Raw genomic sequence first — 112,187 nt, 5'->3', positions numbered from 1 at the left:
CGCCCCTCGGCGTGGAGCCGGAAGGGGACGCTGAGCGCTCGGGCGACGACCGCTCCCTCGGCGTCGGTGGCGACGAGGACGTACTCCGGCAGTTCGGCGACGATCCGGCCGTAGTGGGACCAGCCCACCGGGTCGTTGACCGTGAACTCCGGCCAGAGGTCCTTCATCGCCCACATCGGGCCTTCGAGTTCGGGGCGCTCGGCGAGGGTCGTGATCTTGAGGTCCATGCGGCGGAGGCTAACGACCGCCGGCAGGGACGGAGAAACGATTTACGGCAGCTTCTGTTCAGGACAGCGGCCGAGGACCGTCTTCATCGCGTCCCGCTCGCCCTGGGTGACCCAGACCCCGTACTTCTTCTTCACCGCGACCTGCGCCGCCACGTACGTGCAGCGGTACGCCTTGTTCGGCGGCAGCCAGGTCGCCGCGTCGCCGTCGGACTTGCGGCGGTTGGCGGACGAGTCGACGGCGAGCAGGTTGAGCGGGTCGTTGGCGAACCGGCGCCGCTTCTCCGCGTCCCACTTCTGCGCGCCCTTCTGCCAGGCGTCGGAGAGCGCGACGACATGGTCGACGTCCACCTTGCTGCGGCCGCGGACGAAGTCGATACGGCCCCCGGTGTACGGGTCGTGGGCGAGGACCCCGGAGACGACCTTGCAGCGGCCGTCCTTGAAGCGGACGTCCGCGAGGTCGCGCTTGAGGATGTCGTCGCGGGTCCCGCAGCCGTTGCCGTCGACGTCGGCCCAGGCGCGGCCGAACTCCTCCCGCTCGTAGCCGGTCTTGGGCGCCCGGCCCTTCACCGTGAGCGCGTCCACGGCGACGAGCGCGGAGCCGCGCGCGCCGGGCGCACCGGGGGCGTCCTCGGCCGACGAGCCACCGGAGGAACCGCCGGAGGCGCCGCCAGGGGTCTCCGTACAGCCGGAGGTTATGAGGACGGTGGCCGCGAGGGCGGCGGCGAGGGCGGGGATCCCGCGGTAGCTGGGCACGCGGGGATCCTAGCCAGAGCCCTGCGTGGTCCAGACCATTGAGCCGCTCGACGCGCGGAACCGGAAGGGGGCGCGTAGCGTCGAATGAGCCGTTCGTCCCCTTACGAAGGAGTTGCACCCATGGGGATCATGGACAAGCTCAAAGGCATGATGGGCCAGCACCCGGACAAGGCCCAGCAGGGCGTCGAACGCGCCGGAGACGCGATCGACCAGAAGACCGGCGGCAAGCACGCCGACAAGGTCGACCAGGCCCAGCTCAAGGCGCAGGAGTACATCGACAGGCAGCGCGGGCAGGACCAGCCTCCGACCTGACGGCTCCGCCCCAACACTTCCGGCCGCGAGGTACGCGTGCGACGCGCACCTCGCGGCCGCGGTGCGCCCGGGGCCGGTGACCAAGCCTTGACGCCGGGGCCAGGGCCGGGGCCGCGGCCGGGGCCAGGATCGGGATCGGGATCGGGATCGGGATCGGGATCGGGATCGGGATCGGGATCGGGGGAATATCCGGAGTTCGACTCCGATTGATCACGAGCATGACGATGATCACGACCGAAGCCGCCACCACGCCCAAGGGCACCCGCTTCTCAACATCCGTACGCCGCACCGCCGTTGCCGCCATGACCGCGGCCACCCTGGCAGCCCTCCCCCTCGCCGGTACCGCCGTCGCGTCCGAGCACCGCCACGACGGAGGCCAGTGGCGCGGCGCATGGGCCACCTCGCCGCAGCACCCGACCGCGCCCTTCGCCCCCAACTGGTCCCAGCAGGGCTTCTCGAACCACACCGTCCGCCAGGTCGTCCGCGTCACCACCGGCGGCACCAACGCCCGGATAGAGCTGTCCAACCGCTACGGCACCACCCCGCTGCGGATCACCGGCGCGACCGTCGCCCGCACGGACAAGGGCGCCTCGGTGAAGGCCGGTTCGGTCCGGCAGCTGTCCTTCGGCAAGGGCCGCTCCGTGACGATCCCGGCCGGCGGAACGGCGTACAGCGACGGCGTGCCGTTCACCGTGAAGGCGCTGGAGTCGGTGACCGTCACCCTCTACCTGGCCGCGCCCACCGGCCCCGCCACCTTCCACCACGTCGCCGGCGCCACCAGCTACCGCGCGGACGGCGACCACCGCTCCGACCGGGACGCGGGCGCCTTCAAGGAGACCAGCACCTCCTGGTACTACCTCTCCGGCGTCGAGGTGACCGGCGGGAAGGCCCCGCGCCGGGACGGCATCGTGACCTTCGGCGACTCGATCACCGACGGCGTCGGCTCGGGCCTCGACGCGCACAACCGCTACCCCGACGAGCTGGCCGAGCGCTTCGCCGCCGCAGGCGAGCCGCGCTCCGTCCTCAACCACGGCATCGCGGGCAACCAGGTCACCAACGACACGGTCTGGGCGGGCGAGAAGGGCATCGAGCGCTTCAAGAAGGACGTCCTGACCGAACGGGACGTCCGCACGGTCGTCCTCCTCGAAGGCATCAACGACTTCGGCGGCAGCCTCCCGAACGACATCGCCGCCCCGACCCCCGAGGTCTCCGTCGAGCGGCTCGTCGCGGGGCACCGTGAGCTGATCCGGCAGGCCCACGCCAAGGGCATCCGGGTGATCGGCACGACCCTGACCCCGATCAAGGGCTCCTTCTACGACACCCCCGCCGTCGAGGCCAAGCGGGACGCCTTCAACGACTGGGTCCGCACCTCGGGCGCGTACGACGCCGTGGTCGACTTCGACCGCGCCGTCGCCGACCCGGCCGACCCGGACCGCATGCTCCCCGCGTACGACTCGGGCGACCACCTCCACCCGGGCGACGCCGGGTACCGGGCGATGGCGCAGGCCCTCGACCTCGACGCGTTCTGACCCGGCTCCGCCCCCTGGTACCACGGGCCGACGCCTGAACCACCCTCTGGATCGCGAGGTTCACCGTCCCTGACGCGGCGTCGAAGCTGGTCGCACGGATCACGACGCACCGCCCGGGCGGTAGACGGCCGGTGCCCGACACAACAGGGAGCAATGCCATGCGAGTCCAGCACACCCTCGGCAAGCGGCTGGTCCAGAGCGCTGTCGCCGTAGGCGTCGGCGCGGCTCTGGTCGCCGTCGCCAACGGCCCGGCCTCGGCCGCCACCATCGCCGCGTCCTGGGACCGCGGCGACCTCGCGGGGGTCTACGCCTGGGGCACGACGAACGCGGACTGCGACATCACCTTCAACGTCAAGGACACCAGGGCCGACGGCAACGGCGCCGGCCTGGAGATCTGGGTCAACGACGGCAGTGACAGGCGCTACCGGGTGACCAACCACGGCGGCAGCGGCTCGACGATCTCCGGCAGCCGCAACTACGCGAACGACGCGGCCGTCAGCGTCCGCACGTTCCGCACCGACGGCGGTGTGCCCGTCGCGTGGGGCGGCTGGCGCACCCTCTGCTGACACCCCCGGCCCCGGCCCGGAACGACGGTGCCCCCTCCCGCACGGACGCGGGAGGGGGCACCGTCACAGGACGAACCGACTACGAACCCAGGATCGTCGTCAGGAACTCGCCCGTCCACGCGAGCAGTTCGCGCCCCACCACCGGCTTCCCGCCGATCTTCCCGCTCGTCGGGCGCGGTACGAGAATCTGGTGGACGGCCGGCTTGATGACCGTACGCGGGTAGAGGCGCTTCAGCCGCAGCTCCTGCGACTCCCGCAACTCCACCGGCGCGAAGCGGATGTTCGGGCCCTGGAGGACGATCTCGCCGACCCCGCAGGCGCGGGAGAGCATCCGCAGACCGGCGACCAGGAGCAGGTTCTCGACCGGCTCGGGCAGCTTGCCGTAGCGGTCGGTGAGCTCCTCCCGTACCGCCTTGACGTCCTCCTCCGTGTTGGCGGAGGCGATCGCGCGGTACGCCTGGAGGCGCAGCCGCTCGCCCGGCGCGTAGTCGTGCGGGACGTGTGCGTCGACCGGCAGCTCGATCTTGACCTCGAGCGGCGGCTCCTCCTCGACCCCGCCCTCCAGGGAGGCGCGGTAGTCGGCGACCGCCTCGCCCACCATCCGTACGTACAGGTCGAAGCCGACGCCCGCGATGTGACCTGACTGCTCGCCGCCGAGCAGATTGCCCGCGCCGCGGATCTCCAGGTCCTTCATCGCCACGTACATGCCCGCGCCCATCTCGGTGTGCTGCGCGATCGTCGCGAGCCGCTCGTGCGCGGTCTCCGTCAGCGGCTTCTCCGGCGGGTACAGGAAGTACGCGTAGCCGCGCTCCCGCCCACGGCCCACCCGGCCGCGCAGCTGGTGCAGCTGCGACAGACCGAAGTTGTCGCCGCGCTCCACGATCAGGGTGTTGGCGTTGGAGATGTCGATACCGGACTCGACGATCGTCGTGGAGACCAGCACGTCGAACTTCTTCTCCCAGAAGTCCACCACGACCTGCTCGAGGGCGCTCTCGCTCATCTGCCCGTGCGCCGTCGCGATCCGCGCCTCCGGGACGATGTCCCGCAGCCGCGCCGCCGCCCGGTCGATGGACTCGACGCGGTTGTGGATGTAGAAGACCTGGCCCTCGCGCAGCAGTTCACGGCGGATGGCCGCGCCGATCTGCTTCTCCTCGTACGGTCCGACGAAGGTGAGGACCGGGTGCCGCTCCTCCGGCGGGGTGGTGATCGTCGACATCTCACGGATGCCGGTCACGGCCATTTCGAGCGTACGGGGAATGGGGGTCGCGGACATCGTCAGGACGTCGACGTTGGCGCGGAGCTTCTTCAGCTGCTCCTTGTGCTCGACGCCGAAGCGCTGCTCCTCGTCGACGACGACCAGACCCAGGTCCTTGAACTTGGTCTCGGAGGAGAAGAGGCGGTGGGTGCCGATGACGATGTCGACGGAGCCGTCCCGCAGCCCCTCCAGGGTCGCCTTCGACTCGGTCTCCGTCTGGAAGCGGGAGAGCGCGCGGGTGACGACGGGGAACTGCGAGTACCGCTCCGAGAACGTGCCGAAGTGCTGCTGCACGAGCAGCGTGGTCGGTACGAGCACGGCGACCTGCTTGCCGTCCTGGACCGCCTTGAAGGCGGCGCGGACCGCGATCTCCGTCTTGCCGTAGCCGACGTCGCCGCAGATGAGGCGGTCCATCGGGACCGTCTTCTCCATGTCCTCCTTCACCTCGGCGATGGTGGACAGCTGGTCGGGCGTCTCCGCGTACGGGAAGGCGTCCTCCAGCTCGCGCTGCCAGGGGGTGTCGGGGCCGAAGGCGTGGCCGGGGGCCGCCATCCGCGCCGAGTACAGCTTGATCAGGTCGGCGGCGATCTCCTTGACGGCCTTCTTCGCGCGTGCCTTGGTCTTCGTCCAGTCCGCGCCGCCGAGCCGGTGCAGGGTCGGCGCCTCGCCGCCGACGTACTTGGTGACCTGCTCCAGCTGGTCGGTGGGGATGTAGAGCCGGTCGCCGGGCTGGCCGCGCTTGGCGGGGGCGTACTCGACGAGGAGGTACTCGCGGGTGGCGCCCTGGACGGTCCGCTGGACCATCTCGACGTACCGGCCGACACCGTGCTGCTCGTGCACGATGTAGTCGCCGACCTCCAGGGTCAGCGGGTCGATCGTCTTGCGGCGCTTGGCCGGCATCCGCTGGCCGTCCTTGCCGGCCGCCTTCTGGCCGGACAGGTCGGTCTCGGTGAGGACGGCGAGCTTGAGCGCCGGGTCGACGAAGCCGAAGTCGATGGAGCCGGTGGCCACGTGCACGACGGACGGGGAGATCTCGGCGAGGTCGCTGTCGAGCCGGGCGGCGATGCCCTCGCCGCCGAGGACCTCGACGGTGCGGGTCGCCGGGCCGTGCGCCTCGGTGACATAGACCGTGCGCCAGCCGTCTGCCAGCCAGCCCTTGGTGTCGGCGAGCGCGCGGGCGGTGTCGCCGCGGTACGACTCCGGGGCGTGCATGCCGAGCTTGACGGTGGCATCGTCGGAGTCCTCGGTCGCCGCGTCGGCGGCGAACGGGGAGACCGACCACCACATCATGTCGAGCTCGCGGGCCCGGTCCCGTACGTCCGCGATCCCCCGGAGGGAGGCCGCGCCGACGTCGATGGGGGCCTCGCCGCCGCCCGCGGTCGCCGCCCAGGAGGCCTGCAGGAACTCCTGGCTGGTGGCGACGAGGTCGGCGGCCCTGGTGCGGACCCGCTCGGGGTCGCAGACCACGGCCATGGAGCCCTTGGGCAGCACGTCGAGCAGCAGCTCCATGTCGTCGACGAGGACGGGCGCGAGGGACTCCATGCCCTCGACGGCGATCCCCTCGGCGATCTTGCCCAGCAGCTCGCCCAGCTCCGGGTGCTGCTCGGCGAGGGCCGCGGCCCGCTGCCGTACGTCGTCGGTGAGGAGCAGCTCGCGGCAGGGCGGCGCCCACAGGCCGTGCTCGGCGACCTCGAGGGAGCGCTGGTCGGCGACCTTGAAGTAACGGATCTCCTCGACGTCGTCGCCCCAGAACTCGATCCGGAGCGGGTGCTCCTCGGTCGGCGGGAAGACGTCCAGGATGCCGCCGCGCACGGCGAACTCGCCGCGCTTCTCGACCAGCTCGACCCGGGAGTACGCGGCGGCCGCGAGACCCTCCACGATCTCGTTCAGATCGGCGCTCTGCCCGCTGCGCAGGGCCACCGGCTCCAGGTCGCCGAGGCCCTTGACCTGCGGCTGGAGCACGGAGCGTACGGGGGCGACGACGACGGAGACGGGGCCGGAGGCCGGGTCTCCGTCGGGGGTCGGGTGGGCGAGGCGGCGCAGCACGGCGAGGCGGCGGCCGACGGTGTCGGAGCGGGGCGAGAGCCGCTCGTGCGGGAGCGTCTCCCAGGAGGGGTAGTCGACGACCGTGTCGGGGTCGAGGAGGCTGCGGAGCGCGGCGGCCAGGTCCTCGGCCTCCCGGCCGGTGGCGGTGACGGCGAGCACGGGCCGCCCGGAGTCCCGTGCGAGCGCGGCGACGGCGAAGGGCCGGGCGGCGGGCGGCCCGACCAGGTCCACGTGCATGCGGTTGCCGTCGGACGCGGCCCTGACCGCTTCGGCGAGGGCGCCGTCCTTGACGACGACATCGAGCAGACCGTGCAGGCTCATGGAGCTTTCCATCCCGGTGGGTAACGGCAGCGGGCAACGCGAACAGCCCGACACGTCGCACGGGCCGGGTCGTCCCGGCGCGAGATCGGCCGGGGGCTCCCCCAGCGTACGACGTGGGCGGCTCGCGGGCGCGAGGGAACGTGTTCACCCGGCGGGGTGAAAAGCACCCGGGACACGTACATCCCCCTCTACGTCCCCGTACCGGCCGTCCGAGGACGCGCGAGCTCGGGCCGGGCGGCGGCGACAACGACGACGGCGGCGACGACGACAACGACAACGACAACGACGACAGGCTTACGGCCCCGGTGGGCATCCCACCGGGGCCGTCCGTACCCCCGTACCGCCGCCCGCTCGCGGACCGCCGCTACTCCGTGGCGATCGCGTTCAGGACGTTCATCCGGCCCGCGCGGAACGCCGGGACCAGGGCCGCGAAGAGGCCCACGAAGGCCGAGGCGACGAAGACCGTCAGGATCGTCGGCCAGGGGATCTCCAGGACCCCCAGGCCCTCCAGGGCCAGGAGCTGCTGGGCCGCCGTGCCCCAGCCCATGCCGAGGCCCAGGCCGAGCAGGGCGCCGAAGAGGGCGATGACCACCGACTCCAGGCGGATCATGCGGCGCAGCTGGCGGCGCGAGAGGCCGATCGCCCGCATCAGGCCGATCTCCCTCGTCCGCTCGACCACCGACAGCGCGAGCGTGTTCACCACACCGAGCACGGCGACGATGATCGCCAGCGCGAGCAGCCCGTACACGATGTTCAGAAGCTGGCCGATCTGGTCCTTCAGGTCCTGCTTGTAGTCGGCCTGGTTCTGCACCGTGTACTGCGGGTAGGCGGCCAGCGAGTCCTTCAGCGCCGCGTACGCCTCGGTCTCCTTGCCCTCCTGCGCCGTCGCGAACATGATCATGCTCTGGGGCATCTTCTCGGCCGGCAGGAACCGCGCCGCCGTCGTGATGTTGGTGTACATCACGCCCTTGTCGACGTTGTTCTCGTCCGACGTGATCGCCGCGACCTTCAGCTTCGCGCGCTCGCCGCCCTTGAAGGCGACGGTCAGCTCGTCACCGACCTTCACACCGTGCTCGTCGGCGTAGTGGCTGCCCACCGACATCGCGTTCGCACCGTACGCGGCGGCCAGCTCACCGGCCGTCGTGTCGCGCCGCAGGTCCTTCGCGTACGACGGCTCGGCGGCGACGAGACCCTTCTCCACCGCCTTGCCCGCCGGGTCGGTGATCGTCGCCTCGACCCACTTGTACTCCGTCACGTGGTCCAGACCCGGCGTCTTCTCCAGGGCCGCCTGGGCCTGCGGCACGATCGGCTGCCCGTTGGCGGACTGCACGATGAAGTCCGCGCCCACCGAACGGTCCAGCTCCTCCGTCGCCGAGGCGACCATCGACGACCCGACCACCGACAGGCAGGCCACCAGCGCGAGCCCGATCATCAGCGCGGCGCCGGTCGCTCCCGTACGGCGCGGGTTGCGCAGCGCGTTCCGCTCGGCCATCCGCCCCACCGGGCCGAAGACCCGCAGGACGACGGCGCCCAGGACCCGCACGACACCACCCGCGAGCAGCGGGCCGACGACGATGAAGCCGACGAGGGTCAGGACGACACCGAGGCCCAGCCAGAGCGAACCGGGGCCGGCCTCCGCCGCCCGGGTCGACGCCCACAGCGAGGCCACGCCGACCAGCGTGAGCACCAGGCCGAGCGCGCCCCGCACCCGGCCGGCCTTGGCGTCGGCCGGCATACCGGCGTCGCGCAGGGCGGCCATCGGGGAGACCTTGCCCGCCCGACGGGCCGGGATGTACGCGGCGAGGACGGTGACGACGATGCCGAGGACGAGGCCGACCGCGGGGGTCGTCCACTTCACCGTCAGGTCCCCGGTCGACAGCTCCATGCCCATCGCGGACATCAGCTCCATCAGACCGACGGCGACCCCGACACCCGCCGCGACACCCGTGATCGAGCCGACGACGCCCAGGAGCACCGCCTCGACGAGGACGGAACGATTCACCTGCCGGCGGCTCGAACCGATCGCCCGCAGGAGACCGATCTCGCGGGTGCGCTGGGCGACCAGCATCGAGAAGGTGTTGACGATGAGGAAGATGCCCACCAGAAGGGCGATCCCGGCGAAGCCGAGCATCGCGTACTTCATCGGGGTGAGGAACCCCTCGACGTCCTTGCGCCCCTCGTCGGCGGACTCGGCCTGGGTCAGCAGCTTGTACTCGCCGCCCACCGCGGCGGAGATGTTCCGCTTCACCTGCTCATGGCTGAACCCGGGCGCGGCCGTCACCTCGACGTTCGTGAACACCCCTTCCTTACCCAGGAGTTGACGCTGGGCCGTGGCGGTGTCGAAGTACACGACGGTGGCGCCGGGGTTGGTGACCTTGAAGTCGGCGATGCCGGAGATACGGGTGGTGAAGTCACCGGTCACGGCGATCGTGCGCAGCTCGTCGCCGATCTTCAGCTTGTGCTTCTCCGCCGTACCGGCGTCCAGGAGCGCCTCGGTGGGGCCGCGCGGGGCGTGCCCGGAGGTGATCTCCATGGAACGCAGTTCCCTGGGGCTCCAGTTGACGGCGATGGTCGGGGCGCCGCCGGACGAACCGAGGTTGTTGTTGTGCGCGTCGGCGACGGTCACGCTCAGCGAGATGACCTTGCCCTCGGCGGACTTGACGCCCTCGGCCCCCGCGACCCGCTCCACGGCCGAGGCCGGCAGGGTCTCGGGGCGGCCGGTCTGCGGAAGCTCGTCGTCGGTCGCCGCACCCTTCGGGCTGACGGTGACATCGGCCGCCGTCGCCGAGAAGAGCTTGTCGAACGTGGTGTTCATGGTGTCCGTGAAGACGAGCGTGCCGCTCACGAACGCCACGGAGAGCAGGACGGCGACGGCGGAGAGCGCCATGCGGCCCTTGTGCGCGAGGAAGTTGCGCAGAGAGGTCTTGAGGACGGTCATGACGTACGCCCCCGGGCGTCGAAGTCCTTCATCCGGTCCAGGACGGCGTCGGCGGTCGGCCGGTACATCTCGTCCACGATCCGGCCGTCCGCGAGGTAGAGGACGCGGTCCGCGTACGAGGCGGCGACGGGGTCGTGGGTGACCATCACGATCGTCTGGCCGAGCTCGTCCACCGACTGCCGCAGGAAGCCGAGGACTTCGGCCCCCGCACGGGAGTCGAGGTTGCCGGTCGGCTCGTCACCGAAGATGATCTCGGGGCGGGCGGCGAGGGCGCGCGCCACGGCGACGCGCTGCTGCTGACCGCCGGAGAGCTGCGTGGGCCGGTGCCGCAGCCGGTCCGCGAGACCGACCGTGGTCACGACCCGGTCGAGCCACTCCCGATCGGGCTTGCGGCCGGCGATGTCCATCGGCAGCGTGATGTTCTCGAGCGCGTCGAGCGTCGGCAGCAGGTTGAACGCCTGGAAGATGAAGCCGATCCGGTCGCGGCGCAGCTGGGTGAGCCGCTTGTCCTTCAGGCCGGTGATCTCCGTCTCGTCCAGGAAGATCTGGCCGCTGGTGACGGTGTCGAGCCCGGCGAGGCAGTGCATCAGGGTCGACTTGCCGGAGCCCGACGGCCCCATGATCGCGGTGAACTGCCCACGCGCGATGTCCACGTCCACCTGGTCGAGCGCGACGACCCGCGTCTCACCGGCACCGTACGCCTTGACGACCTGCCGCGCCCGCGCGACGACGGCCGTACGCCCTCCGGTGTCCCCGTGCTGGGGGATGGTCACAGCCGAAGTCACGGTATGTCTCCTATGTCTGGTAAGGATCCGACTCGTGTCCGAGTCTGTGTGAAGGGGGGCGAGGGATCACTGGTGCTGAGCGCACTCTCGACCGGGGGTTTTCCGTAAGTCCAAGGTAAAGACGGACGGCGCCCGTCTCCTCCTCCGCCGGGACGAACGACCCCTGCCCTCCAAGGGGGAGAGTCCCCTAGGGGTTCTCCACCCGAGGATCGAGTGGGAGGCTGAGGCCGACGCACATAGATGTACGACCCACACGATCCATGCGATCGATCCGATCCATGCGATCCGTCAGACGGAGGGCACCGGGTGTCACGGACGACCACGCGGCAGACCGCAGCACCGACGACGACCCCGCGCGGGCGCGGACCGGTCGTCGCGGCACTGATGCTGGGGATGGCCCTCGCCGCACTCGACGGCACGGTCGTCTCGACCGCCGTCCCGCAGATCGTCGGCGACCTCGGCGGCCTGTCGATCTTCTCCTGGCTCTTCTCCGGCTACCTGCTCGCCGTCACCGTCACCCTCCCGGTGTACGGAAAGCTCTGCGACACCTTCGGCCGCAAGCCCGTCCTGATCGCCGGAACGATCCTCTTCCTCATCGGCTCCCTGCTGTGCGCGGCAGCCTGGAACATGGGCTCACTCATCGCCTTCCGGGTCGTCCAGGGCCTCGGCGGCGGCGCGCTCCAAGGCACCATCCAGACGATCGCGGCGGACCTGTACCCGCTGAAGGAGCGCCCGAAGATCCAGGCGAAGCTCTCCTCGGTCTGGGCGACGGCCTCGGTGGCGGGCCCGGCGGCGGGCGGCCTCCTCGCCGGGTACGCGGACTGGCGCTGGATCTTCCTGATCAACCTGCCGGTCGGCCTGCTCGCCCTCTGGCTGATCGCCCGGTACCTGGTGGAACCGGAGGGGCGGAGGCAGGCGGCGGGAACAGGGGCGCCGCAGGGGAAGGACGGCGAGGGCCGGACGGGACGGAAGGGGCAGGAAGGCCGGTCGGAGGGGAACGGGCAGGAAGGCCGGTCGGGACGGAAGGGGCGGGGAGGCCGGTCGGAGCGGAAGCTGACGGTCGACTGGGCGGGCGCGGTCGCCATCTTCGCGACCGGGACGCTCCTGCTCACCGCGCTCGTCCAAGGCGGCGTCGCCTGGCCCTGGCTCTCCGCGCCCTCCCTCGGCCTCTTCGCGGGCGCGCTCGCCCTCGCCGGAGTGACCGTCCTCGTGGAGCGCCGGGCAGCGGAGCCGATCATCCCCGGCTGGATCTGGCGCCGCCGCACGATCTCCGCCGTCAACCTGGCCCTCGGCGCGCTCGGCCTCCTGATGGTCGCCCCGACCGTCTTCCTGCCCACCTACGCCCAGGCCGTCCTCGGCCTCGGCCCGATAGCCGCCGGCTTCGTCCTCTCCGCCATGACCCTCAGCTGGCCCATCTCGGCGGCCTTCTCCAACCGGGTCTACAACCGCATCGGCTTCCGCCTCACCGCCGTCATCGGCATCACCCTCGCCCTGCTCGTCCTGCTCGCCTTTCCCTTCCTGCCCTTCCCCGGGGAACCCTGGCAACCGGCCCTGCTGATGTTCCTGCTCGGCGGCGCGCTCGGCCTCTTCCAACTCCCGCTGATCGTCGGGGTCCAGTCGACCGTCCCGTACGAGGAGCGCGGCACGACGACCGCGTCCGTCCTCTTCTGCCGCCAGGTCGGCCAGAGCGTCGGCGCCGCCCTCTTCGGCGCGATCGCCAACGGCGTCCTCGCCTCCCGCCTGGGCGCCGACACCGACCTGGACAGCCTCGCCCACGCCCTGGACCACGCCGACGACACCCTCCGCCGCGCGGTCGACGCGGCCGTCGACTACGTCTACCTGGGCGCGGCGGGCGCCGCGGCCCTCGCCCTCCTGGTCCTTCTGACGTTGGCACCACGCCGCTTCCCGGTCCTGAAGGAACACAAGGAACAGCAGGAACAGCAGCAGGACGGGAGTCCGTCGGTCTGACGCCTACGGCTCCGGATCGGCGTCCGGGGCGTCCGGGGCCTCCCGCGTCTCCGCAGGGCCGGGGCCGCGGCCCGTCAGGGTGGCCAGGGAGGCGCGGATGTGTTCCATGTGGGCGTGGATCTCCTCCCGGGCCTCCTCGTGCTCCCGCAGCACGCGCTCCGTCGCCCGCTCGGCGCGCTCCCGCCGCGTCCGCGCCTCGGAGAGGAGCCCCGCCGCCCGGGCCTCCGCGTCCTCCTGGTCGTGGCGGGCGCGTTCCCGAGTCCTCGCGAGGGCGCGTTCGGCCTCCGCGAGGCGGGCCTGCGCGGCGGCGACGAGTTCCTCGTGGTGGGCGTCCAGTTCGGCCGCCCGGGACGACTCCGTGTGCTCGGCCTCCTCCCGTACGACCGCCTGCTCCGCGCGCTGGGCCTCAAGCAGCGCCGACGCTCTGCGGACCGTGCCCTCGTACGCCGCCCGCGCCTCGGCCCGGTGCTCCCCCGCCTCCTCGCGGGCCGCCGCGCGCAACGCCTCCGACTCCGCGCCGGCCGCTTCGAGGGTGGCGCCCGCGGTGTCCTCCGCCTCCGCCCGTACCGCCTCCGCGTACGCCCTCGCCGCCTCCGTCGCCGAGCGCGCCGCCTCCTCCGCCGCCTCCGCGAGGGACTGCGCCTCGGCCTCCGCGGCCCGTACGAGACGCTCGTCCTCCGCCTCGGCGAGCGCCAGAATCTTCCGCGCCCCCTCGCTCAACGACTCGTACCGCTGCGGCGCCAGCGACTCGACCTCCGCCCGCAGCCGGGCCGCCTCCGCCCCCATCTCCTCGGCGAGCACCGTCAGCTCGGCCGCCCGCTCCCACGCCGCGTCACGTTCCCCGGAGAGCGCGGCGAGGTGCCGGTCGACCTGCTCGGGGCGGTAACCCCGCCCCCGTCCGACGGCGAAACCCATCCCTGACGCCCCTTCCGCATCGGCTGTGCCGTTATGGCCGTACTGCCCTCAAATGCCAAGGATGCGTCATCAGGCACGACGAAGGGCGCCCGACGTGTCGTGCACGTCGGGCGCCCTTCGTCACATACGACCTACAGCAGGCCGTCCCACATCTGCTCCAGGAGCACCGACCACCAGTTCTCCGGCGACGCGAGCGCCGCCGGGTCCAGCATCGCCAACTGCGCCTGGAAATCGACCGTCCAGCGGCCCGCCTGCTCCGGGTTGAGCCCGAACCGCAGCCGCCACATCCGCCCGAGGAGCGCCATGGACCGGGCGAACTCCGGCAGCCCGCTGTTCACGAACTGCGGCGGCACCGGCCCACCCCCCGGACCGGCCTCGACCGGTACGGCGACGATGTGCGCGGTCCCGTACTGGACGCAGATCGCCCGCCCGAAGTCCGAACCGATCACGAGGTACGAGCCCGCGTCCGACGCCGGCTGGATCTGCCGCTGCGCCGCCAGCTCCGCGAGCGTCGGCACCACCGGCTGGGCCGGCTGGGCCCAGAAGAACGGACCGAAGTCCGCCGGAAGCCCCGCCCATACGAGCGTCAGCGCGACGACCTCCGGCACGCCCTGACGGGACACCGCCCGCTGGTCGAACCGGCAGATGCCGGGCCCGAAGGCACCCGCCATCTCCTGCGCGATCCCCTCCGGCGGGATCGGCGGGGTCGGCTGCACCTGCGGCAGCGGAGCCCGCACCGGCGCCGGCCGGGCAGGACCGTCCGCGACCTGATGCAACTCACCCTGATGGGTCAGGAGTTGCCGCATACCCTGCTGACGGGCCGCGTGATCCCTGCCGTACGGCGCGATGTTGGTGATCCGCGCCTGCGGCCAGGTCTCCCGGATCATCCGGGCGCAGTAACCGCCCGGCAGCTCACAGGACTCCAACTCCGTGTGCAGCTCCAGGACTTGCTGCGGCGGCACGTTCATGGCGCGCAGCTCGTGCAGGATCTGCCACTCGGGGTGCGGGGTACCGGGAGCGGACCGCCGGATGATCTGCGCCTCGGAACCGTCGGGCGCGCGGTAGCGCAGCACGGCCTGGTAGCCGGGGCCGACGGTCGGCAGACCGGACGGCTGCTGCGGATACCCGTACGCGGGCGGCGCGGGCGGCGCACCCTGCACGGACGGCGGCGGCCCCGGCGGAGCCGGCGGCCCACCCGGGCCCGGCTGCGCCAGCATCGTCGCCGCGTGGTGCACACCACCGGGCGGAGTCCCTGGGGCACCAGGCGCACCGGGCGCACCAGGCGCGCCAGGGGCGCCGGGGGCGCCGGGAGGTCCGGGCGGGGCGATTCCGCCGGGACCCGGGTGCGCGAGCATCGTCGCCGCGTACGCGACCCCACCACCGGCACCGTCGGACCCACCGGGCACGCCAGGAGCACCGGGCGCGCCGGGCATGCCCGGCGGCGCGGGCGGAGGCGGCGGATTACCGGGCCCACCCTGACTCGGGTGCGCGAGCATGGTCGCGGCCTGGTGCACGGGCTGCGGAGGCGTGGGCGCACCGGGAGGCCCGGGCGGCGTCGGCGTACCGGGAGGCGTGGGCGGTCCCGGAGGCGTGGGCGCACCTGGAGGCCCGGGCGGCTGGGGCCCGTCGGGCCCGATCTGCGACACCAACTGCGTCCGTACGTAACCCCCCGCGGGCGCACCGGGAACCCCCGGCGCCTGCGGCGGCGGAGGAGGATTCCCTCCACTTCCGCGCGCCCCGCGCGGCAGCTCCGCCTTGCTGGTGGCGGCATCCGCGATGTCCCCGGCACCCGGCACCCCGGGCGCGGGCGGCGGCGTGGGCGCCGAGGAGACGGGCGCGGCGGGCGGAACGGAGACGCCGGATCCGAGCGACGCACCCGGAGCCCCGGGCGCAGCCGGAGCACTCGGCGCTCCCGACACTCCCGGCACTCCTGACCGGAACGGCGCCTCGGCGCCCTCCGGCGGCGGGGCGTTCGGGTCGAGCGCCTGGGCGATCGCCGTCGGCGGCAGCGCACTGCCGCCCGCCATCAGGGCCGTCGGGGCGTCCGCGCCCACGATCGGCAGCGGCGTGTCGTCGTCGTCCGCGCCCGAGAGCGGCGGCGCGAACACCGTCGCCGGCAGCGGTACGGAACCGTCCGCACCACCCGAACTCGCGTTGGCGTCCGCCCACGGGCTGCCCGAAGAAGCCTGGCCCGGAGCCTGGGCAGCCGGAGCCTGAGCGACCGGAGCCTGGGCAGCCGGAGCCTGGGCAGCCGGTGCCTCGCTCGGCGTCTCGGCCGGCACCCCGTCGGAAGACGTCGGCTCGTAGTCGACCGACCGACCCTCCGAAGCATCCGACGCATCCGCGTCGGACGAGACGGCCTCCGACTCCGGCGTCGACGAACTCCCGCCCGCCTGCGAGGCGTTCGGACCCTTCGGCGGCAGCCCCAACTTGTCCGCCGCGTCCTGCAACCACTCCGGCGGGGTCAGCAGGAACGACGTCGCGTTCAGATCGACCCGCTCGGGCGGCGCCGCCGGCGCACCCGCGCCCGCACCGTCCTCGACCGCGCCGTACTCCTCCTCGTACCGCCGGATCACCTCACCCACCGGCAGCCCCGGCCACAACGTCGCCTCGCCACTGTCCCGGGCGATGACCAGCCGCTGACGGCCGCCGTCCGAGATCGGACCGCCCTCGCGGTCCTCCGCCCAGACCACGAAACCGAGCCCGAACTCCCGTACCCGCACCTCCCGGTGCTGGTACGCCGGCACATCACCGTTGATCCATTCCTCGGCGCGCTCCTGCGCCTGCGCGAACGTCACCACAGCCAGTTCACTCCCCCACCGGGACCACGGGCACAGCGCGCGCGAAGCCGCCGTCCACCATCAGGTTCGCCACCGTCTCCAGCTCCGGCGGATTGCCCGCAAGACGCTGCAGGAACGCGTCGAAGTCCTCGCCGCACGGCAGCAGCAGGCGCTCCACACGCTCAGCCACGCTCCACGCGGCCGCGGCCTCGCCGCCGTCCCTGGCGTCGTCGTACGCGCAGTACCAGACCGTCCCGACCCGGTCGCCCTTCACCTTCACCACCAGGATCCCGCCCTGGACGAACCCGACGCCCAGATAGTCCTTGGTCAGATGGTCGCGCAGACACTTGTTGACGTAGACGAGGTCATTGACCCCCGCCTCCTCGCGCACCGTGAAGAACGGCTGGTCCACCAGCAGACCCAGCTCCGCGTCCAGCGCCGCACCCACCGGGGCGCACCCGCCCGCCGCCTTCAGGAACGAGCGGTACGCACCCGGCAGGCGGTACCCCAAGTCCTCCTCCACGCCGAGCAGTTGCTGCTCCGACACCGACACCAGACCCTTCGGAAGCCCGACATGGGCCGGCCGGGTCTCCTGCAACGGGCGCGTCCCGCGCTTGTCGTGGTCGACAGCGGCCGTCGCCACCCCGCCGTGGTGGCGCAGCAGCGCCTTCACCTCGACCGGGACCAGCTCCATCCGCCGACTGCCCGCCACGTGGTGCCACGTCCAGCCGTGCGGAGTCGCCACCGGCGGAATCGTGTCCCACAGCTCGTGACCGGTCGCGGCGAGCGCCGCGTTCGCCGACACGTAGTCCGTCAGCCGCAACTCGTCGACGCCGAAGCCCTCGGGCGGATCGGCGATCTCCGCCGCCGCCCGGGCATACGGCGAGAAGTCCGGATAACCGTGTTCGTCCACCCGCACCCCTCTAGGATGCCGGGAGGCGCGGACCGGGTCCGGGAAGTGCACGACCTGCCCGGCGTAAGCCGCGTTCGGTGGCGCGGCGTGATGCCCGAGCCGACCTGTCGTCATGGCGGTTGCCCCCTGCGCTGGCTGCTGGCTGATTCCGCACAGCCTATGCGCTGCCACAAGCCCACGACCCGGCCCGATCCCCCCGCCCACCCCACGACCACAGCCCGTGACCAACTGTCACGACGGGATGACGTCCCGGCGATAGTTACGACACACCGACGGTCCGTTTGAGTACCCCGCTTCCACATGAGGCGTCCCATTTGGCACTCTGTTCCAGCAACTCGGGGGATTGCAGGAGGGGAAGAAACGCACCATGTACGCAACACCGACGCCCACGCAGGGTGACCCACGCCTCAACTGGAGCAGCACCGAATCCACCCGCGCCCCGTTACTGCGCTTCCGACGCGACGGCATCCTCCCCACCGTCGGCGCCGCACTCTCCGTACGGGGCGAGACCCTCACCTGCACCGCCGGCCGAGGCGACCAGCCACCCGCCCTGCACCCGCTCGTCCAGGACTTCCTTGACACCCTGACCAGCGGACAGCGCGAACGCTTCACCGGACGCTGCCCCGAAGCCATCCTGCTCTCCCGCCACCTGACCGCGACGGAGACCGGCCGCTCCAAGCGCGCCCAGCGCAAGGCCCTCACCCACAGCGAGGCGCGCCGCTCGCTCAAACAGGCCAAACTCACCGCCCGCCGCATCCGCGAGGACGGCGACCCCCTGCACGGCAGCTACGCCGCCCCCTGCCGCTCCTGTACGGCGATGCTCGCGCACTTCGGTGTACGCACCGTCGACCCCACCTCGACTGTCGAGAACGGCTGACCGCACCTTCATGCCCGACCACCTGAGCACCACCCGCTTCCCGGTCAACGTCGACGCCGCCCTCCGCGAGGCGGGGTGGCAACCCGGCCGCTGGGACATCAAGCTCGCCGAACAATGGGCCGACGCCCTGCGCGCCCACGTCTCACCGGCCGGCCACCGGCACAGCGTCTTCCCCGCGGCCGTCGAGGCGTGGGCGGAGTTCGGCGGCCTGCACGTCACGGCCACCGGCGCGGGCCGCCAGATCGCCCCCGGCACCCTCCGCTTCGACCCGCTGGCGGGCCTGCACCTGGCCCGCACCCTGGCGGACCTCGGACGGGCACTCGACACGGAGATCTCCCCCCTGGGCGAGGAGGGCGAACACCAGGCGGTCCTCGCGATCGACCAGGAAGGCCGGGTGTACAGCCTGGACCACACAGGCGACTGGTTCCTGGGCCGGGACATCGACGCGGCCCTTTCGACACTGGTCACGGGGACCCAGCCGACGCGCCTGGTGACGGGCCAGGGCTAGCGCGGGAGGATTGGATCCAAAACATCGGATCCAATATCCGATATCCAATATCGGATCCGGCATGGGATGTCGGACATTGGATACCGGGGATGGGACATGGGACATCGGGGGCCTACGCCGCCCGCTCCCCCACCGGCAACACCGCCGACACCCGGAACCCGCCCCCGTCCGTCGGCCCCGACACGAACACACCACCCAGCCGCGTCACACGCTCCCGCATACCGACCAGACCGTTGCCCCCACTCGGCAGCAGAGCGTCGGCGGCCTCCGCGTCCGAAGGACCGTTCTCGACCTGCATCGCGACCTCCGCCTCACGATGCGCGAGCCGAACCACGACCTTGGCGCCCGCCGCGTGCTTGTGCACATTGGTCAGCGCCTCCTGCACCACCCGGTACGCCGTCCGCTCGACCTCCGCCGCGTACGCCCGCACCTCACCGAGCACCGTCAGCTCCACGACCGCACCCGCCTGCCGCGACTGCTCGACCAACTCCTCCAGCGCGTCCAGACACGGCCCGTCCTCCGACGCCGCCTCCGCCGCAGCGGCAGCCGCACGACCGACCGCGGCCAACGGAACAGCCGAAACAGGAGAGCCCGCCGACGGCACCGCCGCGACCGCACCCTCCCGAAGCACCCCCAACATCTCGCGCAACTCCGTCAACGCCTGCCGCCCCATGTCACCGACCAGCGCCGCGTTCTTCACCGCCTTCTGCGGATCCTTCAACGCCACCGCCTGCAACGCCGCCGCGTGCACCACCATCAACGACACCCGATGCGCGACCACGTCATGCATCTCCCGCGCGATCCGCGTCCGCTCCTCCTGCCGCGCCCACTGCGCCCGCTGCTCCGCCCGGTCCGCGAGCAACGACAACTCCTGCTCCAGACTGTCCGCCCGCTCCCGCAGACTCTCCATGAGCCGGCGCCGCGCCCCTATGTACAGGCCGAACAGGACCGGAGGCGCGTTGAGCCCCAGGGTCAGAAAGACCGCCATGACCGGGACGTACCAGCCGCTCGGATCGAAATCCGGCTGCCCGGCATCGGCCTGCGCGACGTCCTGACGCACCCGCACCACCGTCACGACGAAGACGGCGACCGTCGACATACCGGCGAGCGCGGCCGTGATCCGGCGGGGCACCTCGGAAGCGGCGAGCGTGTACAGCCCGACGATCCCCATCAGGAAGCCCATCTCGGCGGGCGTGACCGCGATCGAGACCAGCACGACGGCCATCGGCCACCGGCGCCGCACGAGCAGCACGGCCCCGACGACCAGCCCGAACAGCACCCCCACGGGCACCGGCAGCCCCGCCTGATCGGCGAAGGCGACCCCTTCCATCCCGCACTCCAGCGACGACACGGCCGCCAGGCCGATGTCGAGCACCGCACTGCGTCTTCTCCCCCACCACCACCGGCCGCTGGGCGTCATGCCCGTCGCGTCCTGGTGTGCCCCCGTTGCGGTCATGCCCTCCAGCGTACGGGCGGGGGCCAGTCATTTTCCGGCGACTGCGGGACGGGAGAGCGCCGCACGTCAACACCGTGCACACACCAGTCCCTCGAACTACTGAATCGCCCAGGCATTCGACCCGGACGTCCGCATTCCGGACGATGGTGTTCGTATGACATCCACCACGAGCAAGTACGCGGACTTCGAGAACCTGCGCGAACAGGCGATCGCGTTACGCCGCGAGGGCCTCAGCCTGCGCCAGATCCGGGACCGCCTCGCCATCCACAACAACGACATCCTCAACTGCCTCGTGAAGGGCGAGCCGCCCCCGGAGTGGACGAAGCGCCCCCGCGCGAAGGACGACCTTCGGGAGCGGGCGCGGGAGCTGCGCGCGGGGGGCATGACGTACGACCAGATCCAGGTCGAGCTGGGCTGCTCGAAGAGCTCGATCTCGCTCTGGGTCCGCGACCTCCCGAAGCCGGAGCGGCAGCGTACGCGCGAGGAGGCGTCGGCGATCGCCCGCAAGGGGTGGGAGGCGACCCTTCGGGTTCGCGAGGAAGAACGGACCCGGACCAAACAGGCGGCCGCCGCCGAGGTCGGCATCCTGTCCGACCGCGAACTGTTCCTGATGGGCGTGGGCCTCTATTGGGCCGAAGGAACCAAGGACAAGCCACACGCCCGCCGCGAGAGGGTGGCCTTCGTCAACAGCGACCCGGGCATGATCAAGGTCTTCCTCGCCTGGCTCGACCTGCTGGGCGTCGGCCGGGAGCGGCACACCTACCACGTCATGATCCACGAGACGGCCGACGTCACGGCGGCGGAGAGGTACTGGGCCGACTTCGTCGGCGCCGACGTCGCCCGGTTCGGCAAGACGACACTCAAGCGCCACAACCCCCGGACCGTCCGAAACAACGTGGGGGACGACTACCGCGGCTGCCTTGTGATCCACGTCCAGAAAAGCGCCGATCTGTACCGTCGCATCGAAGGCTGGTGGTCCGGGATCCATGCCGCGTGCGGCCAGTCCTCCGGTAAGGTCTGAGGCACGTTCCGCCGTAGTGTAATTGGCAGCACGGCACCCTTTGGAGGTGTTCGGTCTAGGTTCGAGTCCTAGCGGCGGAGCTGCTTCGCGGGTCCCGACCTCTCCGGTCGGGACCCGCACCCATGTCCGCCCCAAAACCCCCCGGTATCCTGCGGGTGTCCACCACCCGAAGCCGAAGGGCATTCCCGTGAGCGCCAACCGCCCGGCCGCCGTCGTCGTCCTCGCAGCGGGTGAGGGCACCCGCATGAAGTCGAAGACCCCCAAGGTCCTGCACGAAATCGCCGGACGTTCCCTTGTCGGGCACGTCGTGTCCGCCGCGCGTGAGCTGGAGCCCGAGCACCTCGTCGTGGTCGTCGGGCACGCGCGGGAGCAGGTCACCGCGCATCTCGACGCGCACTACGCCGGTACCCGCACCGCCGTCCAGTACGAGCAGAACGGCACCGGTCACGCCGTTCGCATGGGGCTCGAGGAGCTGGGTCAGGCTCCCGACGGGACCGTCGTCGTGGTGTGCGGTGACACGCCGCTGCTCTCCGGGGAGACGCTGCGGGCACTCGCCGGCACGCACGCCGCCGACGGCAACGCGGTCACCGTGCTGACCGCCGAGGTGCCGGACTCCACGGGGTACGGGCGCATCGTCCGCGACGCCTCGGGTGCGGTGACGGCGATCGTGGAGCACAAGGACGCCTCGGACGAGCAGCGCGCCATCATGGAGATCAACTCCGGGGTGTTCGCGTTCGACGGGCGGCTGCTGGCGGACGCGCTGGGCAAGGTGCGGACGGACAACAGCCAGGGTGAGGAGTACCTCACCGACGTGCTGTCGATCCTCCGTGAGGCCGGTCACCGGGTGGGGGCGTCGGTCGCGGGGGACCACCGGGAGATCCTGGGGATCAACAACCGGGTGCAGCTCGCCGAGGCCCGTGCGCTGCTCAACCACCGTCTCCTTGAGCGTGCGATGACCGCCGGTGTGACCGTGGTCGACCCGTCTTCGGTGTTCGTCGACGTCACGGTGACGTTCGAGCGGGATGCGGTCATTCACCCGGGTACGCAGCTGCTGGGTGCGACGCACATCGGTGAGGACGCCGAGGTGGGTCCGAACACGCGGCTGAAGGACACGACGGTCGGCAAGGGTGCGCGGGTGGACAACACCGTGGCCGATTCCGCGGTGATCGGTGAGAGCGCGTCGGTGGGTCCGTTCGCGTATCTGCGTCCGGGTACGAATCTCGGCCTGAAGGCGAAGGCGGGTACGTATGTGGAGATGAAGAACGCGACGATCGGTGAGGGGACGAAGGTTCCGCATCTTTCGTATGTGGGTGACGCGACGATCGGTGAGTACACGAACATCGGCGCCGCGAGTGTTTTCGTGAACTACGACGGTGAGGCGAAGCACCACACCACGGTGGGTTCGCATTGCAAGACGGGCTCGGACAACATGTTTGTGGCGCCTGTCACGATCGGGGACGGTGCGTACACCGCTGCCGGTTCTGTGATCACCAAGGACGTGCCGGCGGGTGCTCTGGCTGTCGCCCGTGGCCAGCAACGGAATATCGAGGGTTGGGTTGCCCGGAAGCGGCCCGGCAGCGCTGCCGCGCAGGCCGCCCAGGTGGCCACCGAGGAGCCCGCCGGCGAAAGCTGACCGGAAACAGGTGCGTCGAACTCGGCGTACCGTGATACGTGCACACAAATTCGGCTGGCTCGCACACGCGCACGGGAGCGCGGGATTCGCGGCCAGGGAACACGTCTGAGGAGACAGTGCTGTGACCGGGATCAAGACGACCGGCGAGAAGAAGCTGATGCTCTTCTCCGGCCGCGCCCACCCCGAGCTGGCCGAGGAGGTCGCGCACCAGTTGGGTGTCGGCCTCGTGCCGACCAAGGCTTTCGACTTCGCGAACGGTGAGATCTACGTCCGTTTCCAGGAGTCGGCTCGTGGCGCGGACTGCTTCCTGATCCAGAGCCACACGGCTCCGATCAATAAGTGGATCATGGAGCAGTTGATCATGATCGATGCTCTGAAGCGGGCTTCCGCGCGGAGCATCACCGTGATCATCCCCTCTTACGGCTACGCCCGTCAGGACAAGAAGCACCGCGGCCGTGAGCCGATCTCGGCCCGTCTGGTCGCCGATCTGCTGAAGACCGCGGGTGCGCACCGGATCCTCACGGTCGACCTGCACACGGACCAGATCCAGGGCTTCTTCGACGGTCCGGTGGACCACCTGTCGGCGCTGCCGGTGCTCGCGGACTACGTGGGCAGCAAGGTGGACCGTTCGAAGCTGACGATCGTCTCTCCGGACGCGGGTCGTGTGCGGGTGGCGGACCGTTGGTGCGACCGTCTGGACGCGCCGCTGGCGATCGTGCACAAGCGTCGTGACAAGGACGTCGCCAACCAGGTGACGGTCCACGAGGTCGTCGGTGACGTCCGTGGCCGTGTCTGTGTCCTGGTGGACGACATGGTGGACACGGGTGGCACGATCTGCGCCGCCGCGGACGCGCTGTTCGCGCACGGTGCGGAGGACGTCATCGTGACGGCGACGCACGGCATCCTGTCGGGGCCGGCCGCGGACCGTCTGAAGAACTCGAAGGTGAGCGAGTTCGTGTTCACGGACACGCTGCCGGTGCCGAGCTCGCTGGAGCTCGACAAGATCACGGTGCTTTCGATCGCGCCGACGATCGCGCGTGCGGTGCGTGAGGTGTTCGAGGACGGTTCGGTGACGAGCCTCTTCGAGGAGCACTGACAGGTTTACCGACCCAGGATTTCGACGAAGGGCCCGCTTCCTGCATCAGGAAGCGGGCCCTTCTCATGCGCCCCCGTGCGCTCCCGGTGATCCAATTGGGTGGCTCGGCCGTGGCCGAGTAGACTGCCGTAGTTGCTCGGCGAGGGAGGCCGTACCCGGTGTGGTACGGCGGTCCGTTATCGACGCGCTCTTCGTAGCAGGCCACCGCCAGTCGTGGCCGGGTGACAGCCACGTTCGTCACCATCTACGAGGAGTGCACATGTCCGAGATCAAGCTCGCCACCGAGACCCGCACCGACTTCGGCAAGGGCGCCGCCCGCCGCGTCCGTCGCGAGAACAAGGTTCCCGGCGTTCTCTACGGTCACGGCACCGAGCCGGTCCACGTCACCCTGCCGGGCCACGAGCTGCTGCTCGCCCTGCGCACCCCGAACGTCCTGCTCTCCCTGGACATCGAGGGCAAGAACGAGCTGGCGATCCCGAAGGCCGTCCAGCGTGACGCGATCAAGGGTTCCCTGGTCCACGTCGACCTGATCCTCGTCAAGCGCGGCGAGAAGGTCACCGTCGAGGTCGTCATCGAGACCGAGGGTGAGCTGGCCCCGGGTACCTTCCTCGTCGAGAACGTGCTGAACACGCTCTCCGTCGAGACCGAGGCCACCCACATCCCCGAGTCCGTCACGGTCTCCATCGAGGGCCTGGAGGCCGGTGCCTCCATCCTCGCCAAGGACATCGCGCTGCCGAAGGGCACCACCCTGGTGACCGACGCCGACGCCGTCGCCATCCAGATCCTGGCCGCGCAGGCCGAGGAGCCGGCCGCCGAGTCCGCCGAGGGCGAGGCCGCCGAGGGCGCCGAGGCCTGAGCCGTAGGCTCTGCTTGACGCGACGGGGTGACGGGCCGTTCGGGCCCGTCACCCCGTTTCTTCTGTTCCCATGCCGGTACGCACACGAGGAGACGAGACCCCCATGACGGACGACGCGAACGCCCCCTGGCTGATCGTCGGCCTCGGCAACCCGGGGCCGGAGTACGCGGCCAACCGCCACAACGTGGGCTTCATGGTGGTGGATCTGCTCGCGGACCGCATCGGCGGGAAGTTCAAGCGGGCGGGGAAGGCGCAGGCGCAGGTCGTGGAGGGCCGGATGGGTCCTCCTGGGCCGGCGAACCGTCGGGTGATCCTGGCGAAGCCGATGTCGTACATGAATCTCTCGGGCGGTCCTGTGACGGCGCTGCGCGATTTCTACAAGGTGCCGACGGCGCGTGTCGTGGCGGTCCATGACGAGCTGGACATCGACTACGGCATGCTGCGGCTGAAGCTCGGTGGTGGCGACAACGGGCACAACGGTCTGAAGTCGATGACGAAGGCCATGGGCGCGGAGTACCACCGGGTGCGGTTCGGTATCGGGCGTCCGCCGGGGCGGATGCAGGTCGCGGACTTCGTTCTGAAGGATTTCTCGTCGACGGAGCGCAAGGAGCTCGACTACTTCGTGGACCGGGCGGCGGACTCCGTGGAGTGCCTGGTGGCGGAGGGTCTGGAGCGCGCGCAGTCGGCGTACAACTCCTGACGGTCCGGCCGTCACGGTACGACTGTACGATCGCGGGTCATGACGCACGCCCGTAACGCCGCCATGGCCCTGGTCGCCCTGCTGCTCCTCGTCGCGGGAGCCTGGTCCTCGTGGGGATCGGCGCAGCATGTCCTGCTCTCCAAGGGTCGTGAGCACGGCACGTTGACGGTGACCGGTTGCAACGAGGAGACGTGCAGCGGCCGTTATGTCCCGTCCGGTCCGCAGTCGCCGCATTCGGCGTTGACCATCGATCATTCGGTGGCGGCGGCGAAGGGGCAGACGCTGCCGGTGGTCGTGAAGCCGGGGACGAGCGAGGCGGTGCGCACGGGGTGGGGCGGTGGTCTGCACGCCTGGCTGCCGCTGGGCGGGGCGTTGTTGCTCGCGGCGCCGCTGATCGGTGGGGGGCTCCGGCTGACGCGGACGGCGTGGTCGATGGCGGGTGTGGGTGCGCTGTTGTTGGTCGGGACGTTCTTCGCGCTCTGATTGTTATGGCCTGTTGGGTACTGGATGGCTGAAAAGTGCCGCTAGGCTGCGGCTCGGCCGCCCCCCACGGCATCCCTCATCCCAGATGGACGACTGCACATGCGACGATCCCTCATACCCGCCGGCGCGCTCATCGCGGCCGTGGCGGGCTCCCTCGTGCTGGCTCCGGCGGCTTCCGCCACGGGCGACCACGGCGACAACGGCACCGTGAAGATCCACGACTCGAAGACCGGTGAGGAGCTCCGTAAGAACGAGCCCAAGGTCTGCACCTTCTACGTCGACGCCTTCGGCTTCGACGCCGGCCAGAAGGTCTCCTGGCACATCGAGGCCTGGGCGAACAACGACCAGGAGAAGGGCACCACGGTCAAGTCCGGCCTCATCACGCTGGACGCCGACGGCCACGAGCGCACCGAGGACATGACCCTCCCGAACGGCCAGTACAAGCTGTTCTGGAACTGGGAGGGCGAGAACGGCCGCGCGAAGCACAAGGTCTTCAAGACCGACTGCCCGCCGGCCGAGACCCCGGGCACGGAGTCCCCCGGCACGGAGTCTCCGGGCACCGCGAGCCCCGGCACCGAGTCCCCCGGTACTCCGGGCACCTCCGAGACGCCCGGGGCCACGCCGTCCGCCACGGACTCCGCGCCGGCGGGTGCGACCCCGTCCGCCTCCACGGGCACCGGTACGGGTGACCTCGCGGAGACCGGCTCCAGCGCTCCGACGGGCCTCATCGCCGCCGCGGCGCTCGCGCTCGCGGGTGCCGGTTCGGTGCTGGTGCTGCGTCGCCGCAAGGGCCAGCAGCACTGACCCCGTAGGGACATGACGGTGCCCCCGTCGGAATCCGTGGATTCCGACGGGGGCACCGTCATGTCCCGTCGCGTACCGGTCGCGTACCCGTCGCGGACGGGGCAGGCGTCAGCCGGTGTTGCGCAGGCCCGCCGCGACGCCGTTGACCGTGAGCAGCAGGGCTCGGGCGAGGAGCGGGTCGGCGTCCTCGCCGCGCTCGGCGGCTGCGCGCTGGCGGGCGAGGAGGGCGACCTGGAGGTAGGAGATCGGGTCCAGGTAGGCGTCGCGGATGGCGAAGGTCTGCTGGAGCACCGGGTTGGAGTCCAGGAGCGTCCGGCCGCCGGTGATCTTGAGGACCTCGGCGACGGTGAGGGCGTGCTCCTCCTCGATGGTGGCGAAGACGTGCTTGAGCTCGTCCGGCACGAGGGTGTCGACGTAGTGGCGGGCGATCCGCAGGTCCGTCTTGGCCAGTGTCATCTCGACGTTGGAGAGGAAGTTGCGGAAGAAGTGCCAGCGCTCGTGCATCTCGCCGAGGACCGCTTCGAGGCCGGCCTCGCGGAGGGCCTTGAGGCCCGAGCCGACGCCGAACCAGCCGGGGACGATCTGGCGGGACTGGGTCCAGCCGAACACCCACGGGATGGCGCGGAGTCCGTCGAGGGAGACGCCGGAGCCGGGGCGGCGAGAGGGCCGTGAGCCCAGGTGCAGGTCGGCGAGCTGGTCGACGGGGGTGGAGGCGAGGAAGTACGCCGGCAGGCCGGGGTCCTCGACGAGCTTGCGGTACGCGGTGTGGGCGGCCTCCGAGACGGTGTCCATGGCGGCGTCCCAGCGGGCCAGGGCCTCGTCGGACTGGCGCGGCGCGGTGTGCAGGGCGGAGGCCTGCAGCGTGGCGGCGACGGTCAGTTCGAGGTTCTCCCGGGCCAGGGACGGGATGAGGTACTTGTCGGAGATGACCTCGCCCTGCTCGGTCACCTTGATCTCGCCCTCCAGGGTGCCCCAGGGCTGGGCGAGGATCGCGTCGTGCGAGGGGCCGCCGCCGCGGCCGACGGTGCCGCCGCGGCCGTGGAAGAGGCGGAGGCGTACGCCGTAGCGGTGGGCGACGTCGCGCAGGCGGCGCTGGGCGCGGTGGATCTCCCACTGGGAGGTGGTGATGCCGCCGAACTTGGAGGAGTCGGAGTAGCCGAGCATGACCTCCTGGACGTCGCCGCGGAGCGAGACGAGGCGGCGGTAGGAGGGGTCGGCCAGCATGTCGTTGAGGATGACGTCGGCGGCCTTGAGCTCGTCGGTGGTCTCCAGGAGCGGCACGATGCCGATCTTGGCCCAGCCGGCGTGCAGGTCGAGGAGTCCGGCCTCGCGGGCGAGAACGGTGGCGGCGAAGACGTCGTCGGCGCCCTGGCACATCGAGATGATGTACGACTCGATGACCTCGGGGCCGAAGCGCTCGAAGGCCTCCTTGACGGTGCCGAACACGCCGAGGGTCTTCTGTCCCGCGGCGTCCAGCGGGGCGGGCGTGGGGCCGAGGGGGCGGCGGGAGCGGAGCTCCTTGGCGAGCAGCTTCTGCCGGTAGTCGCGGGGCATGTCCGCGTACCGCCAGGACTCCTCGCCGAGCCGGTCGAAGAGCTGGCCGAGGGCGTGGTGGTGGGCGTCGGCGTGTTCGCGGACGTCCATGGTGGCGAGCTGGAGGCCGAACGCGGTCAGGGTGCGGATGGTGCGGTCCATCCGGCCGTCGGCGAACAGGGCGCCGCGGTGCTCGCGCAGCGAGGTCTGGATGAGGGCGAGGTCCTGGACCAGTTCGGAGGTGCCGAGGTAGTCGCGGCCGTCCTGGTGCGGGGTGCCCTTGGCGAGGCGCTCACGGGTGTTGACGAGCTTCTGGCGGATGCAGGTGGCCTTGAGCCGGTAGGGCTCCTCGGCGTTGAGCCGCTTGTAGCGGGGGCTGATCTCCGGCAGGCCCTCCAGGTCGCGCTGGAGGGAGGTGAGGAGTTCCTCGGTGGCTCCGGCGTAGCGGATGGAGTTGGAGAGGAAGCCGCGCAGCTCGTCGATGAGTTCGAGGGCGTCGGTGATGCCGTGCTCGTGCTGGAGGATCAGCACGTCCCAGGTGACCTGGGGGGTGACGTTGGGGTTGCCGTCGCGGTCGCCGCCGATCCAGGTGCCGAAGGTCAGCGGGCGGGTGCCGGCGGGCAGCTCGATGCCGACGCGCTCGAGTTCGGCGGCGAGGTCCTCCAGGACGTCGCCGACGGCGCCGGCGTGCAGCTCGTCGAGGTAGTAGATGGCGTTGCGGGCCTCGTCGGCGGGCTCGGGGCGGACGACCCGGAGCTCGTCGGTCTGCCAGATGAGGTCGATGTTCTCGGCGAGCCGCAGGTCGTGGCGGCGACGGTCGGCCTCGATGACCGGGGTCTCCAGGAGGGCGGCGATCCGGCGGAGCTTGTTGAGGACCGAGCGGCGGGCGGCCTCGGTGGGGTGCGCGGTGAAGACGGGCCGTACGTTGAGGTTCCGTACCGTCTCGCGGACGTGCTCCGGGTCGCCGTCCTTGAGCATGTCGGCGGTGCGGGCGAGCAGGCCGCCCTCGGCGGCGCGCTTCTCGCGCATCTCGCGGCCGCGGTGCACCTGCTCGGTGACGTTGGCCAGGTGGAAGTAGGTGGAGAAGGCGCGCACCAGCTTGGTGGCGGTCTCCAGATCGGTCTCGCCCAGCAGCGCGGCTGCGGCCTCGCCGTCCTCGCGGGTGAGTCGGCGGACCTTCTCGACGAGGTCGAGGAGCTCGTGGCCCTCCTGGCGGACGAGCGTCTCGCCGAGCAGATCGCCCAGTCGGCGGATGTCGGAACGCAGCTCGGCGCTGGCGGTGGGGGTCTGGTCGGCACTGCTCACAGGTGCGGCTCCTTGCAGTGTTCGGGCACATCTGGAGGGGTACTGGAGGCTTGCGGACCGCGCTGTCCGACGCACACAGGATAGGTGTCCATCCCTTGGACACCATCTAGCCCCTCGTGTGCCCTCTTGCCGCGCGCCCAAGCGCTGCCATACTTACGTCGCCGTAGGTTACGGTCCCGTAGGCGCGGCTCCTTCACCCTCACCCTCACCCCCCAGGGGACACCCATGACCTCAAGTCCCGAGGTGCTCGAACCCACCGGCCAGGACCTCTCCGAACTGCCCTCCGCCACGCTCGGCGGCGACAGCAAGCGATCGATCGAGCAGATCGCGCTGCTGCTGTTCATCACGGTGCCCTTCGTGGCAATCCTCGCGGCGGTGCCGCTGGCGTGGGGCTGGGGCGTGAGCTGGCTCGACCTGGGCCTGCTGGTGGCGATGTACTACATCGGCTGCCACGGCATCACGATCGGTTTCCACCGGTACTTCACGCACGGTTCCTTCAAGGCGAAGCGGCCGCTGCGGATCGCGCTGGCGATCATGGGGTCGCTCGCGGTGGAGGGGCCGCTGGTGCGGTGGGTGGCGGACCACCGCAAGCACCACAAGTTCTCCGACGCGGAGGGCGACCCGCACTCGCCGTGGCGGTTCGGCGAGACGGTGCCGGCGCTGATGAAGGGCCTGTGGTGGGCGCACATCGGCTGGATGTTCGACGAGGAGCGCACGCCGCAGGCCAAGTACGCGCCGGATCTGATCAAGGACCCGGCGATCCGCCGGATCTCCCGCGACTTCATCTACTGGACGATGCTGTCCCTCGCGATCCCGCCGCTGGTGGGCGGTCTCGTGACGATGTCCTGGTGGGGCGCGTTCACGGCGTTCTTCTGGGGCTCGCTGGTGCGGGTCGCGCTGCTGCACCACGTGACGTGGTCGATCAACTCGATCTGTCACGCGGTCGGCAAGCGGCCCTTCAAGTCCCGTGACCGTTCGGGCAACGTGTGGTGGCTGGCCGTGCTGTCCTGCGGCGAGTCCTGGCACAACCTGCACCACGCGGACCCGACGTCGGCGCGGCACGGGGTGCTGCGCGGCCAGGTCGACTCCAGCGCGCGGCTGATCCGCTGGTTCGAGCAGCTGGGCTGGGCGTCCGACGTGCGCTGGCCGAACGCCTCCCGGATCGAAGCCCGGCGCCGGGGCGAGCCCGTCGACGCGGCATGATGGAGAACGTGGCGATCGACGGCAGTACCAGCGGTACCGGCAACAGCGAGAACAAGCCCCGGCGTGGCCGTCGGGTGCGGATGACGGGCGCGGAGCGCCGTGAGCAGCTGCTGGACATCGGTCGGACGCTCTTCGCCGAGAAGGGGTTCGAGGGCACGTCGGTGGAGGAGATCGCGGCGAAGGCCGGGGTGTCCAAGCCGGTGGTGTACGAGCACTTCGGCGGCAAGGAGGGCCTGTACGCGGTCGTCGTCGACCGCGAGATGCGGCAGCTGCTCGACATGGTGACGGGGGCGCTGACGGCGGGCCATCCGCGTGAGCTCCTGGAGCAGGCGGCGTTCGCGCTGCTCGACTACATCGAGCGGTACACGGACGGATTCCGGATCCTGGTCCGCGACTCGCCGGTGGCGCAGTCGACGGGCACGTTCGCGTCGCTGATCAGTGACATCGCGACGCAGGTGGAGGACATCCTGGGCCTGGAGTTCAAGGCCCGGGGCTTCGACCCGAAGCTGGCGCCGTTGTACGCGCAGGCGCTGGTGGGGAGCGTGGCGCTGACGGGCCAGTGGTGGCTGGACGTCCGCAAGCCGAAGAAGGCGGAGGTCGCGGCGCACCTGGTGAACCTGGCGTGGCACGGCCTGGACGGCCTGGAGCAGAAGCCGCGGTTGATAGGGCACCGGAAGAACTGACGGGGCGGGCGGGGTCGGCTGGTCCGGGCCGGGCGATGGTCTCCCGTACCGCCGCCGTCCCGGCAGGTCCGGGGTGTGCCGGTGGGGTGTGGGGGGCTGCGCCCAGCAGGTATGGGGGCTGCGCCCAGCAGGTATGGGGGCCTCGCCCAGCAGGTATGGGGGCCTCGCCCAGCAGGTATGGGGGCCTCGCCCGGCGGCCTGGGGGCCTGCCTCGGCGACATGAATCCCCGTTGAGTTCGTGTCATCGATCAGAGGTATGCTCCCGAGCACACCCGGGGGGGTGTTCGCCCTGCGTACGCGCTGTCGCCGTACGGAGGCGTCGCGGACCCCCGTTCCCGGTCCGTCGATTTTTCTAGATCCCTGGGGGGGATCTCTTGCGTACCGCTTTCTCCAAGCGCGCGCGTCGCGTCGCGACGTGCACCGCGCTTGCCCTCTCCGCCGGCATGCTGCTGGCGACTCCCGCTTCCGCGGACGAGGGCCCCGGCCCCGCCGTGAAGCAGCCCCGCCCCACCTTCACCCAGCCGGCCAAGCCCGACCTGTCGAAGCTCGGCGCCGGGGCGAACCGCGCCGGCCGCACGGCGACCACGGCGGGCGTCTCGCCGGTCCGCTTCGACGTGGACGGCGACGGCAAGAACGACCTGATCTACCGCGCCTGGGACGGCACCAACCACACGACGCCGTCCTCGGCGGAGTCCGGCGAGTTCTTCGGTGACAACGGCGACGCCTCGCCCGCGATCGACTTCGTCCCGATCGGCGACCAGGACGGCAACGGCAAGCCCGAGGTCCTCGTCCTGTCTCCGCACGGCACGCTGCGCCTGTACGCGGACGCCACCCCGACCTGGGGCACGTACCGCTGGCAGGGCGGTGGCTGGACCATCTACAACAAGGTCTTCTCGCCCGGTGACGTGAACGGCGACGGGCGCGCGGACGTGATCGGCCGCCAGCACAACGGCGAGCTGTACCTCTACCTCGCCACCGGCAACCCGTCCGCGCCGTTCGGCGGGCGGTCGAAGGTCGGCAGCGGCTGGAACATCTACGACCAGGTCGTGGGCGTCGGCGACAACGACGGTGACGGCAAGGGCGACGTCCTCGGCCGCTCCTACGACGGCAGGGTCTGGTTCTACGGCTCCTCCGGCTCCACGACCGCGCCCTTCAAGGGCCGGATCGAGGTCGGTCAGGGCTGGAACATCTACAACCAGCTGATCGCGATGGACGACCTGAACGGCGACGGCGCGGCCGAGCTGTTCGCCCGTGACCAGGCCGGCGCGCTGTGGGCGTACTCCGGCCTCGGCAACGGCCGCATGGGCGCCCGTGTGCTGATCGCCGACAAGGGCGCGTTCCTGAGCGTCGACCAGTTCGGCGGCTCCGGCACGATCCCGGCCTTCGGCAAGAGGGCCGTCCTCGGCCGGGACAAGGTGGGCTCGCTCTACTGGTACAGCGCGCAGAACAACGGCCTCCTGGGCCCGCGCGAGCAGGTCGGCGACACCGGTGGCTGGGGCGGCGTGAGCCTCACCTACGCCTCCTCCCTCAACGACTCCGGCTTCGCCACGCTCCTCGAGCTGTCGAACAACCACCTGTACAACAACTTCAGCGGCCACGACTTCGGTTCCGGCTGGGGCGTGTACAACCTGCTCGTCGGCCCCGGCGACCTGACCGGTGACGGCAAGAGCGACCTGCTGGCCCGTGACAAGTCCGGCAACCTGTTCCTGTACCGGGGAACCGGCGCCGACCACCCGCTGGGCACCAAGACCAAGATCGGTGCGGGCTGGGGCGCGTTCAACCAGATCGTGGGCGCGGGTGACTACTCGGGCGACGGCCGGGCGGACATCGTGACCCGTGACAGCGCCGGCGGCCTGTTCCTCTACCGGGGTACCGGCTCCGCCACGACGCCGTTCATGGCGAAGCTGAAGATCGGCTCCGGCTGGAACACGTACACCAAGCTGGTGGCCCCCGGTGACCTCACCGGCGACGGCAAGGCCGAGCTGCTGGGCGTGACCGCGGGGGGCGACCTGTACCGCTACTCGCCGATCAGCGCCACCGCCTTCGGCCCCCGGGTCAAGATCGGCAGCGGCTGGCAGATCTACAACGGCGTGTACTAAACGGCGTGTACTAAACGGTCTGTACTCCAAGGTCGTGCAAGCGAAGACGCCCCGCACCGGTCCTCCGGTGCGGGGCGTCTTCGTGTCTGTAACGCTCCCGCCGTCACGCCGGCTTCGTCGCCAGCGCGAAGATGCGCCGGAAGGGGAAGACCGTGCCGCGCGGCCCCGGCGGGTAGGCCGCGCGCAGGAGGTCGCGGTACTGGGTGAGGAAGGCGTCCGTCGCCTCCTTGTCGCCCTCCAAGGCGGTCAGGACGGGGCGCAGGGCCGTGCCCTTGACCCAGTCGAGGACCGGGTCCTCGCCCGTGAGGAGCTGGGAGTAGGTGGTCTCCCAGACCTCGGTGGCGCAGCCGAGATCGGTGAGGCGCAGGAGGTAGTCGGCGGGTTCGAGGATGTGGACGAAGCGGCGGCCCTCGCCGTCGAGCCGTTCGCGCCACTGGGGCATGTCGCAGAGTTCGCCGAGCAGCGCGTGGCTGGGCGCGGTGAAGTTGCCGGGGACCTGGAAGGCGAACGTTCCGCCGGGTTTGAGGGCGTCGACCCACGGAGCGAAGGACTCCGGGTGGTTGGGGACCCATTGGAGCGCGGCGTTGGAGACGATCAGGTCGTAGGGCTCTTCGGGCGTCCAGTGCGCGGCGTCGGCGGGGCGGAAGTCGAGCCAGCCGCCGGCGGCCGTGGTGCCGGCCCAGTCCTTCTCCGCCCGTTCCAGCATGTCCGGGGAGAGGTCGAAGCCGGTGATGTGGGCGTCGGGCCAGCGGTCGGCGAGCAGGACGGTCACATTGCCGGGCCCGCAGCCGAGGTCGGCGATCCGGGCCGGGGTGCCGACGGAGGGAAGTCGCGGTATTCGGGAGAGCAGGTCGAGAAACGGACGTGTGCGGTGGCCGGAATGCCGCAGGTACTGCTGGGGATCCCACGTTGGTGCGGTGGACGCTGAGGATGGTGCGGAATACATGTTCGAGCCCCCTTGCTGGAACGAGCTGCCGAAGCGGAACTAGGTCCCGGCCCGGTCCTTCCCCATAGTCCAGCCGAATATATCTTGACGTCAAGAGACTTTATGTCAACAGACCCTCTACACTGATCGTCATGGAGGACGAGGTCGACCGGTTGGTCGCTGCATGGCGCCGCGAGCGCCCGGACCTCGACGTGGAACCGCTCGAGGTGCTGAGCCGCGTCTCACGGCTCGCCCGCCACCTCGACCGCGCCCGTCGGCTCGCCTTCTCCGAGCACCAGCTGGAGCCCTGGGAGTTCGACGTCCTCACCTCGCTTCGGCGCGCCGGAGCCCCGTACCAGCTCTCCCCCGGCCAGCTCCTCACCCAGACGCTGGTCACCTCGGGCACCATGACCAACCGCATCGACAGGCTCACGAAGAAGGGCCTGGTCGAGCGGCTGCCCGACCCCAGCGACCGGCGCGGTGTCCTGGTCCGGCTGACCCCCGAGGGCCGCGACCGCGCCGACCAGGCGCTCGCGGGGCTGCTCGCGCAGGAGCGGGCCATCCTCGCCCAGCTCTCCCGCGCCGACCGCGGCGAACTGGCCGCGCTGCTACGCCAGCTGACCGCCCCGTTCGACAACATCCCCGGCTAGAGGCTGTCCGGCCGGCTCCGCGGGTCCGACGCCGGCTCGGCGCGCCAGTGCGACGGCGGCGAGGGTGGAGTGCACGCCCAGCTTCCCGAGCACGTTCTGCATGTGCGTACGGACGGTGTGCGGGGAGAGGAACAGCCGCTCGGCGACCGCCTTGCGGCCAAGACCCGCCACCATGCAGCGCAGCACCTCGCGCTCGCGCGGGGTCAGCGACTCGACGAGCTGCTCGCTCTCGGTGCGGTGTTTGCGGGCCGCCGTCAGCTCCCGCAGGACGCCCGTGAGCAGGGCCGGGGGCAGATGCGTCTCGTCGCGCAGGACCCCCCGGATCACCGCCAGGAGCCGCTGCAGCGAGCAGTCCTTGGCCACCCAGCCGGACGCCCCGGCCTGCAGCGCGAGCGCCGCCCTGTGCGGGTCGTCCTTCTCGGCGAGGACCACCGTACGGACGGCGGGCTGGGCCGAACGGACCCCGGCGACCAGGGAGATGCCGTCGACGAACCCCTCCGGGTGGTCCGGTACGGCCTTGGCGACGGCGAGCTGGCCGACGGCGCCTGCGCCCGGCCCCGGGACCGTGCCCAGGTCGGCGTCGACCAGCATCACGTCGTACCGGCGCGACTCCGCGACCGAGCGGTCCAGACAGCGCAGGGCTGCCGGGCCGCTGCCCGCGGCGGACACGTCGACATCGGGCTCCGCCGCGAGGGCGGCGGCCAGCGATTCGGCGAAGATGCGGTGATCGTCCACCACCAGGACCCGGATACGAGCCACGGACACCCCCAAGTGTCGAGAAGCAGAACCGGCACGGGTACGGCGCCGGGGACAGGGGTCCGCCGATCGCACGGCCGCCGCCGTGCAGTGACTGCTACCCCGTCCCGGGCGCCGTACCCGACTGGTGTCGCCCCCTGATGCGCGCCGGCCCCCACCGGCGCTGTGCTCAGAGTACGGGTGGGGGGTCGCGGAGGAAGGTGATTGGGAGAAGTGGCCGAAGTCGGGCGGTACTGCCGTGTACTGCCGTGTCACCCGCACATGGCAGCGACAGAAGTCGACAACTCCGAAGAAGGCGCGCCCGCCTGTGCGCCTTCAGGTCCGCCCGAAGGTGCACCGACGGGGTCCGCCCGACAGTGCACCGACGGGTCCGCCCGCCCGTGCGCCCGAACGTGGTCTCACTCCCTGCGGGCGCCCGCCGACGGCACCGCGGGGAAGATCTTCGGCCCGGCGAACCCGGCCCCGGCGAAGGCCTTCTCGACCGCCGCGGCCACCGACGCCGCCCGTTCCGCGGCCACCAGGACGATCGCAGAGCCGCCGAAGCCGCCGCCCGTCATCCGCGCCCCCAGCGCGCCCGCCGCGTTCGCCGCTTCGACCACGAGGTCCAACTCGGGGCAGGAGACCCGCAGATCGTCCCGGAGCGAGGCATGGCCCTCGGTGAGGACCGGACCGACGGCGGCCGCGTCCCCCGCGTCGAGGAGGGCGATCGTCCGCTCGACCCGGTGGTTGTCCGAGACGACGTGCCGGACATAGCGACGAACCGATTCCTCGCTCAAACGCACGAGAACATCGGACAGTTGCGCGTACGGGACTTCGCGCAGCGTGCGCACACCGAGCGCCCGCGCACCCGCTTCACACCCGGCGCGCCGCTCCGCGTACGCGCCGTCCCCGAGCGCGTGCTTCACCCGGGTGTCCACGACGAGGAGCCGCAGCCCCCGCGCCGCCAGGTCGAAGGGAACCTGCCGGTACGACAGGTCACGGGTGTCCAGGAAGAGCGCGTGGCCCTCGATCGCGCACGCGGACGCCATCTGGTCCATCACCCCGCACGGGACGCCGACGAAGGCGTTCTCCGCGCGCTGGGCCAGGACGGCGAGTTCGGGACGGGAGAGCCCGAGGCCGAAGAGGTCGTTCAGCGCGAGCGCGGTGACGACCTCAAGGGCGGCGGAGGACGACAGGCCAGCACCGGTCGGCACGGTGGAGGCGAGGTGGACGTCCGCCCCGGTGATCGCGTGCCCTGCCTCGCGCAGGGCCCAGACGACACCGGCGGGGTACGCGGCCCAGCTCCCGCCGCCGCCCGCGAGCGGTTCGAGCGCGGCCACGTCGAGCCGGACGACACCGCCCTCGACGTCGGCCGAGTGGAGCCGCAGCTCCCCGTCGTCGCGCCGCGAGACGGCGGCGACGGCCGTGTGCGGCAGGGCCAGCGGCATCACGAAGCCGTCGTTGAAGTCGGTGTACTCGCCGATCAGGTTGACCCGGCCCGGGGCGGCCCAGACGCCCTCCGGCGCCGCCCCGTACAGCTCCTCGAACTCCCCCGCCACGCTCATCCGCGCCCCAGCTCCCTCTCTCTCGCGAACGCCCAGGCGTCCCGCACGATGTCCGCCAGGTCCGGGCGGGACGGAATCCAGCCGAGCCGCTCCCGCGCGGCCTCCGCCGAGGCGACGAGCACCGCCGGGTCGCCCGGGCGGCGCGCGGCCATGACCTCGGGGACCGGGTGGCCTGTCACCTTGCGCACGGTCTCGACGACCTCGCGCACGGAGAAGCCGTTGCCGTTGCCGAGGTTGCAGATCAGGTGCTCGCCCGCGGTCATGGCGTCCAGGGCGAGCAGGTGGGCCTCGGCGAGGTCGGCGACGTGGATGTAGTCGCGGACACAGGTGCCGTCGGGGGTCGGGTAGTCGTCGCCGTACACGTTGATCGCCTCGCGGCGGCCCAGGGCGACGTCGAGGACGAGCGGGACGAGGTGCGACTCGGGGTCGTGGCGCTCGCCGCAACCGCCGTACGCGCCCGCCACGTTGAAGTAGCGCAGCGAGACCGCGGCGAGGCCGTGGGCGGTGCACTCGCCGCCGATCATGTGGTCGACGGCCAGCTTCGACGCCCCGTAGGGGCTCGTCGGCGCGGTGGGCGCGGCCTCGGTGATGGGGACGGACTCCGGTTCGCCGTAGGTGGCGGCCGTGGAGGAGAAGACGAGTTTGCGGACGCCCGCCTCGCGCATCGCGGCCAGCAGCGCCATCGTGCCGCCGACGTTGTTCTCCCAGTACTTCTCGGGCTTGGCGACCGACTCGCCGACCTGGGAGAAGGCCGCGAAGTGCAGGACGCCGTCGTAGGAGCCGTCGAGCCACTTCGCGGCGTCCTGGATGCGGCCCTCGACGAACTCGGCCCCGGCCGGGACGCCTTCGGCGAATCCGGTGGAGAGGTCGTCGAGGACGGTGACCTCGTGGCCCGCCTCGACCAGGTGCCGGGCGACCGTGCTCCCCACGTAACCCGCGCCGCCGGTCACCAGGTACCTGGATGTCGCGGTCCTCATGTCGTTGCCACCTCTCGGAGTCGTTCGGCCGCCGCCTCCGGCGGTACGTCGTTCATGAACGCGCCCATGCCTGACTCGGTGCCCGCGAGGTACTTCAGTCTGCCGGGTGCCCGCCGGACGGTGAAAAGCTCCAGGTGCAGCCCGAACTCCACCCGGTCGGCGCCGTCGACCGGCGCCTGGTGCCAGGCGGCGATGTACGGCGTGGGCGGCTCGCCGGGTCCGAAGATCCGGTCGAAGCGCCTCAAGAGTTCCAGATACGTCTGTGGGAAGGCTGTGCGGGCCGCCTCGTCGAGCGCCGGCAGGTCGGGCACCCGGCGGGTGGGGTGCAGGTGCACCTCGTAGGGCCAGTGCGCGGCGTACGGGACGAAGGCGATCCAGTGCTCGTTCTCCAGGACCACGCGGGCCCCGTCGGCGCGTTCGCGGGCGACGACGTCGTCGAAGAGGTTGCGTCCCGTACGGGCCCGGTGTTCGGCGGCCCGCTGCCGCATCAGGGCCGTACGGGGGGTCACGTACGGGAAGGCGTAGATCTGGCCGTGGGGGTGGCCGAGGGTGACGCCGATCTCGGCGCCTCGGTTCTCGAAGCAGTAGACCTGCTCCACGCCGGGGCGGGCGGAGAGTTCGGCGGTCCGGTCGGTCCAGGCGTCGAGGACGAGCGCGGCCCGTTCGGGGGTGAGGTCGGCGAAGGAGGCGTCGTGGTCGGAGGTGAAGCAGACGACCTCGCACCGGCCGGCCTCCCCGGAGAGGGAGGGGAAGCGGTTCTCGAAGACGGCGACCTCGTAGTCGGGGGCGGGGATCTCACTGGGCCGCCCGTCGCGGGAGGGGCAGAGCGGGCAGGCGTCGGCCGGCGGGTGGTAGGTCCGGCCCTGCCGGTGCGAGGCGACGGCGACGGAGTCGCCGAGGAGGGCGTCGTAGCGGATCTCGGAGGCGGAGGAGACGGGGTCGAGCGGCCGGGTGTCGACGGCGTCGCGGACGGCGTCGTCCCGCGCGTCGTAGTAGATGAGCTCGCGGCCGTCGGCGAGGGTGGTGACGGTCTTCTTCACGGGCGGTGTCCTCAACGGGGAACCAAACAGAACCACGCACAAGGAACCACAATCAAACATCGACAGTCAACGCCGAGCGACCACTGTCGTGAGTGACTCTTCAGGGCAGGGCACAGCCCCTGAGGGCCTGTCCGGCGGATCAGGGTCGGACAGGCCCTCAGGGCCCGACCGGAAAGTCAGGCCCCTAAGGGAACTCGCTCCGGGCCCCCGGTACATGCGCCCGATCCAGCAGCCCGGTCCGCGCTGCCAAGGCCGCCGCCTCGAGCCGCGACCCCACCCCCAGCTTCATCAGCACCCGCTGCACATGCGTCCGCGCCGTGCTCGGCGCGATCCGCATGCCCGCCGCGATCAGCCGCGTGTCCTCGCCCTCCGCCACCCGAACGAGGACCTCCACCTCACGCGGCGTCAACATCCGCAGCAGCCGCTGCCCTTCGTCGTCGGGCTGCGCCGACGGGTTGAGCAGCTCCGCGAAGGCCCCCTGGAGGAGCTGCGGCGCCACCGCCGACTCCCCCGCCCGCGCCTTGATCAGCGCCCGCTCCACGCCCTCGATGCGCTCGTCGTGCCGTACGTATCCCGACGCGCCGGCCGCGAAGGCCGCCGCGATTCCGCGCGGCGACGGCACCGGGCCGAGCACGACCACGGCCACCTGCGGCCGCTCGCGCTTGATCCGTACGATCGGGTCGAAGGCCCCCGGCTCGGCCGGGGCGGCCGTGCCGAGCAGGCACACCTCGGGCGCCCGGCTCACCACGAGGTCCGCCGCGCCCGCCACAGGGGCGGCCGCCGCGAGCACACGGTGCCCACGCAGTTTCAGTGCCGAGGCGAGCGCCTCGGCGAGCAGTCTGTGGTCGTCGACCACCATGAGCCGCACGCCCATCGAGCAACCCCTTAGTTCCCCCCTGAGGCCGTCCCCCGACCCCAGCCACTCCGATGACCCGGCAAACTACACGTTCGTCCCCCCGGACTTCGAATACTTCGCCCGTCGGGACCCCACGCAAACAGCCCGGCGCGCCGAGTGAATCGACGCGCCGGGCTGTGCGGTTACGAGCCGGGGGTCAGCCGGTGGTGGCGAACCCGAGCGCCAGGTACTCCCTGGTGGTCGTCCCGCTCGGCTTGCTGACCATGACGTCCGAGATGAACATCCGGCCGTTGGCGTAGAGGATCTCGGCGTAGTCCTCCGAGAAGCTGCCCTCCGCGTCACGCACCGTCTTGTCCGACGGGTTCTCCATGAGCACGGTCGGCTTCATCGTGCCGCCGTCGATGGAGACGATCTGCCCGCCCTTGTCGTACGGCGGGCTCTTGTACGCGAGGAGGTTGCCGCCGTCCATGCGCAGCGGGATCAGCGTCCACTTGTCGCCCGCGTCCGCCTTCTCGATCACCTGCTTGCCGGTGGTGAGGTCGAACGCGAGGATCTCGTTGGTCTCGTCGCCGTACTCCCCGGTGCTGCCCTCGCGCTCCTCGGTCGGCAGGTAGAGCCGGCCGTTGCCGACGACGACCTTGTTGCAGGCCTCGACCTCGGTGGAACGGCACTTGGCCGCGAACCGGTCCGCGTCCGCCGCGATCTTGACCTTCAGCTTGCCGGTCTTCTCGTCGATCGAGAAGAAGTCCGAGATGCCGCTGCCGTCGCCCGCGGTGTCGCCGACGTCGGCCGCGACCACGAGCGGCTTGGTGGAGACGATCGCCGCGTACTCGACGCCGGTGGGCATCTTGTACTGGGAGATCACCGCGCCGTTCGCCGGGTTCAGGTTCTGGATGACGACGTACTGGGCGTTGTACGAGCCGCACTTGCGCGCCGCGACGAGGCCCTCGCCGCCGCCGTAGCCCATGTCGTAGCAGCTCTCGGCGTTGGCCTTGGGCTTCCAGCGCGGGTTGCCGTTGGCCAGGTCGAAGGCGGCGCCGCCGTCGGTGCCGCCGGCCGCGACGGTCGTACCGCTGAGGGTGACTTCGCTGAACCTGGCCTTGTCGTCGCCCGCGTTGCCGCCGGTGACGGAGGTGGACCACACCAGCTTGCCGGCGGCCAGGTCGACGACGCCGACCTCGGTGCACGGCTGATAGAACTTCGGCCCGACGCGCTTGGTCGCCTCGAAGAGGATCGCGGTCTTGTTGTCGGCGGTGACGTGGCGCGAGGTGCCGCAGACCTGCCCGGGCAGGGCCAGGGTCCAGATCGGGGAGCCCTTGTCGAGGTCGTGGCCGACGATCGAGTTGACGGCCGTCTTCACGTACGCCTTGTCGGTGATCCAGGAGCCACTGACGTCCGTGGTGTCGTCGACCTTGGGCTGCGGCAGCTGGAACTTCAGCGAGGACTTGGTGTCGGCGGGCACCTTCTCCTTGCCGTTGCCGCCGAGTCCGTTGCCCCCGCTCTTGCTGTCGCCGCCGCCGGTCGCGCCGGTCGTGGTGCCGCCCGCGGTGTTGTTCTCCTCGCCGCCACCGGAGGTGGCGTACCAGACCCCGCCGCCGACGATGAGGACGACGGCGACCACGGCGGCGATGACGATCTGCATCTGCGCGGACAGCTTCTTGCCGCCGCCGGGGGCCACGACCGCGGTCGCCGGCTGCTGCGGGTAGCCGTAGGGCTGCTGCGGCTGCGTCGGGTACCCGTACGGCTGCTGCTGACCGGGCTGCTGCGGGTAGCCGTACTGCGGCTGGCCCTGCGGCTGCGTCGGCGGCTGCTGCGGGTAGCCGTACGGGGGCTGGGCCGGCGGCTGGGCCGGCGGCTGCCCCTGGGGCTGCGTCGGCGGCTGGGCGGGCGGCTGCTGGGGGTAGCCGTACGGGGGCTGGTTCGGCGGCGGCGTGGGCGCGCCGAAACCACCGGGCGGCGGGTCCTGCGGCGCACCGAAACCGCCGGGCGGCGGGCCCGGGGGCTGGCTGGGCGGGGGCGGAGGCGGCTGGGTCATGGTGTGGGTACCTCGGAAGTCATTCGGGCGTCGCGGTCGGCGACGGCGAGAAGCGCCGCCACGACCGCCGTGAGCACGGCGGTCGTGGGGCGCTTGCCCGGCTGCTGCGGTGGGGTCATCGGTGACGGACCGGCGTCACTTGCTGAAGGACATCATCGTCTTGGTCTCCTTCTCCTCCGCGTCGTTCTGGGCGCTGACGCGCCCCGCCGCCACGACGAAGTGGCCGCCGGAGTAGAGGTAGGCCGGGCTGTAGTAGTCGTCCTCGATCTCGGCCGTCGACAGCGGGTGCTGCTGCAGGATCTTCGGCGAGCCGCCGGTCGGGGCGATGGTCGCGACGGCGCCGCCCTTGTCGTACAGCGCCTTCATGTAGACCACGACCTCCGAACCCTCCATGCGCAGCGGGGTGATCGTGCGCTCGGCGGGGGCGGCGGCGCGCCACTTCTGCTTGCCGGTGTTCAGGTCGAACGCGACGACCGCGTTGGCCTGGCGGTACTCCGAGTCCGTCGCCATGTAGAAGGTGTTGGCGTCGGCGGTCACACCGTTGCAGCCCTGGAGGTTACGGCCGAAGACGACGAACGCGCCGCCGCCGCAGTCCGGGGCGTACTTGTCCTTGCCGCCCTCGATCTGCGAGCGGAGCTTGCCGTCGGCGGTGACGGCGAAGACCGTCCACTTCTTCTCGTCGCGCTGCTGCGCGGAGACGACCAGCGGGTCCACCGAGTAGATCTTGTCGACCTCCCAGGTGGGCTGGAGCTTGAAGGTCCACTTCGGCTTGCCCGTCGCCGGGTCGACCTCGCTGATCTGCTCCTGCGGCTTGTTGACGTCGCCGGTGCGGCAGGCCGCGGCGGCGATCAGCTTGGCGCCGCCCGCGAAGGCGTACGGCTGGCAGCTGCCCTCGGCGGGCTTGCCGAAGAGCTGCTTGCCGTCGGCGAGCGCGAAGCCCCAGGAGTGGTTCATGCCGGCCGCGGTCACCGTGGTGCCGCTGATGGCGAGGGTGACGTCGGAGAACGAGCTGAAGCCGGTGCCCTTGTCGAGCGTCTTCTTCCAGCCCGCCTTGCCCGTCTTCAGGTTGACCTGCTGAAGGACCTTGCAGTCCGCGCGGTCGCCCGCCTTGTCGTTGATGGCGATGACGGTGGTGCCGTCGGCGGCCGGCTCGGGGGCGGCGGCGCAGACCTCGAAGGGCAGGTCCAGGTTCCACTTGGGGGCGCCGTCGGAGAGGCCGAAGCCGCTGATGCCCTTGTACATCGCCTTGGCGACGACATCGCCCGAGACCCACGGGCCGAACACGTCGGCGCCGTTGCGGGGCAGGTCGACGTTGTTCTTGAGCAGCCAGTCGATCTTCGCCTCGCCGTTCTGGCGACCGGCGTTGAGGTCGTCCTCGGCGTTGCGGCCGTCACCGTCCCCGGAGCCGTCGCCCTGGTCGACGGACTCGGTCGGCTTCGGAGCGCCGCTGGTCGCCGTCGGCTTGGCGATCGGCGTGTCCTTGTCGTCGCCGCTGAGCGCGAACCAGGTTCCGGCGCCGATGACGAGCGCGGCGGCCACGGCCGCGCCGATGATGACACCCGGCTTGCCCTTGAAGGGGTTGTTGCCGCCGGGCGCGGGCGCCGGGGGCTGGGTGGGGTAGCCGCCGTACGGGTTGGGCTGCTGGCCGTACGGGCCCGGCTGCTGCGGGTACCCGTAACCGGGCTGCGTCGGCTGGCCGTACGGCCCCGGCTGCTGCCCCGGCTGCTGCTGCTGCGGGTAGCCGTAACCGGGCTGCGGGGCCTGGTCGTACGGACCGGACGCGGCGGGCGGCGGCGTCTGCGGGGCTGCCTGGGGAGCCTGCGGCGGGGCCGGCGGTGCCTGGGGCGGCATCGGCGGAGCCTGCGGCGGCATCGGCGGCGGGCCCTGAGGCGCGTTCTGCGGCGGGTTCTGAGCCGGATCCGGGTTCGGTGCGCCGAAGCCCGGCGGCTGGTTGCTGGGCGGCTGGGTCATCAGCGCGTTCCCCCTTGGTGTGAGCGGGTTTTCTTTCTACCACTCACCCGATGGCGCAAAAGCGACCGGTCCACCCCTTGTTCCCAAGGGAGGACCGGCCCGTAATGCCCTCGTTATGCGATTCGCACGGCTTCTCTACGCATCCTCACGCGTCCTCCGCCAGTTCAAGCCAGCGCATCTCCAACTCCTCGCGCTCCCCGGAGAGTTCCCGGAGCTCCGCGTCGAGCTTCGCGACCTTCTCGAAATCCGTCGCGTTGTCGGCGATCTGGGCGTGCAGCCTGGCCTCCTTCTCGGAGACCTTGTCCAGCTGCCGCTCGACCTTCTGCAGCTCCTTCTTCGCGGCGCGCGCGTCGGCGGCCGAGAGGCCCGGCTTCGCCTGGGCGGTCGCGGCGGCAGGGGCGGCCGGGACCGACGCCTCGATCATCTTCCGGCGCCGCTCCAGGTACTCGTCGATGCCGCGCGGCAGCATCCGCAGGGTCTGGTCGCCGAGCAGCGCGAGCGTGCGGTCGGTGGTGCGCTCGATGAAGAACCGGTCGTGGGAGATGACGACCATGGAGCCCGGCCAGCCGTCGAGGAGGTCCTCCAGCTGGGTCAGGGTCTCGATGTCCAGGTCGTTGGTGGGCTCGTCGAGGAAGAGGACGTTCGGCTCGTCCATCAGGAGGCGAAGCAGCTGCAGACGGCGGCGCTCGCCGCCGGAGAGGTCGCCGACCGGCGTCCACTGCTTCTCCTTCGAGAAGCCGAACTGCTCGCACAGCTGGCCGGCGGTCATCTCCCGGCCCTTGCCGAGGTCGACCCGGTCGCGGATCTGCTGGACGGCCTCCAGGACCCGCAGCGTGGCGGGGAGTTCGGTGACGTCCTGGGAGAGGTAGGCGAGCCGTACGGTCTTGCCGACGACGATCTTCCCGGCGGCGGGCTGCTCCTCGCCCTGGCTGACGGCCGCATCCGCGAGCGCCCGCAGGAGGGAGGTCTTGCCCGCGCCGTTGACGCCGACCAGGCCGATGCGGTCGCCGGGGCCGAGCTGCCAGGTGAGGTGCTTGAGCAGCGTCTTGGGGCCGGCGGTGACGGTCACGTCCTCCAGGTCGAAGACCGTCTTGCCGAGCCGGGCGTTGGCGAACTTCATCAGCTCGGAGGTGTCGCGCGGCGGCGGCACGTCGGCGATCAGCTCGTTGGCGGCCTCGATGCGGTAGCGGGGCTTGGAGGTACGGGCGGGGGCGCCGCGCCGCAGCCAGGCCAGCTCCTTGCGCATCAGGTTCTGCCGCTTGGTCTCCTCGGTCGCCGCGATGCGCTCGCGCTCGGCGCGGGCGAAGACGTAGTCGGAGTAGCCGCCCTCGTACTCGTGGACGTCACCGCGCTGCACGTCCCACATGCGGGTGCAGACCTGGTCGAGGAACCAGCGGTCGTGGGTGACGCAGACGAGCGCGGAACGGCGCTCCTGGAGGTGCTTGGCGAGCCAGGAGATGCCCTCGACGTCGAGGTGGTTGGTGGGCTCGTCGAGGACGATCAGGTCCTGGTCGTCGATGAGGAGCTTGGCGAGCGCGATACGGCGGCGCTCGCCACCGGAGAGCGGGCCGATGACCGTGTCGAGGCCCTTCTCGAAGCCGGGCAGGTCGAGCCCTCCGAAGAGCCCGGTGAGCACGTCGCGGATCTTGGCGCTGCCGGCCCACTCGTGGTCGGCCATGACGCCGATGACCTCGTGCCGGATGGTCGCGGTCGGGTCGAGCGAGTCGTGCTGGGTGAGCACGCCGAGCCGCAGCCCGCCGCTGTGCGTGACGCGGCCGGTGTCGGCCTCCTCCAGCTTGGCGAGCATCCGGATGAGGGTGGTCTTGCCGTCGCCGTTGCGGCCCACGACCCCGATCCGGTCCCCCTCGGAGACGCCGAGGGAGACACCGTCGAGCAGGGCACGTGTGCCGTACACCTTGCTGACAGCCTCGACATTGACCAGGTTGACGGCCACGTTTGACTCCTGAAGCGGGGAATGGATCGAGGTCCAAGGGTAGACGCCGGGCCGAGGGGACGGCGTCCGGTGTCCTCCCACCCCAGGAGGGCCCAGGGCCTGTCCGGCGGATCAGGGGCGGACAGGCCCTAGCAGCGGTTGAGGGTGCCGCTCCCCCCGGTGGTCTTGTCGGCGAACACCCAGCCCTCGGTCTCCGTGCCCTGGATACGGGCGTAGATCCACTTGTTGCCGTGGGCGTTGGTGACGTAGCAGTGGTAGTAGATCTTCACGCCGTCCTTGACCGCGGTCACCCAGCCGCACTCCGAGTACGGCCCGGTGTAGAGGTGGGAGTTCTGCGACAGGTACCCGTACCCGTCGCTGCGGTTGGCGTGGGCCCAGCCGGTGCACGCCGTCGAGGTGGGGGTGGGCTCCTTCCCCGTGGCGGTGGGCGTGGGCTTCGCGGACGTGGACGGCTTCGCGGACGGGCTCGCGGACGGCTTGCCGCCGGGCGTCGCCTTCGTGGGGCCCGGCTTCGTGGGGGTGGCGGACCCGGTCGCGCCCGGGTCCATGGACGTCAGGTCGCCGGGGGCGGTCGGTTCGACGTCGCCCGCGCCGCCGCCGGTACCGGACGCGTCGCCTTCGGCCGAGGAGCTCGCCCCGGGAGGCGCCGCGTGCGCGCCGCCGCCGACCGGCTCGTCACCCGTGTTCATCAGCGCGTACGCGACGCCGCCGCCCACGAGGACGGTGGCGACCGCCGCCGCGACGACGGTACGGGTACGACGGCGCCGGGCACGGACGATCTCGGTGCGACTCTCGGAGCGGCTCAAGGGCACGGCGGACTGCGGGGCGCCGGGTACGGGGGGCTGCTGCGGGGAGGGGTGCGGGAACTGCTGCGGGGCCGGGTGCGGGAACGGCTGCGGGAGCGGCTGCCCGAACGGCTCGGGGGCGGGGCCGAAGGCACCGGGCGGGGCCTGTACGGGTGCGGGGGCGGGGGCCGGAGTCGGTACGGGTGCGGGGGCGGGGGCGAGGTTCGTCGTTCCGCCCGCGGCGACCGCCTCCAGCATCGCGCGCGCCCGGGCGGCGTCGGGCCGCTGCAGCGGGTCCTTGGCCATCAGCGCCCGCAGCACGGGAGCGAGCGGTCCGGCGCCCAGGGGCTCCGGCAGCGGCTCGCCGACGATCGCCGCAAGCGTGGACCAGACCGAGGTGCGGCGGAACGCGGAGGCGCCCTCCACGGCCGCGTAAAGGGTCATGCCGAGCGCCCAGATGTCCGAGGCGGTCCCCGGCTCCTGGCCCTGCGCGCGCTCCGGCGGCAGATAGTCGAGGGAGCCGACGATCTGACCGCTCTGGGTCAGCTTGGCCAAGGCCTCGTCGCCGGAGGTCTCCATGGTGGCGATGCCGAAGTCGGTGAGCACGACCCTGCCGCCGCGCTCCAGGAGCACGTTCCCCGGCTTCACGTCCCGGTGCAGGATCCCCGCCCGGTGCGCCGCGTCGAGGGCGTCCATCAGCTTGGCGCCGATCGCGGCGACCTCGCGCGGGTCGAGCGGGCCGCGCTCGGTGAGGACGTCGTCGAGGGAGGGCCCGTCGACCAGCTCCATGACGATGACGGGCAGCCCCCGCTCCTGGATCACGTCGTGCACGGTGACCACACCGCTGTGCCGGATCCGGGCGGCGGCCTGCGCCTCCCGTTCCATCCGGACCCGAAGATCGGCCAGTTCGGCGGCGGAGGCGTCGGTGAAGGCCCGCAGGACCTTGACCGCGACCTCGCGGTTGAGCACCTGGTCCACCGCCCGGGCGACCACGCCCATGCCACCGCGCCCGATCAGCGCGGTCACGCGGTACCGCCCGCCCAGAACCTCGCCGACCAGATCCGCGCCGTTCGCCCCCGTCACCCGTCCCGCTCCGATCCGCAGTGCCGCATCGATTCATCACACGAAAGGCACCAGCCTAGGGGCAGGCCCCGGTCTCAGAACGAGGGCGTCCCCGTCCCGGACTTCCGTCCGCGGCCCACGCGTTCCACGAGGAGCCAGCCCGCGAGGGCCAGGACCACCGCGACCGGGGCGGTGATCCGTACCGCGATCAGGGTCGCCGCGTGGCCTTCCAGGAGGCCGCCGAAGCCGACCATCGACAGGCCGAGGATGCCGAAGAGCGCCAGGGTGATGCCGAGCGCGGCGACCGGGCCGCCGCCCGTCGCGGGAGCCGACGCGGGCCGGGCGGACGGGGCGGACGGTGCGGCCCCGGCGACGGGCGGCGCGGGCGGCCGCTCGAAGCGGCGGAAGGCGGCGACGAGCAGGGCCGTGAGGACGGCCGCCGCGGCGACACGGAGGGGGACCTGCGCCCACCAGGCGCCGCTCGCGGGCGCGGGCAGCGTCACGTCGAGCGCGAGGAGGGCGCCGTACACGCCGAGCATCGCGGTCAGGTGCCACAGGAAGGCGGTCATGGCGATCCCGTTGGCGACGACGACCTTGTGCCAGACCCCGGCGCGGGCGACGAACCGGGCGCCCGGGCCCTTGAGCAGCTCGACCGCGCCGACCAGCCAGAGGCCGTGGGCGAGGAGGGCCAGCGTCGGCGGGGCCATGTTGGAGACCTTCTCGCCGGGCATCCCGACCATGGACAGCGGGTACGGCCCGAGGGCGACGAGCCCGGCGGCGGCGAGCAGCCCCGCGCCTGCGAGGACGGAGGGGAGGCGGATCATGCCGTCGGCCCGCAGGAAGCCGAGCTGGTGGATCGCGAGCCAGACGAAGGCGAAGTTCAGGAACTCCACGAACGGCACGTCGAACCCGAACCGCAGCACGTCCACCGCGACCGCTCCGCCCACGAGCGCGCCGAAGGCGCCCCAGCCCCAACGCTCGTGCAGCTTCAGGAGGGGCGGGGTGAAGGCGACCATCGCGAGGTAGATCCCGATGAACCAGAGCGGCTGGGTGACGAGCCGCAGCGCGACCCCGGTCAGCCCGCCGTCCGCACCGAGGAGCTGTATCAGCAGGGCGGCGGCCCCCCACACCGCCACGAACACCATCGTCGGCCGCAGCAGCCGCTGGAGCCTGGCCCGCAGGAAGGCGGGGTAGGCGGGGCGGGAGCGGTGGGCCAGGGCGTGCGAGAACCCGCCGACGAAGAAGAAGACGGGCATGACCTGCAGCGCCCAGGTGGCGATCTGGAGTTCGGGTACGACGGCGAGCAGGTTGCCCACCTGCCCGGTGCCGTCGACGGCCGCCATCAGCCAGTGGCCGAGGACCACGACCCCGAGCGAGGCGACCCGCAGGAGGTCCACGTACCGGTCCCGCGTCGCGGGCGTGGCGGCGGCGAGTTCCCGCGCGCTGACTGCGCTGTTTCCCATACGGGTACGGTCCCGCCCGGCGGCGGGCCCCCGGCAGCGCTCGGATACTCAACTCGGTTCTGAGTACGGGCCGACTGGCCCCAAGTCGTCGGCCACGCGGGCGACCTCCCGGCCACGGCACACGGCCCTCCACCTGACGGTTCGTCATGTTCATGGGTGTTCACGGCTGCCGCACCCGGCACCGTACGACCCGAGCCCCACCACCAGGAGATCCCATGCCCCGGCTCCCACGCCTGGCGGTCGCCGCCACGGCCGCCCTCGCGCTCGCCCTGTTCGCCTCCGCGCCCACCTCCGCCGGAGAGCCGACCGTCACCGATCCGCGCGTCCTCGCCCACTTCGACTTCGCCGCGGGACAGGCCGCGGAGAACATCGTCGTCGCACCCGACGGCTCCGCGTACGTGACCTTCGCCTTCGCGCGGCAGGTCGCCCGCGTCGACAAGAAGGGCGACACCCGGATCCTCGCGACCCTCCCCGCCGTCGAGAACCCGAACACCCCCGTCATCGGGGTGGCCGCCGCCCTGGGCATCACCCGCGCCCACGACGGCACCCTCTATGTCACGTACGCGACCGGGACGAGCGAGAACGGCGTCTGGCGCGTCGACCCCGACGGCGGCGCGCCCGTGCAGATCGCCCAGCTGCCGGCCGACGGGTTCCCGAACGCCCTCGCCCTCGACGAGAAGTGCGGGACCCTCTACGTCGCCGACTCGGTCCGGGGCACCGTGTGGAGCGTCCCGCAGGAGGGCGGTACGCCCACGGCCTGGGCCACCGGGACCGCGCTCCAGCCCGTCGCCCCGCCCGCCGGCGCCGGCGTCGGCGCCAACGGCCTCAAGTTCCACAACGGCGCCGTGTGGGTGTCCAACACCGACCGCCAGACGCTGCTGCGCATCCCCGTACGCGCCGACGAGACCGCCGGCCCGGTGGAGACGCGGGCGACCGGGCTCGCCTGGATCGACGACTTCGGCTTCACCGGGAAGGGGGACACGGTCCTCGCCGCGCTGATCATGACCGACGACGTCGCCCTCGTACGCCCCGACGGGACGCACACGATCGTGCTCACGGAACAGGACGGCCTGTCCAACCCGACATCCGTGGCGGTACGCGGCAAGACCGTCTACGTCACCAGCGCGTCCTTCTTCAAGGAGGTGCCGGACCCGAACCTGCTCCTGGCCACGCTGAAGAAGGGCTAGGGAGTGTCCGGAAAGTATGGTCGTCCGCCCGAAGGGCGGGGCTCGCGAGCCGGGCCAGACTTTCCGGACGCGACCTAGGGCCTCTCGCGGACAGCCCCTGGAGGGCTACAGGACCGTCGCGCCCGGCGCCGGCGACGTGGCCACACGGGCCGTGCGGCAGGTGCCGGAGGCGATCAGGGCGTCGGCGACCGCGCGGGCCGCGTCCTCGTCCTTCACCAGGAAGGCCGTCGTCGGACCTGAGCCCGAGACCAGGGCGGCCAGGGCGCCGGCCGCCGTGCCCGCCTCCAGGGTGGCAGTCAGGGACGGGCGCAGGGAGACGGCCGCCGGCTGGAGGTCGTTCGCCAGGGCGCCGGCCAGGGCGGTCGCGTCGCCGTTCGCCAGGGCGGCAAGGAGCGCCGGAGAGGCGGCCGGTTCGGGGACGGTGACGCCCTCGTTGAGGCGGTCGAACTCGCCGTACACCGCCGGGGTCGAGAGGCCGCCGTCGGCGACGGCGAAGACCCAGTGGAAGCCGCCGCCCACCGGGAGGTCGGTCAGCCGCTCGCCGCGGCCGACGCCGAGCGCCGCCCCGCCGACGAGGCTGAACGGCACGTCGCTGCCGAGCTCGGCGCAGATCTCCAGGAGCTCGGCGCGGGAGCTGTTCAGGCCCCAGAGGGCGTCGCACGCGAGGAGCGCGCCCGCGCCGTCGGCGCTGCCGCCCGCCATGCCGCCGGCCACCGGAATGTCCTTGGCGATGTGGAGGTGGACGTCGGGGGAGATCCCGTGCCGGGCGGCGAGCAGCTCGGCGGCGCGCGCGGCCAGGTTGGTGCGGTCCAGGGGGACCTTGTCCGCGTCCGGCCCCTCGCAGGTGACCGTCAGCTCGGCGGCGGGCACCGCCGTCACCTCGTCGAAGAGGGAGACGGCGAGGAAGACGTTGGCCAGGTCGTGGAAGCCGTCGGAACGCGCCCCGCCGACCGCGAGCTGCACGTTGACCTTGGCGGGCACGCGCACGGTGACACTCGGCGCGCCCGGCCCCGTGCCGATACCCACGCCTACCGCCGTACCGGCACCGAACGCCGTACCGGCACCGACCGCCGAACCCGCACCGGAGCCCGCACGCGAGCCCACGTTCACGCCCTGCTCCGACCCCGGCCCCGTACCCGTCCCCGTACCCGTACCGCTCACGCCTTCGCCTCCGCGATCCTCGCGAACTCCTCGACCGTCAGTGCCTCGCCGCGTGCCTGCGGGGAGATGCCCGCCTTCACGAGGGCCTCCTCCGCCGCCGCGGGCGAGCCCGCCCAGCCGGCGAGGGCGGCGCGCAGGGTCTTGCGGCGCTGTGCGAAGGCCGCGTCGACGACCGCGAAGACCTCCCGCTTGGAGGCGGTCGTCGCGACCGGCTCCGTACGGCGGACCAGCGAGACGAGGCCCGAGTCGACGTTCGGGGCGGGCCAGAAGACGTTGCGGCCGATCGAGCCGGCCCGCTTCACGTCGGCGTACCAGTTCGCCTTCACCGACGGCACGCCGTAGACCTTGTTGCCGGGCTTGGCCGCCAGCCGGTCCGCGACCTCCGCCTGGACCATGACGAGCGTCCGCTCGATCGTCGGGAAGCGGTCGAGCATGTGCAGCAGCACCGGCACGGCCACGTTGTACGGGAGGTTCGCGACGAGCGCCGTCGGCGCGGGGCCCGGCAGCTCCTGGACGTCCATCGCGTCGGAGTGGACCAGCGCGAACCGGTCCTTCTTCCCGGGCAGACGGGCGGCGATCGTCGACGGCAGCGCGGCCGCCAGGATGTCGTCGATCTCGACGGCCGTCACCCGGTCCGCCGCTTCGAGCAGCGCCAGGGTCAGCGAGCCGAGCCCGGGGCCCACCTCCACGACCACGTCGTCGGGGCGCACCTCGGCCGTGCGGACGATCCGCCTGACCGTGTTGGCGTCGATGACGAAGTTCTGGCCCTTCTGCTTCGTGGGGCGCACGCCGAGGGCGGCGGCCAGTTCACGGATGTCGGCGGGGCCGAGCAGGGCGTCGGGGCCTTCGGGGCCGGTGGTGGTGCTCACCGGTACAGCCTACGGCTCACCGGTGGAGCCTTCGGCCGCAGTGCGGCCAGGGACTGGCGCCGCGCTGCACGTACAGCTTCTTCGCCCGGTACGTCTGCTCCGACGCGGTCGCGTTCTGGGCGACTCCGCTGCCGCCGAGCGAGCGCCAGGTGCCGGGGTCGAACTGGTAGAGCCCGCCGTACGTCCCCGAGGGGTCGACCGCGTTCGGCCGGCCGCCGGACTCGCAGGCGGCGAGCGCGCCCCAGTCGAGCCCGTCCGCGCCCGCGACGGAGGTGGGCAGCGGCCGGGTGCCGACCTTCACCTTCTGGCTGACGGGCTCCCGGACCACCTCCTCGCCGGTCTTCCTCGGCTTCTGCCGGACGCCGTTGACGGTCCGCAGGCTGAACGTGACACGGCGCACGCCCTGGACGCCCTGCCGCTCGACGACCTCCGTGCCCGCGAAGAGCTCGGGGTCGCGGGTCCGCTCGACGGCGAACGGGATCGGCTCCTCGCGGATCTCCTGGGTGCCGGTGATCCGCAGGACGGTGATCGTCTGGCCGTCGCGCGGGAAGGAGTCGGGCGGCACGGAGGTGGTGTCCTGGCCGGAGAGGGTGATCCCGGCCTCCTCGACGGCCTCGCGGACGGTGGCGGCGTTGGTGCGCAGGGTCCGCTCGCGGCCGTCGGCGAGGAGGGTGACGGTCCGTTCCGTACGGACGTCGAGGGCGAGGCCCCCGCGGGAGATGGGGGCGGAGCGGGAGACGGAGAGGTACGCGCCCTCGGCCCGTACCCCCAGCTGGCGCAGGGCGGCGTCGACGGTCCTGGCCGTCGTCCACACCTGGCGGCGCTGCCCGTCGAGGGTGAGGGCGACGGGGCGGCCGTAGCGGACGACGACCTCGTCGCCGCTGGCCAGGTCGGCCCCGGGGGCCGGGGCGACGATGTCGTGGGAGCCGACGGCGAGGCCCTGGTCGGCGAGGAGTTCGTCGACGTCGTCGGCGAAGGTGTGCAGGGTCCGGGGGACGCCGTCGACGGAGAGCCGGATCGCCTTGTCGTTGGCGACGAAGGCGCTGGTGCCGCCGGCGAGGAAGGCGACGACCAGGGCCTGCGGGACGATGCGCCGCAGGCCCTCCGCGGGGCCCGACCTGGCCTTGCGGCGGCGGGCGGCGCGCCGGGCCTCGGCGCGGGAGCCCTGGGGCGGGAGGAGGACGGCCTCCTGCGTCGGCTGGTCGTGGACGGGCACGGGCGGGGTCGCCGGCCGCCGCCCGGCTCGGTGACTGCCCTGGGAAGTGCTCACGAGGCCGGGACACTAGCCCCGGCGACGATCACTCTCCAAAACGACCCGGCTACAACACGTAACCGTTATGGATCGGTAATGGAAGCGGCCCGCACGCGGCTCGTACGCGGCTCGTACGCGGCTCGGAAGCGGCTCGGAAGCGGCTCGGAAGCGGCTCGTACGCGGCTCAGTAGTCGAAGGCGCGGGCCGTGTTCACGGCGATCGCCTCGCAGAGCTCCTCCTCCGTGATGCCGCGCACGGCGGCCATCGCGCGGACGGTGACGGGGATGAGGTACGGCGCGTTCGGCCGTCCCCGGTAGGGCGCGGGGGTCAGGAACGGGGCGTCCGTCTCGACCAGGACGAGGTCGAGCGGGGCGACGGCGAGGGCGTCGCGCAGCGGCTGCGCGTTCTTGAAGGTCATGTTGCCCGCGAAGGACATGTAGTAGCCCTTGGCGGCGCAGATCCGGGCCATCTCCGCGTCCCCGGAGTAGCAGTGGAAGACGGTCCGCTCGGGCGCGCCCTCCTCGTCCAGGACGCGCAGGACGTCGTCGTGGGCGTCGCGGTCGTGGATCACGAGCGCCTTGCCGTGGCGCTTGGCGATCTCGATGTGGGCGCGGAAGGAACGCTCCTGGGCGGCCATGCCCTCGGGTCCCGTACGGAAGTGGTCGAGGCCGGTCTCGCCGACGGCGCGGACGTACGGCAGGGCGGCGAGGCGGTCGATCTCGCCGAGCGCGTCGTCCAGGGCCGCGTCCCCGCCCGCCTCGCGGGCGCCCTGGCGCGACCAGCCGTCCGGGTCGCCGAGGACGATCCGGGGCGCCTCGTTGGGGTGGAGGGCGACGGCGGCGTGCACGTTCTCGTGGGCTGCGGCGGTCTCGGCGGCCCACTGGGAGCCCTTGATGTCGCAGCCGACCTGGACGACGGTGGTGACGCCGACGGCGGCGGCCTTGATGAGGGCCTCCTCGACGGTGCCTGACTGCATGTCCAGGTGCGTGTGGGAATCCGCCACCGGGAGCGGGAGCGGCTCGGGCAGCGGCGGCGGGGCGTCCTTCGAACTCATGGCCCGATCGTACGAGGGCCATGAGTCCACGAGCGAAGGCTTACCCGCGGGCCGGGCACGGGCGCGGGCTCACCGGCGCTCACCCGCGCCGCAACGCCGACCCGCCGGAACGCCTGGCCGGAACGCCCAGCCGGCACGTCCACCCGGAACGCCCACCCGCCCGAACGGCTACCCGCGCCGGAACCTCCGCATGATGTCCGACAGGTGCCAGTGGCGGGCTTCCGGCTCCACGTGCACGGGGCCCGGCACGTCACCCGCCGGGGCCGCCCGGCCCACCGGCTCGTCCTCGCGTTCCAGGTCCTGCCCGATCGGCCCCGCCATGCCGATCGGTCCGGCCGGGGTGACGGGTCTGCGCGGCGTCCCGGAGACGTTCGAGACGTTCCGGTGATGGGCCTGTTCCCAGGAGTCCAGGACCGAGGACACCTGACCCGCGCGCATGATGCGGACGACATGTCCGCTGCAGTTCATGCAGGTCGGACTGGACAGCGGTGAGGGGACCCGCTCACCACCGGCCTTGTAGACGATGAATTCCTGGCCGGCGGCGTCGACGTGGTGCTCGATGTCGTACGCCTGCTCCCAGCCGTATCCGCAGCGCATGCAGGCGAAGGCGTACGCCTCATGGGCGACGGGTATGCCGGTGCCGGTGATCTCACTCATGCCAGCTCCTCTCCACTGATCAGTGGACGCCTTTTCGGGCCGGAGCGCATCAGCGCCGGTCGAACAATGGGAGGGTCTTTGGCCTTCCCTTGCTCTCAGGCCTTCAAGGGGCCTGCCGCGCGGGTTTCGCTTTGCTTTTCACGATAGCTCTTTACCGATTCCGGGGCTTCCTACGGCTTTACGGAACCCTGCGCGCTCCCGGCTCCCCGCGCATCCGCGTTCTTCGCCGCGACGACGGCGTCGAAGACCTCGCGCTTGGGCAGACCCGCGTCGGCGGCGACCGCCGCGATGGCCTCCTTGCGTCGCTCGCCCGCCTCCTCGCGCACCCGCACCCTGCGCACCAGCTCCTCGGCGTCGAGCTCGGCGGGGGCGGCCTCGGGGGCGCCCTCGACGACGACGGTGATCTCGCCGCGTACGCCGTCCTTCGCCCACTCGGCCAGTTCGCCGAGGCCGCCGCGCTTGACCTCCTCGTACGTCTTGGTCAGCTCGCGGCAGACGGCGGCCCTGCGGTCGGTGCCGAAAACCTCGGCCATCGCGGCGAGGGTGTCGTCGAGCCGGTGCGGGGCCTCGAAGTAGACGAGGGTGCGGCGCTCGTCGGCGACCTCGCGGAGCCGGCCGAGCCGCTCGCCCGCCTTGCGGGGCAGGAAGCCCTCGAAGCAGAACCGGTCCACGGGCAGCCCGGAGAGGGCGAGCGCGGTCAGGACGGCGGAGGGGCCGGGTACGGCGGTGACCTTGATGTCCTGCTCGACGGCGGCGGCGACGAGCCGGTACCCGGGGTCGGAGACGGACGGCATGCCGGCGTCGGTGACCAGGAGCACCCGCGCGCCGCCGACGAGCGCCTCGACGAGCTCGGGCGTACGGGCGGACTCGTTGCCCTCGAAGTACGAGACGACGCGGCCCGAGGTGTGTACGCCGAGGGCGCGGGTCAGGCCGCGCAGCCGCCGGGTGTCCTCCGCCGCGACGATGTCGGCGGACTCCAGCTCGGCCGCGAGCCGCGGCGGCGCGTCCCCGATGTCCCCGATGGGCGTCCCTGCAAGTACCAGCGTTCCTGTCACAAGGGTCATCCTCGCAGCCCGGACGGGCGACTCGCACAGAAGCGTTCCCTACGATGGCGCGGTGACCAGTACCGCACCCGAGACCCTGCAGGGTCAGCGCGCCGTGGAAGAGCCCCCGTCGTGGCAGCAGCGTCTGCGGCGCTTCGGCTACACGCCCCCAGCGAGAAGCGTGGCGGGGCCTGGTCTGCGCGAGCGTCTCGTACCGCCGTACACGCGCCCCTCGCCGCGGATGTGGTCGCTGCTCGGGCTCTCCGCGGGCGCCGGGGAGCGGGTGTGGCGGCTGGCCGGCTGGGGCGGTCCGCTGCTCGTCGCGCTGGTCGCGGGCGTGCTGCGGTTCTGGAACCTGGGCAAGCCGCACGCGGTGATATTCGACGAGACGTACTACGCCAAGGACTCCTGGGCGCTGATCAACCAGGGGTACGAGGGGGCGTGGCCGAAGGACGTCGACAAGTCGATCCTGGCGAACCCCGACTCGGTCGCGATCCCGACCGACCCGGGCTATGTCGTCCATCCGCCGATGGGCAAGTGGGTCATCGGTCTGGGCGAGAAGATCATCGGCTTCGAGCCGTTCGGCTGGCGGTTCATGGTGGCGCTGCTCGGCACGCTGTCCGTGCTGATGCTCTGCCGGATCGGCAGGCGACTGTTCCGCTCCACGTTCCTGGGATGCCTGGCGGGCCTGCTGCTCGCGGTGGACGGCCTGCACTTCGTGATGAGCCGTACGGCCCTGCTCGACCAGGTCCTGATGTTCTTCGTACTCGCGTCGTTCGCCTGCCTGGTCGTGGACCGGGACTGGGCGAGGCGGCGGCTCGCGGCGGCCCTCCCGGTGGACGAGGAGGGGGTCCTGCGCCCGGACGCGGACGTGGCGGAGACGCTGCGGCTCGGCTGGCGGCCGTGGCGGCTCGCGGCCGGGGTGTCGTTGGGGCTCGCGGCGGCGACGAAGTGGAACGGCCTGTACGTGATGGTCGCCTTCGGGCTCCTGACGGTGCTGTGGGACGTGGGCGGCCGACGGACGGCCGGCGCGGTCCGCCCGTACCTCGCGGTGATCAAGCGCGACCTGGTGCCCGCCTTCGTCTCGGTGGTGCCGGTCGCGATCGTCACGTACCTGGTGACGTGGACGGGCTGGATCGTCACGGACAAGGGCTACTTCCGCAACTGGGCGGCCGAGCAGGACAAGATCAACGGCGGCGGCTTCTGGTCGTTCCTGCCGGACTGGCTGCGCAGCCTGTGGCACTACGAGAGCGAGGTCTACACCTTCCACGTGGGCCTGAACTCGCCGCACACGTACGAGTCCAATCCGTGGAGCTGGATCGTCCTCGGCCGCCCGGTCTCGTACTTCTACGAGTCCCCGGCACCGGGCACGGCGGGCTGCCCGTCGACCGCGAAGGAGAAGTGCGCCCAGGAGGTCCTGGCCCTCGGCACGCCCCTGCTGTGGTGGGCGGCCTGCTTCGCGATCCTGTACATCCTGTGGCGCTGGTTCTTCCGCCGCGACTGGCGGGCGGGCGCGATCGCGTGCGGCATCGCGGCGGGCTGGCTACCGTGGTTCCTCTACCAGGAACGCACGATCTTCCTTTTCTACGCGGTGGTGTTCGTGCCGTTCCTGTGCCTCGCGGTGACGATGATGATCGGCGCGATCATCGGCCCCCCTGGCACCTCGGAAAGGCGCCGCACTTTCGGGGCGGTGGGGGCGGGAGTTCTCGTTCTCCTCATCGTCTGGAATTTCATCTACTTCTGGCCGATCTACACGGGCACATCGATTCCGATGGACCAGTGGCGGAACCGGATGTGGCTGGACACGTGGGTTTAGCGGGGCGGCAGTACGAAGAGGGCGCGGCCGACGGCCGCGCCCTCTTGGTGGTTGTTGGCGGCCAGCGGTGACCATCGGCGGCCCTCAGACGGCCCGGGAAGGCCCGCGCTCCCCGGTACCCGCTGGCGGGGATGGCCGCTTCCGCGGTGTCGGGGTGCGGGAGTCCGTTGGAGAAGGCGGTCACCGCGTTCGCCGAGGGTTCATGGAGGTTCACGACCAACACGGGTCTCGAAGGGATCTTGACCATCACCGGCGACGGACAGTGGTCGGAGACCCGGTTGGGCCTCTCGGGCCGGTGGGAGTACGGCGCCTCCCGCCTCACGGTCACCATGGACGGCGTCGACAGTGAGGGCGCGGAGCCGTACCGCATCCCGTCGGTTCCGGAGCCCACCAAGGAGGCTTGCCTCTGCCTGGCTGGGGTCTCCAAGCCTGCTGGCCTCGCACGTTCACGATGGAGTTTCCGCGCGCTCGGGCACCTCACGGTCGAGCGTCGCCGTGGGCGTGTCCCGGCTGCGGATCAGCTTCCGCGTCTGGAGGCAGCACTCCACGACTCCGCCGATGCCCATGAGGATGTACAGCACACGCGAGAGCAGCAACTGCGCGTCAGCGGCGAGGGAGAGGGCGAGCACACCCAGCAGTAGCGGTCCCCCGGCCTTGCGGAGCCAGAATTCGATCCCGTCCCCCATGTCCCCACCCCTTGCTCCCGCCGCCTGGGGGCGGGAGCAAGAGCGTACGAGGCGCGCGGAACGGTCCTTGACCGGGGTGCTGTGTGCGCCCCGGTCGCGCCACCCTGAGCTGTCGCCAGCCTCGCCCATCGGGTTGCCGCTGATCTTGTGACGCATTGGGGCGACAAGAGCGCTGCTCTACTCGTAGACGGTGGCTGCGTCGAGGGCTCGGGCCATGAACGTCCAGTCTCCGTCGGGCGGAATCTGCTTTCCCGCGTTGCGGTACGCACCGTCGGAGTCGTTCACCCATGCGGCGAGCGCTTCAAGGAAGTCGTCCAGGTTGTCGTTCTCCCACTCGTGGCCACGGGCGCGGAACTCTTTGTGCAGGTCGCGCAGGAAGGCGACCATCTCTTCACGAGTGCGAGGTTCGGGGAGCATGACGAGAACCTAACCGACGTGATCGCACGAACCCAGGGCGACCACGAGATCAGCGACAGAGCTGATTCACCCTGCCTGAGGCTGAGACCGCCGACCAGGATCATCACAGGCAGCCCAACTCGCCCCAGGGGTGGGCACAGCCCATTTCCCGCCTGGCTGAAGCGGCTGGGCGCTCGGCGGGCGCGGCGGTCTCTTCGCCATCCGCCACGCGGGTCCCGGCTTGTCACCTTCCGGCAGTTCGCGGAGAAGTGGGTGGCGACGCACCCGACCGAGGTGAACAGCCGCGAGGTGGCAGAGCGTCGACTGCGCCTGCCCGCGTACCCGCACATCGGGACGCGGCCGCTCTTCTCGTTCCAGCCCGGACACGTCCGCACGTGGCTCGGTGAGCTGGAGACCAGCGTGCCCGCCGCCTCGCACCGCCGGATCGTGTTCGGCACCGTTTCCGCCGCGTTCAGCGCCACCCTGGACGACGGGCTCATCACCAAGACCCCCTGCAAGGCCCGCTCGATCCAGATCCCGTAGGCCAGCCCGACCCGCGTCGTCCCATGGACGGCGAAGCAGGTGTTCGCCGTTCGAGACGCCCTGCCGGGGCACCTGCGCGCGGCCGTCGACGTGGCCGGCGGCTGCGGGCTGCGCCAAGGCGAGGTGTTCGGGCTCTCCGAGGAAGAGTTGGACTACGACGGCGGGTGGCTCTCCGTGGGGCACCAGCTCAAGCGGATCCGCGGGAAGTTCGTCTTCGCTCTGCCCAAGGGTGGCAAGGCGTGACGTGCCGTTGCCCGCCACGGTGAGGGGACCACGTCCGGGTGAGCTACTTCAACGACTTCATGTGGAAGCCCGCTCTCGCGGCCGTGGGCATCATCCCGGAGCCCGAGGAGGTCGAGCGGTACGCATCCGCCCCGGAGCACGGCATGCACGCGCTGAGGCACTTCTACGCCTGCGTGCTCCTGGACGCTGGCGGGAGCATCCGGGCCCTGAGCCAGTACCTCGGCCACGCCGACCCCGGGTTCACGCTCCGGACGTACACCCACCTCATGCCGAGTAGTGAGGGCCGCACCCGGAAGGCGATCGAATGCCTCTACCATCCAACTCGCTGATAGCGCGCCGACAGCCCCTCCAACTGGGCAGTAAGGAGGAGTGGTCTTGAAACGCCAGGATTCGCCACCCCCTCCAAAGCCCTTACCTGCGGTTTTACTTTTTTCCGCCCTGGCGTCGCCACGGGGCGCTATGGTTTTTGCGCCATGGTCAAACCATGACCAAAACCATATTTCGCCAGTGGTCGATGACTGACGCTTGATGAAGCCGATGAACTGCGGTTACCTCGTCCTGCAGCGGCTTCGTGTCTTAGCACTCGGGACCCTGCCCCCGTACGCACGTCGGGCCTGGCTATGGGATGCCGCCCATAGCCAGGCCCGTGCGCGGGGTAGCGTGGGCCCGGCCGAGCATCCGTCGGCCGGGCCCTCTTTCCACCCGACCAGTCGTCCAGTCCCTGCTGCTGCGTCAAATGAAGCGTTCGACGCATCCCGCAATGGCAGTGATCGCCGTAAGGGCCAGCGCCGTCAGTTCGACCCAGTCTCGTAACTGGGCCTTACGGCGCGGCCTCCTCTTCGACCTCTCCATCCGGTTCAACTTCCTCTCTTTCAGACTCCCAACGATGTTGGGGCCTGTCCTATGACAGGCGCTCATGGAGAGAAAGCAGTGAACCCTCGCAACCTACCGCTGCCTCAACTCCGTCCAGGACAAGATCCGTCGTTCGCCACTGTTCGCCACACCCCGCCCCTCGAAAGCGCCACCTTTCGCCCCCGTGACGATCTTGGCCATGCGCTCAGCGCTGTCTCCGGCACGGCCGACTGTCTCTGCACGGCCCAGAGACGGCCCAGGAGCTTCGTCATGGCCTTGGTCGGCAGCTCCGTTGCTGCTCAGGGCCCATCTGCCCGTGATCCGCGAGACTTCATCTACTTCTGGCCGATCTACACGGGCACATCGATTCCGATGGACCAGTGGCGGAATCGGATGTGGCTGGACACGCGGGTGCAGCTACTGGGCAGTTGAGAACTTTTGTCACAATTGCCCGAATCGCTTGACAGGCGTACGGGGCAGACCGAGAACCGCAACCCGGCCGGGCATGCTCCTGGCGGCCACAACAAGTAGACGCCGCGGAAAGCGGCCACACCCACCCCATCAACGAGCCCCTACCGGCGGAGAATCCGCCGGCAGGGGGCTGATCCACGGCTACTCCGACTGCGCCCATCTCACGGCGGTGCCGTAGGCGATGTACAGGCTGGTGGTTGTGCCGACCGCGATGATCGACACACCGAGCACACCGTCGGCGCCGAGCTCGCGCGCCTCCTCCTGCATGCTCACCACCGCTTGCGTCGGGGACTCCCGCCGATATCCCGCGACGACGCCGACAGCGGTGTGCGGATGGGGTGGTGCGGGCACGGTCACGCTGTAGAAGCCGAGGCCGGCTTCGCGGGCGGCCCACTCGCGCTCGTTACGTTCCCGCTGTTCTTTCTTCTCCTGTCGGTTCATCGCGCCATCCTCCCCCGACCCGAACACACGACCGACAGCCGCCCGTGACAATGCCTGGCACGGATGCTTGACTGTGAAACTTCTGGGACTGCTGGGGCTTCTGGGGAGGGGAACCACAGAGATGCGCAGTGGGGTGAAGGTTGCGATCGTCGGCGGAGTCTTCGTCGTCGTGGCGGGCGGGGTCGCCTACGGGGGCTACAACCTCTGGCAGGGCGTCAACGGGGGCGGCGGTGGCGGCATTTCCGCCAGGTCGGAGGAGAAGCTCACCGGGCCCGTCTCCAAGGACGAAGTCACCGACGCGGCCAAGGAGTTCCTGGCCGCGTGGGCGGCCGGTGAGTCCGACCGGGCCGGGCAGTTGACCAACAACCCCGTCGACGCCGGTCCCGTCGTGGCCGACTTCGGCGTGGGCGCCAAGGTCTCCAAGGCCGAGATCGCCGCGGGCACGCCGGTCGGCCCGAAGGTGCCGTTCACGGTGAAGGCGACCATCACGTACGAGGGGCAGTCGAAGCTCTGGACGTACGGCTCCGAACTGACCGTCGTGCGCGGGCTCTCCACCGGGCGGCCGCTCGTCGACTGGCAGCCGGCCGTCATCCACCCGAAGCTCACCAAGGGCGCCACCCTGCACACCGGCGCCGCGAAGACCGGCGAGATCATGGCCGTCGACCGCAAGGGCGACGAGCTGAGCCCGGAGAAGTACCCCTCGCTCGCGCCGATCCTGACCCAGCTACGCGAGAAGTACGGGGCGAAGGTCGGCGGGCAGCCGGGGGTCGAGACCTGGATCGAGTCCGGCGCGCAAGGCTCCCCGAACATCACGCTCGTGACCCATGTGAAGGGCAAGCCGGGGCGCCTGGAGACGACGATCGACGCGCAGGCGCAGGCGGCGGCGGAGCGGGCCGTGAAGCAGTATGGGGAAGGCTCGGTGGTGGCGGTCAAGCCGTCCACCGGCGAGGTACGGGCCGTGGCCAACGCCCCGGCGGCCGGCTTCAACGCGGCGTTCCAGGGCAAGCAGGCCCCCGGCTCGACGTGGAAGATCGTCACGGCGGCGCTGCTCCTGGAGAAGGGCCTCGTGACGGCGAACGGCCCCGCCCCCTGCCCGCCGGACGCCCGCTACTACACCCGTACGTTCCACAACCTCGACAACTTCTCGCTCGGCACCGTCCCGTTCAAGCGCAGCTTCGCCAAGTCCTGCAACACCGCCTTCATCAAGTGGATCGACGAGGTGGACGACGACTCCGCGCTCGGCAAGGAGGCCAGGGACGTCTTCGGGATCGGCATGAACAACTGGAAGACGGGCATCGACTCGTTCGACGGCTCCGTCCCCGAGGAGACCCAGGGCGCGGCGGCGGAGCAGTACATCGGGCAGGGCACCGTGCAGATGAACGCGCTCAACATCGCCTCGATCACCGCCACCGCGAAGTACGGAACCTTCAAGCAGCCGTTCCTGGTGTCGCAGGAGCTCGACGGGCGGCCGTTCGCCAAGGCCGCGCGCTCCCTGTCGCCCTCGGTGTCGAGCCAGTTGCGCGCGATGATGCGGGCGGCGGCGACCGGCGAGGGAACCGGGGCGCGGGCGATGGCCGGGGTCGGCGGCGCCGACAAGGGCGCGAAGACGGGCTCGGCGGAGGTCGACGGCCAGGCCACCTCCAACAGCTGGTTCACCGGCTACTCCGACGACCTCGCGGTCGCGGCCGTCGTCCAGTCCGGCGGCCACGGCGGCGACGCGGCGGGGCAGGTCGTGGCGAGCGTGCTGCGGGCGGGGTGAGCGGCGGGCTGCGGGCGGGGTGAGCGGGCTGCGGGTGGAGTGAGGGTGCTGCGGGGAGTTGCTCGCAGGGGTGGGTCCGCGCCGGGCGAATACATTCGCGTGGCCCGTACACGGAACGCTAGCGTGCCGGGCATGAGCTCTCCCGAATCGCACGCGCACGCCCACGCCCACGCGCACGCGCACCCCCTCTCCGCCGAGGCCCTGAACGAGCTCGGTCTCGACGTCGGGATCCGCCGCTTCCCCGACGAGACCCGTACCGCCGCCCAGGCCGCGGGCGGCGCGCTGGTGGACGTCCGCGAGCGGACCGCGTGACCCCCCTGGTCGTGGCGGCGGTCCTGCTGGCCGCCGTGACGCACGCCGCCTGGAACGCGATGGCCCACACCATCCGCGACCAGCTGCTCTCCTTCACCCTCATATCCGGCGGCGGCGCGCTGATCGGTGGCGCCGCCGCCTTCTTCGTACCGCTGCCGGCGGCCGGGGCGTGGCCGTATCTGAGCGCCTCCGCCGTGCTGCACGTGGGGTACATGGTGCTGCTGATGCGGTCGTTCACGCTGGGCGACTTCGGGCAGATGTATCCGATCGCGCGCGGTACGGCCCCGCTGGCGGTGACCCTCCTCGCGGCGGTCTTCGTCGACGAGATCCCCGGCGGCCGGCAGCTCACCGGGGTCGCGGTCGCCTGCGCGGGCCTGACCGGCCTGGCCCTGTGGGGCATCCGGGGCTCCGGCCGGCGCCCGAACTGGGCGGCCCTGCTCGCGGCGGGGGCGACGGGCCTGGCCATCGCGGGGTACACGGTCGTCGACGGCGTCGGGGTGCGCGCCTCCGGCACCCCGCTCGGCTACATCGCGTGGCTGATGGTCCTGGAGGGCGTGGCCATCCCGGCGTACGCGCTGTGGACCCGGCGCGGCGCCCTGCTCCCCCAGCTCCGCCCGCACGCCGTGCGCGGGCTGTGCGGGGCGGCGCTGTCGGTCTGCGCGTACGGACTCGTCCTCTGGGCCCAGACCAGGGCGCCACTCGCCCCGATCGCGGCCCTGCGGGAGTCCTCGATCATCGTGGGGGCGGCGATCGGCGCGGTGTTCTTCAAGGAGCGGTTCGGGGCGCCGAGGATGGCGGCCGCGGGGCTGATGGTGGTCGGGATCGGACTGATGCTGACGACGGCCTGAGCGGGCTCGTCGTCCGGTCAGGGGCCAGGTCGAGCCGCACCCTGAGCGTGCTCGGCGTCCGGTCAGGGGCGCAGGTCGAGCCGCATCAGGACGCGGGGGTGACCGGCGAGGACCGAGGTGGTGTCGGCGGCGTGGACGAACCCGGCCCGCTCGAAGTTCTTCCGCAGCCCGGCGTACGCCATGGTCAGGTCGACCTTCGCGTCCCCGTTGTCGAGGGGGTACGCCTCGACGGCCGGCGCGCCGTGGGCGCGGGCGAACTCCACGGCGCCGGTGATGAGGGCGTGCGAGATCCCCTGCTTCCGGTGACCGGGGCGGACCCGGACGCACCACAGCGACCAGACCGGCAGGTCGTCGACGTACGGGATCTTCCGGCTGCGCGCGAAGGACGTGTCCGCGCGGGGCGCGACGGCGGCCCACCCGACGGGCTCGTCGCCGTCGTAGGCGATGACCCCCGGAGGTGTCGCGCCTCGGCACAGCTCGGCGACGTACGCGCCGCGCTCCTGCCCGCGCAGCTCGTTGTTGAGCTTGGACGGGATGCGGTAGCTCAGGCACCAGCAGACATTGGCGTCCGGCGACTTCGGGCCGAGCACGGCCCGGACGTCCTCGAATTCCGAGGCCGGACGCACGTCGATGGGCATGGCTCCACGATGTCACGACTTGCGCTTGCCGTGACGTCAACTCCTACGGTCGGGTGCGGGCCGGAGAGACCGGCCGGCGATGGAAGGAAGGACCGGTCATGGCCTGGTCGATCGCGGAGGTGGCCCGGATGTCCGGGGTGACGTCCCGGACGCTGCGGCACTACGACGAGATCGGTCTGCTGCCGCCCGCGTGGATCGGGAGCAACGGGCACCGCTACTACGAGGAGGCGGACCTGCTGCGGCTGCAGCAGATCCTGCTGATGCGGGAGCTGGACCTGGGGCTGCGCGAGGTCCGGGCGGTCCTGGACAGCCGCGCCGACCGGGTGACCGTGCTGCGCGAGCACCACGAGCGGCTGCTGAGCGAGCGGAACCGGCTGGACACGCTGGTACGGACGGTAGGGCGGACCATCGCCGCACTGGAGGACGGAAACGAGGACGAGGACACGATGACGAAGATCAACAGGCCGGAGAACCTCTTCGAGGGCTTCGCGCACTCGGCGGAGGTCGGCGCGGCGCTCGACGCGGAGGTGCGCGAACGGTGGCCGGATGCGTGGGAGGAGGCCCGGCCGGCCAGGGAGTCGATGACGGCGGAGGACCAGGAGCGATGGCAGCGGGAGGTGACGGCGCAGATGGTCCGCTTCGCGGAGCTGATGGCGGCGGGCACCCCGGTCACGGACGCGGTGGTCCAGTCCGAGGTGGACGCCCACTACCAGGCGGTCAGCCGCTTCTGGACGCCGACGGCGGAGGCGTACAAGGGCCTGGCCCGGACGTACGTCGACGACGCGCGCTTCCGCGCGAACTTCGACCGGATCGCGGAGGGCCTGGCGGAGTACCAGTGCGACGCGATGACGGCGTACGCGGACGAGCGCCTGAGCTGACGGCGGTGGCGTAAGGCACCGGCCGAGGGGCTGCAGACCCTCGGCGCGTCTCAGAACTGCCCGAGCACCTCGGCGAAGTGCGTGTTGACGGCCAGCAGCCCACCGTCCACCCGAAGGGTGGTGCCGGTGACCCAGGCGGCGTCGGCGGAGGCGAGGAACGCGACGGCGGCGGCGATGTCCTCGGGGGTCCCGACCCGGCCGAGCGGGTAGACGCGCTCGGCGAGCGCGGCCAGCTGCTCCTGCCGGGACTCCCACCCGCGCGTGGCGATGGTCCCGGGGGTGACCTGGTTGACCCGCACGCCGCGCGGGGCGGCTTCGCCGGCGAGGGTACGGGTGAAGGAGGCGAGACCGGCCTTGGCGGCGCTGTAGGCGTGGTTGCCGAAGTGCGCCTCGGCGTTGACGGACCCGATGTTGACGATCGCCCCCCGGCCCCCGGCGGCGGCGAGCAACGGCATGGCGGCCCGCGCACACCGGACGGCCCCCATGAGGGTCACGTCGAGCTGCTCCCGCCACTCACCGTCGGTGTCGTCCGACCGATCGGGCGCGAAGGCGTTGTTGACGAGCACGTCGAGCCCCCCGAAGACCTCACCGGCGTACGCGACGGCGGCGTCGACGGACTCCGCGTCCCCCACGTCGCACCGCACGACCCGCACGGTCTCCACCCCACCGAAGGCCTCCCGAGCGACGTCCTCATCCACATCGGCCACGACCACTCGAGCCCCCTCGGCCACAAGCCGCCGCACCACCCCGGCCCCGATCCCCCGAGCCCCACCGGTGACAAGCGCCGCGTACCCCTCGAATCTCTCCATGCCCCGATCACAACACCGGTACCACCACAGCACCAGGCATACGACAAGCCCCGGACCTCAGTCGCCGACGGCCCCGACGCCGTCCTCTCCGATCACCAACTCGGCCCACACGACCTTCCCGGGCCCAGACCGATCCGAGACACCCCACTTCGCCGCCAACACATCCACCAACGGAAGCCCCCAGCCTCCCCCGGCACAGTCGCTCGGCAACGCCATCATCGGCCGCTTCTCCGACGCATCGTGCACCTCGATCCGCAGAACGCCGGGCAGCCGGGCGAACCGTGTCTCGATCTCCCGCCCGGGGACGCGTCCGTGCCGAACGGCGTTGGTGAGCAGTTCGGAGAGGACGAGCGAGGCACCTTCCACGACGCATTCCAACCCCCAGCGCTCCAAGGTGCCGGACAGCCGACGCCTGGCCATCGGCACGCTTCTGGGCCCCTGCGCCCAGCGCAGAATCACCGTCTCGCCGTCCATCGGATCCACCTGTGCCGGTTCCATCAGCCACCTCCACCCTATTCCGTAGTCCTAGGACTACGGAGCCCAGGAGAGCGACAATGGCGCACAGCCCCGCGACTGTCAACAGTCCTGGGACTGTGGTTGACTTCCCCCGGCGAGAGGAGCGGATGTGGCACCCAAGTGGCGGGAACTGGCCGACAGGCTGGCCGAGCGCATCAGAAGCGGCGAGTACGCCGCCGGTCAGCGGCTTCCGCACATCCGGGACCTGGTGGAGGCCGGGGAGGGATCGAAGTCCACGGTCCACGCGGCCTACAAGGCCCTGGAGGCCGAAGGCCTGGTGACTTCGTCCCGGGGGCACGGCACTGTCGTGCGGCAGCGTCAGCCGCTCAAGCGGCTCGGTATCGCCCGGTACGACAAGGCGAAGTGGCGGGACGGCGACGAAGTCGCGTTCATCGCCGACCGCGTCGCATCGGGGCGGGCGTACAAGCGTGGAGAGCAGACGCAGAGCGTCAGCCGCGTGCCCGCGACGGCCGTCGTGGCCGCCGCTCACGGGCTGCCCGAGGGCGCCGAGGTGTACGCCCGGGCCCGCCTCGTGAAGGAGGGGGACCAGCCGACGCACACCCTCACCAGCTACTACCGGCCCGAGCACGTCGAAGGCACCCGCCTCGTCGACCCGACACCAGGGCCCGCCGGGCGCGGCGGTGGATTCCGCGTGCTCCACGACGCCGGGTACGAGATCGACCACATGCGCGAGGAGTTGTTCGCGCGGATCGCCGCCCCTGAAGAAACGGCTCTGCTCCAGCTGGCGCCCGGCGAGTGGGTGGTCGAACTCCACCGCACCACGTACACGGCGGACGGGACGGTCGTGGAGTTCGCCATCGGCGTCCACGCGGCCGGCCGCTTCTCCTGGGCGTACGAGTTCAAGGTCCCCGACTCGGCCCGGGAGACGTCGGAGTGATCTCGGCACAGGCCTGGTCCGATGCCCAACTGCTGTGGGACTTCCAACAGATGCACCACACACCACGTCCATGCTCGGTGGGCGTCGGACTGGGCAGCCATGACCTCGGCGTGGCCGATGTGACGGTCGACCTCTACCGGCGCGGCATGATCCCCCTGATCGTCTTCACGGGCGCCACCAGCCGCACCACGCGAGAGCACATGCCGCGAGGCGAGGCGGAGCACTACCGCGAGCGGGCACTGGAATTGGGCGTCCCGGACTCCGCCGTCCTCGTCGAGCCGCGCGCGCGGAACACGGGCGAGAACATCCGCTTCTCGCGCGAACTCCTCGCGGAGCGGGGCGTGGACGTCGCCTCCGTCCTCCTCGTCAGCAAACCGTACGAGGAGCGTCGGGCGTTCGCGACGGCCCGCAGGCTCTGGCCAGAGGTCGAGATCGTCAGCGCCTCCACACCCATGCCCCTGCCGGAGTACGTGGACTCGATCGGCGACGCGCGTCTCGTCCTCGACATGCTCGTCGGTGCCCAGCAGCGCCTGCTGATCTACCCCGAGCAGGGATTCATGATTCACCAGGAGGTCCCCGCCTCCGTCACGACGGCCTACGAACGACTCCGCGCCGCCGGCTTCACAAGCCGACTCGCCCCCCGCCCGTCGTGATACGTTTCCGCCGCCGTGCGTCACCGTGCGAACAGAGGAGGTGAGACCGATCAACGCTTCGACAGGTCGGGACTCCCTCCTCCGCATGGCCTAGGGAGTGCCCGAAAGGCATCCCCGAAAGGTTGAGACGCTATGCGCTTCATCTCTGAGACGTCGGCCGACGGCGTTCGTGAACGACTCTTCACCCTTGGCGAGATTCCCGGTGTGCTGTGGACGCCCGAAGGGGCCGTCGGTGTGCGGCCGTTGGTGTTCGTCGGGCATGGCGGTGGGCAGCACAAGAAGGCGCCCGGGGTTCTGGTCCGGGCTCGGCGGTTCGTCGGGGAGTGTGGGTTCGCCGTGGTGGCGGTCGATGTGCCCGCTCATGGTGACCGGCCGAAGGTCGAGGAGTTCGACCGGATCGTGGCCGAGAACCAGGCGCGTGTGGAGGCCGGTGAGGAGTTGGCTCCGCTGATCGCCGGGTTCCAGGCGCTGGTGGCCCGTCGGACCGTGCCCGAGTGGCGGGCCGTGATCGATGCGGTGCAGGCCGTCGACGAGGTCGGTGCCGGGCCCGTGGGGTACTGGGGGGTCTCGTTGGGCTGTGGGCTCGGCGTGCCGTTCGTCGCCGCCGAGCCTCGCGTCCGTGCGGCCGTCCTGGGTCTCGGCGGGGCTCTGGCCACGGCCGAGGCCGCCGCGCGGATCACCGTCCCCGTCGAGTTCCTCGTGCAGTGGGACGACGAACGCGTACCGCGGGACCAGAGCCTGGCCCTGTTCGACGCCCTCGGCTCCGCCGAGAAGACGCTGCACGCCAACCCCGGCAGGCACGGGGAGATCCCGGGCTTCGAACTCGACAGCGCCGTGCGGTTCTTCGCCCGGCACCTCGGCTAGCACTGGCGCATGCCGGGCGGGGTGCGCCGATCGGCGTACCCCGCCCGGCAACCCCCTAGGAGCCCGTCTGTCCGTCGAGGAGTTCGCGGACGATGTCGAGGTGGCCGTTGTGGCGGGAGGTCTCCTCGATGAGGTGGTGGATCACCCAGCGGAGGTTCACCTGGGTGCCGTTCCGGAAGGGGCGCTTGGCCGTGGCGTCCAGGTCGTGGTCGGCGATCAGGGTGCGGTAGCGGGCGCTCTGGGCCTCGTACTCGGCGAGCAGCTGGGCCAGCGGGAAGTCGACCGCCGTACGCATCTCCGGGTCCGGATCGTCCTCGGTCGCGGCGGCGATCGGGCCCGCGTCCTCCTCGCCCAGGAAGACGACCTGGATCCAGTAGTGCTCGACCCAGCGCAGATGGTTGATCAGTCCGCACAGCGTCATCAGCGGCGAGGTCGGAAGCGGAGCCCTGCGGGCGTCCTCCTCCGACACGCCCTCACACTTGGCGCGCGCCGTGTCACGGGCGTAGTCGAGGAAGGTGGCCAGCTGCATGCGCTCGTCCCAGGAGGGAGGCGTATCGGTTCGTCGAGTCATCGCGGGGAGTCTGACCGAGCCCGCGGGTCGGTGTCGAGCGCATTTCGGGGGCCAGACCTGGGCTCGGGCCCGTCGATCCGCCTGCCCCCTGGTTCCCCCTAGTTCCCCCTGGTTCCCCTTAGTTCCCCCTGGTTCCCCCTAGCATCGGCCTCCATGGGGACGTACATCGACGGGCTGGTCGAGTGCCGTACAGCGAGCGGGGTTTGGGAGATCGAGGTCGATCTGCTCGACTTCGACCTCGGCAAGGCCCGGGACGCCCGCGAGTGCCTGTTCGGCTACGGCGGGAGCCTCGGGGTCGAGCGGCCGCTCTTCGACCGGCGAGGGTGGCCCGAGGACGCCTGCGACGAGGTGCCCAAGGAGTACGGCGAGAACAACCACAGTCACTCGTACGCGACATGGGCCGAGATCGCGGCGGTCGACTGGGACGCACCGCTCTGCGACGGCCCCGACGGGAGCCGTCTGGGCGAGTGGCGACCGGGGCCGGACGGCCGACTCGCCCTGGACGACGTGGTGTGGGCGCCGATCGAGGTGCTCGACGCGGCGGAGAAGCTCTTCGGCGCGGACCTGTTCCCGTCCGAATGGCCGCCCGGCGGCGAGGTCCACCTGAACGGCGCCGTGTACCGCCCGGTCGTCCTCACCGCCGCGATGTTCGTTCCGCCGGACGGCAGTTGGGCCCCTGTGTGGGCGGCGATGCGCGCGCCGGCAGCCGCGTACGGCGACGAGAACGTCCGCCTCGTCGTCTGGTTCGGCTGACGTCCTCGGCCGGTGGTCCTAGGGCCCTGGTCCTCGGGCCCGCGCGTCCAAGATCGTTCGGAGGGTCGATACGGGCCGCGGGGTCGGCGAGGCACCATGCCGTTGGACACCCCCTCCAAGGACCGAAGGACCGAACGGCCCAAGCACCGAAGCACTGGACGGCCGAAGCACCGAAGGAGCGCGCATCATGTCGTACCCCGAAGACCTCGTGTACCCGGAACCCCGCTACGACGGGGACAAGGGCGAGGTGAACGCGACCTTCCGTCCGGCCGGGACCCCGGCGGACATCTCCTCCCCCGGCGGCTCCACCCACTACCTCGCCACCCACGCCTCGACCGGCGGCGAATTCGGCTTCTACAAGGTCGACCTGGCCGCCCGGGCCGCCGGCGCCAAGCCGCACTTCCACAAGGCCATGTCCGAGTCCTTCTACATCCTCTCCGGTGAACTGGAGCTCTACGACGGCGACAAGTGGGTCACGGGCCGCGAGGGCGACTTCCTCTACGTGCCCGTCGGCGGACTGCACGCCTTCAAGAACGTGACCGACGAGCCCACGTCCATGCTCATGCTCTTCTCCCCCGGCGCCCCTCGCGAGGAGTACTTCGAGCAGGTCGCGGAGGTCGCCCAGCGCGGGCCCGAGGAGCTGAAGCGGTTCCGTGTCCGGCACGACAGCTACTTCACGGAGGACTTCGAGGGCGGGGAGTAGTTCTAGGAGACCGGTCGCCGGGCAGGGGCAGGCGGGGCAGGCCACGCGAGCACTGTCCGCGCGGTGACCGTCCGCGCGGTGACCGTCCGCGTGGTGACCGTCCGCGTGGTGACGATCCGCGCGAGGACACTGCTCGCGAGGACGGTCCGCGCGGTGCTGATCCCTTCCCGTGACAATCCGCCCTTCACGCCCCCGCATCCACGCTCGACCTGACCGCCCGGACCAGCGCCTGGGCCCGGGGGTCCGCCGTCACCGTCTTGCGCATGCCGTTCGTGACGTAGCCGAAGGCGATCGACGACTCCGGGTCCGCGAAGCCCAGCGAGCCGCCGCGGCCCGGGTGGCCGAAGGACGTCGGGCCGAAGAGCGGGGAGGCCGGGCCGTGGAGCATGTGGCCCAGGCCGAAGCGGGTGCCGACCATCAGAACGCGGTCGGGGCCCGCGGACTCCTCGGTACGGGCGAGGGTGAGGGTCGCCGGGGCGAAGAGGCGGCGGCCGCCGTCGACCGGGCCGAGGGTCGAGGCGTAGAAGCGGGCCAGCGCGCGGGCCGTGGAGACGCCGCCCGAGCCGGGGAGTTCGGCGGCCCGGTAGACCGGGTCGTTCTCGTCCGGCTTCGGGTCGATCACGCCGAAGGCGCGCCGCGTGAGGGAGTCCGGGTCCCGGTAGGCCTCGGTGACCGAGCGCTTGGGGCGCAGCTTCAGGGCGCCGCTGTCCGGCGGTTCGAGCTCCTCGACCGGGCCGAGGCGGCCGACGCGTCGGGCCTCGTCGGCCGGCAGGCCTATCCAGAGGTCCAGGCCCAGCGGCCGGGCGATCTCCTCGGCGACCCAGCGTCCGATCGTGCGGCCGGTGACCCGGTGGACCAGGCCGGAGAGCAGCCAGCTGAACGTGTGCGCGTGGTAGCCGTGCGCGGTGCCCGGCTCCCAGACCGGCGCCTGCGCGGCGATCGCCGCTTGGGCGACCGCCGGGTCGACGGCCTCCGCGAGGGTCAGCGGTCGGTCCAGGACCGGCACCCCGGCCTGGTGCGCGAGGAGCTGCCGTACGGTCACGCGCTCCTTGCCGGCCGCCTTGAACTCCGGCCAGTACGTGCCGACCGGCGCGTCCAGGTCGAGCTGGCCGCGCTGGTGGAGCAGCAGCGGTACGGCGGCGGCGACGCCCTTGGTCGCCGAGCGGACCACCTGGGCGGTGTCCACGGCCCACGGAACGTCCCCGTCGACGTCACGCGTCCCCGCCCACAGGTCGACGACCTTCACGCCGTCGCGGTAGACGGCTACCGCCGCGCCGCGCTCGCCGCGGTGCTCGAAGTTGCGCAGGAACGCGTCCCTGACCGGCTCGAACCCGGCCGCCACCGTGCCCCGGACGTCCACGTCCCACACTCCCTCGCGCTCGTATGCCCCCCATGGTGCAACGTCGGTCCGGGGGCCCCGATTCCGGGGTCGTGAACGGCCAGGCGATCCGGTCGGCCCACACAGTTACGCAGTCAGGCAGTCAGGCGGTTACGCATTCAGGCGGTCAGGCAACCGAGCCCGGCACGAAGCCGTACGGGAGTTCCAGGCGGTTCCTCGCCATCAGCTCCTCGTCGGCGAGGATGTCCGCCGTCGGCCCGTCGCCCGCGATGACGCCCTCGCTGAGGATCACCGAGCGCGGGCAGAGCTCCAGGGCGTACGGCAGGTCGTGGGTGACCATGAGGACCGTGACGTCCAGCGAGCGCAGGACGTCCGCGAGCTCGCGGCGCGAGGCCGGGTCCAGGTTGGAGGAGGGCTCGTCCAGGACGAGGATCTCCGGCTCCATCGCGAGGACGGTCGCGACCGCCACGCGCCGCCGCTGCCCGAACGACAGGTGGTGCGGCGGCCGGTCCGCGTACTCCGCCATGCCGACCCGGGCGAGCGCCTTCGCCACCACTGCCTCCAGCTCCGCGCCGCGCAGCCCGGCGGCCGCCGGGCCGAAGGCGACGTCCTCGCGGACGGTCGGCATGAACAGCTGGTCGTCCGGGTCCTGGAAGACGATCCCGACCCGGCGCCTGGTCTCGGCCAGGTTCCGCTTCTCGACCGGCAGCCCGGCGACGGCGACCGTGCCCGCGCCGCCGGTGAGGATGCCGTTGAGGTGGAGGACGAGGGTGGTCTTGCCCGCGCCGTTGGGGCCGAGGAGCGCGACCCGCTCGCCGCGTCCGACGGTCAGGTCGACGCCGAAGAGGGCCTGGTGGCCGTCGGGGTACGCGTACGCAAGGCCGCGGACGTCGAGAGAGGGGGCGGTGGCGGTGGTGGTCATCGGAGCGTCCATCCCAGGAGGCAGATCACGAGTGCGGCGGCGGGCAGGGCGGCGGCCCGCGCCCATTGGGCCGGGGTCGCCGTCACCTCGTCGATGACCGGCATGGAGCCCGCGTACCCCCGGCTGACCATCGCGAGATGGACGCGCTCACCGCGCTCGTACGAGCGGATGAAGAGCGCGCCCGCCGACTTGGCGAGGACGCCCCAGTGGCGGACGCCCTTCGCCTCGAAGCCGCGCGAGCGGCGGGCGATCGACATCCGGCGCATCTCGTCCGTGATCACGTCGCCGTACCGGATCATGAAGGAGGCGATCTGGACGAGGAGCGGCGGAAGTCTCAGCCGCTGGAGGCCGAGGAGCAGCTCGCGCAGTTCGGTGGTGGCGGCGAGGAGCACGGAGGCGGCGACGCCGAGGGTGCCCTTGGCGAGGACGTTCCAGGCGCCCCACAGCCCGGGGACCGAGACCGAGATCCCGAGGAGCTCCGTCTGCTCGCCCGGGACCACGAAAGGCATCAGGAACGCGAAGGCCACGAACGGGATCTCGATCAGCAGCCGGCGCAGCAGGAACCCGGCCGGGATCCGGGCGCTCGCCGCGACGGCCGCGAGCAGGACTGCGTAGAGGGCGAAGGCCCAGACCGCCTCGCGGGGCGTGGAGACCACGACCACCACGAAGGCGAGGACGGCGGCGAGCTTGGTGTGCGGGGGCAGCGCGTGGACCGGCGAGTTCCCCCGCCGGTAGAGCTTGTGCGCGTGCCCGGCACCCATGTCAGACCTGCGCCCCGGTCGATTCCGTACGGCGGCGGCGGACCATCCAGAAGGCGCCCGTGCCGACGGCGAGCGTCGCGCCGACGCCGATCACGCCCGCCAGGCCGCCCGAGAGCCGGGCCGCCTCGATGCCCTTGACGCCGTAGTCGGCGAGCGGGGAGCCGGCGGCGTCGTGCTCCTCGACGTTCTTGTCGAAGCCCTTGTCGGCGGCGACCTTCTCCAGGCCGTCCGGGCTGGCCGAGGCGTAGAAGGAGACGAAGCCGGCGAGGACCAGGGCGGCGGCCAGACCGCCGAGCCAGAACTTCTTCGGGGAGCGGGCGGCGACGGGCGCGAAGTCGCGGGCCGGCGCGGCGTCGACCAGCTCGCCGTTCACCCGCAGCTTGAGCGGGGTGGTGAGTCCGCGGGCCCCGTACACGAGGTCGGGGCGGACGGCGACGACCGCGCCGACGGTCAGCATGGTGATGGCGGCCTCGCCGATGCCGATGAGGGTGTGGACGCCGACCATCGCGACGAACACCTTGCCCAGCGGTACGTCGGTGGTGCCGCCGATCGCGTAGACGAGCGTGAACGCGGCGGCCGACGCGGGTACGGAGACCAGCGCGGCGACGAAGGAGGCCACGGTCACCGAGCGGCGGGTGCGGGGCAGGACCAGGACGAGGCCGCGGAAGAGTCCGTACGCGACGACGACCGTGACCACGCCCATGACGGTGATGTTCACGCCGAGCGCGGTGAGACCGCCGTCCGCGAAGAGGATGCCCTGCATCAGCAGGACGACCGCCACGCAGAGCACACCTGTGTAAGGACCGACGAGGATCGCGGCGAGCGCGCCGCCGAGCAGATGGCCGCTGGTCCCGGTCGCGACGGGGAAGTTCAGCATCTGCACGGCGAAGATGAAGGCCGCGACGAGCCCGGCGAGGGGCGCGGCCCGCTCGTCCAGTTCGCGGCGCGCTCCGCGCAGGCTGACGGCGACGGCGCCGGCGGCGACGACTCCGGCGGCGACCGATACGGGGGCGTTGATGAATCCGTCAGGTACATGCACGTCCCGAATGATGAGTGCTCCTGCAAAACACTTGCAAGAGCGCACAGATCACAGAAAGGCAGCGCTCACTCCGCACGCGCCCCAAAATATGGGACATTAGGGGATAAATAAGACGAGTGTGAGGAGTGACTCGATGTCCCCCACCGCGGACGACCATGAAGTCGAGGATCACGCCAAAGGCCGGATCATCAGCGACGCCCCCCTCTCCCGCCCCGTCCCGGTCGCCCTCCGTTACGACCGCGACTCCACCCCCGCCACGGTGCGCTTCGTCTTCCCCGGCGGCATCGAGTGGTCGTTCCCGCGCGCCCTCCTCGAAACGGGCCTGCGCGCCCCGATCCGACGCGGCGACATCGGCGTCTGGCCCTGCGGTCGGGTGCAGACGGTCGTCGAGTTCCATACGGCCGACGGGGTCGCGGTCGTCCAGTTCGACACGACCGCCCTGCTGCGCTTCCTCAAACACACGTACGCCGTGACCGCGTCAATGACCCCCTAGAGTTCCCTCCTGGAGTGCCGTCAAGATCACGACGGCACATCGGGAACACATGGGGGAACTACGTGAAGAAGAAGCTGTGGGGCGCGCTCGGAGGCGCCCTGCTGGCCGTGGCCGGGACGCTGTCCGCGGCCTCGGCGCAGGCCACGGAGGCACCACCGGCAGCCGCGCCGGCCCCGAAGGCGACCTCGGTGGCCGGGTGGGCGTCGCCAGGGTGGGAGTCGCTGACGGCGGCGACCCCGCCGCCGGGGACGAACCTGCAGGTCATGAGCTGGAACATGTGCGGCGTCGAGCGGTGGGGGTGCACGGGCACCGGCACGGCGGGCGAGAAGGCCGACGTGGTCAAGCAGTACGTGCAGAACAACTACGTGCAGGCCGCCCTCCTCCAGGAGGTCTGCGCGAGCGGCCTCGACGCGCTGATGACCAAGCTCGGCCCGGGCTGGAGCAAGAGCTTCGTGCCGTACCACTGGTCGCAGAAGGGCGTGCGGACCCCGAGCCCCTGCGCCACCGGCGCCGGTTCCGACCCGAAGGACCTCGTCGGCACGGCGATCGTCGTCAAGGCCGGCCTCGCGGACGCCCAGCAGTACCCGACGACCCAGCCCTGGACCGGCCTCAACCCGCCGTTCCACTGCGCGACGGCGACGTACTTCGGCGTCCGGCTCTGCACGGTCCACGTGTCGACGAAGGACGCCAACCCGGAACACCCGGACTGGGACTACCGGGACGACCAGCTCGCCGAGATCAAGCAGGTCGTCTCCGGCTTCCCGAAGGTCGTCTTCGGCGGCGACTTCAACGCGAGCCCGCCGGACTGGCCGAACAACAAGGACGCCTGGATCTGGCCTGCCGGGCTGTACTCCCAGGGCGCGGGCACCCCTGGCTACCAGGAGTGCGACCAGCAGGGGGCGGCCCGCACGGGCCGGGCCACCCACAACGGCGGCTGGAAGATCGACTACCTCTTCAGCAGCGAGCCCAGGCGGTGGTGCCTGGTCGCCGACACCGAGCGCTCGGACCACCACGTCCTCGTCGAGAGCGTGACGATCACACCTCCGGCGGCCTGATCGTCGGCGGTCGTCCGTGGCCTGATCGTCGACGGTCTTCCGTGGCCTGATCGTCGACGGTCTTCCGTGGCCTGATCGTCGGCGGTCCGCCGTGAACGCGCCTGCGCCGCCCCCGTGTCGCTGACGACACGAGGGCGGCGCAGGGCCGCGTCGGCTCCCCGTCCCCACAGGTTCCGGCGCGATCAGGGGCGTACTCCTCCGCTCAAGGAGCCGCTCCCGGGGTCCGGGGCTCACCGCTCCGCTCAAGCGGCGGCCCCGGGGTTCATGGGACGGACAGGCTGTTCAGGGAAGGAACAGACTGTTCGGGCAAGGGACGGCTCAGACCTTCACCAGTTCGCGGTCCTGGCCCTGCGGCCCGCCCGCGCCCTTCTCGGTGACCAGGCCCTCACCCTCCACGTCCACGTTCGGCAGCGCCCTGTCCAGCCACTTCGGCAGCCACCACGCCTTGTGGCCGAGCAGTGCGAGCACCGCGGGGACGATGGCCATGCGGACCACGAAGGCGTCGAAGAGGACGGCGACGGCGAGACCGAAGCCGATCATCTTGATCATCTGGTCGGTCATGCCGATGAAGCCGGAGAAGACGGCGATCATGATCACGGCGGCGGCGGTGACCACACGGGCGCTGTGCCGGAAGCCGGTCACGATCGCCTCGCCGGGCCGCTCCCCGTGGACGTACGCCTCGCGCATCCGGGTGACGAGGAAGACCTCGTAGTCCATCGCGAGACCGAAGACGACACCCACCATGAAGATCGGCATCATCGACATGATCGGGCCGGTCTGCTCGACGCCGAACAGCGAGCCGAGCCAGCCCCACTGGAAGACCGCGACGACCGCGCCGAGGGCGGCGACCACCGAGAGCAGGAAGCCGAGGGCCGCCTTCAGCGGGACCAGGACCGAGCGGAACACCACCATCAGGAGCAGGAAGGCGAGTCCGACGACAAGGGCCAGGTACGGCACGAGCGCGTCGTTCATCTTCTGCGAGAAGTCGATGTTCATCGCCGTCTGGCCGCTGACCAGGACGTTGTCGCCGGTCGCGCCACGGATGTCGTGGACGAGCTCCTCGGTCGCCACCGAGGACGGACGGTCCTTCGGGATCACCGTGATCATCGCGGTGTCGCCGGCCTTGTTCGGGGTCGGCGGGGCGACGGCCACGACGCCGTCCAGGCCCTTGATGGTCTCGGCGGTGGACTCGGCCACGGCCTTGTCCCCGTCGACGACCACCATCAGGGGGCCGTTGAAGCCGGGGCCGAAGCCGTCCGACAGCAGGTCGTACGCCCGGCGCTCGGTGGCGGAGACGGGCTTGGCGCCGTCGTCCGGCAGTCCCATCTCCAGGGAGGCGGCCGGCAGCGCGATCGCGCCGAGGCCGAGGACACCGACGAGCAGGACCATGATCGGGCGACGGATGACGAACCGGGCCCAGCGGGTGCCCATGTTGGGCTTGCCTTCGGCCTTCTTCGAACCCTCGTCCGCCTTGGGCTCCTTACGCTCCTTGCGCTCCTTACGGTCCTTGCGGCCGAGCACCCTGGCGCCCGCGAACCCGAGCAGCGCCGGGATCAGGGTCAGTGCGATCAGGACCGCGATCACGACCGTGCCGGCCGCGGCGAAGCCCATCTTCGTCAGCATCGGGATGTTGACGACGGCGAGGCCGACCAGGGCGATGACGACGGTCAGACCGGCGAAGACGACGGCCGAGCCGGCCGTGCCGACCGCGCGGCCCGCGGCCTCCTCGCGCTCCCGGCCCTCGGCGAGCTCCGCGCGGTAGCGGGAGACGATGAAGAGGGCGTAGTCGATGCCGACCGCGAGGCCGATCATCATCGCGAGGGTGGAGGTGGTGGAGCCGAGGTCGAGGACGTTCGCCAGCGCCGTGATCGTCGAGACGCCGATGCCGACGCCGATGATCGCGGTCAGCAGCGGGAGTCCGGCGGCGACCAGCGAACCGAAGGTGATGACGAGCACGATGCCGGCGATGACCACGCCGACGATCTCGCCCGCGCCGGTCTCCGGCATGGTCTGCAGCGCGTCACCGCCGATCTCGACGGTCAGCCCCTGCCCCTGCGCGTCGTGCCCGGTCTTCTCCAGGGCCGCACGGGTCTCGTCCGTCAGCTCCATGCCGGAGACCTTGTAGCTGACGGAGACGTAGGCGGTCGAGCCGTCCTTGGAGACCGCCTGCGCGGTGTACGGGTCGGTGACCGAGGCGACCTGGTCGGAGCCGGACTTCAGCTCGGCGACGACGTCCTGGACCTTGGCCTTGTTGGCCGGGTCGGTCATCTTCTGGCCCTCGGGGGCCTTGAAGACGACACGGGCGGTACCCCCGTCGGCGCTGCCGCCGGGGAAGCGCTGCTCGAGGAGGTCGAAGGCCTTCTGGGCCTCGGTGCCGGGTATCGAGAAGGACGAGGAGGTCGCGGCGGGCGCGGTGGCGGCGCCGACTCCGGCGAGCGCGAGAAGCGCCACCCAGAGGAGGGCGACGAGCCGTCGGCGCCGGAAGGCGGAGCGACCCAGCTTGTAAAGGAACGTGGCCACGGGGGCGTACTCCCAATTCGTGGTGGGACAGGGCATGGGGAGCCGGCCCGACGGCGTGAGCGGTGCGACGTCAGGTACTGGGGACTACGGGTGATGCGCGGTACTGCGGGGTGCTGCGAGGTCAGATGCCGAGTGAGGGGAGCACGACGGCATCGACGTAGTTGCTGAGGAATTCGTGGTCGACCGGCTGATCCTCGATCAGCGGGCGGGCGACGAAGGCCCCGATCAGCATGTGGGGCACGAGCTTCAGCGCCGGGTTGTCGGCACGGATCTCGCCCCGTTCCACCGCTCGTTCCAGCACCTCGTCGAAGCCGGTCATCTCGGGTGCGATGAGCAGCTCACGCAGCGCCTGGAGCAGGTCGGGATTGGTGTGGACGGCATGGGCCAGACCCCGCATCAGCGCGGAGTCCTTCTCCATCTGACAGTCGTCGGTCTGCTCCAGCATCGCCTGGAAGTCGCCCCGCAGGGTGCCGGTGTCGATCTCCGCGAAACCGACGGGCTTGTTGTGGCGCAGGGCCTTGGCGACCAGCTCGGGCTTGCTCCCCCACTGGCGGTAGAGGGTGGCCTTGCTGGAGTGGGTGCGGGCGGCGACGGCGTCCATGGTGAGGGCGTCGTAACCGACCTCGCGCAGGAGGTCGAGCACGGCTTCGTACAGCTCGGACTCACGCTCTGGGGTGAGCCTGCTGCGTGCCATGACCGGACTCCATTCCGAACGAAACGGTTTCGTACAGTACGAAGGTACCCCGACCGCCAGCGAAACGAAACCGTTTCGTACGTGTCCTGGGCCACACGCCCTCCCGCACGCCCGCGGACACGCCCGCCCCCGAGGCCACCGCGCACGTACGTGCGTACGAGTTGCCGCACCCCCTCCGCGCGGAAAGCATGAGGAGGTGAGTGAAGACGCCGCGTACCTCCGCTTCCCGCACCTCCACGACGATCTGCTGTGCTTCGCGGCCGAGGACGACCTCTGGGTCGCACCCCTCGTGCCCGAGGGCCACCGCCCCGGCCGGGCCTGGCGGGTCACCGTCGACCGGACCCGGGTCGGCCACCCCCGCTTCTCACCCGACGGCCGCCATCTCGCGTACACGACCTGGCGCAGCCTCGACCCCGAGATCCATCTCGCGCCGGTCGAGGGCGGCCCCTCGCGGCGGCTCACCTACTGGGGCTCGACCGACACCCGGGTCTGCTCCTGGTCCCCCGACGGCGACATCCTCGCCGTCTCCTCGCACGGCCAGCCCTTCTCGTACTACTCCTGGGCCTACACCGTCCCCACCGACGGCTCCCCCGGCGGCCGGATGCCCTGGGGCCCGGTCTCCGACATCGCGGTCGCGGACGCCGAAGGCGAGTCCGGCACCGAGCGGCGCACGCTCCTCCTCACCGGGAAGCCGCCGCACGAGCCGGCGGCCTGGAAGCGGTACCGCGGCGGGGCCACCGGGCGGCTCTGGCTGCACGGGGAGCGCCTGCTGCCGGACATCGGCGGCCATCTGGACGCGCCCATGTTCGTGGACGGCCGGATCGCGTTCCTCTCCGACCACGAGGGCGTCGGCAACCTCTACTCCTGCCTGCCCGACGGCACCGACCTGCGCCGCCACACCGACCACGACGCCTTCTACGCCCGGCACGCCTCGAGCGACGGCCGACGGGTGGTCTACCAGTGCGCGGGCGACCTGTGGATCGTCGACGACCTGACCGTCCCCCACGCCGCCCCGCGCAAGCTGGAGGTACGGCTCGGGGGCCCGCGCGCCGGACGGCGGCCGTACCAGGTCCCGGCGGCCAACCACGTGGACGCCCTCTCGGTCGACGAGACCGGGCGGGCCTGCGCGGTGTCGGTGCGCGGCAGCCTGTACTGGCTCACCCACCGCGACGGCCCGGCCCGCACGATCACGGACACCCCGGGCGTACGGGTCCGGCTGCCGGAGATGCTGGGCAGCGGAGGCCAGGTCGCGTACGTCACGGACGCCGAGGGCGAGGACGCCATCGAGGTCGCGTACCTGCCGCGCGCCAGCGGGGAACGGGAGCCGCGCAGGCTGGCCATGGGGGAGCTCGGCCGGGTCGAGGAGATGATCTCCGACCCGGACGGCGAGCGGCTCGCGATCGCCTCCCACGACGGCCGACTGCTGCTGATCGACGCGACCGAGGACTCCAACGGCGAGGCGACCGAGCTGATCCGGTCGATCAACGGGCCGGTGCGCGACCTGGCCTTCTCCCCCGACGGGACCTGGCTGACCTGGTCGCACCCGGGCATCGGGCGCTCGCTGCGGCAGATCAAGATGGCCCGGATCGCGGGTCCCGGCGCGCGGGCGATCGTCGACGTCACCAACGGCCGCTTCGAGGACGAGAATCCGGTCTTCACCCGCGACGGCCGCTACCTCGCGTTCCTCTCCTGGCGCGGTTTCGACCCGGTGTACGACGTGCACACCGGCGACCTGTCGTTCCCGCTGGGTTGCCGCCCGTACCTCGTACCGCTCTCCTCCGCGACGCCCTCCCCGTTCGCGCTGCTGCCGGACGGGCGGCCCGCGGCGGGCGGGCTCGACCCGGCGGAGACCGAGCCTCCCGAGGGAGGGGGCGCCGAGGGCATGACGATCGTGGAGGTGGAGGGGCTCGCGGACCGGGTCACGCCGTTCCCGGTGGCCGCGTCCAAGTACTCGGCGCTGCACCCGGTCAGCGGCGGCGGGCTCGTCTGGCTGCGCTGGCCGATCTCCGGGGCGCTCGGCGAGACCTTCGCCAACCCGGCGGACACGACGGGCCGGCCGACCCTGGAGTACTTCAACATCACCAAGGCCCGCAAGACGGAACTGGTGCAGCACCTGGACTGGTTCGCGGTCAGCGGTGACGGCTCACGGCTCGTCGTCGTGGACGAGGGCGAACTGCGGGCGGTGCCGTCGACGGAGTCCGGGGACGGCGACTCGACCGTCTACATCGACCTGCGGCGGATCCTGCACGAGGTCGACCCGGAGGCGGAGTGGCGGGGCGCCTACGAGGAGGCGGGCCGGATCGTCCGCTCGTACTTCTGGGACCCGAACATGTGCGGCGTGGACTGGCCCGCCGTCCTCGACCAGTACCGCCCGCTCGTCGAACGGGTCGCGACCCCCGACGACTTCGCCGATCTGCTGCGCGAGGTCATGGGCGAACTGGGCACCTCGCACGCGTACGTGACGCCCGCCAGGCGCAACGAGGGACCGCCGCACTACCAGCGGGCGATGGGGCTGCTCGGCGCCAACCTCGTTCCCCGGGACGGCGGCTGGATGGTCAAGCGGATCCTGCCCGGCGACTCCTCGGACTCCAAGGCGCGCTCGCCGCTCGCGGGCACCGGCATCCGGGAGGGCGCGGTCCTCACCCATGTGGACGGCCGCCCGGTGGACCCGGTGAGCGGCCCGTATCCGCTGCTGTCCGCCTCGGGCGGCACGACGGTCGAGCTGACCTTCCAGCCCGCGGAGGGCGAGGGGCGCGCGCGCCGGGTCGCGATCGTGCCGCTGATCGACGAACGGCCGCTGCGCTACCAGGACTGGGTGGCCAAACGTCGTGCGGTGGTACGGGAGGTCAGCGGCGGCAAGTGCGGCTATCTGCACATCCCGGACATGGGCGGCTCGGGCTGGGCCCAGTTCAACCGCGACCTGCGGATGGAGGTCTCCCGGCCGGCCCTGATCGTGGACGTGCGCGGCAACGCGGGCGGCCACATCAGCGAGCTGGTCGTGGAGAAGCTGACCCGCAAGATCCTGGGCTGGGACCTGACGAGGAACGCGCAGCCGGTCTCGTACGCCTCGAACGCCCCACGGGGCCCGGTGGTCGCCCTCGCCGACGAGGCCACCTCCTCGGACGGCGACATGATCACGGCGGCGTTCAAACTCCTGGGCCTCGGCCCGGTGGTGGGACAGCGGACGTGGGGCGGTGTGGTCGGCATGACGGGCCGGCACCGGCTGGGCGACGGCACACAGATCACGGTGCCGATGAACGCGGCCTGGTTCCCGGAGTTCGGCTGGTCCGTGGAGAACCAGGGCGTGGATCCGGACCTGGCGATCCTGCGCACCCCGCTGGACTGGGCCGAGGGCCGTCACGCCCAACTGGACGACGCGGTCGCCGTGGCGCTCTCGCTCCTGGCGGAGACCCCGGCGGCGACCCCGCCGGGCTACGCGGACGTCCCGGACCGCTCCCGCCCGAAGCTCCCGCCCAGGTCGGAGTGACGGGCCGCCGCGAGATCGAGTTCGTAGGCGACGCCCGGCCGACCGTCGAGGGTCACGCTCCCCACGGCGCCGAAGCCGAGGCGGCCGAGGACGGTCCGGGACGCGGTGTTGTCCACGGTGGTCGCGGCGGTCAGCCGGCTCAGCCCGTACTCCTCCACGGCGAGCCGGCAGACCTCGCGCACCCCCGCGGAGGCGACGCCGCGTCCGGCCGCCTTCTCGGCGACCCGGTAGCCGAGCTCGGCACCCCCGTCGGCCACGTCGACGAGGTTGAACCGGCCCACGACCTCTCCCCCGTCCCCCACGAGCACGTGCATCAGGACCACCCCGGTCGCCTGCTCGTCCAGCAGGGTTCGGTGGCGCCCGGCGAACTCCTCGAAGTACGCGTCGCCCCGGTCGGGCACATGGGCGGCGAAATACGCCCGGTTCTCCCGCTCGAACGCGAGGAGCGCGGGCGCGTGGTCGGCACGGAGGAGCTGCAGTTCGGACATGATCCGCACGCTACGCGGACGGCGGGCTCGTGGCGCGTGATTTAGGACACTCCCGGCCCCGCTGTCCGCGCGCACGCGGAAGGCGCACCCGGCGTCCCGGGTGCCCCTTCTCCAAGGACCGTCATGGTCCTCGTAGGACAGACGTCAGGCGTCGTAGTCCTGGTCGAAGCGGTCCTGGGCCTCCTGCTGGGCCCGGCGCTGCTCCTCCTCGGAGGGGCGGCCCTTGGCCTGGGAGGCGCGCTCGGACGCTTCTTCGCGTGCCTTGCCCATCTTCTGCTTCGCCTGCTCGGCGGCCTGCTGCGCCTTGTCCTGGAACTGGTCCTTCATGCCCATGAAAGTTCACTCCTAGACGGGTGTGAGGGGATCGGGGCGGCTCGCCCCTTGGGCCTCGACCAGCGTGGCACGGCGGAACATTCCGCGCATTTCGATCAGATACTCTCCGTGCGCGCCCGCTCGTCGGCCGCCCCTCCCGCGCCCACGAGCCCCTTGGAGACACCGGCCAGGCGCGGTTCGAAGCGCTTCATCTCGCGCCGTCCGACCGTGGCGATGATCCCGGGCAGGTACCCCCGCGACGCCTGCATCCCGCGCAGCCACCACTGGGCGTACACGTGCGGCGAGCGCCGCTCGATGCCCGCCACGATCCGGTCCACGGCCGGGCCGAGGGGGTACGTACGGTTCGAGGGCCAGGGCAGCCGCTGCCGCAGCTCCTTCATCACGTCGTCCTGGTCCGCGCCGCGCACCATGTCCGTGTCGGTCCAGGAGAGGTAGCCGACGCCGACCTTCACGCCCTTGTATCCGACCTCCGCGCGCAGGCTGTGGGCGAAGGCCTCGACGCCCGACTTGGACGCGCAGTACGCCGTCATCATCGGCGCCGGGGTCATGGCGGCGAGCGAGGCGATCTGGAGGAAGTAGCCGCGCGACTCCATCAGTACGGGCAGGAACGCCCGTCCCGTCACCGCCCCGCCGATCAGGTTGACCTCGATGACCCGCCGCCAGGCGACCGGGTCGGAGTCCAGGAACGGGCCGCCCGCCGCGACCCCCGCGTTGGCGACGACGATGTCGACCTTCCCGAAGCGCTCCTTGACCTCCTCGGCGACCCGGGCCATCGCCTCGTGGTCGGTGACGTCGGCGTGCCACCAGTCCGCCTCGGTGTGGAGCCGGCCCGCGACCTGCTTCAGCTCCTCCGGCTCCAGGCCGACGAGCGCGAGCTTCGCGCCGCGCGCCGAGAGCTTGCGGGCGAGGAGTTCGCCGACACCGCGCGCCGCTCCGGTGACGACCGCGACCTGACCCTCCAGGCTGACCCTGCTCATGCCACTTCCTCCTTCTGCTCCACGGACGTCGGCTCTACAGGCGTCGGCTCTACGGGCGTCGGCTCCGCCGACACGTACGAGGTCACGAGGTCACGGATCCGGGCCGTCACCGCCTCCGGCGCCTCCACCGGTGTCATATGACCCATACCCGCCAGCTCCTCGAGGCCCACGCACCGCGGCAGCGCCGCCGCGAGGCCGCGGGAGTGCACGGGCGGGGTGAGCCGGTCGGCCGTGCCCGCGATCACGGCCACGGGCAGCTCCAACTCCCGTACGCCCGCGACGAGATCGAGCTCCGCGAGCACCCGCGACCAGGCCACCCGCGCGCGGCGCGGACACGCGTGCACGATCCGGGCGCACGCGTCGACCCGCTCGGGCGCCGAACCGGGGCCCATCGTGGCGTACTTGAGGATCTTCCTGGACAGCGCGTTGACGGGTCCGAGCGGCGCCCGCGCGCCCAGGATCGCCTTGGTCAGCCGGGTCCGCACCCCGCCGGCCGGCAGCGGCAGGACCAGGGACTCGGCCACCAGCCGGGACGGCCCGGTGGAGCAGAGCAGCGCGGCGGCCGCGTGCTCCCGGAAGGCGGGGCGCGTGGCGGCCGCCATCAGCGTCATGCCGCCCATGGAGTGCCCGGCCAGGACCGCCCGCTCGCCCGGGGCGAGGGTCGCGGCGAGCACGGCCTCCAGGTCGTCGGCGAGCGCCCGCGTGGAGAAGCCGGCCGGGTCCGCGGGGGCGGGGGTGAGGCCGTGGCCGCGCTGGTCGTAGGCGATGACCCGGTGGTCCCGGGCGAGGTCCCGGATCTGCTCGGCCCAGAAGGCGATCGAGCAGGTCCAGCCGTGGGCCAGGACCACGGCGGGGGCGGCGTCAGGGCCGAACACCTCGGCATGGACGCGGGCGCCGTCGACGGAGACGGCGATCACCTCCCGGGAGTGCGGGAGCGGTCCCGTACGGGACGCGAAGAGGCGGCTCACTTCACCGTCTCCTTCTTCTGGGACGCGCGGCGCGCGGCCGGCGCCTTCTCCGCCGCCTGCTTCTCGGCCGCCGCCTTCTCCGCCGCCTGCTTCTCGGCCGGCCTCAGCACCTCGTACTCCGCCAGGTCCACCCGCCGCGTCTCGCGCCGGAACTCGCCCGTCGTGCCCGGCCACAGCGTGGTGTTGCGGCCGTTGGCGTCCAGGTACCAGCTGTCGCAGCCGCCCGACTTCCAGACGGTCCGCTCCATCCGGTCCTGCACCTTGCGGTTCCAGGCGCCGACGGCGGACGGCCGGGCGGCGAGCGCTGCGCGGCCGCCGAGGACGTCCAGCTGGCGGAGGTAGTCGGCCATGTAGTTCAGCTGGGACTCGATCATCAGGATCATGGAGGAGTTCCCGAGGCCCGTGTTGGGCCCGATGATCGTCATCCAGTTCGGGAAGCCGTCGACGGTCGCGCCGCGCAGCGAGGCCACCCCGCCCTTCCACGCCTCGGAGAGCGCGACGCCGTCCGCGCCCACGACCCGGTCGGCGATCGGCATGTCGGTGACGTGGAACCCCGTGCCGAAGACGATCGCGTCGACCTCGGTCTCCGTCCCGTCGGCGGCCACGACGGTCGAGCCGCGCACCTCGCGCAGCCCCGAGGCGACGACGTCCACATTCGGCTCGGCGAGCGCCGGGTAGTAGGCGTTGGAGAGCAGGATGCGCTTGCAGCCGATGCGGTACGACGGGGTCAGCTTGGCCCGCAGCTCCGGGTCCTTGATCGACTTGGCCATGTTGGCCTTGGCGAGCGATTCGACGAGACCCAGTTCACCGGGGCGCTTGGTGAAGGCGCTCACCTGGAGCTCGCGGATGCCCCAGAGCAGCCCGCGCCGCGCGGTGCCGGTGAAGGGGAGCGTGCGGTGCAGCCAGCGCTCGGCGCCGGTGATGGCCCGGTCCACGCGGGGCATGACCCACGGCGGCGTCCGCTGGAAGAGCGTAAGGCTCCCGACCTGCGGCTGGATGGCGGGCACGATCTGAATGGCGGAGGCGCCGGTGCCGACCATGGCGACGCGCTTGCCGGTGAGGTCGTAGTCGTGGTCCCACCGCGCGGAGTGGAAGACCTTGCCGGGGAAGTCGGCGAGTCCCGGGATGTCGGGGATCTTGGGGTCGGAGAGCGGGCCGGTCGCCGAGACGATCACATCGGCGGTGAAGGATCCCTGACTGGTCTCGATCTCCCAGCGCAGCTCGTCGCCGTCCCAGCGCATCAGGGTCACCTCGTGGTTCAGCCGCAGGTGCGAACGGAGCCGGAAGGTGTCGGTGACGTGCTCCAGGTAGGCGCGGATGTGGCGCTGGCCCGAGAAGGTGCGCGGCCAGTCCGGGTTGGGCGCGAAGGAGAAGGAGTAGAGGTGCGACGGGACGTCGCAGGCGCAGCCCGGGTAGCTGTTGTCGCGCCAGGTGCCACCGACGGAGTCGGCCCGCTCCAGGACGACGAAGTCGGTGATCCCCTCGCGGCGCAGCCGGACGGCGGCCCCGAGTCCGCCGAACCCCGATCCGATCACCGCCACTCGTACGTGCTCGTGCTTCGCCATGCCGCCTCCCACGCGCCACAATCCCGCCAGCAATCACTGGCACAATCGGGACTGTAGAGCAGCGGCATACCGAGCGGTAGGGGTCGGGCAAGGGAAAGTTACCGGCGGTACAACATAGGCTGGCGGGCGTGGCAGACCGATCGGAAGAGCCGAAGGCAGACGTGAAGGGCGAAGGGAAGGGCAAGGGGAAGGGCGACGGGAGGGGCGACGGGAAGGCGGGCCTGAGGGACGTACGCGAGTACCGCATGGACGAACTGGCCGCCGAGGCCGGCATCACCGTGCGCACCCTGCGCTTCTACCGCGAGCGCGGGCTGATCGCACCGCCCCGCCGCGAGGGCCGGATCGCCTGGTACGACGACCACCACCTGGCCAAGCTCCGGACGATCGCCGCCCTGCTCGAACGCGGCCACACCCTCAACGGCATCGCCGACCTCAACACCGCCTTCGAGAGCGGCAAGGACGTCAGCGAGGTCCTCGGCCTCGGCGAGCCCACCGAGGAGGAGCCGATCCGGCTCACCCCCCAGGAGCTCGCCGACTACTTCGCGGGCGAGGTCACCCCGGAGAACCTGCTGGCCGCCCTCGACCTCGGCTACCTCGCCACCGACGGCGACGCGATCGTCCACATCAGCCGCCGACTGCTCGACGTCTCCGCCGCCCTGGTGAAGGAGGGCGTCCCGCTCGCGGCGGTCCTGGAGGCGGGGCGCGCGGTCCGCGACCACGCGGACGCGCTGGCCGCGCTCTTCACCGACCTGCTGCGCGAGCACGCGGAGGAGAAGGACATCCAGCGGCTGCGCCCGCTCGCGAAGAGCGTGGTGGAGGCGGAACTGTCGATGGCCCTGGACCGCCGCCTACGCGAGCACCCCTGACCGCTGCCGGACGACAGCGCGCGCCCCACACCCCTCGTGAACTACAGGTCGTACACCGCGGTGACAGGCGCGTGGTCGCTCCACCGCTCCGCGTGGGTGGCGGCCCGCTCGACGTAGGCCTTCACGGCCTTCGCGGCGAGACCGGGGGTGGCGACCTGGTAGTCGATGCGCCAGCCGGTGTCGTTGTCGAAGGCGCGACCGCGGTACGACCACCAGGAGTAGGGGCCGTCCTGGTCAGGGTGGAGCTCCCGCACGACATCGACGTACGCGGCCTCGCCGAAGACGCGACCGAGCCACTCCCGCTCCTCGGGGAGGAAGCCGGCGCTCTTCTGGTTGGCCTTCCAGTTCTTGAGGTCGGCCTCGCGGTGGGCGATGTTCCAGTCGCCGCAGACGACGACCTCACGCCCTTCGGCGGCGGAACGCTCCTTGAGCTCCTTCAGGTACGGCAGGAACTCGTCCATGAAGCGGATCTTCTCGTCCTGGCGCTCGGTGCCGACCTCACCGGAGGGGAGGTAGAGGCTGGCGACGGTGACGCCGGGCAGGTCCGCCTCGATGTACCGGCCGCTGCCGTCGAACTCGCTCGACCCGAAGCCGACGCGCACGGCGTCCGGCTCACGACGGGTGTAGAGGGAGACCCCGGCGCGCCCCTTGGCGGCGGCGGGCGCGTGCGCGGTGAACCAGCCCTCGGGCGCCCGGACGTCGGCGGGGAGCTGAGCCTCCTCGGCACGGACTTCCTGCAGGCAGACGGCGTCGGCGGAGGTCCCGGCGAGCCACTCCACGAAGCCCTTCTTGGCGGCGGCACGGAGACCGTTGACATTGACAGAGGTCACAGTGAGCATCCAAGGAGACTACCGACCCCATCGATCCGCATACCCATACAATAGACGACATGAACATACGCCCCATCCCCTACGACCATCCCGACGCGGTGAAGCTCCAGGACGCGGTCATGCTGGAGTACGCGGTCCGCTACGACGGCGAGGGCGACGCCACACCGCTCGACGCGGGGATGTTCGTACCGCCGCGCGGCCTCTACCTCCTCGCGTACGACGCCGAGGACCGCCCGGTCGCGTCGGGCGCCTGGCGCACCCAGGACAAGAACGACGAGGGCTACGCGGACGGCGACGCCGAGCTCAAGCGCATGTACGTGGTCCCCGAGGCACGCGGCCTGGGCCTGGCCCGCCGCATCCTGGCGGCCCTGGAGGCCGACGCCCGCGCGGCGGGCCGCACCCGCATGGTCCTGGAGACGGGCACGGCCCAGCCGGAGGCGATGGCGCTCTACGCCTCCAGCGGCTACGAGCCGTGCGCCAAGTTCGGCCACTACCGCCACTACGAGAGCAGCCGCTGCTTCGCGAAGCCCCTGCAGCCCTGACGAGCCGCGATGCGGCATTCGGGTGGAGAGGGGCTCGTACCGCAACTGCTCCCGGCCTTCGCGTTGTCCTCCCCGTCAGTGGCAGGACAACCAAGGAGGCACTCATGACTGAGCTCCAGTCTTTCCCCACGGCCCCGACCGCGCTGTCGGACTTCGATCCCTACCGGTTCCCGGCGATGTACATCGCCGACCTCCCCGAGGACCCGCCGGCCGCGTACGGCCTGCCGGACACCCTGGACTACCCGCTCCCCCCGCCGGCTCCGGCCACCCGCCTGTCGTTCCCCCTCGACCCGGCGGACCACCGCCGCCTGGAACTCCACTCCGCCCTCACCACGGCGGGCATCGCCCCCCTACCGGGCGACCTCGCCGCGATCGAGGCCCTGTGCACCCTGGACGACTCCACCCACATCGCGCTGCGACGGTGGATCACCCGGGCGACGTGATCCCCGCGGGGGACCCCGAGGAGCTTCGACTGGGCGTCGGTTGAGTCCGACGCCGAGCACAACGCCCGCATGAGGTCCACCCATTCGAACCGCCGGCGCCGGAGCATGGGGCAAAATTCTGGCGAAGGCCCCGTTGTACTTCGTGCTCACGATGCGCAAGCCATGACGCGGGACGTACGGGACCGGGACCGGGGGGCATCCGATGGGCGAGCTGTACACGGCTGAAGGCACCGACCTTCCGGAGCCACAACCGGCCCCGGAGGCAACGGAACTTCCCGAGGGCGACGACTTCGGAGAGCCCAAGGAACCGGAGTCGGTCGAGGACGACACGGAGCTTCCCGACGACGAAGCCGAATCCGAGGCACCGGACGAGCCGGAGGAGCCGGAGGAGCCCGAGGAACGTGCCGAGGGAACGGCGGAGTTGCTTCACGAAGAGGATGACGTGGAGCAGCCCGAGCCGCCGGAGGAGAGCGATCCCCTGGAACCCGCAGCAGAGTTGGCGCCGGCCGAGCCCGATGCGAATGAGCCGGAGGAGCCGGCGAAGCCGGACGCGCCTCAGGAGTCCGACGATCCTCAGGAGTTGGAGGCGCCTGAGCAGTCGGAGGAACCTGACGGGGCGACGGACGAGAGCTTCGAGGAGCCGCCGGACGAGGCGACCGACGAAGTCCGCCTTGCGCAGGCCGAGGCCGAGGGACAGGAGATCGGCGACGCCCATGGTGTTCAGGTCGACTACACGACCAATCCCTTGTCGCCCGACTCCGCGAACGACGTCAATCAGGCGATGGAGAAGCTGTCCGCCGAATATCCCGGTGTGTTCCAGGGCATGGAGGTCGTCCGGTCCGAGGCCGCCGCCGCTGATTCCACTCTGGCGTACGCCGTGCTCGAGCCCGGTGGTCCGGACGCCGTCGGGATCTACCTCGACTCGGGCGACTTCGGTGACTACGAGGCGCTCTCGGAACAGGGGAAGCTCGAAGAGGAGAGCAACTGGACTGTCCCTGGAGGCGGATCCGTCGAGGGGATCTTCCATCACGAGTTCGGGCATCATCTGGCTCAGGAGATCTTCGACTCGCCCGAGGCCAACCAGGAACTCGAGACCGTCGTGTCCGACGCGATCGGGCGGCCGTACGACACCAGTGTCGAGCCGCACGACGACGAGACGGCCGCGGCGATCGAGCCCCTGGTCTCGGAGTACGGGGCCACGGACCCTCACGAGATGGTCGCCGAGTGCTTCACGGAATACAAGCTGGCCGATAATCCCCGACCGTTCGCCATGGAAGTCGGCCAGATAATCGACAAGTACCTCAAGGACACGAAGGAGTGAGTCACATGCGCCGTTCCCCTGTGCTGTGTGATGCCTGCAAGCACCTACAGCGTCGACGCAATACCGAGTCCCGAACCACGGCTGACCGATACATCATGTACTGCGCGGCCTTCCCGGAAAGCATTCCGGGTGACATCTCTCCCGGCGGCTTCGACCATCGACGTCCCTACCCCGGGGACGGTGGGGTGCTGTTCGAGTTGAAGGACGGGAAGGAGAAGATCGTGGCCCTGTACGAGGCCACGGTCCCGGAGGACCGCAGGACCCGAGTCTCCGACGGGGAAGCGAAGAAGTGACCACGAGGAGCTCAGGCCGCCGCCCGACCGGGCCGGCGCCCATGCGCTTTTGCCGGCCGGACGCGGCGAGCGGGTCGCACCTCGCCTTGCGCTCCGGACGGAACGTCCCGTCCGGAGCGCGCTCCACGAAGTCCGGACCGACCTCCCGCGTGTGAACCGAGCAGCCGGGGCAGAGACCACCGCGCCGCCCTGCCCGTCACCGGCTCATGAGCGCCCGTTCCGACTGCGGCGCAGGAACTCCGAAGCGGCAACCTGGATTTCCTCTCCCGGCTTGTCCGTTCGATAGTCCCGGGACTTGATGTATTCGTAGAATTCCGAATCCGGCCCATAGCCGTACTGCTCAAGGTAGTAGGCCTGCGCCAGCGTCCAGATCCAGACGCCATCGGTCACCGTCGCGATCGGAACGACCTCGCCTTTCGACGCATCGAACTGATCCCGAGCCAGACCGGCAGCCCGCTCGAGAGCGGTACCACCGTGTGCCAGGAATCCGAGCAGGCGCTCGCGCTCGTCCTGATCGGCGATGCGTGGCCTGGACTCGTCGAAGTACGGCCCGGACACCGGGTCGACACCGTCGAACAACCGCGCACGCTTGAACTCCACCGCTTCTCCCCCAGCTCTCGTCGTTCGGTTCTCACGTGACCCGCACCGGCCGGAACCCTGGAAACGCAGAGATCCCGCCCGGTCTTTCGACCGAGCGGGATCTCGTGACGTTCACGAGAGCTACTCGCGAACTGTCGTCTGTGGACCTGTGGGGATTTGAACCCCAGACCCCCTCGATGCGAACGAGGTGCGCTACCAGACTGCGCCACAGGCCCTTGCGACGTGTGAAACATTAGCATCCCGATCGGGCTGCACGGAAATCCGCTCCCCCGCAGGTCAGCCGAGGGCTCCGGGGAGCCCTCGGGCCGGGGTCATTCGTTGGCCGCGCGGGGGCGGTCGTCGTCCGCGTACTGGTCGAAGAGCGGGGTGCGGCCGTGGTCGCGGCGGGACCGGGGTGGGGTCGTGCGCTGGCGAGGAGCCGGGTTCGGGGCGGGGGCGGCCGGCGGAGTCGGGTCGGTGGCCGCCGTGGAGGAGCGGGCCGAGCTCCAGGTCTCCGGGTCCGTGATGTCGATGCCGCTCGTGGCGCGCGGGGCGACCGGGGCGGTGACGTACGTCGGGAGCGGGACCGGGACCGGCTCCCAGCTGTCGCCCCGGGCCGGGCCGCGCTCGCGCTGCTGGTCCACCCACTCCGCGTGGTCCGTCTGCTCGACGAGCGCGCGGCGGTCGGCCTCCTGCGGGGAGACCTCGGGGGCCGGTTCGGGTTCGGGTCGGGCCGGCTCGTCCTCGGGCTCGGCGGGCGCGGCCGGGCGGCGCGGGCGGTTCTCCCGCAGCCGGGCCGCCGCCGCCTCGGCGCGCCGACGGTCCATCACGTAGACGAAGCGCCGCCGCTCCGTCGTCCGCAGATGCACGATGTACGCGCTCAGCAGCACCGCGGGGACGGCCGGCGCCCACAGGAAGGCAAGGCCGCCGACCGCCGCGACGACCGCGCCGAGGGTGAAGGCGAGGAAGAGGACGACCGTGGTCCGGCGGCGCCGGGCGAGGACCTTGCCGCGCCGGGCCCGTTCGACGGCCGCCTTGGAGGGCGCCTTGGCGGGCGCCTTGGCGGGGCGCCGCACCGGGGCGGGGGCGTGGTCGCGCGCCCGGTCGGGCACGGGGCCCGGGTCCGGGGCCTCCAGGCGGGCTTCGGTCCTGGCCGCGGGCGCGGAAAAGGCCCGGACGTCGACCGAGCTGAGATGCTCCGTCTCCACGTCCGGGTCCACGCCGGGCTCCCGGTCCTTCAGCTCCTTGGCGTACCGACGCTCCATTCCCGCCCGTCCGGACAGCAGCCGGATGGCGGTGCTGAAGCGTTCCGTCGGACGGGCCTCGTTGAGCTCGTCCTGCCTGCGGAGCCACATCGGCACCAAGTAGGCGGCCCAGGCCCCGACGATGACTGCGTAGATGAGGCCGCTGCTGCTCACGCCTCACACCGTAGAGGGGTTCGCGGGAGGGCATCGGCCAATTGGCCCGGTGTGTCGCACGATCTGGCTGATATCACTGAACTTTTTTGTGATTGTTCAGATCGATTGGTGGTCAACTACTGATTGAATTCGAACATTTATTTCATTGGGCGGGATGGGAGGGACGGGCCCGGTGCCAGCGCCGCACCAGCCCCTCGGGGACCTCGTCCGCGGTGAGCGCGAAGACGAGATGGTCCCGCCACGCCCCGTCGATGTGGAGGTAGCGCGGGCGCAGCCCCTCCTCCCGGAATCCCAATTTCTCCACGACCCGCCGCGAGGGGACGTTCTCCGGCCGAATGCAGACCTCGATGCGGTGCAGCCCGACGTGGCGGAAGCAGTGGTCGACCACGAGCGCGACCGCCGTCGGCATGACGCCTCGGCCCGCCACCGCGCTGTCCACCCAGTACCCCACGTGGCCCGAGCACATCGAGCCCCAGGTGATCCCCGCCACCGTCAGCTGACCGACCAGCTCGCCCCGGTACTCGATCACGAACGGCAGCATCCGCCCCGCGTTCGCCTCGGCCCGCAGATGGCGGACCATCTGCCGGTACGTCGGCCGCTGCGCCACCGGAGCGCCCGGGGCCGCCGGCGGGATCGTCGCCTCCCAGGGGCGCAGCCAGTCCCGGTTGCGCCGGTTGACCTCGCGCCAGGCCCGCTGGTCGCGGAGTTTTATCGGCCGCAGCACGACGTCTCCGTCGGCGAGGACCACGGGCCAGGACGGGATCATGACGGTCTCGGGTGGTCGCCGCCGCGGAGCTGGTCGACGGCGTGGACGAGCAGCGGCTCCAGTACGGCGAGGCCGTCGCGGACCCCGCCCGAGGAACCCGGCAGGTTCACGATCAGCGTCCCGCGCGCGACCCCGGCGAGGCCCCGCGACAGCACCGCCGTGGGCACCTTCTCCCGGCCGTACGCGCGGATCGCCTCGGGGATGCCCGGAATCTCCTGGTCGAGGACCCGGCGGGTGACCTCGGGCGTGGCGTCGGTGGGCGAGATGCCCGTGCCGCCGGTGGTGAGGATGACGTCGTACCCGGCCTCGACGCCGGCCCGCAGCGCCGCCTCGACGGGCGCGCCGTCCGGCACGACCTGCGGGCCGTCGACCGCGAAGCCCATCCGCGTCAGGCCCTCGGCGATCAGCGGGCCGCCCTTGTCCTCGTACACCCCGGCCGCGGCCCGGTTGGAGGCGGTGACCACCAGTGCGGAGTAGGGGGCGCCGAGCGCCGCCCCGCCGGTCGGGGCCCGGTCCGTGCCCGGCGCCGGAGCGGCCGGGCCGCCCTCGATGGAAGGGCCGCGACCGTGGTCCTCGTGCCCGTGCGTCTCGCCCACCCGGCCGGCCCGCGCCTGCGGGTGAAGTCCTGCGGCCGCGCCGCCCGCCGTGGTCGCCGTCATGACTCGGTCCTCGTCCACGTGCCCGACTTGCCGCCGGTCTTCTCCTCCACCCGTACGTCGGAGATGACCGCGCCCTTGTCGACCGCCTTGATCATGTCGACCACCGTCAGCGCCGCCACCGAGACCGCCGTCAGGGCCTCCATCTCGACGCCCGTGCGGTCCGTCGTCTTCACGGTCGCCAGGATCTCGACCGCGTCGTCCGCGACGGTGAGGTCCAGGGTCACGCCCGAGACCGCCAGCGGGTGGCAGAGCGGGATCAGGTCCGGGGTCTTCTTGGCGCCCATGATCCCGGCGATCCGGGCGGTGGCGAGCGCGTCGCCCTTCGGTACGCCCTCGCCCCGCAGCAGCTCGATCACGCGCGGCGAGACGAGGACGCGGCCACTGGCGCGCGCGGTCCGCGCCGTGACGTCCTTCTCGGAGACGTCGACCATGCGGGCCGCCCCGGCCTCGTCGATGTGGGTGAGTCCTTGCTGCGTGCTCATGGCCGTGACACTCCCGGTCGCTGTGTGGGACGCCACGGTACCGCCACCAGGCCCTCCTCAGCCGAGGAGGACCACGTCGACGTCCGCGCCGGGGGCCACCTCCGTGGCCTCCTCCGGTACGACGAGCAGGGCGTTCGCGTGCGCGAGCGCGGCGATCAGGTGCGAGCCGGCTCCGCCCACCGGAGTGACGGTGCCGGACTCGGCGTCGTACGTCCCGCGCAGGAACTGGCGGCGGCCGGACGGGGACGAGAGCGGCTTGTCCGCGGTCAGGACGGCCCGGACCCGCGGCCTGTGGAGGTCGTCGAGGCCCATCAGCGCCCGGATCGCGGGGCGGACGAACAGCTCGAAGGAGACGTACGAGGAGACCGGGTTGCCCGGCAGGGCGAGCAGCGGCGTGTGCTCCGGGCCGATCGTCCCGAACCCCTGCGGCTTGCCCGGCTGCATGGCGAGCTTCCGGAAGTCGACCTGACCCTCGAACTGGCCGGCCGTCGTCAGCGCCTCCTTGACCACGTCGTACGCGCCGACGCTCACCCCGCCCGTGGTCACGAGGAGGTCGGCGCGGATCAGCTGGTCCTCGATGGTGGCGCGCAGCGTCTCGGCCTCGTCGGTGACGGCGCCGACCCGGTACGCGATGGCTCCGGCGTCGCGCGCGGCGGCGGCGAGCGCGAAGCTGTTGGAGTCGTAGATCTGGCCCTTGCCCAATTCCTCGCCGGGCTGCGCCAGTTCGCTGCCGGTGGAGATCACGACGACCCTCGGACGGGGGCGTACGCGCACGGTGGCGCGGCCGATCGCGGCGAGCAGCCCGATCTGCGGCGGCCCGAGGACCGTGCCCGCCTCCAGGGCCAGGTCGCCGGCCTGGACGTCGCTGCCGCGCGCGCGGACGTGCGCGCGGGCCTCGGCGGCCCGGTGGACGCGGACCTCACCGCCCGCGCCCTCGGGGTCGGCGCTTGCGGCGCGCATCCCGCTCGCCGCTCCCCCACCCGTGCCCCCGTCGGTCCACTCGACCGGCACCACGGCCTCGGCGCCGGGCGGCAGCGGGGCGCCGGTCATGATCCGGGCGGCCTGGCCGGGGCCGACGTCCGGGAGGCCGTCGGCGCCGGCCGCCACGTCGCCGATGACGGTCAGGACCGCCGGGAACTCCTCGGTGGCACCGGCGACATCGGCGACACGGACCGCGTATCCGTCCATGGAGCTGTTGTCGAAGGGGGGCAGCGCGACCGGCACCGTGACGTCCTCGACCAGGACGCAGCCCTGGGCGTCGGGCAGTTGCAGCTCGATGGGTTCGAGCGGGGTGATCGCCCCGAGGACGTCGTCCAGGTGCTCGTCCACCGACCACAGGCCCCGGGAAGGCCCCGCGCAGGGATCGCCGGACGAATCGCCGACCGCCGCGTCGCCGGAACCCTGGGACGCGCCGCCGACCGCCGCGTCACCGACCGCCGCGTCACCGACCGCCGCCTCCGCCTGGGACGACGCCCCGACCGTGGCCTCGTCCTCCGCCCGATCGCCTGGCACCGGTGCCGTGCTGCTGCTCAAGGTGCTACATCTCCTCGCTGACGTACTTGCGGAGCCAGGTCCGGAAGTCCGGTCCCAGATCTTCACGTTCGCACGCCAGTCTGACAATGGCACGCAGATAGTCCCCGCGGTCACCGGTGTCATAGCGCCGGCCCTTGAAGACCACACCATGGACCGGGCCACCGATCCGCTCGTCCTTGGCGAGTTTCTGCAGGGCGTCGGTCAGCTGGATCTCGTTGCCCCGGCCCGGCGCGGTCTCACGCAGTATCCCGAAGATGGCCGGATCCAGTACGTATCGGCCGATGATCGCGTAGTTGCTCGGCGCCTCGTCCGTGTCCGGCTTCTCGACGAGGTCGGTCACCTTCACCACGTCGGAGTCGATCGTCCCCTCGACCGCCGCGCAGCCGTAGAGGTGGATCTGCGAGGGCTCGACCTCCATGAGGGCGATGACGCTGCCGCCCTCCCGCTCCTGGACGTCCACCATCCGGGAGAGCAGCGGGTCGCGCGGGTCGATCAGGTCGTCGCCGAGCAGCACGGCGAAGGGCTGGTCACCGACGTGCGGGGCCGCGCAGAGCACGGCGTGTCCGAGGCCGCGCGGGGCGCCCTGGCGCACGTAGTGCATGGTGGCGAGGTCGCTGGACTCCTGCACCTTGGAGAGGCGCTCCTCATCCCCCTTGCGGGCCAGCGCCTCCTCCAGCTCGTAGTTCCGGTCGAAATGGTCCTCCAGGGGACGCTTGTTCCGACCGGTGATCATGAGGACGTCGGAGAGTCCGGCCGCGACGGCCTCCTCCACGACGTACTGGATCGCGGGCTTGTCGACGACCGGCAGCATCTCCTTCGGCGTGGCCTTGGTGGCCGGGAGGAAGCGCGTGCCGAGACCGGCGGCCGGGATGACAGCCTTGCTGATCCTGGGGGGCGACTGAGTCATGCGGAGCACATTAGCCGTTCGGAATGAGAGGAAGATGGGGCTCCGATTAACTTCCTGTGCATAAAGACACTTACGAGAGGTTCGTGAAGCCACATGATGTCCCGGTGACGGCCGACATGACCGACAAGGCCACCTTGCGCCGCCAACTCCTCGCCGCCCGCGCCCAGCTGACCGGCCATGATGTCGAATCCGCGGCCGAAGGGCTCGCGCGGGGTGCGCGGGAGCTCGCCGAGCTGGCCGACGCCGAGACCGTCGCGGCCTACGTGTCGGTGGGCCGCGAGCCGGGCACGCGCGCGTTGCTGGACGCTCTGCGCGCTCGGGGCACCCGCGTCCTGCTCCCCGTACTGCTGCCGGACAACGACCTCGACTGGGCCGCGTACGAGGGTGCGGAGCGGTTGGCGAAGGCCGACCGTGGCCTTCTGGAGCCGACCGGTCCGCGACTCGGCCCCGAGGCGGTGTGCGCGGCGGACGTGGTCCTGCTGCCCGGTCTCGCGGTCGACGAGCGCGGGATGCGGCTCGGGCGGGGCGGCGGCTCGTACGACCGCGTCCTCGCGCGGCTCGCCCGGGCGGGCGCGGACCCGGCGCTCGTCGTCCTCCTCTACGCGAACGAGGTGGTCGCCCGGGTCCCTGAGGAACCGCACGACCACCCCGTGCACGCGGTGGTGACCCCGGAGGGGGTCGTCCGTTTCAGCCCGTAGCGGCTACGGCCTGAGGAGCAGCGTGTCCTTCGTCGAGGCGTCGACCGCCGCCTTGCCGAAGGACCAGTCGAGGAGCTCGCCCTTGACCCACTTGTCGGTCTGGTCGGTGTAGTTGTCGTGGTACGCGTGCCCCGAGGCGCCGGAGAGGTTTATCCAGCGGGACCGGTCCCAGTCGCCGACGTTGACGACCATCCGCATCGACGGGACCCAGATGACCCCGTAGCCGCCGGCCGCGTTCCAGCCGGTCGCGTTGACCGCCGCCTCGCCGCCGCCCAGGTTCCACGGGCCGCGGTTGAGCAGGGACTGGACGAAGCCAGGTCCCGCCGTGCCGAGGGTCTGGTTCTGCAGGGTCAGCTGGTGCAGCCGGCCCCAGCTCCAGGTGGAGACGTCCTTGCCGAGCTTGGCGGTCAGCTCCCAGCGGGCGTCCTCCATGGCGCGGGCGAGCAGCTGGTCACGGTTCTCGGTGGCCTGGTCGGTGCGGTTGGCCTCGGTCTTCCACCACTCGCTGTTCTCCTGCTTGAGCAGCGGGCGGACCACCTCGTACCAGCGGTCGCCGCCGTCCGGCTGCGCCGTGTCCCCGTCGCGCTCGCCGCACTCCCACGCCTTCTTGTTCTGCTCGTCGACCGGGAGGCCGGTGAGGTCCGCCGGGCGGACGCTGATGCAGTCGCCCTCGGCCCGCAGCTCCTTGGGCAGCTTGTCGCCGAAGGCGAGCTTGAGGACGTTGCGCCAGACCGCGTTGAAGTACGCGGCGGCCGCCGAGTCGGGCTCCTGGGTGTAGTCCCAGCCCTCAAGGAGCTTCTGGGCCTCGCGGACGTACGGGTCCGAGATGTCGATCTTCAGCAGGAGCGGGTTGAGCAGGGTCGCGATCTCGCTGCGGTTGTCCATCTGCATGGTCCGCATGTCGTCGGGCGAGATCTTCCCGCCGTCCTTGATCTTCGACTCGACGAGGTCGTTGATCCGCTGGCTGCGCGAGCCGTATCCCCAGTCCGAGGTCAGGAGGTAGGGGTACTTGGCCTTGTCGACGACGGCCTGGTTGGCGGTGACGATGTAGCCGCGGTCGGGGTTCAGCTCGTACGGCAGCTCGTCGTACGGGATGTAGCCCTTCCACTTGTACGAGGAGTCCCAGCCGGGCGCCGGTACGGTGCCGTCGCCCTTGGCGCGCAGCGGGATCTTGCCGGGCGCCTGGTAGCCGATGTTCTCCGCGTCGGCGTAGATCAGGTTCTGGGAGGGGACCTCGAAGTTCTTGGCCGCGGCGCGGAACTGCTTGAAGTTCTTGGCGCGGTTCAGCTCGAAGATCGCGTCCATGGACTTGCCGGGCTGCAGGGCGGTCCACTGCAGGGAGACCGCGTAGCCGGTGCCCCGGTCGGGGGCCGCGTTGCCGACGGGGGCCTTCTGGCCGACCTTCTCCAGCTCGGAGGAGCGGTCGGAGACCAGGGGGCCGTGCTCGGTCGAGCGGATCGTGATCTTCCGGTCGCCGCCGCCGGCGACCTTGATGGTCTCCTCGCGGGTCGTGAACGGCTTGACCTTGCCGTCCACCACGTAGCCCTCGTCCGAGACCTTCTCCAGGTACAGGTCGGTGACGTCGGCGCCCAGGTTGGTGAGGCCCCAGGCGACGGTGTCGTTGTGGCCGATGATCACACCCGGCGTACCGGAGAACGTGTAGCCCGAGACGTCGTAGCGGCAGGTGGCCGAGACGGAGCGGCAGTGCAGGCCCATCTGGTACCAGAGGGACGGCAGCATCGGGGCGAGGTGCGGGTCGTTGGCGAGCAGCGGCTTGCCGGAGGTCGTGTACCGCCCCGCGACGACCCACGAGTTCGAGCCGATGCCGTTGCCGTTCGGGCCGAGCAGCGCGGGGATCTCGTCGAGCGCTTCGGAGAGCGCACCCAGCTGGGTCTGCGCGCCCCGCAGCGCGGAGCCGGTACCGGTGCCGTCACTGTCGTCGTTCGACGCCGTCCCCTTCGGGTCGAACTTCCCCGTCCCCTTGTCGACCGCGCCGTTCTGCACGATCGGCTGGTGCAGGTTGTAGGGGTAGCCCGGGTAGAGCTGCTTGATCTGGGCCGCGCTCAGCCGGCTCGTCATCAGGGAGCGGTCGATCTCGTCCTGCATGTTGCCGCGCAGGTCCCAGGCCATCGCCTTGAGCCAGGCCACCGAGTCGACGGGCGTCCAGGGCTCGATCGCGTAGTCGCCGGTGAGGGCGAGCGCCGCGTACTCGACGGAGACGTCGGAGGCGTCCCGGCCCTTGAGATAGGCGTTGACACCCTCGGCATACGCCTGGAGGTTCTTCTTCGTCTCCGCCGAGAGGACCTTGTCGTACTCCTGCTGCGCCACCTGGCGCCAGCCCAGCGTGCGCAGGAAGGCGTCGGTGTCGACCTGGCTCTTGCCGAACATCTCGGAGAGGCGGCCGGCCGTCATGTGACGGCGCACGTCCATCTCGTAGAAGCGGTCCTGCGCCTGGACGTAGCCCTGGGCGCGGAAGAGGTCGGCCTCGGTGTCGGCGTAGATCTGCGGCACCCCGTAGGCGTCGCGCTTGACCTCGACCTCGCCGGAGAGGCTGTCGAGCCGGATCTCGCCCGTCGTCTGCGGGAAGGAGCCGCGGACGGCGCTGACGCCCCAGTACCCCCCGTAGCCGACGCCCGCGACCAGTGCGAGGACCAGGACGAGGAGGATCAGGCGGGCACGCCGCCCCTTCTTCTTGGCGGGGGGCGCGGTCGTGTTGGAGGGCATCGCTGTCCTTCGAGGGGCAGGGTGGTCCTGGAGTACGGGAGCAACCTTAGGCGCAGCGCCCGAGCGGCCGGGACGCGGTGTCCCAAGGAGGCCGCCCAAGATCGCACTGGCGATCGAAGAGGCGCAAGGGAGGCGTCAAGAAAACGTTAAAGATTAGGTAAGGTAACGAAGTACCGGCTGCTGGAGGAACGATCCGGCCGCACGCGAGGGGAAGGGTCGGCCACTGTCTGTCCACGAGCTCAACGAACTCCTGCTCATCTGCTCGCTCGTCCTGCTCATCGCTGTCGCGGCGGTGCGGATCTCGTCCCGGAGCGGGCTCCCCAGCCTGCTCCTGTACCTGGGCATCGGAATCGCCATAGGGCAGGACGGCATCGGCAACGTCGAGTTCGACAACGCCGAGCTGACGCAGGTGATCGGCTATGCCGCACTGGTGGTGATCCTGGCCGAGGGTGGCCTGGGCACCAAGTGGAAGGAGATCAAACCCGCGCTGCCCGCGGCGGTCGTGCTGTCGACCGTCGGCGTCGCGGTGAGCGTGGGCATCACGGCGTCCGCCGCCCACTACCTGGTCGGCCTGGAGTGGCAGCAGGCGCTGATCATCGGCGCGGTCGTCTCCTCGACGGACGCCGCAGCCGTCTTCTCCGTCCTGCGCAAGGTCCCGCTGCCCTCACGGGTGACCGGTGTCCTGGAGGCCGAGTCCGGCTTCAACGACGCCCCGGTCGTCATCCTCGTCGTCGCCTTCTCGACCGTCGGTCCGATCGACAGCTGGTACGTCCTCGTCGGCACCATCGCCATGGAGCTGGCCATCGGCGCCGCCGTCGGCCTCGGGGTCGGCTTCCTCGGCTCCTTCGGCCTGCGGCACGTCGCCCTGCCCGCCTCCGGCCTCTACCCGATCGCCGTCATGGCCATCGCCGTCACCGCGTACGCGGCGGGCGCCCTGGCCCACGGCTCCGGCTTCCTCGCCGTCTACCTGGCCGCGATGGTCCTCGGCAACGCCAAGCTGCCGCACGCGCCGGCCAACCGCGGCTTCGCCGAGGGGCTCGGCTGGATCGCCCAGATCGGCATGTTCGTCCTGCTCGGCCTGCTGGTGACCCCGTCCAAGCTCGGCGACGACTTCTGGCCCGCCGTGATCATCGGCCTGGTCCTGACGGTGGTGGCGCGGCCCATGGAGGTCTGGGTCAGCCTGCTGCCGTTCCGTATCCCCTGGCAGGAACAGGCCCTGATGTCCTGGGCCGGCCTGCGCGGAGCCGTCCCCATCATCCTCGCCACGATCCCGATGGTCTCCGGGATCGAGGGCAGCGAACGCGTCTTCAACATCGTCTTCGTGCTCGTCGTCGTCTACACCCTGGTCCAGGGCCCGACCCTGCCCTGGCTGGCGAAGGCGCTGAAGCTCGGCGACTCCTCCGGCGCCGCCGACCTGGGCGTCGAGTCGGCCCCGCTGGAGCGGCTGCGCGGCCACCTGCTGTCCGTCGCCATCCCGGAGGGCTCGAAGATGCACGGCGTGGAGGTCGCGGAACTGCGCCTTCCGGCCGGGGCGGCGGTCACCCTCGTCGTACGGGAGGAGAAGAGCTTCGTGCCGGGTCCCGCGACCGTGCTGCGGCGCGGGGACGAGCTCCTCGTCGTCGCGACCGACCCGGTACGGGACGCCACCGAGCGGCGGCTCCGGGCCGTCGGACAGGGCGGAAAGCTGGCCGGCTGGCTGGGTACGGGCGGCTCCACGGCGGTCTCCGAGCCCAAGGGACCGCACTCGCACTGGCCGCATCTGCCCTTCACCAAGCGAACGTCCGGTTAATCACAGGCATAGATTCAACAAGAAGGGCGTTTTCCCAGGCGGGAAGACGCCCTTCCCTGTAGCATGAAGGCACACTAGATCGAACCAACTCTGCCTGACGCAGAGCTGGCGCGACCGTATGGCGGCCGTGAGACCCTCCGCAGGGGCCCGGTATCTACCGCAGTTCCGCGCAAGAGGACAGCTCTCGGCTGCGCCCGCACCACCGTGCGAGGGGCGCGCTACCAGGCGGCAGAAAGGCAAGGACCGTGGTGTCCACGGTCACTTCTGACACGCCTGAGGCGCCTGTCGCGCCTGTCGCGTCTGTGAAGACGACGGGCAAGGGCGGGAAGCCCGCCAAGCCCCGCAAGCGTGCCGGTTACGGACAGCTCCTTCGTACCCCCGGAGCCCTGTCCTTCCTGCTCCCCGGCTTCGCCGCCCGGCAGCCGTTCGCGATGCTGACGATCGGCATCGTCCTGCTCGTCCAGCACACCACCGGCTCCTACGGCAGCGCCGGTGCCGTCGCCGCCGTCACCGGCGTCTCGATGGCGCTCTTCGCCCCGCAGAGCGGCAAGCTCGCCGACCGCTTCGGCCAGCGCGCCGTCCTGGTCCCCGGCGTGCTCATCCACTCCGCCGCCGTCTCCGTCCTCGTCGTGCTCGCCATGACGGGCGCCCCGATGTGGGCCCTGTTCCTCGCCGCCGTACCGGCCGGTGCCTCCGTCCCGCAGATCGGGCCGATGGTCCGTGCCCGCTGGGCGGCGAAGCTGGAGAACTCCCCGCTGATGCCGACGGCCGCGGCCTTCGAGTCCGTCACGGACGAGTTCACCTTCGTCGTCGGCCCCGTCCTCGCCACCGCGCTCTGCACCGGGGTGCACCCGGCGGCCGGTCTGATCGCCGAGGCGGCCCTGACGCTCTTCGGCGGCCTGTTCTTCGCCGCCCAGCGGAGCACCCAGCCCGCCCACGGCCTCGCGGCGGCCGCCTCGGCCGAGCCGCACGCCTCCGCGCTCTCCATCCCCGGCGTCCGCGTCCTCGCCATCGCCTTCCTGGGCATCGGCTCGGTCTTCGGCGGCATGCAGGTCTCCCTGACCGCGTTCAGCGAGGAGATCGGCAACCCCGGCGCCAACGGTCTGCTGTACGGGATCTTCGCCGCGGGCAACATGCTCGCGGGCATCGCGTGCGGCGCCGTCGCCTGGAAGATCGGCCCCCGCAAGCGCCTGATCCTGGGCTACGCCGGACTGACCGTGGCCGCCTCGCTGCTCTGGTCCGCGCACTCGGTGCTGCTGCTCGGCGCCCTCGGCCTGGTCGTCGGCCTCTGCATCGCTCCCGCCCTGATCACCGGCTACACCATCGTCGAGACCCTGGTCCCCGCCACCGCCCGCACCGAGGCCTTCACCTGGCTCACCGGCGCCGTGGCGCTGGGCCAGGCGGCGGCCGTGACGGTCGCGGGACGCCTCGCGGACGAGCACGGCGCGAGCACCGGATTCCTGGTGCCGCTGGTGGGCACGGCGCTCGCCCTCGCCACGCTCCTCGCGCTGCGCTCGCGCCTCGCCCCCCGGGCTCCGGGGCGCGTGGCGGCGCGTGGTATCGGTCACCGAGTGCCGGTGACGGTGGACTGATCCGGCGGAATACGTCACTATGGATCGTCGTTAGCACTCGATGAGTGTGAGTGCCAGGAGGAAGACAAGTGCCGACCTACCAGTACCAGTGCACCGAGTGCGGCGAGGGCCTCGAGGCGGTGCAGAAGTTCACCGATGACGCGCTGACCGAGTGCCCGAGCTGCAAGGGACGCCTGAAGAAGGTGTTCTCGGCGGTCGGCATCGTCTTCAAGGGTTCCGGCTTCTACCGGAACGACAGCCGCGGCTCGTCGTCCAGCAGCTCGCCCGCGTCGAAGCCGTCCACGGCTTCTTCCACGTCCTCTTCGTCGTCCTCCTCGGACGCGAAGCCGGCCGCCGCGTCGAGCTCGTCCTCGACGTCGAGCACTTCGAGCTCGTCGAGCTCCAGCTCGGCAGCCTGAGTTCAGCAGCCTGATCCAGGCGCCTGACCGACGTTCTTACGGAAGCCCTACCGCTGTGCGCGGTAGGGCTTCCGGCGTTTCGCGGGCCGTTAATGTGACCGGCATGGCGACCAATGCGACCCAGGCGACCGACCCGACCCACGCGTTCGCGGACATCGGTGTGATCGGCGGATCGGGGTTCTACTCCTTCCTGGAGGACGTGACGGAGGTGGCCGTGGACACCCCGTACGGCAGCCCCAGCGACGTGCTCCTCCTCGGCGAAGTCGCGGGGCGGAGGGTCGCCTTCCTGCCCCGGCACGGCCGGAGCCACACGCTGCCGCCGCACCGGATCAACTACCGCGCCAACCTGTGGGCGCTGCGCTCGGTGGGCGTACGGCAGGTGCTCGGGCCGTGCGCCGTGGGCGGCCTGCGCGAGGAGTACGGGCCCGGGACCCTCGTCGTACCGGACCAGTTGGTCGACCGCACGAAGACGCGCGTGCAGACGTACTTCGACGGGGAGCCGCTCCCGGAAGCCTGGGGCGGGGCCGTGCCGAACGTCGTGCACACCAGCTTCGCGGACCCCTACTGCCCCGACGGGCGGCGGGTGGCGCTGAAGGCGGCCCGGGGGAAGGGCTGGGATCCGGTGGACGGCGGCACCATGGTCGTCATCGAGGGGCCGCGGTTCTCCACGCGCGCGGAGTCCCGCTGGCACGCGGCGGCCGGCTGGTCGGTGGTCGGCATGACCGGGCACCCCGAGGCGGTCCTCGCCCGCGAACTGGGGCTCTGCTACACCTCCCTCGCGCTCGTCACGGACCTGGACGCGGGCGCGGAGACGGGCGAGGGGGTCTCGCACACCGAGGTCCTGCGGGTGTTCGGGGCGAACGTGGGACGGCTGCGCGAGGTCCTCTTCGACGCGGTGGGCGCCCTGCCGGACACGGCGGACCGGGACTGCCTGTGCACGCATGCGCACGACGGCTGGGACCTGGGGATCGAGCTGCCGTAAGGCCCCGTCCCTGAGTGAATCCCTCTCGGGAGTGAGGGAGTTGTCCACAGTCGGCGGTTGATCCACAGGCGGGAGCGGGATTCTCGCGGGGCCGGGATGGTGGGAGCAGTTTCCGACCCACTCCCGACAGGCGGTGTTCCCGATGACGACCTCTCACTCTCCTGACCCCTCTCTCGACCGCTCCCTCGACCGCTCCCTCGACCGCTCCCCCGTTCCCGCGACGCTCGGCGTCCCATCGTTCGAGCCGCTGCGGGTGCGGGGCGGGCGGCAGCGGTGGCGACGGGTGGTGCGGCGCAGGGGGCGGGCGCCGGCGGCGATCCTTGTGATGAGCGCGGCCGCGCTCGCGGTGGCGGGCGGGGGCGAGGTCTCCGCCGACCCGCCGGCGACCGCGGCGGTACGGGAGCAACGGCCCGCGGTGCGGCTGGTGTCGGCGCCGGTGCGGATCGCCGACGCGGCGGCCGTGCGGCTGCTGCGGCCCGGGGACCGGGTCGACGTGATCGCCGCACCCAACTCGCCGATGGGCGGGGCCGGTGAGGCCCGCGTGGTCGCTACGGGCGCTCGAGTGGCCGACGTTCCGCGCACGGGTGAGACTCGTTCGGACGGCGGAGCGCTCGTCGTCCTGTCCGTTCCACGGCCGACGGCGACGGCTCTGGCGGGTGCGGGTGTCACGTCCCAACTGGCGGTGACGCTGTGTTGATTCGCACTGACTGCCTGTCAAGTAACCGTTCCGTGTGTACGGATTGGACGCCTCTGCGTCATTCGCGGCCTAATGGCACGGCTAACCGCGCACGCAACTGCGCACGTAACTGCACACGCGACGAAAGGCATCCGGGTGAGCCCGAAGAAGGAAAGCGTGATGGCAGGCTTCAAGGCCTTCCTCACGCGCGGCAATGTGATCGATCTGGCGGTCGCGGTCGTCATCGGTGCCGCGTTCACCAACATCGTGAACTCCGTGGTGAAGGGCATCATCAACCCGGTGGTCGGAGCCTTCGGCACCAAGGACCTGGAGAGCTACGCGACCTGCATCAAGGACCCGTGCACGATCGGTGCGGACGGGGAGATGGACGGCATCCAGCTCCAGTGGGGCCTGGTGCTCAGCGCGGTCCTCAGCTTCCTGATCACCGCCGCCGTCGTCTACTTCCTGATGGTGCTGCCCATGGCGAAGTACCTGGCCAGGCGTGCCGCCCACGACAAGGCGAAGGAGGGCGTCCAGGAGACGATGGAGATCAGCGAGCTGGAGGTCCTCAAGGAGATCCGCGACGCGCTCGTCGCCCAGCGCGGCCCGGACACGGAATCGGGCACGGGATCAGGTACGGGCACGGGCGGCGGATCGGGTACGGGGACGCACCCCACCCCCTAGTCGGCGACTCGCACAGACGTCAGAGGTGGTGCGGCGGCTTCTCGTCGAGGAAGCGCGCGAGATCGGCGGAGCTGTCGCTGCCGCCGGGAGGCCGCTCGCCCCACCCGCGGTCCGTATCGTCCGCGGATTGCTGGTCCAGTGGATCGTCGAAGATCAGCTTCGGCTTCGTGGTGTTCTCGGGGATTGACTGGTTGCCGGGCTGCTTCGCGTCTCGCGGTCCGTGGGCGGGGGCGGTGCTCATACCTCCAGGGTACGCCCGGTTTTCGGCCCTGGACCCGCCCCGATCAGCGGTCTTTCGGGTCGAGCAGCCAGAGACCGAGCACCACGAGGAACGACAGGACGAGGAAGCCGGCCCCCCACCAGGCCGTGCCGGTGTTGCCCGCCATCCACTCGTCGACCAGGATCGTCAGCCCCCACAGCTGGCCGATGACGACCGTGAGGGCAAGGGCCAGGCGCGCGCTCAGTTTCGAGGAGCGCTCGGGCTCCTGTTCCGTACCGGCGCCGGGGCCCGGGCCGGTGTGGCGGACCCGGGGGTCGCCGTAGCCGCTGGTGGGGCGGATCTGCGGGTAGCGCTCCTGGACGGGGCGGTTGAGGCGGGGCTGCGCGCTCCCGGGGGTGTAGGCGGGGCTCGGCGGATACGCGGGACCGGCACCGGGAGCCGGGTCGGAGGGGCCTGAGGTGGGGTCGGGGACCTGCGGGTCGCGGGGGAAGGGGGTGGTGTCGCTCATGTGCGCTCGCTCCTCGTGGCCGCTCCCCGCGCCGAAGCCCCCGGGCAGCCGAGGCGCTCGGCAAGACCGGGCCGGTCCTCGCCGAGCTGGCGGCACAGGCCTTCCTGGACGCTCTCGCCCGAGCGGGTCGTGCCGACGGCCCAGACACTGCCGTCGACCTCCTCCACCAGGAGCACCTTGGGCAGCCCACGGGGTGGCGGGCCCGCGGTGACCTCTCCCGTACGGGCGTCGAAGATTCCTTCGTGGCAGGGGCAGTACAGCTCGCCTTCGGTGCCCCGGTCCTTGCGCCAGAGGACGGCGCAGGCGAGGTGGGTGCAGACGGCCGAGTAGCCGGCGAGGGTGCCGTCCTCCAGCCGGATGGCGACCGCCCGGTCCGCCTCCTCCGGGTAGCGGAAGGCCAGGGACTCGCCGGGCAGCAGCTCGTCGGCGATCTTCTTCGGTTCGGGGGTGCCGTCGGAGTCGCCGTGGCGGTGCAGGATGCCGGAGGCGACGCCGATGCCGCCGAGGGCCAGGCCGCCGGAGACGGTCGCGACGATCCGCAGGTAGTCGCGCCGGGTGGTGAGCGAGTCGGCGGCGATGCGGTCGTGCAGCGCCTCCTGGGCGGCGTCGGCCGCGCCCTGGCCGTCGGCCGGAGGCTGTTCGGTCACGCTCATCGGACATCCCTCCCGTTGATCTCGACGACGGGCAGGCCGCCCGGGACCGGCCATTGGACCTTGTCGGCGGGGACGACCATCGCCACCCCGGTGGAGACGGTGGTCGTGCCGAAGGTGAACGAGTCGGCGACCTGGACGCCGGGGCGCTCGGCCTGGAGCTCTTCGAGGGTTCCGTAGAAGAGGGCGCCCGTGGGGCAGACGGTCGCGCACATCGGGGCGAGACCGTAGGCGGTGCGGTCGTAGCAGAGGTTGCACTTCATCTGCAGCTTCGCCTGGAGGTCGATCTTCGGGACGCCGAAGGGGCAGGCGTTGACGCAGTTGGCGCAGCCGATGCAGCGAGTGGTGTCGGCCTGCTGCACCACGCCGTCGGCGGTGACGAGGATGGCATCGGCGGGGCAGACCTCGGCGCAGGGGGCGACCGGGTCCTCGCAGTGCATGCAGACCGTGGGGAGGGAGGCGACGGAGTGCCCCTCGTCGGGGTAGTCGAGGTGGATCATCGACTTGCCTCGGTGCGAGTCGCACTCGCGGCAGGCCGAGACGCACGCCTGGCAGCCGATGCAGCGCCCGGGGTCGATGAAGATCGTGCGGCCCATCATGAGTGGCGTCAGTTCCTCTCCGATGTGCCACGGCCCTGCGGGGACCTGGGGGGCAGGGGGTCGGTACGGGAGACCTGGGTCTCCGGGTAGGCGCGCTGCCCGGGGGCGGTCGGGGGTTCGGGGACCTCGTCGATCCGCTCCGCGGCCTCGATGCGGGCCGCGCAGACCTTGTACTCGGGGATCTTGGAGCGGGGGTCGAGGGCGTCGATGGTGAGGGCGTTGGCGGCGGTGGGGACCGGCCAGTGGTACGGCACGAAGACGGTGTCGGGCCGGATCGCCTCGGTGACAAGGGCGGGGAAGACCTCGCTGCCCCTGCGGGTGACGACGCGTACGGGTTCGCCGTTGCGGAAGCCGTGGGAGGGGTGGACCTCGACCCAGGGCCGGGGAGTCTGCTCCACGAGGGCGCCCAGGCGGCGGGTCTGGTTGCCGGAGAGGAAGTGGGCGACGGTCCTGCCGGTGGTGAGCGAGAGGGGGTACTCCTCGCTGTACGGGTCCATGGGCGGGTGCCATTCGACGACCTGCATATGGATCCTGCCGTCCGGGTGGTAGGTCTTCCCGTCCTCGAAGAGGCGGGGGGTGCCCGGGTGGTCGGTGCTGGGGCAGGGCCAGGCGATGCCGCCGGTCTCCTCCAGGCGTTCGTAGGTGATGCCGTAGTAGTCGTTGACCGTTCCGGCCGACGCGACGCGGAGCTCCTCGAAGACCGAGCGGGAGTCGGGGAAGTCGAACTTGTCCCCGGCGCCGAGGCGCTTGGCCAGTTCGCAGATCACCCAGGTGTCGGTGCGGACCCCGGCGGGTGGTTCCTGGGCCTTGTTGTGCTTGACGACCCGGGCCTCCGCGTTGGCCATCACGCCCTCGTCCTCGGCCCAGACGGTGACGGGGAAGACGACGTGCGCGTTGGCGGCGGTCTCGGAGAGGAAGAAGTCGAACTGGG

Annotated in this window: 104 protein-coding genes and 2 tRNA genes (2 of these 106 only partly in view); 46 read left to right on the top strand and 60 right to left on the bottom strand. The window is 71.4% G+C overall.

Annotated elements, in window-relative coordinates:
• Positions 1 to 227 carry the 5' portion of an N-acetyltransferase gene (locus ACGFYP_RS22330; RefSeq protein ID WP_393496189.1) on the bottom strand. Its footprint begins 520 nt before the window's first position, so 227 of the gene's 747 nt are visible here — the first part of the coding sequence; its start codon is at positions 225 to 227; its stop codon lies beyond the left edge, outside the window.
• A 42-nt stretch (positions 228 to 269) separates the two neighbouring features.
• Positions 270 to 980: an HNH endonuclease family protein gene (locus ACGFYP_RS22325; RefSeq protein WP_393496186.1), complete on the bottom strand. Its 711-nt coding sequence runs from the start codon at positions 978 to 980 to the stop codon at positions 270 to 272.
• A gap of 120 nt (positions 981 to 1,100) precedes the next feature.
• On the opposite strand from ACGFYP_RS22325, the gene ACGFYP_RS22320 reads away from it, so the two are divergent.
• From ACGFYP_RS22320 to ACGFYP_RS22310, 3 genes are all read left to right on the top strand, one after another.
• The gene (locus ACGFYP_RS22320) at positions 1,101 to 1,292 is read left to right on the top strand and encodes an antitoxin (protein WP_361961208.1); all 192 of its coding nucleotides are present in this window, start codon (positions 1,101 to 1,103) and stop codon (positions 1,290 to 1,292) included.
• A gap of 218 nt (positions 1,293 to 1,510) precedes the next feature.
• A complete protein-coding gene (locus ACGFYP_RS22315) occupies positions 1,511 to 2,821 on the top strand; it encodes an SGNH/GDSL hydrolase family protein (protein WP_393496182.1) in 1,311 nt (436 codons plus the stop codon).
• A gap of 158 nt (positions 2,822 to 2,979) precedes the next feature.
• Positions 2,980 to 3,387 carry a hypothetical protein gene (locus ACGFYP_RS22310; protein WP_393496179.1) on the top strand — a complete coding sequence of 136 codons (408 nt, stop codon included), beginning with the start codon at positions 2,980 to 2,982 and terminating at the stop codon, positions 3,385 to 3,387.
• 79 nt (positions 3,388 to 3,466) lie between these two features.
• Here the strand turns inward: ACGFYP_RS22310 and mfd are convergent, their stop codons facing one another.
• From mfd to ACGFYP_RS22295, 3 genes are all read right to left on the bottom strand, one after another.
• Positions 3,467 to 7,009, bottom strand: coding sequence for a transcription-repair coupling factor (gene mfd, locus ACGFYP_RS22305; RefSeq protein ID WP_393496176.1), 3,543 nt, complete (start codon positions 7,007 to 7,009; stop codon positions 3,467 to 3,469).
• Between the two features lie 364 nt (positions 7,010 to 7,373).
• Positions 7,374 to 9,947 carry an ABC transporter permease gene (locus ACGFYP_RS22300; protein WP_393496173.1) on the bottom strand — a complete coding sequence of 858 codons (2,574 nt, stop codon included), beginning with the start codon at positions 9,945 to 9,947 and terminating at the stop codon, positions 7,374 to 7,376.
• Positions 9,944 to 10,732, bottom strand: coding sequence for an ABC transporter ATP-binding protein (locus ACGFYP_RS22295; protein ID WP_393496170.1), 789 nt, complete (start codon positions 10,730 to 10,732; stop codon positions 9,944 to 9,946). The genes ACGFYP_RS22300 and ACGFYP_RS22295 overlap by 4 nt, the downstream gene beginning before the upstream one ends.
• A 384-nt stretch (positions 10,733 to 11,116) precedes the next feature.
• Between ACGFYP_RS22295 and ACGFYP_RS22290 the strand changes: the two genes are divergently transcribed.
• Positions 11,117 to 12,700 carry an MFS transporter gene (locus tag ACGFYP_RS22290; protein ID WP_393496510.1) on the top strand — a complete coding sequence of 528 codons (1,584 nt, stop codon included), beginning with the start codon at positions 11,117 to 11,119 and terminating at the stop codon, positions 12,698 to 12,700.
• A 3-nt stretch (positions 12,701 to 12,703) separates the two neighbouring features.
• Here the strand turns inward: ACGFYP_RS22290 and ACGFYP_RS22285 are convergent, their stop codons facing one another.
• From ACGFYP_RS22285 to ACGFYP_RS22275, 3 genes are all read right to left on the bottom strand, one after another.
• The gene (locus tag ACGFYP_RS22285) at positions 12,704 to 13,615 is read right to left on the bottom strand and encodes a cellulose-binding protein (protein ID WP_393496167.1); all 912 of its coding nucleotides are present in this window, start codon (positions 13,613 to 13,615) and stop codon (positions 12,704 to 12,706) included.
• Between the two features lie 131 nt (positions 13,616 to 13,746).
• Entirely contained in the window at positions 13,747 to 16,416 is a 2,670-nt protein-coding gene (locus tag ACGFYP_RS22280) for an SUKH-4 family immunity protein (RefSeq protein WP_393496164.1), read from the bottom strand.
• A gap of 7 nt (positions 16,417 to 16,423) precedes the next feature.
• A complete protein-coding gene (locus ACGFYP_RS22275; protein WP_393496161.1) occupies positions 16,424 to 17,422 on the bottom strand; it encodes an SMI1/KNR4 family protein in 999 nt (332 codons plus the stop codon).
• 253 nt (positions 17,423 to 17,675) lie between these two features.
• On the opposite strand from ACGFYP_RS22275, the gene ACGFYP_RS22270 reads away from it, so the two are divergent.
• Both ACGFYP_RS22270 and ACGFYP_RS22265 read left to right on the top strand, forming a co-directional pair.
• A complete protein-coding gene (locus ACGFYP_RS22270; RefSeq protein WP_361961228.1) occupies positions 17,676 to 18,185 on the top strand; it encodes a YwqJ-related putative deaminase in 510 nt (169 codons plus the stop codon).
• 10 nt (positions 18,186 to 18,195) lie between these two features.
• The gene (locus ACGFYP_RS22265) at positions 18,196 to 18,693 is read left to right on the top strand and encodes an SUKH-3 domain-containing protein (RefSeq protein ID WP_393496157.1); all 498 of its coding nucleotides are present in this window, start codon (positions 18,196 to 18,198) and stop codon (positions 18,691 to 18,693) included.
• A 112-nt stretch (positions 18,694 to 18,805) separates the two neighbouring features.
• Here the strand turns inward: ACGFYP_RS22265 and ACGFYP_RS22260 are convergent, their stop codons facing one another.
• A complete protein-coding gene (locus ACGFYP_RS22260) occupies positions 18,806 to 20,149 on the bottom strand; it encodes a sensor histidine kinase (RefSeq protein WP_393496154.1) in 1,344 nt (447 codons plus the stop codon).
• Positions 20,150 to 20,303: 154 nt separating this feature from the next.
• On the opposite strand from ACGFYP_RS22260, the gene ACGFYP_RS22255 reads away from it, so the two are divergent.
• The 8 genes from ACGFYP_RS22255 (at position 20,304) to ACGFYP_RS22220 (ending at position 26,742) form a co-directional block, all read left to right on the top strand.
• Entirely contained in the window at positions 20,304 to 21,170 is an 867-nt protein-coding gene (locus ACGFYP_RS22255; RefSeq protein ID WP_393496151.1) for a hypothetical protein, read from the top strand.
• Positions 21,171 to 21,177: 7 nt separating this feature from the next.
• A tRNA-Gln gene (locus ACGFYP_RS22250) sits at positions 21,178 to 21,250 on the top strand.
• 107 nt (positions 21,251 to 21,357) lie between these two features.
• A complete protein-coding gene (gene glmU / locus ACGFYP_RS22245; RefSeq protein WP_393496507.1) occupies positions 21,358 to 22,803 on the top strand; it encodes a bifunctional UDP-N-acetylglucosamine diphosphorylase/glucosamine-1-phosphate N-acetyltransferase GlmU in 1,446 nt (481 codons plus the stop codon).
• A gap of 121 nt (positions 22,804 to 22,924) precedes the next feature.
• Complete coding sequence (locus ACGFYP_RS22240; RefSeq protein WP_361961236.1) at positions 22,925 to 23,899, top strand: ribose-phosphate diphosphokinase; 975 nt, start codon at positions 22,925 to 22,927, stop codon at positions 23,897 to 23,899.
• Positions 23,900 to 24,158: 259 nt separating this feature from the next.
• Complete coding sequence (locus tag ACGFYP_RS22235; protein ID WP_393496147.1) at positions 24,159 to 24,755, top strand: 50S ribosomal protein L25/general stress protein Ctc; 597 nt, start codon at positions 24,159 to 24,161, stop codon at positions 24,753 to 24,755.
• A 103-nt stretch (positions 24,756 to 24,858) separates the two neighbouring features.
• The gene (gene pth / locus ACGFYP_RS22230) at positions 24,859 to 25,455 is read left to right on the top strand and encodes an aminoacyl-tRNA hydrolase (RefSeq protein ID WP_361961239.1); all 597 of its coding nucleotides are present in this window, start codon (positions 24,859 to 24,861) and stop codon (positions 25,453 to 25,455) included.
• Positions 25,456 to 25,494: 39 nt separating this feature from the next.
• Positions 25,495 to 25,938 carry a hypothetical protein gene (locus tag ACGFYP_RS22225; protein WP_393496142.1) on the top strand — a complete coding sequence of 148 codons (444 nt, stop codon included), beginning with the start codon at positions 25,495 to 25,497 and terminating at the stop codon, positions 25,936 to 25,938.
• 99 nt (positions 25,939 to 26,037) lie between these two features.
• The gene (locus ACGFYP_RS22220; RefSeq protein ID WP_393496139.1) at positions 26,038 to 26,742 is read left to right on the top strand and encodes an LPXTG cell wall anchor domain-containing protein; all 705 of its coding nucleotides are present in this window, start codon (positions 26,038 to 26,040) and stop codon (positions 26,740 to 26,742) included.
• Between the two features lie 108 nt (positions 26,743 to 26,850).
• Here the strand turns inward: ACGFYP_RS22220 and ppc are convergent, their stop codons facing one another.
• Positions 26,851 to 29,580, bottom strand: a complete 2,730-nt coding sequence (gene ppc, locus ACGFYP_RS22215) for a phosphoenolpyruvate carboxylase (protein ID WP_393496136.1) — start codon at positions 29,578 to 29,580, stop codon at positions 26,851 to 26,853.
• A gap of 225 nt (positions 29,581 to 29,805) precedes the next feature.
• On the opposite strand from ppc, the gene ACGFYP_RS22210 reads away from it, so the two are divergent.
• The 3 genes from ACGFYP_RS22210 to ACGFYP_RS22200 all read left to right on the top strand — a co-directional run bounded on the left by ACGFYP_RS22210 (position 29,806) and on the right by ACGFYP_RS22200 (position 33,565).
• Positions 29,806 to 30,783 carry an acyl-CoA desaturase gene (locus ACGFYP_RS22210; RefSeq protein ID WP_393496133.1) on the top strand — a complete coding sequence of 326 codons (978 nt, stop codon included), beginning with the start codon at positions 29,806 to 29,808 and terminating at the stop codon, positions 30,781 to 30,783.
• Complete coding sequence (locus ACGFYP_RS22205) at positions 30,780 to 31,466, top strand: TetR/AcrR family transcriptional regulator (protein WP_361961249.1); 687 nt, start codon at positions 30,780 to 30,782, stop codon at positions 31,464 to 31,466. Before ACGFYP_RS22210 ends, ACGFYP_RS22205 begins: the two co-directional genes overlap by 4 nt.
• Positions 31,467 to 31,840: 374 nt before the next feature.
• A complete protein-coding gene (locus ACGFYP_RS22200) occupies positions 31,841 to 33,565 on the top strand; it encodes an FG-GAP repeat domain-containing protein (RefSeq protein ID WP_393496129.1) in 1,725 nt (574 codons plus the stop codon).
• A gap of 103 nt (positions 33,566 to 33,668) precedes the next feature.
• Here ACGFYP_RS22200 and ACGFYP_RS22195 read toward each other — a convergent pair whose 3' ends face one another.
• Positions 33,669 to 34,511, bottom strand: a complete 843-nt coding sequence (locus ACGFYP_RS22195) for a trans-aconitate 2-methyltransferase (RefSeq protein ID WP_361961252.1) — start codon at positions 34,509 to 34,511, stop codon at positions 33,669 to 33,671.
• Between the two features lie 131 nt (positions 34,512 to 34,642).
• On the opposite strand from ACGFYP_RS22195, the gene ACGFYP_RS22190 reads away from it, so the two are divergent.
• Positions 34,643 to 35,140 carry a MarR family transcriptional regulator gene (locus ACGFYP_RS22190; protein WP_361961254.1) on the top strand — a complete coding sequence of 166 codons (498 nt, stop codon included), beginning with the start codon at positions 34,643 to 34,645 and terminating at the stop codon, positions 35,138 to 35,140.
• Here the strand turns inward: ACGFYP_RS22190 and ACGFYP_RS22185 are convergent.
• From ACGFYP_RS22185 to ACGFYP_RS22140, 10 genes are all read right to left on the bottom strand, one after another.
• Positions 35,099 to 35,911, bottom strand: coding sequence for a LuxR C-terminal-related transcriptional regulator (locus tag ACGFYP_RS22185; RefSeq protein WP_393496125.1), 813 nt, complete (start codon positions 35,909 to 35,911; stop codon positions 35,099 to 35,101). The two genes, ACGFYP_RS22190 and ACGFYP_RS22185, sit on opposite strands and share 42 nt — an antisense overlap.
• A gap of 383 nt (positions 35,912 to 36,294) precedes the next feature.
• Positions 36,295 to 37,440 carry a galactokinase gene (galK, locus tag ACGFYP_RS22180; protein ID WP_393496122.1) on the bottom strand — a complete coding sequence of 382 codons (1,146 nt, stop codon included), beginning with the start codon at positions 37,438 to 37,440 and terminating at the stop codon, positions 36,295 to 36,297.
• A complete protein-coding gene (gene galE / locus ACGFYP_RS22175; protein ID WP_393496119.1) occupies positions 37,437 to 38,417 on the bottom strand; it encodes a UDP-glucose 4-epimerase GalE in 981 nt (326 codons plus the stop codon). Before galE ends, galK begins: the two co-directional genes overlap by 4 nt.
• A complete protein-coding gene (gene galT / locus ACGFYP_RS22170) occupies positions 38,414 to 39,457 on the bottom strand; it encodes a galactose-1-phosphate uridylyltransferase (protein WP_393496117.1) in 1,044 nt (347 codons plus the stop codon). The genes galE and galT overlap by 4 nt, the downstream gene beginning before the upstream one ends.
• A 184-nt stretch (positions 39,458 to 39,641) precedes the next feature.
• A complete protein-coding gene (locus tag ACGFYP_RS22165) occupies positions 39,642 to 40,331 on the bottom strand; it encodes a LuxR C-terminal-related transcriptional regulator (RefSeq protein ID WP_393496114.1) in 690 nt (229 codons plus the stop codon).
• A 178-nt stretch (positions 40,332 to 40,509) separates the two neighbouring features.
• Entirely contained in the window at positions 40,510 to 42,348 is a 1,839-nt protein-coding gene (locus ACGFYP_RS22160; RefSeq protein WP_393496111.1) for a PQQ-binding-like beta-propeller repeat protein, read from the bottom strand.
• Positions 42,349 to 42,483: 135 nt separating this feature from the next.
• On the bottom strand, positions 42,484 to 44,319 hold the full coding sequence (locus tag ACGFYP_RS22155) for a PQQ-binding-like beta-propeller repeat protein (protein ID WP_393496108.1): 1,836 nt from the start codon (positions 44,317 to 44,319) through the stop codon (positions 42,484 to 42,486).
• 145 nt (positions 44,320 to 44,464) lie between these two features.
• Positions 44,465 to 46,273, bottom strand: coding sequence for an ABC-F family ATP-binding cassette domain-containing protein (locus ACGFYP_RS22150; RefSeq protein WP_393496105.1), 1,809 nt, complete (start codon positions 46,271 to 46,273; stop codon positions 44,465 to 44,467).
• A 128-nt stretch (positions 46,274 to 46,401) separates the two neighbouring features.
• Positions 46,402 to 48,141 carry a protein kinase gene (locus ACGFYP_RS22145; protein WP_393496102.1) on the bottom strand — a complete coding sequence of 580 codons (1,740 nt, stop codon included), beginning with the start codon at positions 48,139 to 48,141 and terminating at the stop codon, positions 46,402 to 46,404.
• 74 nt (positions 48,142 to 48,215) lie between these two features.
• Positions 48,216 to 49,583: an acyltransferase gene (locus ACGFYP_RS22140; RefSeq protein ID WP_393496098.1), complete on the bottom strand. Its 1,368-nt coding sequence runs from the start codon at positions 49,581 to 49,583 to the stop codon at positions 48,216 to 48,218.
• A 215-nt stretch (positions 49,584 to 49,798) separates the two neighbouring features.
• On the opposite strand from ACGFYP_RS22140, the gene ACGFYP_RS22135 reads away from it, so the two are divergent.
• Positions 49,799 to 50,770: an SMP-30/gluconolactonase/LRE family protein gene (locus ACGFYP_RS22135; RefSeq protein ID WP_393496095.1), complete on the top strand. Its 972-nt coding sequence runs from the start codon at positions 49,799 to 49,801 to the stop codon at positions 50,768 to 50,770.
• A gap of 105 nt (positions 50,771 to 50,875) precedes the next feature.
• On the opposite strand, the gene ACGFYP_RS22130 is transcribed toward ACGFYP_RS22135, so the two are convergent.
• The 6 genes from ACGFYP_RS22130 to rsmI form a co-directional block, all read right to left on the bottom strand.
• Positions 50,876 to 51,796, bottom strand: coding sequence for a 4-(cytidine 5'-diphospho)-2-C-methyl-D-erythritol kinase (locus tag ACGFYP_RS22130; protein WP_393496092.1), 921 nt, complete (start codon positions 51,794 to 51,796; stop codon positions 50,876 to 50,878).
• 131 nt (positions 51,797 to 51,927) lie between these two features.
• Positions 51,928 to 52,800, bottom strand: coding sequence for a 16S rRNA (adenine(1518)-N(6)/adenine(1519)-N(6))-dimethyltransferase RsmA (gene rsmA, locus ACGFYP_RS22125; RefSeq protein WP_361967278.1), 873 nt, complete (start codon positions 52,798 to 52,800; stop codon positions 51,928 to 51,930).
• A gap of 16 nt (positions 52,801 to 52,816) precedes the next feature.
• Positions 52,817 to 54,070, bottom strand: a complete 1,254-nt coding sequence (locus ACGFYP_RS22120) for a ubiquitin-like domain-containing protein (RefSeq protein ID WP_393496087.1) — start codon at positions 54,068 to 54,070, stop codon at positions 52,817 to 52,819.
• A gap of 166 nt (positions 54,071 to 54,236) precedes the next feature.
• Positions 54,237 to 55,106: a TatD family hydrolase gene (locus tag ACGFYP_RS22115; RefSeq protein ID WP_393496084.1), complete on the bottom strand. Its 870-nt coding sequence runs from the start codon at positions 55,104 to 55,106 to the stop codon at positions 54,237 to 54,239.
• 168 nt (positions 55,107 to 55,274) lie between these two features.
• Positions 55,275 to 55,763, bottom strand: a complete 489-nt coding sequence (locus tag ACGFYP_RS22110) for a hypothetical protein (RefSeq protein ID WP_393496081.1) — start codon at positions 55,761 to 55,763, stop codon at positions 55,275 to 55,277.
• Positions 55,764 to 55,933: 170 nt separating this feature from the next.
• Positions 55,934 to 56,827: a 16S rRNA (cytidine(1402)-2'-O)-methyltransferase gene (gene rsmI / locus ACGFYP_RS22105; RefSeq protein ID WP_393496077.1), complete on the bottom strand. Its 894-nt coding sequence runs from the start codon at positions 56,825 to 56,827 to the stop codon at positions 55,934 to 55,936.
• 52 nt (positions 56,828 to 56,879) lie between these two features.
• Here rsmI and ACGFYP_RS22100 point away from each other — a divergent pair, with 52 nt between their 5' ends.
• Entirely contained in the window at positions 56,880 to 58,622 is a 1,743-nt protein-coding gene (locus ACGFYP_RS22100; RefSeq protein WP_361967268.1) for a phospholipid carrier-dependent glycosyltransferase, read from the top strand.
• A gap of 446 nt (positions 58,623 to 59,068) precedes the next feature.
• Here ACGFYP_RS22100 and ACGFYP_RS22095 read toward each other — a convergent pair whose 3' ends face one another.
• Positions 59,069 to 59,308 (bottom strand): hypothetical protein, encoded by a 240-nt coding sequence (locus ACGFYP_RS22095; RefSeq protein ID WP_393496072.1) that lies wholly within the window; start codon positions 59,306 to 59,308, stop codon positions 59,069 to 59,071.
• Positions 59,309 to 59,485: 177 nt separating this feature from the next.
• Positions 59,486 to 59,725 carry a hypothetical protein gene (locus tag ACGFYP_RS22090; protein WP_393496069.1) on the bottom strand — a complete coding sequence of 80 codons (240 nt, stop codon included), beginning with the start codon at positions 59,723 to 59,725 and terminating at the stop codon, positions 59,486 to 59,488.
• A gap of 252 nt (positions 59,726 to 59,977) precedes the next feature.
• Here ACGFYP_RS22090 and ACGFYP_RS22085 point away from each other — a divergent pair, with 252 nt between their 5' ends.
• The 3 genes from ACGFYP_RS22085 to ACGFYP_RS22075 are packed head-to-tail and all read left to right on the top strand — an operon-like array spanning position 59,978 to position 60,819.
• Positions 59,978 to 60,247, top strand: a complete 270-nt coding sequence (locus tag ACGFYP_RS22085) for a hypothetical protein (RefSeq protein WP_393496066.1) — start codon at positions 59,978 to 59,980, stop codon at positions 60,245 to 60,247.
• Positions 60,248 to 60,286: 39 nt separating this feature from the next.
• Complete coding sequence (locus ACGFYP_RS22080; protein ID WP_393496063.1) at positions 60,287 to 60,490, top strand: hypothetical protein; 204 nt, start codon at positions 60,287 to 60,289, stop codon at positions 60,488 to 60,490.
• 38 nt (positions 60,491 to 60,528) lie between these two features.
• Positions 60,529 to 60,819 carry a tyrosine-type recombinase/integrase gene (locus tag ACGFYP_RS22075; RefSeq protein WP_393496061.1) on the top strand — a complete coding sequence of 97 codons (291 nt, stop codon included), beginning with the start codon at positions 60,529 to 60,531 and terminating at the stop codon, positions 60,817 to 60,819.
• A 1,135-nt stretch (positions 60,820 to 61,954) separates the two neighbouring features.
• On the opposite strand, the gene ACGFYP_RS22070 is transcribed toward ACGFYP_RS22075, so the two are convergent.
• Positions 61,955 to 62,254 (bottom strand): heavy metal-binding domain-containing protein, encoded by a 300-nt coding sequence (locus ACGFYP_RS22070; RefSeq protein WP_393496057.1) that lies wholly within the window; start codon positions 62,252 to 62,254, stop codon positions 61,955 to 61,957.
• Between the two features lie 121 nt (positions 62,255 to 62,375).
• Between ACGFYP_RS22070 and ACGFYP_RS22065 the strand changes: the two genes are divergently transcribed.
• From ACGFYP_RS22065 to ACGFYP_RS22055, 3 genes are all read left to right on the top strand, one after another.
• The gene (locus ACGFYP_RS22065) at positions 62,376 to 64,013 is read left to right on the top strand and encodes a penicillin-binding transpeptidase domain-containing protein (protein ID WP_393496054.1); all 1,638 of its coding nucleotides are present in this window, start codon (positions 62,376 to 62,378) and stop codon (positions 64,011 to 64,013) included.
• A gap of 132 nt (positions 64,014 to 64,145) precedes the next feature.
• Positions 64,146 to 64,325, top strand: a complete 180-nt coding sequence (locus tag ACGFYP_RS22060) for a hypothetical protein (RefSeq protein ID WP_393496051.1) — start codon at positions 64,146 to 64,148, stop codon at positions 64,323 to 64,325.
• On the top strand, positions 64,322 to 65,173 hold the full coding sequence (locus ACGFYP_RS22055; protein ID WP_393496048.1) for an EamA family transporter: 852 nt from the start codon (positions 64,322 to 64,324) through the stop codon (positions 65,171 to 65,173). The genes ACGFYP_RS22060 and ACGFYP_RS22055 overlap by 4 nt, the downstream gene beginning before the upstream one ends.
• Before the next feature lie 62 nt (positions 65,174 to 65,235).
• Here the strand turns inward: ACGFYP_RS22055 and ACGFYP_RS22050 are convergent, their stop codons facing one another.
• Positions 65,236 to 65,811: a GNAT family N-acetyltransferase gene (locus ACGFYP_RS22050; protein ID WP_393496045.1), complete on the bottom strand. Its 576-nt coding sequence runs from the start codon at positions 65,809 to 65,811 to the stop codon at positions 65,236 to 65,238.
• A 98-nt stretch (positions 65,812 to 65,909) separates the two neighbouring features.
• On the opposite strand from ACGFYP_RS22050, the gene ACGFYP_RS22045 reads away from it, so the two are divergent.
• The gene (locus tag ACGFYP_RS22045) at positions 65,910 to 66,689 is read left to right on the top strand and encodes a MerR family transcriptional regulator (RefSeq protein ID WP_393496042.1); all 780 of its coding nucleotides are present in this window, start codon (positions 65,910 to 65,912) and stop codon (positions 66,687 to 66,689) included.
• A gap of 50 nt (positions 66,690 to 66,739) precedes the next feature.
• On the opposite strand, the gene ACGFYP_RS22040 is transcribed toward ACGFYP_RS22045, so the two are convergent.
• Both ACGFYP_RS22040 and ACGFYP_RS22035 read right to left on the bottom strand, forming a co-directional pair.
• Positions 66,740 to 67,498 (bottom strand): SDR family NAD(P)-dependent oxidoreductase, encoded by a 759-nt coding sequence (locus ACGFYP_RS22040; protein ID WP_393496039.1) that lies wholly within the window; start codon positions 67,496 to 67,498, stop codon positions 66,740 to 66,742.
• A gap of 57 nt (positions 67,499 to 67,555) precedes the next feature.
• Positions 67,556 to 67,996: an ATP-binding protein gene (locus tag ACGFYP_RS22035; RefSeq protein ID WP_393496035.1), complete on the bottom strand. Its 441-nt coding sequence runs from the start codon at positions 67,994 to 67,996 to the stop codon at positions 67,556 to 67,558.
• 127 nt (positions 67,997 to 68,123) lie between these two features.
• Between ACGFYP_RS22035 and ACGFYP_RS22030 the strand changes: the two genes are divergently transcribed.
• The 3 genes from ACGFYP_RS22030 to ACGFYP_RS22020 all read left to right on the top strand — a co-directional run bounded on the left by ACGFYP_RS22030 (position 68,124) and on the right by ACGFYP_RS22020 (position 70,429).
• Positions 68,124 to 68,912 (top strand): GntR family transcriptional regulator, encoded by a 789-nt coding sequence (locus tag ACGFYP_RS22030; protein WP_393496032.1) that lies wholly within the window; start codon positions 68,124 to 68,126, stop codon positions 68,910 to 68,912.
• Positions 68,909 to 69,565, top strand: coding sequence for a YdcF family protein (locus ACGFYP_RS22025; protein ID WP_393496029.1), 657 nt, complete (start codon positions 68,909 to 68,911; stop codon positions 69,563 to 69,565). The genes ACGFYP_RS22030 and ACGFYP_RS22025 overlap by 4 nt, the downstream gene beginning before the upstream one ends.
• A gap of 132 nt (positions 69,566 to 69,697) precedes the next feature.
• Positions 69,698 to 70,429, top strand: coding sequence for a dienelactone hydrolase family protein (locus tag ACGFYP_RS22020; protein ID WP_393496026.1), 732 nt, complete (start codon positions 69,698 to 69,700; stop codon positions 70,427 to 70,429).
• Between the two features lie 55 nt (positions 70,430 to 70,484).
• On the opposite strand, the gene ACGFYP_RS22015 is transcribed toward ACGFYP_RS22020, so the two are convergent.
• The gene (locus tag ACGFYP_RS22015; protein ID WP_393496023.1) at positions 70,485 to 71,000 is read right to left on the bottom strand and encodes a DinB family protein; all 516 of its coding nucleotides are present in this window, start codon (positions 70,998 to 71,000) and stop codon (positions 70,485 to 70,487) included.
• A 153-nt stretch (positions 71,001 to 71,153) separates the two neighbouring features.
• On the opposite strand from ACGFYP_RS22015, the gene ACGFYP_RS22010 reads away from it, so the two are divergent.
• Together ACGFYP_RS22010 and ACGFYP_RS22005 are read left to right on the top strand one after the other, a co-directional pair.
• A complete protein-coding gene (locus ACGFYP_RS22010; RefSeq protein WP_393496020.1) occupies positions 71,154 to 71,753 on the top strand; it encodes a hypothetical protein in 600 nt (199 codons plus the stop codon).
• Positions 71,754 to 71,940: 187 nt separating this feature from the next.
• Positions 71,941 to 72,456, top strand: a complete 516-nt coding sequence (locus ACGFYP_RS22005) for a cupin domain-containing protein (protein WP_361967238.1) — start codon at positions 71,941 to 71,943, stop codon at positions 72,454 to 72,456.
• 184 nt (positions 72,457 to 72,640) lie between these two features.
• On the opposite strand, the gene ACGFYP_RS22000 is transcribed toward ACGFYP_RS22005, so the two are convergent.
• From ACGFYP_RS22000 to ACGFYP_RS21985, 4 genes are all read right to left on the bottom strand, one after another.
• Complete coding sequence (locus tag ACGFYP_RS22000) at positions 72,641 to 73,816, bottom strand: serine hydrolase domain-containing protein (protein ID WP_393496016.1); 1,176 nt, start codon at positions 73,814 to 73,816, stop codon at positions 72,641 to 72,643.
• Positions 73,817 to 73,961: 145 nt separating this feature from the next.
• Complete coding sequence (locus ACGFYP_RS21995; RefSeq protein WP_393496013.1) at positions 73,962 to 74,717, bottom strand: energy-coupling factor ABC transporter ATP-binding protein; 756 nt, start codon at positions 74,715 to 74,717, stop codon at positions 73,962 to 73,964.
• Complete coding sequence (gene cbiQ, locus ACGFYP_RS21990; RefSeq protein ID WP_393496010.1) at positions 74,714 to 75,478, bottom strand: cobalt ECF transporter T component CbiQ; 765 nt, start codon at positions 75,476 to 75,478, stop codon at positions 74,714 to 74,716. Before cbiQ ends, ACGFYP_RS21995 begins: the two co-directional genes overlap by 4 nt.
• Position 75,479: 1 nt before the next feature.
• Positions 75,480 to 76,517, bottom strand: coding sequence for an energy-coupling factor ABC transporter permease (locus ACGFYP_RS21985; protein WP_393496007.1), 1,038 nt, complete (start codon positions 76,515 to 76,517; stop codon positions 75,480 to 75,482).
• 133 nt (positions 76,518 to 76,650) lie between these two features.
• On the opposite strand from ACGFYP_RS21985, the gene ACGFYP_RS21980 reads away from it, so the two are divergent.
• Entirely contained in the window at positions 76,651 to 77,010 is a 360-nt protein-coding gene (locus ACGFYP_RS21980; protein WP_393496004.1) for an SsgA family sporulation/cell division regulator, read from the top strand.
• A 62-nt stretch (positions 77,011 to 77,072) separates the two neighbouring features.
• A complete protein-coding gene (locus ACGFYP_RS21975) occupies positions 77,073 to 78,065 on the top strand; it encodes an endonuclease/exonuclease/phosphatase family protein (protein WP_393496001.1) in 993 nt (330 codons plus the stop codon).
• Positions 78,066 to 78,383: 318 nt separating this feature from the next.
• Here ACGFYP_RS21975 and ACGFYP_RS21970 read toward each other — a convergent pair whose 3' ends face one another.
• Both ACGFYP_RS21970 and ACGFYP_RS21965 read right to left on the bottom strand, forming a co-directional pair.
• On the bottom strand, positions 78,384 to 80,585 hold the full coding sequence (locus tag ACGFYP_RS21970) for an MMPL family transporter (protein WP_393495997.1): 2,202 nt from the start codon (positions 80,583 to 80,585) through the stop codon (positions 78,384 to 78,386).
• A gap of 121 nt (positions 80,586 to 80,706) precedes the next feature.
• Positions 80,707 to 81,279, bottom strand: coding sequence for a TetR/AcrR family transcriptional regulator (locus ACGFYP_RS21965; RefSeq protein WP_393495994.1), 573 nt, complete (start codon positions 81,277 to 81,279; stop codon positions 80,707 to 80,709).
• Positions 81,280 to 81,475: 196 nt separating this feature from the next.
• Here ACGFYP_RS21965 and ACGFYP_RS21960 point away from each other — a divergent pair, with 196 nt between their 5' ends.
• The gene (locus ACGFYP_RS21960; RefSeq protein WP_393495991.1) at positions 81,476 to 84,766 is read left to right on the top strand and encodes a S41 family peptidase; all 3,291 of its coding nucleotides are present in this window, start codon (positions 81,476 to 81,478) and stop codon (positions 84,764 to 84,766) included.
• On the opposite strand, the gene ACGFYP_RS21955 is transcribed toward ACGFYP_RS21960, so the two are convergent.
• The 5 genes from ACGFYP_RS21955 to ACGFYP_RS21935 form a co-directional block, all read right to left on the bottom strand.
• Entirely contained in the window at positions 84,712 to 85,254 is a 543-nt protein-coding gene (locus tag ACGFYP_RS21955) for a GNAT family N-acetyltransferase (protein WP_393495988.1), read from the bottom strand. The genes ACGFYP_RS21960 and ACGFYP_RS21955 overlap by 55 nt on opposite strands.
• 144 nt (positions 85,255 to 85,398) lie before the next feature.
• Positions 85,399 to 85,587 (bottom strand): hypothetical protein, encoded by a 189-nt coding sequence (locus ACGFYP_RS21950; protein WP_361967216.1) that lies wholly within the window; start codon positions 85,585 to 85,587, stop codon positions 85,399 to 85,401.
• Positions 85,588 to 85,682: 95 nt separating this feature from the next.
• Positions 85,683 to 86,564, bottom strand: coding sequence for an SDR family oxidoreductase (locus ACGFYP_RS21945; RefSeq protein WP_393495984.1), 882 nt, complete (start codon positions 86,562 to 86,564; stop codon positions 85,683 to 85,685).
• Positions 86,561 to 87,532 carry an alpha/beta fold hydrolase gene (locus tag ACGFYP_RS21940; RefSeq protein WP_393495981.1) on the bottom strand — a complete coding sequence of 324 codons (972 nt, stop codon included), beginning with the start codon at positions 87,530 to 87,532 and terminating at the stop codon, positions 86,561 to 86,563. Before ACGFYP_RS21940 ends, ACGFYP_RS21945 begins: the two co-directional genes overlap by 4 nt.
• Entirely contained in the window at positions 87,529 to 89,097 is a 1,569-nt protein-coding gene (locus ACGFYP_RS21935) for a flavin-containing monooxygenase (protein WP_393495978.1), read from the bottom strand. Before ACGFYP_RS21935 ends, ACGFYP_RS21940 begins: the two co-directional genes overlap by 4 nt.
• A gap of 245 nt (positions 89,098 to 89,342) precedes the next feature.
• On the opposite strand from ACGFYP_RS21935, the gene ACGFYP_RS21930 reads away from it, so the two are divergent.
• The gene (locus ACGFYP_RS21930) at positions 89,343 to 89,963 is read left to right on the top strand and encodes a MerR family transcriptional regulator (protein ID WP_393496504.1); all 621 of its coding nucleotides are present in this window, start codon (positions 89,343 to 89,345) and stop codon (positions 89,961 to 89,963) included.
• A 41-nt stretch (positions 89,964 to 90,004) separates the two neighbouring features.
• Here the strand turns inward: ACGFYP_RS21930 and ACGFYP_RS21925 are convergent, their stop codons facing one another.
• Complete coding sequence (locus tag ACGFYP_RS21925; RefSeq protein WP_393495975.1) at positions 90,005 to 90,802, bottom strand: exodeoxyribonuclease III; 798 nt, start codon at positions 90,800 to 90,802, stop codon at positions 90,005 to 90,007.
• A 50-nt stretch (positions 90,803 to 90,852) separates the two neighbouring features.
• Between ACGFYP_RS21925 and ACGFYP_RS21920 the strand changes: the two genes are divergently transcribed.
• The 3 genes from ACGFYP_RS21920 to ACGFYP_RS21910 all read left to right on the top strand — a co-directional run bounded on the left by ACGFYP_RS21920 (position 90,853) and on the right by ACGFYP_RS21910 (position 93,099).
• Entirely contained in the window at positions 90,853 to 91,335 is a 483-nt protein-coding gene (locus ACGFYP_RS21920; protein ID WP_393495972.1) for a GNAT family N-acetyltransferase, read from the top strand.
• 104 nt (positions 91,336 to 91,439) lie between these two features.
• Entirely contained in the window at positions 91,440 to 91,778 is a 339-nt protein-coding gene (locus ACGFYP_RS21915; protein WP_393495969.1) for a hypothetical protein, read from the top strand.
• 202 nt (positions 91,779 to 91,980) lie between these two features.
• The gene (locus ACGFYP_RS21910) at positions 91,981 to 93,099 is read left to right on the top strand and encodes a hypothetical protein (protein WP_393495966.1); all 1,119 of its coding nucleotides are present in this window, start codon (positions 91,981 to 91,983) and stop codon (positions 93,097 to 93,099) included.
• A 497-nt stretch (positions 93,100 to 93,596) separates the two neighbouring features.
• On the opposite strand, the gene ACGFYP_RS21905 is transcribed toward ACGFYP_RS21910, so the two are convergent.
• The 8 genes from ACGFYP_RS21905 to galU all read right to left on the bottom strand — a co-directional run bounded on the left by ACGFYP_RS21905 (position 93,597) and on the right by galU (position 99,736).
• Positions 93,597 to 93,992, bottom strand: a complete 396-nt coding sequence (locus tag ACGFYP_RS21905; RefSeq protein WP_393495963.1) for a hypothetical protein — start codon at positions 93,990 to 93,992, stop codon at positions 93,597 to 93,599.
• Positions 93,993 to 94,133: 141 nt separating this feature from the next.
• Positions 94,134 to 94,207 (bottom strand) — tRNA-Ala (locus tag ACGFYP_RS21900).
• A gap of 96 nt (positions 94,208 to 94,303) precedes the next feature.
• Entirely contained in the window at positions 94,304 to 95,389 is a 1,086-nt protein-coding gene (gene glpR / locus ACGFYP_RS21895; RefSeq protein ID WP_393495960.1) for a gephyrin-like molybdotransferase receptor GlpR, read from the bottom strand.
• 142 nt (positions 95,390 to 95,531) lie between these two features.
• Entirely contained in the window at positions 95,532 to 96,155 is a 624-nt protein-coding gene (locus ACGFYP_RS21890) for a GNAT family protein (RefSeq protein WP_361967196.1), read from the bottom strand.
• Positions 96,152 to 96,814, bottom strand: a complete 663-nt coding sequence (locus ACGFYP_RS21885; protein ID WP_393495955.1) for a molybdenum cofactor biosynthesis protein B — start codon at positions 96,812 to 96,814, stop codon at positions 96,152 to 96,154. The genes ACGFYP_RS21890 and ACGFYP_RS21885 overlap by 4 nt, the downstream gene beginning before the upstream one ends.
• Positions 96,811 to 97,296: a cyclic pyranopterin monophosphate synthase MoaC gene (gene moaC, locus ACGFYP_RS21880; RefSeq protein WP_393495952.1), complete on the bottom strand. Its 486-nt coding sequence runs from the start codon at positions 97,294 to 97,296 to the stop codon at positions 96,811 to 96,813. The genes ACGFYP_RS21885 and moaC overlap by 4 nt, the downstream gene beginning before the upstream one ends.
• Positions 97,297 to 97,353: 57 nt before the next feature.
• Positions 97,354 to 98,634, bottom strand: coding sequence for a gephyrin-like molybdotransferase Glp (gene glp, locus ACGFYP_RS21875; RefSeq protein ID WP_361967288.1), 1,281 nt, complete (start codon positions 98,632 to 98,634; stop codon positions 97,354 to 97,356).
• A 199-nt stretch (positions 98,635 to 98,833) separates the two neighbouring features.
• Positions 98,834 to 99,736 carry a UTP--glucose-1-phosphate uridylyltransferase GalU gene (gene galU / locus ACGFYP_RS21870; protein WP_361967192.1) on the bottom strand — a complete coding sequence of 301 codons (903 nt, stop codon included), beginning with the start codon at positions 99,734 to 99,736 and terminating at the stop codon, positions 98,834 to 98,836.
• A gap of 116 nt (positions 99,737 to 99,852) precedes the next feature.
• Between galU and ACGFYP_RS21865 the strand changes: the two genes are divergently transcribed.
• Positions 99,853 to 100,434 carry a 5-formyltetrahydrofolate cyclo-ligase gene (locus tag ACGFYP_RS21865; RefSeq protein ID WP_393496499.1) on the top strand — a complete coding sequence of 194 codons (582 nt, stop codon included), beginning with the start codon at positions 99,853 to 99,855 and terminating at the stop codon, positions 100,432 to 100,434.
• 3 nt (positions 100,435 to 100,437) lie between these two features.
• On the opposite strand, the gene ACGFYP_RS21860 is transcribed toward ACGFYP_RS21865, so the two are convergent.
• On the bottom strand, positions 100,438 to 103,158 hold the full coding sequence (locus ACGFYP_RS21860) for a penicillin acylase family protein (RefSeq protein WP_393495948.1): 2,721 nt from the start codon (positions 103,156 to 103,158) through the stop codon (positions 100,438 to 100,440).
• A gap of 223 nt (positions 103,159 to 103,381) precedes the next feature.
• Between ACGFYP_RS21860 and ACGFYP_RS21855 the strand changes: the two genes are divergently transcribed.
• The 6 genes from ACGFYP_RS21855 to mscL all read left to right on the top strand — a co-directional run bounded on the left by ACGFYP_RS21855 (position 103,382) and on the right by mscL (position 109,279).
• Positions 103,382 to 104,947: a potassium/proton antiporter gene (locus tag ACGFYP_RS21855; RefSeq protein ID WP_393496495.1), complete on the top strand. Its 1,566-nt coding sequence runs from the start codon at positions 103,382 to 103,384 to the stop codon at positions 104,945 to 104,947.
• A 302-nt stretch (positions 104,948 to 105,249) separates the two neighbouring features.
• The gene (locus ACGFYP_RS21850) at positions 105,250 to 106,539 is read left to right on the top strand and encodes an MFS transporter (protein ID WP_393495945.1); all 1,290 of its coding nucleotides are present in this window, start codon (positions 105,250 to 105,252) and stop codon (positions 106,537 to 106,539) included.
• A 68-nt stretch (positions 106,540 to 106,607) separates the two neighbouring features.
• Positions 106,608 to 106,937: an FmdB family zinc ribbon protein gene (locus ACGFYP_RS21845; RefSeq protein ID WP_393495942.1), complete on the top strand. Its 330-nt coding sequence runs from the start codon at positions 106,608 to 106,610 to the stop codon at positions 106,935 to 106,937.
• 103 nt (positions 106,938 to 107,040) lie between these two features.
• Positions 107,041 to 107,919: an S-methyl-5'-thioadenosine phosphorylase gene (locus tag ACGFYP_RS21840; protein ID WP_393495939.1), complete on the top strand. Its 879-nt coding sequence runs from the start codon at positions 107,041 to 107,043 to the stop codon at positions 107,917 to 107,919.
• 142 nt (positions 107,920 to 108,061) lie between these two features.
• Positions 108,062 to 108,616 (top strand): hypothetical protein, encoded by a 555-nt coding sequence (locus tag ACGFYP_RS21835; protein ID WP_393495937.1) that lies wholly within the window; start codon positions 108,062 to 108,064, stop codon positions 108,614 to 108,616.
• Positions 108,617 to 108,751: 135 nt separating this feature from the next.
• The gene (gene mscL / locus ACGFYP_RS21830) at positions 108,752 to 109,279 is read left to right on the top strand and encodes a large conductance mechanosensitive channel protein MscL (RefSeq protein WP_393495935.1); all 528 of its coding nucleotides are present in this window, start codon (positions 108,752 to 108,754) and stop codon (positions 109,277 to 109,279) included.
• A gap of 19 nt (positions 109,280 to 109,298) precedes the next feature.
• Here mscL and ACGFYP_RS21825 read toward each other — a convergent pair whose 3' ends face one another.
• The 5 genes in view from ACGFYP_RS21825 to ACGFYP_RS21805 are tightly spaced (at most 43 nt apart) and all read right to left on the bottom strand, a layout consistent with a single transcriptional unit that may run on beyond the window.
• Entirely contained in the window at positions 109,299 to 109,520 is a 222-nt protein-coding gene (locus ACGFYP_RS21825; RefSeq protein ID WP_361967176.1) for a hypothetical protein, read from the bottom strand.
• Between the two features lie 43 nt (positions 109,521 to 109,563).
• Positions 109,564 to 110,007 (bottom strand): hypothetical protein, encoded by a 444-nt coding sequence (locus tag ACGFYP_RS21820; RefSeq protein WP_393495931.1) that lies wholly within the window; start codon positions 110,005 to 110,007, stop codon positions 109,564 to 109,566.
• Positions 110,004 to 110,660 carry a Rieske (2Fe-2S) protein gene (locus ACGFYP_RS21815; protein WP_361967173.1) on the bottom strand — a complete coding sequence of 219 codons (657 nt, stop codon included), beginning with the start codon at positions 110,658 to 110,660 and terminating at the stop codon, positions 110,004 to 110,006. Before ACGFYP_RS21815 ends, ACGFYP_RS21820 begins: the two co-directional genes overlap by 4 nt.
• Positions 110,657 to 111,256: a 4Fe-4S dicluster domain-containing protein gene (locus tag ACGFYP_RS21810; protein ID WP_266892896.1), complete on the bottom strand. Its 600-nt coding sequence runs from the start codon at positions 111,254 to 111,256 to the stop codon at positions 110,657 to 110,659. Before ACGFYP_RS21810 ends, ACGFYP_RS21815 begins: the two co-directional genes overlap by 4 nt.
• 8 nt (positions 111,257 to 111,264) lie before the next feature.
• Positions 111,265 to 112,187, bottom strand: partial view of a molybdopterin oxidoreductase family protein gene (locus ACGFYP_RS21805; RefSeq protein ID WP_393495927.1) — the final stretch only. Its footprint extends 1,396 nt past the window's final position; the window shows 923 of its 2,319 coding nt (coding positions 1,397–2,319); its start codon lies off the right edge, out of view; its stop codon occupies positions 111,265 to 111,267.

Source organism: Streptomyces sp. NPDC048370 (assembly GCF_043200825.1).
Lineage (GTDB): Bacteria > Actinomycetota > Actinomycetes > Streptomycetales > Streptomycetaceae > Streptomyces.
The sequence above is the reverse complement of the archived record's forward strand: the minus strand, read 5'-3'. Positions and strand labels throughout refer to the sequence as shown.

What these genes read in the sequence shown, in the direction of transcription:
- ACGFYP_RS22320 (WP_361961208.1), top strand. Translation starts at nt 1,101, where the DNA reads ATGGGGATCATGGACAAGCTCAAAGGCATGATGGGCCAGCACCCGGAC.
- ACGFYP_RS22315 (WP_393496182.1), top strand. Translation starts at nt 1,511, where the DNA reads ATGACGATGATCACGACCGAAGCCGCCACCACGCCCAAGGGCACCCGC.
- ACGFYP_RS22310 (WP_393496179.1), top strand. Translation starts at nt 2,980, where the DNA reads ATGCGAGTCCAGCACACCCTCGGCAAGCGGCTGGTCCAGAGCGCTGTC.
- mfd (WP_393496176.1), bottom strand. Translation starts at nt 7,009, where the DNA reads ATGAGCCTGCACGGTCTGCTCGATGTCGTCGTCAAGGACGGCGCCCTC.
- ACGFYP_RS22300 (WP_393496173.1), bottom strand. Translation starts at nt 9,947, where the DNA reads ATGACCGTCCTCAAGACCTCTCTGCGCAACTTCCTCGCGCACAAGGGC.
- ACGFYP_RS22290 (WP_393496510.1), top strand. Translation starts at nt 11,117, where the DNA reads ATGCTGGGGATGGCCCTCGCCGCACTCGACGGCACGGTCGTCTCGACC.
- ACGFYP_RS22285 (WP_393496167.1), bottom strand. Translation starts at nt 13,615, where the DNA reads ATGGGTTTCGCCGTCGGACGGGGGCGGGGTTACCGCCCCGAGCAGGTC.
- ACGFYP_RS22275 (WP_393496161.1), bottom strand. Translation starts at nt 17,422, where the DNA reads ATGACGACAGGTCGGCTCGGGCATCACGCCGCGCCACCGAACGCGGCT.
- ACGFYP_RS22270 (WP_361961228.1), top strand. Translation starts at nt 17,676, where the DNA reads ATGTACGCAACACCGACGCCCACGCAGGGTGACCCACGCCTCAACTGG.
- ACGFYP_RS22265 (WP_393496157.1), top strand. Translation starts at nt 18,196, where the DNA reads ATGCCCGACCACCTGAGCACCACCCGCTTCCCGGTCAACGTCGACGCC.
- ACGFYP_RS22260 (WP_393496154.1), bottom strand. Translation starts at nt 20,149, where the DNA reads ATGACCGCAACGGGGGCACACCAGGACGCGACGGGCATGACGCCCAGC.
- ACGFYP_RS22255 (WP_393496151.1), top strand. Translation starts at nt 20,304, where the DNA reads ATGACATCCACCACGAGCAAGTACGCGGACTTCGAGAACCTGCGCGAA.
- ACGFYP_RS22235 (WP_393496147.1), top strand. Translation starts at nt 24,159, where the DNA reads ATGTCCGAGATCAAGCTCGCCACCGAGACCCGCACCGACTTCGGCAAG.
- pth (WP_361961239.1), top strand. Translation starts at nt 24,859, where the DNA reads ATGACGGACGACGCGAACGCCCCCTGGCTGATCGTCGGCCTCGGCAAC.
- ACGFYP_RS22225 (WP_393496142.1), top strand. Translation starts at nt 25,495, where the DNA reads ATGACGCACGCCCGTAACGCCGCCATGGCCCTGGTCGCCCTGCTGCTC.
- ACGFYP_RS22220 (WP_393496139.1), top strand. Translation starts at nt 26,038, where the DNA reads ATGCGACGATCCCTCATACCCGCCGGCGCGCTCATCGCGGCCGTGGCG.
- ACGFYP_RS22210 (WP_393496133.1), top strand. Translation starts at nt 29,806, where the DNA reads ATGACCTCAAGTCCCGAGGTGCTCGAACCCACCGGCCAGGACCTCTCC.
- ACGFYP_RS22205 (WP_361961249.1), top strand. Translation starts at nt 30,780, where the DNA reads ATGATGGAGAACGTGGCGATCGACGGCAGTACCAGCGGTACCGGCAAC.
- ACGFYP_RS22195 (WP_361961252.1), bottom strand. Translation starts at nt 34,511, where the DNA reads ATGTATTCCGCACCATCCTCAGCGTCCACCGCACCAACGTGGGATCCC.
- ACGFYP_RS22190 (WP_361961254.1), top strand. Translation starts at nt 34,643, where the DNA reads ATGGAGGACGAGGTCGACCGGTTGGTCGCTGCATGGCGCCGCGAGCGC.
- galK (WP_393496122.1), bottom strand. Translation starts at nt 37,440, where the DNA reads ATGAGCGTGGCGGGGGAGTTCGAGGAGCTGTACGGGGCGGCGCCGGAG.
- galE (WP_393496119.1), bottom strand. Translation starts at nt 38,417, where the DNA reads ATGAGGACCGCGACATCCAGGTACCTGGTGACCGGCGGCGCGGGTTAC.
- ACGFYP_RS22165 (WP_393496114.1), bottom strand. Translation starts at nt 40,331, where the DNA reads ATGGGCGTGCGGCTCATGGTGGTCGACGACCACAGACTGCTCGCCGAG.
- ACGFYP_RS22160 (WP_393496111.1), bottom strand. Translation starts at nt 42,348, where the DNA reads ATGACCCAGCCGCCTCCGCCCCCGCCCAGCCAGCCCCCGGGCCCGCCG.
- ACGFYP_RS22155 (WP_393496108.1), bottom strand. Translation starts at nt 44,319, where the DNA reads ATGACCCAGCCGCCCAGCAACCAGCCGCCGGGCTTCGGCGCACCGAAC.
- ACGFYP_RS22140 (WP_393496098.1), bottom strand. Translation starts at nt 49,583, where the DNA reads ATGGGAAACAGCGCAGTCAGCGCGCGGGAACTCGCCGCCGCCACGCCC.
- ACGFYP_RS22135 (WP_393496095.1), top strand. Translation starts at nt 49,799, where the DNA reads ATGCCCCGGCTCCCACGCCTGGCGGTCGCCGCCACGGCCGCCCTCGCG.
- ACGFYP_RS22115 (WP_393496084.1), bottom strand. Translation starts at nt 55,106, where the DNA reads ATGAGTTCGAAGGACGCCCCGCCGCCGCTGCCCGAGCCGCTCCCGCTC.
- ACGFYP_RS22110 (WP_393496081.1), bottom strand. Translation starts at nt 55,763, where the DNA reads ATGAGTGAGATCACCGGCACCGGCATACCCGTCGCCCATGAGGCGTAC.
- rsmI (WP_393496077.1), bottom strand. Translation starts at nt 56,827, where the DNA reads ATGACCCTTGTGACAGGAACGCTGGTACTTGCAGGGACGCCCATCGGG.
- ACGFYP_RS22095 (WP_393496072.1), bottom strand. Translation starts at nt 59,308, where the DNA reads ATGGGGGACGGGATCGAATTCTGGCTCCGCAAGGCCGGGGGACCGCTA.
- ACGFYP_RS22090 (WP_393496069.1), bottom strand. Translation starts at nt 59,725, where the DNA reads ATGCTCCCCGAACCTCGCACTCGTGAAGAGATGGTCGCCTTCCTGCGC.
- ACGFYP_RS22070 (WP_393496057.1), bottom strand. Translation starts at nt 62,254, where the DNA reads ATGAACCGACAGGAGAAGAAAGAACAGCGGGAACGTAACGAGCGCGAG.
- ACGFYP_RS22065 (WP_393496054.1), top strand. Translation starts at nt 62,376, where the DNA reads ATGCGCAGTGGGGTGAAGGTTGCGATCGTCGGCGGAGTCTTCGTCGTC.
- ACGFYP_RS22060 (WP_393496051.1), top strand. Translation starts at nt 64,146, where the DNA reads ATGAGCTCTCCCGAATCGCACGCGCACGCCCACGCCCACGCGCACGCG.
- ACGFYP_RS22050 (WP_393496045.1), bottom strand. Translation starts at nt 65,811, where the DNA reads ATGCCCATCGACGTGCGTCCGGCCTCGGAATTCGAGGACGTCCGGGCC.
- ACGFYP_RS22045 (WP_393496042.1), top strand. Translation starts at nt 65,910, where the DNA reads ATGGCCTGGTCGATCGCGGAGGTGGCCCGGATGTCCGGGGTGACGTCC.
- ACGFYP_RS22040 (WP_393496039.1), bottom strand. Translation starts at nt 67,498, where the DNA reads ATGGAGAGATTCGAGGGGTACGCGGCGCTTGTCACCGGTGGGGCTCGG.
- ACGFYP_RS22035 (WP_393496035.1), bottom strand. Translation starts at nt 67,996, where the DNA reads ATGGAACCGGCACAGGTGGATCCGATGGACGGCGAGACGGTGATTCTG.
- ACGFYP_RS22020 (WP_393496026.1), top strand. Translation starts at nt 69,698, where the DNA reads ATGCGCTTCATCTCTGAGACGTCGGCCGACGGCGTTCGTGAACGACTC.
- ACGFYP_RS22015 (WP_393496023.1), bottom strand. Translation starts at nt 71,000, where the DNA reads ATGACTCGACGAACCGATACGCCTCCCTCCTGGGACGAGCGCATGCAG.
- ACGFYP_RS22010 (WP_393496020.1), top strand. Translation starts at nt 71,154, where the DNA reads ATGGGGACGTACATCGACGGGCTGGTCGAGTGCCGTACAGCGAGCGGG.
- ACGFYP_RS22005 (WP_361967238.1), top strand. Translation starts at nt 71,941, where the DNA reads ATGTCGTACCCCGAAGACCTCGTGTACCCGGAACCCCGCTACGACGGG.
- ACGFYP_RS21995 (WP_393496013.1), bottom strand. Translation starts at nt 74,717, where the DNA reads ATGACCACCACCGCCACCGCCCCCTCTCTCGACGTCCGCGGCCTTGCG.
- cbiQ (WP_393496010.1), bottom strand. Translation starts at nt 75,478, where the DNA reads ATGGGTGCCGGGCACGCGCACAAGCTCTACCGGCGGGGGAACTCGCCG.
- ACGFYP_RS21980 (WP_393496004.1), top strand. Translation starts at nt 76,651, where the DNA reads ATGTCCCCCACCGCGGACGACCATGAAGTCGAGGATCACGCCAAAGGC.
- ACGFYP_RS21965 (WP_393495994.1), bottom strand. Translation starts at nt 81,279, where the DNA reads ATGGCACGCAGCAGGCTCACCCCAGAGCGTGAGTCCGAGCTGTACGAA.
- ACGFYP_RS21955 (WP_393495988.1), bottom strand. Translation starts at nt 85,254, where the DNA reads ATGTCCGAACTGCAGCTCCTCCGTGCCGACCACGCGCCCGCGCTCCTC.
- ACGFYP_RS21950 (WP_361967216.1), bottom strand. Translation starts at nt 85,587, where the DNA reads ATGGGCATGAAGGACCAGTTCCAGGACAAGGCGCAGCAGGCCGCCGAG.
- ACGFYP_RS21945 (WP_393495984.1), bottom strand. Translation starts at nt 86,564, where the DNA reads ATGAGCAGGGTCAGCCTGGAGGGTCAGGTCGCGGTCGTCACCGGAGCG.
- ACGFYP_RS21935 (WP_393495978.1), bottom strand. Translation starts at nt 89,097, where the DNA reads ATGGCGAAGCACGAGCACGTACGAGTGGCGGTGATCGGATCGGGGTTC.
- ACGFYP_RS21930 (WP_393496504.1), top strand. Translation starts at nt 89,343, where the DNA reads ATGGACGAACTGGCCGCCGAGGCCGGCATCACCGTGCGCACCCTGCGC.
- ACGFYP_RS21925 (WP_393495975.1), bottom strand. Translation starts at nt 90,802, where the DNA reads ATGCTCACTGTGACCTCTGTCAATGTCAACGGTCTCCGTGCCGCCGCC.
- ACGFYP_RS21920 (WP_393495972.1), top strand. Translation starts at nt 90,853, where the DNA reads ATGAACATACGCCCCATCCCCTACGACCATCCCGACGCGGTGAAGCTC.
- ACGFYP_RS21915 (WP_393495969.1), top strand. Translation starts at nt 91,440, where the DNA reads ATGACTGAGCTCCAGTCTTTCCCCACGGCCCCGACCGCGCTGTCGGAC.
- ACGFYP_RS21910 (WP_393495966.1), top strand. Translation starts at nt 91,981, where the DNA reads ATGGGCGAGCTGTACACGGCTGAAGGCACCGACCTTCCGGAGCCACAA.
- ACGFYP_RS21890 (WP_361967196.1), bottom strand. Translation starts at nt 96,155, where the DNA reads ATGATCCCGTCCTGGCCCGTGGTCCTCGCCGACGGAGACGTCGTGCTG.
- ACGFYP_RS21885 (WP_393495955.1), bottom strand. Translation starts at nt 96,814, where the DNA reads ATGACGGCGACCACGGCGGGCGGCGCGGCCGCAGGACTTCACCCGCAG.
- moaC (WP_393495952.1), bottom strand. Translation starts at nt 97,296, where the DNA reads ATGAGCACGCAGCAAGGACTCACCCACATCGACGAGGCCGGGGCGGCC.
- galU (WP_361967192.1), bottom strand. Translation starts at nt 99,736, where the DNA reads ATGACTCAGTCGCCCCCCAGGATCAGCAAGGCTGTCATCCCGGCCGCC.
- ACGFYP_RS21865 (WP_393496499.1), top strand. Translation starts at nt 99,853, where the DNA reads ATGACCGACAAGGCCACCTTGCGCCGCCAACTCCTCGCCGCCCGCGCC.
- ACGFYP_RS21860 (WP_393495948.1), bottom strand. Translation starts at nt 103,158, where the DNA reads ATGCCCTCCAACACGACCGCGCCCCCCGCCAAGAAGAAGGGGCGGCGT.
- ACGFYP_RS21840 (WP_393495939.1), top strand. Translation starts at nt 107,041, where the DNA reads ATGGCGACCAATGCGACCCAGGCGACCGACCCGACCCACGCGTTCGCG.
- ACGFYP_RS21835 (WP_393495937.1), top strand. Translation starts at nt 108,062, where the DNA reads ATGACGACCTCTCACTCTCCTGACCCCTCTCTCGACCGCTCCCTCGAC.
- ACGFYP_RS21825 (WP_361967176.1), bottom strand. Translation starts at nt 109,520, where the DNA reads ATGAGCACCGCCCCCGCCCACGGACCGCGAGACGCGAAGCAGCCCGGC.
- ACGFYP_RS21820 (WP_393495931.1), bottom strand. Translation starts at nt 110,007, where the DNA reads ATGAGCGACACCACCCCCTTCCCCCGCGACCCGCAGGTCCCCGACCCC.
- ACGFYP_RS21815 (WP_361967173.1), bottom strand. Translation starts at nt 110,660, where the DNA reads ATGAGCGTGACCGAACAGCCTCCGGCCGACGGCCAGGGCGCGGCCGAC.
- ACGFYP_RS21810 (WP_266892896.1), bottom strand. Translation starts at nt 111,256, where the DNA reads ATGATGGGCCGCACGATCTTCATCGACCCCGGGCGCTGCATCGGCTGC.